The organism is Bacillus sp. JHAA, assembly GCF_036961585.1.
GTDB lineage: Bacteria > Bacillota > Bacilli > Bacillales > Bacillaceae > Bacillus > Bacillus velezensis.
Genome location: NZ_JBAMDE010000001.1, coordinates 1 through 115,343, shown reverse-complemented (window position 1 = coordinate 115,343; position 115,343 = coordinate 1). Strand labels below are relative to the sequence as shown.

Here is a 115,343-nt window from a genome sequence, read left to right as displayed (position 1 = left end):
TGGATGTTTAAATAAAAAAGAGTCTGTGCCGGTATGACACAGACTCTTTTTTATATTATTTTTCAAACATGCTTGTAGAATGCAGAGGCTGGACGCGCGCTTTCGGGTCCATGTAAGCCTTCGCGTTGTTCACGGCTGTCGGAGCTTCGCCGAAACCGCTGGCGATCAGCTTGACTTTGCCTTCATATGTGCAGATATCTCCGGCGGCAAAGAAGCCTTCAATATTCGTTTCCATCGTGCTTTTGACGACGATGGAATTTTTCTCGATGTCAAGTCCCCAGTTTTTAATCGGGCCGAGAGAAGAAACAAAGCCGTAGTTTACGATCAGGTCATCAATTTCGATGATTTCTTTACGGTCGCCTTTCACTTCTTCGAGAACGAGCTGTTCGATCCGATCTTCACCGACAAGTTCAGCGGGAACAAACGGTGTCAGCACGTTGACTTTAGAATTATGCAGGTTTTCGACACTGTGCTCATGCGCGCGGAATTTATCACGGCGGTGGATGATGCTGACTTCTTTCGCGATCGGCTCAAGCATGAGCGCCCAGTCAACCGCGGAATCGCCGCCGCCCAGAACGGCAACGCGTCTGCCTGCGAATTGATTGAGGTCGTCAATGAAGTAATGCAGGTTTTTGCCCTCATATTGTTCCGCTGATTCCAGTTCAAGCTTTCTCGGCTTAAATGCGCCGTTTCCCGCGGTGATAATAACCGTTTTTGAATAATGCGTTTCTGAATTCGTGACAAGCTTAAACACACCGTCCGCCTGTTTTTCAACAGATTCAACGGCCTGCTCTAAGCAGATGGTCTGATCGAACTTTGCCATTTGCTCTTTTAAGTTGTTCACAAGTTCTTGGGCGCGGATTTTCGGAAATCCGGCTACATCATAAATATATTTTTCAGGATACAGCGCGCTGAGCTGGCCGCCAAGCTGAGGCAGGCTCTCGATGATTTTGACGCTCGCCTGTCTCATTCCCCCGTAAAAAGCGGTAAACAGGCCGACCGGGCCGCCGCCGATGACCGTAATATCATAAACCTTTGAATCCTCTTGCATACCAAATTGCCTCCTAATTGAAAATTGTTATTAATTATAACATACAATTTAAAAGGATGACGAGTGCCGAAAACCGCCAGGCCGCTTCATTCTTGAAAAAAATTGCGGCCGCCGCTAATATGGGGACAAATTCCAATCTGTTTTTTCCTGAATGTTTTCTGATTCTTCCGGATAGTATGGTGATATGCAGACATGTGCGGTTTTCTAAAAAATTTTATATTTCATTTCATAAAATCCCGCCAATAGGCTGAAGCTAATACAAATGTTGATTTGATTATGCGTCTAACAGCAAAAAAAAGAAGGTGGATGTGATGGCATTGAATAAACCCAAAATCGTGGTTTTAGGTGCAGGTTATGGTGGATTAATGACAGTAACAAGGCTTCCGAAGCATATCGGGGCAAATGACGCTGACATTACTTTGGTCAATAAACACAATTATCATTATGAAACGACATGGATGCATGAAGCGAGCGCAGGAACGCTGCATCATGACCGCTGCAGATATCAAATAAAAGATGTAATCAATGAATCACGGGTCAAATTTGTGCAGGATACCGTAAAAGCGATAGATGTGCAAAATAAAAAGGTGACGCTTTCACAAGGGGACATCCCTTATGATTATCTTGTCATCGGGCTTGGCGCCGTCCCTGAAACATTCGGGATTAAAGGCTTAAAAGAATTCGCTTTTCCGATCGCGAATATTAATACGTCGCGCCAGCTGAAAGACCATATTGAGCTCCAATTTGCGACATACAATACGGAGGCCGAAAAACGCCCTGACCGCTTAACCATCGTTGTCGGCGGAGCGGGCTTTACGGGAATTGAATTTCTCGGTGAGCTTGCGAACCGCAAGCCGGAGTTATGCAGATATTATGATATAGATGAAAGTCTCGTCCGGATCGTCTGTGTCGAGGCCGCCCCGACGGTTTTGCCGGGATTTGATCCGGAGCTTGTCGATTACGCCGTTCAATACCTTGAGAGCAAAGGCGTTGAATTTAAAATCGGCACCGCGGTTCAAGAATGCCGCGCAGACGGTGTCACAGTCGGCAAGAAAGATGAAGAGCCGGAAGAAATCAAATCGCAGACCGTTGTCTGGGCGGCGGGCGTGCGCGGGCATCCGATCGTGGAGGAAGCGGGTTTTGAAAATATGCGCGGCCGTGTCAAGGTCAACCCTGATCTTCGGGCGCCGGGACATGATGACGTTTTTATACTCGGCGACAGCTCGCTCTTTATCAATGAAGAGACGGAACGGCCGTACCCGCCGACTGCTCAGATCGCGATGCAGCAAGGAGAAACGGTCGCCAAAAATCTGGGCGGTTTGATTAAAGGAGGCCAGCTTGAAGAGTTCAAGCCTGACATTAAAGGAACCGTTGCCTCCCTCGGTGAGCATAACGCTGTCGGAGTCGTATACGGCAGGAAGCTCAAAGGCACGCCGGCGTCCTTTATGAAAAAGGTCATTGACAACCGCTCGCTCTTTATGATCGGCGGGCTGGGCCTGACGCTGAAAAAAGGGAAGTTTAAATTCTTCTGAAAACCCGCAGCCGCGGGTTTTCTCTTCTTTTAAAAAAGAGCGCTATCAAAAGAATGTAAAAGAAAAAAATAAATGTTTTCGCTTACATGAGTTATTTTGTTACATATTCTGACTTGGTGCTTGACAAGTAAATATGATATATTATCAGAAAATTAAGAAAAAGGGTGATCCGCATGAAAACGACAGCAAAAAGCACGGCGGCGTGTCCGTTCTGCTCAGGTAAAGGGTATTTTCAATTGCTTCTTGGCGGCTCCGAAACATGTCCCTCCTGCCAGGGAAGCGGCAAAGAGAGACGATGATTTTTCCAGACGTTGACTTTTTTACCGCCCCCGAGGTACACTGAAAGTGCTGTAGGGGGTGGATGTTTGTGATTAGTTTGCCGGTTGTCCTGATCTCAATCGTACTATTTTTTGTACTGTTTTTCGGCATAGGCTTTCTGTTGAACATGCTGCTTAGAATGTCGTGGATTATGGCTGTTGTCTATCCGATTGTATGCCTTTTCATTATCAGCAATAAAAAGATGATCAGTTACGTGCAGGCGCCGGGGGAATCCTTTCAAAGCCTGTTTCAGCGTATCATGTCATTAGCGGTTGCGGATGTCGTGATTTTGGCGGGCGGACTGGCGGGAGCCATCACGTCAGGCATTGCCATAAAGGCGCTCAGAAAAAGAGGATATCAAATGTTTTAAGCCGCTTTCTTATTTGAGAAAGCTTTTTTTGTGCCGCGGCGCTTTTTGTATAGCACCTCACCGAGTTGGGAACAATGACTCGGAGGAGAGTGATTTCAGATTGACGATAATCAGACGCGTATTCATGATCGTGCTCTTTTTGGGCGCATGCCATGCGACATACTTTTCCATAACCGGTGTTGAAGCAAAGGATCTGACAAATTGGATGACGGAACATCGCGGCGCCGTTTTGAAAAACATCGGCACTCCGTTTCAATCCTTACAGAATCAGCCGGAAAAGAAGGCATCAGGCAGGATGAAACCGCTGGAAGAAGCTTTTGACTGGGAACGCTATCCGTCACAAAAGGTGACGGCCACCGGTTATACCGCCGGAGCGGAATCTACCGGAAAATCTCCGGGTCATCCGCAGTACGGAATTACATATTCAGGCGTGAAGGTCAAACGCGATTTATATTCAACTGTTGCGGCCGATCCGTCTGTTTTCCCGATCGGGACGATTCTGTTTATACCGAATTACGGTTACGGGGTTGTCGCCGATACCGGCTCAAAAATTAAAGGCAGCCGCCTTGACCTCTACTTTGACACCGTCAAGGACGTCTATAACAATTGGGGCAAAAAAACACTTGAGGTCTACATGATTAAAAAAGGGAACGGCACAGTGACCGAGGACGAACTTGTAAAGCTGAACGAAACCAAGTCGATGCAAGTGTTCAGAAATCAATACAAAACGGTAAAAGAATAAAAACGCTTCAGCATCCGCTGAAGCGTTTTTTACATAAAGAAATAATCTAAAATCAATGTCAGCACAATACCGGTGACGCCGCCGAAGAAGACTTCAATCGGCTGATGGCCGAGCAGTTCTTTCAGTTTCTTCTGTTTTTCCTTCTCTTCCGCTTTCTGAAAGTCCTTCGCTTCGCTGACAAACCGATTAAAGTCGATGACCAGTCTATTAATGACCGTCGCCTGTTCACCCGCATGCCGCCTGACACCTGTAGCGTCGAACATCGTAATGACGGCGAAAATCGCGGCGACTGCAAACAGGGGCGAATCCAGTCCCTGTTCCAAAGCGACTCCGGTTGACAGCGCGGTGACGGCAGCGGAATGGGAGCTCGGCATGCCGCCGGTGCTCGTCACAAGAGACCAGTCAAGTTTTTTTGATACGATAAATTGAATAGGCACTTTTACAACTTGGGCAAAAATAATGGCGGCAAAACTCGCCAGTAAAGGAAAATTCATAAGTACATCCATATGCAACATCCTTTCTGTATCTGCTGATTCCGATCGTATCGAAAAACTGCAGAAAACGCCCTTAGTTTGGTAAAATAAAATCAATGAAAAATGTTTTTTCATTATACCACTTTACATAACAAATACCCACATAAGGAGTGTGTACTCATGTTTTATGCATCTGATCAACTGCGGCATCCCGAAACACTGGTCATCGGTCTTTTTCAAAAAAGCACGCTGAACGGATTTACGAAGGAATTGGATGATAAATTGGACGGTCATCTGACCCAGCTGTTAAAGGATGGTGATGTGTCCGCCAAACGCAATCGTGTATCAAAAGTATACCCTCCGGCTGCGACCGGTATGAAACGTATTTATTTTATCGGCCTGGGAAGAGAAGCGGATTATTCGTTTGAAGATACGAAAGAATGCTTTGCACGAGTATTTCAGCAGATTCATCAAGATAAAAAACAGGAAGTATCCGTTTTGCTCGATACATTCGTCTCCGGGGAAGTGCCTGCCGCCGATGCCGCTCATGCGCTTTCAGAAAGCTGTCTGCTTGCGGTTTACGAAGTGCAGGATTATAAACATAAATCAAATGAGCCGGATCAGGAACTGAAATCAGTCTGCGCCGTGACCGAAGAAGACCTGAGGGAAGTGCAGGCCGGCCTGAACGTCGGAGCGGCATACGGCCAAGGGACGAATTCAGCCCGCACGCTTGTGAATATGCCGGGTAATATGCTGACGGCCACTGATTTGGCGTCATATGCCGCCGAGCTTGCGGCAAAATACGATTTCGAGTGTGAAATTTTAGAAAAAGATGAAATGGAAGAGCTCGGCATGGGCGGGCTGCTTGCTGTTAACAAGGGCTCATCCGAACCGCCGAAAATGATCGTTCTGAAGTATCAGGGCAAAGATCAGTGGGAAGACGTTATCGGCCTGGTCGGTAAAGGAATTACCTTTGATACGGGCGGATATTCAATTAAGCCGAAAACCGGCATCGTCGGCATGAAAAGCGATATGGGAGGGGCCGCCTCGGTATTAGGGGCAATGGAAATTATCGGCGAACTGCGGCCTGAACAAAACGTGCTCGCCGTCATACCGTCTACGGACAACATGATTTCGTCTGATGCTATGAAGCCGGATGATGTCATCGTTTCGCTCAGCGGAAAAACCATTGAGATCCTGAACACCGATGCGGAAGGGCGTCTCGTGCTTGCCGACGGCATCACATACGCCAAGCAGCACGGAGCCTCTGTCCTTGTAGACGTCGCAACGTTAACGGGCGGTGTCATTGTCGCCTTAGGGAACGAAATGACGGGCGCCATGACCAATCACGCCGCGTTTTATGAACAGGTTGCGGAATCGGCGAAAGAATCCGGCGAGCCGATCTGGCAGCTTCCGATTACAGAAAAGGATAAAAAACGGGTGAGAAACAGTCAGATGGCTGATTTGAACAATTCTCCGGGAAGAGAAGGCCACGCGATTATGGCGGGGGCATTCATTGGTGAATTCGCGGAAAACACGCCGTGGGTTCATCTCGATATTGCGGGAACCGCAACGGCGAATAAAGCGACATGCTTCGGCCCTGCCGGCGCAACAGGCGTCATGGCAAGGACGTTGGCTGTTTTGACTGAGCGCTTTACGCCCGAAAGATAACAGCATCCCGCTGCCTTGATGCAGCGGGTTTTTTGATTTCCAAAATCTTTAGTTGACTAAAGCGCAGAATATATGGTAACTTTAATTATCTACTACATTAGCAAACTAAAGGATTTTTGGAGGGACTCATCAATGAATGCTGTTGTTGTCGCAGTATTGCTTATGCTCGTCTTAAGCCTGCTGCGTGTCAATATTATTATAGCTTTAATGATCGGCGCGCTTGCCGGCGGGCTGACCGGCGGCTTAGGCCTAGGAGAGACGGTGAAGGCTTTTACGGACGGTCTCGGCGGAAATGCCACCGTCGCGGTCAGCTACGCGCTGCTCGGAGCATTTGCCGCGGCGCTGACAAAGACGGGGCTTCCCGATGCAATGGTGGAAGCGTCTGTCAAACTAATCGGAAAAAAGGAAGATTCGCGGAAAAAAGCACTGTCAAAAGTGTTAATCGTACTGATTATTTTAATCATATCCTGTTTCTCGCAAAACGTGGTGCCCGTTCACATTGCGTTTATTCCTGTATTGATTCCGCCGCTTTTAAAAATATTTAACGAACTTGAAATAGACCGCAGACTGATCGCGTGTGTGATGACATTCGGACTGACTGCGCCTTATATCGTTCTGCCTGTCGGATTCGGACAGATTTTCCAGGGGATGCTGAGAGATAATATGGCGGCAGCCGGTTTAAAGGTGCCGCTCAGTGATATCCCTTATGCTTTAATCATTCCGACGGCCGGGATGGTAGTCGGTTTAATTTTAGCCGTCATCGTCTTCCGGAAACCGAAGAAATATGAGACGAAGGAGATTGCCGGACTATCGTCTTCTCCTTATACGAAAAAAAGCATTGCCATCGCCTTGATCTCCATTGCCGTGTCGCTTGCCGTTCAGCTCTATCTGTCACAAGTGCTCGGAGTGGAAGGTATGATCATGGGCGCGCTTGCCGGCTTGTTTACGCTGTTTATCAGCGGAGTCATGAAGCGCAATGAAGCGGATAAGCTGATCACGGACGGCATGATTCTGATGGCTTTTATCGGGTTTGTCATGCTTGTTGCGGCCGGTTTTTCAAATGTATTGAATAAAACGGGTGATGTGGCTTCCTTGGTCAAAGCATCAACAGGCTTTATCGGCCACAGCCAATCATTAGGCGCGCTCCTGATGCTGGTGGTCGGTTTATTAATCACGATGGGAATCGGATCATCATTTGCAACCGTACCCGTCATTACGACCATATTTGTCCCGCTGTGCGCTCAGCTCGGATTCAGTCCGATGGCGACGATTGCCGTAATCGGAGCGGCCGCCGCGGTCGGTGATGCGGGTTCTCCTGCAAGTGACAGTACGCTCGGGCCGACGTCAGGCCTCAGCGCCGACGGACAGCACCACCACATTTGGGATACGTGCGTACCGACATTTATTTTCTATAACATTCCACTTGTGATATTCGGCTGGATTGCCGCACTTGTCCTGTAAAAAAAGGCTCCCGGAAAGGGGAGCCTTTTTGTATGCTGAGAACATCTTACGCCGGGTTTCTGCTGAACCCCGTCGCTTTATGAACAGACCTGTAAACGGCAGGCGCGATTGATGCCAATAACAGTGCTAAAACGATATCTTTTATGAAAAACCATATCATGTAAAACCAGGCCATTCCGTAGCTGATCGGAGCATGAAGCCATAATTTCAGCGCAATATACGTATAGGTCGTGCCAATGATATAAATGACGGCGGTACCGATCAAAGAGGCCCATGCATAATGCAGGCGGCCGGGTTTTTTTGTTTTTTCCAGCAGCCATCCGGCTGCAAATGCCGCCGGGATATAAGCGAGAATAAATCCGCCGCTCTTTCCGATAAACGGCGCAAAGCCTGCTGAGAATTGAGCGAAAACAGGCGCCCCCGCGAGTCCGGCCAATGCGTATACCGTCATTGCAATGGCTGCCCGTCTGGCGCCGAGAAGCATCGCGGCTAACAGACAAAAGAAAGGCTGCAGCGATAACGGAATTCCCGCAACTTGCAAAAAAGGAGCCATTGATGTAATGTTGGCGCCGACGGCCATCAGTGCGGTAAACATGCCGATAAGCGCCATATCGCCCGCGCGAAGGTTGCGTTGTTTCATTTGTTTTTCCCCCTTACACTTGTACCAGATTAGCGTAATCGAAGGGTGATTGATTGTCAACAAAGATTTAATGCAGGTTTACTAAATGGAGGGAGCCATATGTTTTTCGGGAAAACGAAACAAACAAAACAGTCGGAACGGATTCCGCCAAACCAAAATGTCACAACGAAGTTTCCCGTGCTTCACGCCGGAAATGTTCCTTATTATGAAGATATGTCAAAATGGAATCTGCAAGTGTACGGACTTGTTGACCGTCCTATGCTGCTAAGCTTTGAGGATATCAAAGCCTTTCCTGAAGCCGAAGTGAAAAATGATATTCATTGCGTCACGGGCTGGTCCCGTCTTGATAATATCTGGAAGGGAATACGCGCCAAAGACATCGCTGAAAAAGCGCGAGTGCACAAAGAAGCGGGGTTCGTCATTCTGCACGCTGAAGAGGGCTGGACGGCCAACCTGCCGCTTTCTGATTTTACGCGGGAAACATCCCTGCTGGCATATGCGCATAACGGCGAGCCGTTAACGCCAGAGCACGGCTATCCGCTCAGAGGCGTTTTCCCCCATCTTTATTTTTGGAAAAGCGCTAAATGGCTGCGCGGCATTCAGTTCACAAAGGAAAACCACCCCGGCTTTTGGGAGAAAAACGGCTACCATATGAGGGGAGATCCATGGAAGAATGAGCGCTTTACATGGGATTAAGCCCCTATCACTATATAGTTCTTAGGTACCTTATTGAAATAAGGTGCTTTTTTTATATCAAAAATCCATTGACTTTGTTTGGCAAAAAACCTATTATTTGAGGTGTCTTTTGATATTGAAAATCATTATCAATAAGAATAGATAAAGCAATTGCCGCAAAGGGGATGAACACATAATGGACGGAAAACAAATAAAGCGGGGTTTCGCGCCGGCCGGCCGATACGCGGTTCCGGGCACAGAAGTAAGAGAAATGCGCTCAAAAGGAGGCCGTACGTATCGTATCTTTGTCTCTTTTCCTCAGGAAGAACCGCCTGCATCCGGCTTCCCCGTCATATACCTGCTCGATGCGAATTCTGTATTCGGCACAATGGCCGAAGCTTTGCGGGTGCAAAGCCGACGGCCTGAAAAAACAGGCGTTGTTCCGGCGGTGATTGTCGGAATCGGCTACCCGACAGATCAGCCGTTTTCCGCCGAACGTCACAGTGATTTTACGATGCCGCTTTCTGAATCAGAACTGCCGGTGCACCCGCGCGGCGCGGCATGGCCCGAACAGGGAGGGGCGGAAGCGTTTCTGAGTTTTATAGAAGAAGAAGTAAAGCCCGCGATGGAGCGGGATTATCCGATCGACAGAGGCAGGCAGACGATTTTCGGCCATTCGCTGGGCGGTCTTTTTGTGCTGCAAGTGCTTTTGACGAGGCCGGACATGTTCCAGACCTATGTTGCCGGGAGTCCGTCAATTCACTGGAACAAGCGTTTTATTCAGGAAAAAGCGGAGCGTTTGTCAGACCGGCTCTCTGCGGAAAATCTTCAAGTCAGCGTATTGCTGGCTGCGGGAGAAATTGAAAAAACACATAAAAGCAGAATCCCGCAGCACGCAGAGGCGCTGTACTCTTTATTATCCGGATTTGAAGATGATGGAGTCCGTGCTGAATACAGCGAGTTTGAAGGAGAGGGCCATATTTCTGTCCTGCCCGTTTTAATCAGCAGGGCCCTGCGTTTCTGCCTGAATCCGGGAGGACCGCATACCCCGTATTCTCCCGCATGAGAAAAAACAGGCCCTTCGAACTAAATGCGGCTGATTCTAATTTTCTAATTGACTGCGTGTTTTGATTTGGATATGATTGTCTTGAATCATAGTTGATAATGATAATCATTATCAATATAGAAGGGGAATGATAATATGGACGCATTGGGAATGAAAGGGAAAACGGCCGTTGTCACCGGCGCCGCTCAAGGCATCGGAGAAGCAACAGCGCTTGCCCTTGCTGAACAAGGCGTAAATGTGGCAGCTATAGATACAAATGAAGACCTGCTTCTCGGGCTTACTGACAGACTTCGGCAAAAAGGCGTGCAGGCGCAGGGGTTTGCCGCAGATGTATCTGACAGTGCGGCTGTCAATGATATCATCGCCGCCGTTGAACGCGACATGGGGCCTATTGAAATATTGGCGAACGTTGCGGGCGTGCTGCGGCCGGGTCCGGTGCAATCCCTCAGTGATGAAGATTGGGATCAAACATTTTCTGTTAATACGACCGGCGTATTTCATGTGTCGCGGGCTGTAAGCCGGTACATGATTGAGCGGAAAAAGGGCGCCATCGTTACGGTCGGTTCGAATGCAGCCGGCGTTCCGCGTGCTTCCATGGCGGCTTATGCGGCGTCAAAAGCGGCTGCCGTCATGTTTACGAAATGCCTCGGACTGGAGCTTGCGGCCCATCATATCCGCTGCAACATCGTATCTCCGGGTTCAACGGAAACCGACATGCAGCGGGCGCTGTGGCAGGACGAGAACGGAGCCCGGGACGTCATCAGAGGTTCGCTTGATACATATAAAACGGGAATTCCGCTTCAAAAGCTGGCGAAGCCTTCTGATATTGCAAATGCCGTTTTGTTTCTGGCTTCTGAACAGGCAAACCATATTACGATGCATGATTTATGCGTTGATGGCGGCGCTACTTTAGGCGTTTGATGTAACGAGAAGGAGGGACAAACATGACAAATCAACATTTATTGGCGGAAGTGTCTGCAAAAGAGGTGCTGGACGCTTACAAGCCCGGGGCGTTCTTTTTAGCTTCCCCGAAAAGTACGATGCTTGCGGAAGGAATGTTTGCGGAAGTGCCTGATACAGACGCGGAAAATCAGCTGGATTCACTGCCTGAACGCGTGAGACAGACGCTTCTTGAGGCAAAGCAAGCCGGCATCAAACATCCGATTGCGGCCGGCGCCATTCCTTTTGACGGCAGAAAAGCTTCCCGGCTTTTTGTACCGAAGAATGTCCATACGGCAGGCCCGCTTTCGTTTGCGGAATCTTCCGCAGAAAAGCCGCAATCCAATACATATGACATCCGTCCCGTTCCGGAGCCTGAGGGCTTTATGAGCGGTGTGGAACAAGGCGTATTCAACATTACGGACGGTCCGCTCAGCAAAATCGTGCTGTCAAGGACGCTTCATCTGACCGCTGAAAAGAATATCGACATTCCACAGGCCGTCAAGCATTTGGCGCAGCACAACCCGCGCGGCTATACATTCGCTGCGGATGTGACGGGAACGTCAGAAACAAGAAAAACGCTTTTCGGCGCAAGTCCTGAACTGCTGCTGTCCAAAAACGGAACATCGATTCTGTCCAATCCGCTGGCAGGTTCCAGACCTCGCAGCACAGATCCCGCCGAGGATCAGAGAAGAGCGGAAGAACTGCTGCAATCAGCAAAAGATCTGCATGAACATGCCGTAGTCGTGGCCGCCGTGGCCGCCGCCCTTAAACCGTTCTGCCGTGTGCTTGATGTGCCGGAAAAACCGTCACTCATTAAAACTGAGGCGATGTGGCACCTGTCCACCGAGGTAAAGGGAGAGCTGCGTGATCCGTCAACGACATCACTTGAGCTGGCCATCGCCCTGCATCCGACACCCGCGGTATGCGGAACGCCGACGGATGCGGCGAGAGAAGCGATTCAGGATATTGAGCCGTTTGACCGCAATTTCTACACGGGAATGGCGGGCTGGTGTGATGCTGAGGGTGACGGAGAATGGATTATCGCACTCCGCTGCGCCGAAGCGGAAACAAGGTCTCTCCGGCTCTTTGCGGGTGCCGGGATTGTCGCCGGATCAAAGCCGCAGGATGAATTGGACGAGACCTCGGCGAAATTCCGCACCATGCTCCGGGCGATGGGGCTTTACCAAGATGAGTTGTAAAAAAGGAGGGAACGGATCGTGCTGACTGGATTTACGCCATGGCCGGAAGAATGGGCTGACAAATACCGAAAAGACGGCTGCTGGAAGGGTGAGACGTTCGGAGGAATGCTGAAAGAGCGCGCGGCTTTATACGGAAATCAAACTGCCGTGACGTGTAAAGATGTACATTGGACCTACAAAGAATTAGATGAAAGGGCAGATCGTTTAGCGGCGGGGCTGCATAAGCTCGGAATTCAAAAGGAAGACCGCGTTGTCGTTCAGCTGCCGAATATCGCTGAGTTTTTTGAAGTGATTTTCGCGCTGTTCCGGCTGGGAGCGCTGCCCGTTTTCGCGCTGCCTTCTCATAGAAGCAGTGAGATTACGTATTTCTGCGAGTTTGCAGAGGCGAAAGCATACATCATTCCTGATATGCATTCAGGTTTTGATTACAGGGCGCTTGCCAGACAGGTGAAAGACAAACTTCCTGATTTGGCGCATGTCATTGTGGCCGGCGAAGCTGAAGAGTTTCAGGAACTGAGCAGCCTGCATAGAGAGCCTGTTCAGCTGGAAGAGGTAAGCCCGGCGGAAGTCGCCTTTTTACAGCTTTCAGGAGGCAGTACGGGGCTGTCCAAGCTGATTCCGCGAACACACGACGATTACATATACAGTTTGCGCATCAGCGCGGAAATATGCGGCTTGGATCAACACAGCGTTTATTTGGCCGCTCTGCCGACAGCGCATAATTATCCGCTCAGCTCGCCAGGTGTGCTGGGAACTTTATATGCCGGAGGCCGGGTTGTTCTGTCACCGACGCCGAGCCCGGATGACTGCTTCCCGTTAATTGAAAAAGAACGTGTAACGATTACAGCGCTCGTCCCGCCGCTTGCGATGGTGTGGATGGACGCATCCGGTTCGCGAAGTGATGATTTATCAAGCCTTCAAGTGCTGCAGGTGGGAGGCGCCAAATTCAGCGCTGAGGCGGCCCGCCGTGTGAAGAGCGCTTTCGGATGCACTCTTCAGCAGGTTTTCGGAATGGCGGAAGGATTGGTGAATTATACGAGACTGGATGATCCTGAAGAGATCATTGTCAATACGCAAGGCAGACCGATGTCACCTTTTGATGAGGTAAGGGTTTTAGACGATGACGGGCGGGATGTCGCCCCCGGTGAAGCGGGACATTTGTTTACACGCGGCCCTTACACGATTCGCGGATATTATAAAGCGCCTGAACATAATGAAAGATCATTCACAGCCGACGGATTTTATCAGACCGGCGATATCGTCAAACTGACGGCGGACGGCTATATCATCGTCGAAGGACGTGCGAAAGATCAAATCAATCGGGGCGGTGAAAAAATAGCCGCTGAGGAGGTGGAAAATCACCTTCTTGCGCATCCTGCCGTTCATGATGCGGCCATGGTTTCAATGCCGGATGATTTTCTCGGGGAGCGTTCCTGTGTGTTCGTCATCCCGAAAGGAGAAGCGCCGAAACCGGGAGAGCTGAAAGCATTTTTGCGTGAGCGCGGACTGGCGGCATATAAAATCCCCGACCGGATTGAATTTATCGCTTCTTTTCCGAAAACCGGCGTCGGCAAGGTCAGTAAAAAGGATCTTCGCGAAACGATCGCCCAAAAAGTAAAGCCGGCTGAAATCAAACAATCTTAAAAAAGGAAGTGTTTACATTGGCTATACCGTCTATTCCCGCATATGCGCTGCCGACAGCGTCAGATATGCCTGAAAATAAAGTATCGTGGACGCTGAATCCGAAACGCGCGGTGCTTCTGATCCATGACATGCAGAATTATTTCGTCGATGCTTTTGCGAAAGGTGAAGCTCCGATCACAGAGGCGTCTCAGAATATCAAAAAAATAAAAGAGCAATGCAAAGCACTCGGCATTCCGGTGGTGTATACCGCGCAGCCGGGCAGCCAAGACCCGGCGGACCGTGCGCTGCTGACGGATTTTTGGGGGCCGGGGCTAAAAAGCGGGCCTTATGAAGAAAAGGTCATTCCGGAGCTTGCCCCGGATGATCAGGACATTGTCCTCACAAAGTGGAGATACAGCGCGTTTAAACGGACGAATCTCCTTGACATCATGCGTGAAAGCGGCAGAGACCAGCTCATGATTACGGGAATTTATGCACACATCGGCTGTCTCGTCACAGCCTGTGAAGCATTTATGGATGATATCCAAAGCTTCTTTATCGGAGACGCCGTTGCTGATTTTTCTTCAGAAAAACATAAGATGGCCATCGAATATGCGTCTCAGCGCTGCGCTTACACAGCTTTGACAAACGAAGTGCTGGAGCTGCTGGGCGGCGCGCCGGTTTCTGAAGGAGAAGGGAAGGCTTCCGCCGTATTGACAAAAGACCGGGTGCGGGAACAAATTGCGGCGATTCTTCAAGAATCACCGTCTGATATTCCGGATCATGAAGACCTGCTGGACAGAGGTCTTGACTCCGTCAGAATCATGAGTCTTGTCGAACAATGGCGCCGTGACGGAGCTGAAGTGACGTTTGTGGAACTGGCGGAGAACCCGACGCTGGAAGAGTGGTGGAGACTTCTTTCTTCCCGATCTCAAAAAGTCTTGCCGAACGCAGATTATTTATAAAGGGAGAGAATAGAATGCATGATACACAACAGCTGCCTCTGACAGGCGCACAGGCCGGTATCTGGTTTGCGCAGCAGCTTGATCCTGATAATCCGATTTACAATACAGGCGAGTACGTTGAGATAAACGGCGCGATCGATGTGAACATATTTAAAACCGCTCTCGAACGCGTGCTGACGGAAGCCGCGTCATTACACGCCCGCTTCGAGGAGGGAGCAGACGGGCCAAAGCAGATCATCAATCCTCCATTTGAGGCTGCGATCGATGTCATAGATGTGAGTTCAGAAGCTGATCCGAAGCAGGCCGCACTCAGACTCATGCAGACAGATTTGGCTGAGCCCGTTGATATGGCGGCCGGGCCTTTGTTCCGCGACATTTTATTTCAGGCGGGACCGGAACGCTTTTTCTGGTATCAGCGCATTCACCACATTGCGATAGACGGCTACGGTTTTTCACTGCTGGCACGGCGTACGGCGCAAATGTACACCGCAATACGGGAAGGACGTCCGGATAACGGGCGCTCCTTCGGTTCTTTGGAGGATCTGGTAAAAGAAGAGCAAGAATACCGCGCGTCTGATCAATTCCTGAAAGATCGGGAATTTTGGATGGAGAAATTTGCGGATGAACCTGATGTCGTCAGTTTGGCAGAAAGAGCGCCGCGAACGTCAACACGTTTTCGGAGAAGCGCGGCTTATCTTTCTGAAACGGCTTTACAGCATGTAAAAGCGATTCCGAACTGGCATGAAGCCGTCACGGCCGCAGCGGCGGTATATGTCCATCGGATGACAAACGCAGGGGATATCGTGCTCGGTTTACCGATGATGGGGCGGATCGGCTCAATTTCACTGAATATTCCGAGTATGGTCATGAATCTTCTTCCTTTACGGCTTTCTCTCCGCCCGGATATGAATTTTCATGAGGCCGTCAGCCAAGTGGCAAAAGAAATCCGAAACATCCGGCGCCATCAGAAATACCGCCATGAAGACATGCGCCGCGACCTTAAATTGCTCGGAGAAAATCGCAGGCTGTTCGGCCCGCAAGTCAATGTGATGCCGTTTGACTACGCGCTTGATTTCGCCGGAGCGCGGGGGACCGTTCATAACTTATCAGCAGGGCCCGTTGATGATTTGTCAATTAACGTTTACGACAGAGCGGACGGAAGCGGAATGCGTGTGGACTTTGATGCGAATCCGGAAGTGTACAGCGCCGAAGATATTGAAAATCATCAAAAACGATTCCTGCTTCTGTTGGAATCCGCTGTGAAAGACCAGACACAAAAAATCGGCACACTCAACCTTCTGCTTGAAACTGAACGTCTCCGCGTACTGGAAAGCTGGAATGACACGCGCAAGGCCGAGAAGCAGAAAAGTCTGCCGGAGCTGTTTTACGAACAGGCCGTAAAAACACCGGACCGGCCGGCAATCATCACCGAAAACGAAGAGCTCAGCTATGCCGAATTGAACAAGCGCGCGAACCAGCTTGCCGGCATGCTAAAGGAAAAGGGGCTCGGACCGGAACAATTTGCCGCTTTGCTGCTTCCGCGGTCACAGGAGTTGGCCGTGAGCATGCTGGCCGTTTTGAAAACGGGAGCCGCATACCTGCCGCTTGATCCTGATTTTCCTTCTGAGCGGATCACATACATGCTCAAAGATGCACAGCCTGCATGCCTGATTACAACGATGGAATTATCCGGCCGCATGCCGGAAGACAGTGATGCAAAAAGGATCATTCTCGATGACCCGGATACGGTAAAAACCGTTGCCGCTCAAAATGCTGACTTTCCCGCTCAGGCGGAATGTTCGCCTTTGCACCCCGCTTATATCATTTATACATCGGGCTCAACGGGCAAACCGAAAGGCGTAGTCGTGACATTAAAAAGCGTAAGCAATTTCCTCTTATCCATGCGGGAAATGTTCCCGCTTGGCGCACAAGACCGCCTGCTTGCCGTTACGACTGCGGCGTTTGATATTTCCGGGCTTGAGCTCTTCCTTCCGCTCATAAGCGGGGCGGGGTGCGTCATCGCACGTAAAGAGACGATTCAGGAACCGCGGGCGCTTGCGCACATGATTCACTCATACGGTATTTCAATCATGCAGGCAACGCCGACATTGTGGCATTCATTAGTCACCAATGAACCGGATTCTCTCCGGGCGCTGCAGGTGCTTGTCGGAGGTGAGGCGCTTCCGAATGCGCTTATGCATGCTCTGCTTGAATCAGGCTGTACGGTGACGAATCTGTACGGGCCGACTGAAACAACAATCTGGTCGGCCGCACAGCCGCTTGCAAAAGGCCATACAGGGGCGCCTCCGATCGGAAAGCCGATTTGGAACACGCGGGTATATGTGCTGGACGCCGCATTGCAGCCCGTCCCGCCGGGAATCGCGGGCGAGCTTTATATAGCGGGGGAGGGGCTTGCCAGAGGTTATTATAACCGTCCTGATTTAACAGCGGAAAGATTCATTGCCGATCCGTACGGGCCCGCGGGCGCGAGGATGTATCGGACGGGAGATCTCGTGCGCTGGCGTGAGGACGGCTCGCTTGATTATATCAGCAGAGCCGATCACCAAATTAAAATCCGCGGGTTCCGGATAGAATTAGGAGAAATTGAGTCAGTGCTGTCGAAATATCCGGGTATTTCGCAGGCCGCCGTCATTGTCCGTGAAGACCAGCCCGGAGATAAGCGGCTGGCGGCTTACGCTGTCGCGGATCAGCCCCTTGATATCGGCGGACTTCGTGAATATATGGGCGAAAGCCTGCCGGATTATATGGTGCCGGGCGCGTTTGTACAGCTGGAAGAATTGCCGCTGACACCGAATAAGAAGCTCGATCGCAGCGCTCTGCCTGCACCTGATTTTTCCGCTGTCCTGTCTGACAGAGGGCCGCGGACGCCGCAGGAAGAAATATTATGCGATCTGTTTGCCGAGGTTCTCGGTCTCGCGCGGGTCGGAATTGATGACGGGTTCTTTGAATTGGGCGGACATTCGCTCTTAGCCGGACGCCTGATGAGCCGGGTCCGGGAGACGATGGGCGCAGAGCTTGGCATCGGCCGTCTGTTTGATACGCCGACCGTTGCCGGGCTCGCCGCACAGCTTGACACCGCAAAGAGTGCGCGGCCTAAGCTCAAGCCGTTTGACCGGCCGGAGCATATCCCGCTGTCATTTGCGCAGCTGCGTCTATGGTTTCTCTACTGTCTTGAAGGGCCAAGCCCGACTTACAACATTCCGGTGATTGTCCGCATGTCAGGCAAGCTTGACCAATCAGCGCTGAAACACGCCTTTTACGATGTTGTCAGCCGTCATGAAAGCCTGCGCACCGTTTTTCCGGAAAATAAGGGATCATCTCATCAGCTCATTTTATCTGCTGAAGAAGCCCGCCCTGTGTTTACAGTGACACGTGCAGACAAAAACGAGCTCCAAGACATGCTTGCCGCTGCGGCACGATATCGGTTTGATCTCGCTAAAGAGCCGGCCGTCCGAGCCGAGCTGTTTGATCTTGGTGACGGCGAGTATACGCTGATGATTCTCCTGCATCACATTGCAGGTGACGGCTGGTCCTTGAATCCGCTCATGCGTGACTTATCCATAGCCTATATCGCCCGGCAAACAGGTGAAAAAGCAGAATGGGCGCCGCTGGCGGTTCAATATGCGGATTATGCGCTTTGGCAGCAGCAGCTTTTAGGCAGCGCGTCTGATTCTGAGAGCTTAATTGCGCGCCAGCTGGATTTCTGGAAGAAAACGCTTGAAAATGTACCGGATCAGCTGGAGCTGCCGTCTGATTTTCCGCGTCCCGCTGAATCAAGCTACAGGGGCGGCGTCATTCCGGTCAACATCGGCCAAGAGCTTCATGCCCGTCTTCTCTCACTTGCCAGAAATCAGCGCGTAAGCCTGTTTATGGTGCTTCAATCAGGGCTTTCCGCGTTACTGACCCGGCTCGGTGCAGGGACCGATATTCCGATCGGCAGTCCGATAGCCGGCCGCAGTGATGACGCATTAGGAGACCTTGTGGGTATGTTCATTAATACACTCGTACTGAGAACCGATACCTCTGGCGATCCGAGCTTTTGTGAGCTTCTTGAAAGGGTCAGGGAAATGAATCTCGCAGCATATGAACATCAGGACGTGCCGTTTGAACGTCTCGTGGAAGAATTGAATCCGGTTCGTTCCCGGTCAAGACATCCGCTGTTCCAAGTGATGCTCGCATTCCAAAATACGCCTGACCCTGTACTCAGTCTTCCTGAGATGGAAACAAGCCTGCAAATCAGCAGTGTCGGATCGTCCAAATTTGATTTGACGCTGGAATTGGCTGAACAGCGCCATGACGACGGCACGCCTGCCGGTATTGAAGGCCTGCTGGAGTTCAGTACGGACTTATTTAGAAAAGAAACGGCTGAAGCACTTGCCGGACGCCTGCTTCTTCTGCTCGAAGATGCCGCCTCACATCCGGAAAAACCGATCGGAAGCTTAACCATTCTTTCTGATGAAGAGCGCCGGAAGCTTTTGCCGGTTAAACGTGCAAAACAGCATATTCAGCCTCGGCAGACACTGCCTGAACTGTTTGAAATACAGGCCGCCGCAAAATCGGTTGAAACGGCGGCAGTTTTTGAAGAGAGCGGACTCACTTATAAAGAGCTGAATGAAAGAGCCAATCAGCTCGCGCACATGATGATTGCCCGCGGCGTCGGCCCGGAGCAGTTTGTCGCACTGGCGCTGCCGCGTTCTTTAGATATGATTGTCGGGCTGTTAGCCGTCCTGAAGACGGGGGCAGCGTATCTGCCGCTTGATCCTGATTATCCCGCGGACCGCATTGCTTTTATGTTACATGATGCCAAGCCTGTATTTATGCTCACCAACCGTGAAGGCGCAAGTAAGCTCTCTATCGAAAGCGGCATGCCGGCCTTCATATTGGATGACCCGCAGAACAAGGAAACACTTCGGCAATATGCCGTCACGAACCCTGCGGACGCTGACCGGATTCGGCCGCTGTCACCGCTTCACCCGGCCTACGTCATTTACACGTCGGGATCAACAGGTGTGCCGAAAGGTGTCATCATTCCGCACAGCAATGTTATCCGGCTGTTTGAGTCGACGCGGCATTGGTATCACTTTCATTCTGATGATGTATGGACGATGTTTCACTCCTACGCTTTCGATTTCTCTGTCTGGGAAATGTGGGGGCCGTTGCTTCACGGCGGACGTCTCGTCGTCGTGCCGCATGACATCAGCAGATCGCCGGAAGCGTTTTTACATCTCCTCGTGAAAGAGCGGGTGACCGTGCTTAACCAAACGCCGTCAGCGTTTTACCAGCTGATGCATGCGGAAAAAGAACACAAAGAGCTGGGGCGTCAGCTCGCACTCAGATATATCATCTTCGGCGGCGAGGCGCTTGAGCTGAGCCGGCTTGAGGATTGGTACAGCCGCCACGCGGACAATCAGCCGGTGCTCGTGAATATGTACGGCATTACGGAAACGACGGTGCACGTCAGTTACCTTGAATTAGACAAAAACATTGCCGAGCTGAGAGCAAACAGCCTCATCGGCTGCGGCATTCCTGATCTGAACGTATATGTGCTTGATGACCGGCTGGAGCCTGTGCCCCCGGGCATCACGGGCGAAATGTATGTGGCCGGAGGAGGCGTGGCACGCGGCTACTTAGGGCGGCAAAGCCTGACCGCCGAACGCTTTGTGGCTGATCCGTACGGCCCGCCGGGAACGAGGATGTACCGGACGGGGGATTTAGCCCGTCTGCGGACGGACGGTTCTCTTGATTATATGGGCAGGGCGGACCACCAGATTAAAATCCGCGGCTTCCGGATTGAATTGGGAGAAATCGAAGCGGTTCTCGTCAAACATCCGGATGTTGAGGATGCCGCCGTAGTCGTCCGTGAAGACCGGCCGGGAGATAAACGGCTGGCCGCCTACCTTGTCCGATCTGCCGGCAGCACCTTGGACACGGGGGACATGCGCCGGTTTGCCGAAGAAAGCCTGCCGGATTACATGGTTCCGTCAGCTTTTGTCCAAATGGATGAATTGCCGCTGACACCGAATGGAAAGCTTGACCGAAAAGCGCTCCCTGCGCCTGACTTCCAAACGGAGGTCACCGGCCGGGGGCCGAGAACGCCGCAGGAAGAAATGCTGTGTGAGCTGTTCGCAGAGGTGCTTCACCTGCCGCGTGTCGGTATTGATGACAGATTCTTTGATTTAGGCGGCCATTCTTTGCTTGCGGTTCATTTAATGAGCCGTATTCGGGAAGCGATGGGAGCCGAGCTGAGTATCGGAACATTATTTGAAGCTCCTACGGTGGCAAGCCTTGCTGAAAGACTTGAGTCAGGAACGGGCGCAAGCGCGCTTGATGTTCTTCTTCCGCTCAGAACGGCAGGAGAAGAAACACCGTTGTTCTGTGTCCATCCGGCCGGCGGTCTCAGCTGGTGTTATGCCGGGCTGATGTCTTCTTTAGAGGCTGATTATCCGATATACGGCTTACAGGCGAGAGGCATCGGAAAAAAAGAATCGCTTCCGCAAAGCCTAGATGACATGGCGGCGGATTATATTGAAAAAATCCGCACCGTGCAGCCGAAAGGGCCGTACCGTCTGCTCGGCTGGTCTCTCGGAGGGAATGTCATTCAGGCCATGGCGACACAATTACAGAGCCGGGGTGAAGAGGTTTCGCTTTTGGTGATGCTTGACGCGTATCCGAATCATTTTCTGCCGATAAAAAATGCGCCTGATGACGAGGAAGCCGTCATCGCGCTGCTCGCCCTGGGAGGGTACGACCCGGACAGCCTCGGGGATCAGCCGCTTGATTTTGACACCGCGCTGACCATTCTCCGCCGTGAGGGAAGCGCATTAGCCAGCCTGGACGAGTCAGTGATGATGAATCTGAAAGACACGTACATTAATTCTGTCGGGCTGTTAGGAACATACAAGCCGAAACCGTTCCACGGAGATGTGCTGTTCTTCAGATCAACGATTATTCCGGAGTGGTTTGACCCGATTGAGCCGGATACTTGGAAACCGTATATTACGGGGAAAATCGAGCGGTATGACTTAGACTGCCGCCATAAAGATATGTGCCAGCCGGGCCCGCTTGCCGACATTGGCGCGATTCTGGCAGAGAAATTAAACGGACGGCGTACAGTCCGGTAAAGAAAGGAAAGAGAAGATATGACAAATCCATTTGAACGGGAAGACGGCTCATACCATGTGCTCGTCAATGCTGAAGGCCAGTACTCACTGTGGCCGGCCTATATGGATGTGCCGGACGGCTGGGAAACCCGCCTCACGAATGAAACCCGCCCCGTTTGTCTCGAATATATTGAAACAAACTGGCGTGATATGAGGCCGGAAAGCCTGAAACAGGCCGAAGCCGCTAAAATGTAATAAGAAAAGCCTGCCGTTATTTCGGCAGGCTTTTTATGCGGACATCAGCCGTTAAGCTGTGTATGATCACAAAATGTATAAGGGTGGCCTTCTTCATTCGTGCACCATGACTGAGACAGAAAAGCCAAAAAGACCGCGGCCCACTGGTCTGCAAACTGGATTAAAATACCGCCGTCGTGCCACGTTCCGTTATCCTTCTTCCAGCGTGTATCAATTGGGTTTCCCTGATTCATATGAATATTATGCATGCCGTTTGTCGGCTTGAACCCGAAAATCTTATCAGCGCCCGGCTCCGGCCCGAATTTAGAGCCGTAAATATAGACGGTGGCTTTTTCTGATTTGGCTTTTTGCATGTACGTCTCAATAAAGTCATTTAAGTCATTATCCGGACCGGTGACTTCATGCGGGAGGGGCACCATGTTCCGGGGATCAAACAATCCGCCGCGGACATAATCCAGCGCCAGCTCACGGCTGGTTTCATCAATTGGGGTATATCCATACGGAATGTTGGGCAGCAGGGTGATCGCGCTTGCGTCAAAATGATCGCGTGCCGCATACAGAACCTCTGATTCTTTTGAACTTGACATGACATTGATCGCACAGCGATAGCGCGTATCAGGCTCGCCTAGCACCTCGACTTGAAAATGCGGAGAATCATCATCTGTTTCCCTTTTCATATCTGACACAGTGCCTTTTAATACACCATAGTGCTGAACAGCCATATGAATCCTCCTTTTTCTTCCGGGATATGAATTGATATTCGAGACAGGGGGCCGTTTTTCCTTTTATGAGAAAGAAAAAAGGACAGCCCGCTGATCAGGCTGTCCTCTTCATATCTATTAAGCTTTTGCAGCCGAACCTTGCATTGCTTTTTCAGCAGGCACGTAGTCATAGCCTAAGTCTTTGGCTACCGCTTCATACGTGACATGTCCGTTAGCCGTATTTAAGCCCGCTTTAAGCGCAGGGCTGTCTGCAATGGCTTGTGCCGCGCCTTTATTGGCGATTTGAAGCGCGTAAGGAACGGTTACATTCGTTAATGCGAGCGTAGACGTACGCGGTACGGCGCCCGGCATATTGGCGACAGCGTAGTGAACGACACCGTGTTTTTCGTAAGTCGGATTATCGTGGGTTGTAATATGATCAACGGTTTCCACAATGCCGCCCTGATCGATGGCAACATCAACAATGACGGAACCCGGTTTCATTTGTTTAACCATCTCTTCCGTAACGAGAGTCGGCGCTTTGGCTCCCGGGATGAGCACGGCGCAGATCAGAAGATCCGCTTCCGCGACGGAATCTGCAATATTTACAGGGTTTGACATCAATGTTTTAATCTGATGCCCGAAAATATCATCAAGCTGACGCAGTCGGTCTGCGTTCAAATCGATCATTGTCACATCGGCACCGAGTCCGACAGCCATTTTCGCGGCATTTGTTCCGACGCCGCCCCCTCCGATGATCGTGACTTTTCCGCGGGATACACCCGGTACGCCGGCTAATAAAATTCCTTTTCCGCCCTTTGGTTTTTCAAGAAACTGAGCCCCGATTTGCGCGGCCATTCTGCCGGCCACTTCGGACATTGGCGTAAGCAGCGGAAGGGAACGTCCGTCCGTTACCGTTTCGTACGCGATAGCTGTCACGCCTTTTTCTGTAAGCGCTTTAGCTAATTCCGGCTCTGCAGCTAAATGAAGGTAAGTGAATAAGACCAGACCTTGACGGAAATACGCATACTCTTCAGCCAGCGGTTCTTTTACCTTCATGACCATTTCCGCATCCCATACTTGCTTTCTGTCCTCCAGAATTTCCGCCCCTGCTGATACGTAATCTTCATTTGTAAAGCCGCTTCCGAGTCCCGCTCCGGATTCCACAAGAACCCGATGGCCGTTTCCGATAAGCTGTGAAACGCCTCCAGGTGTTAAAGCCACTCGATTTTCATTGTTTTTGATTTCCTTTGGAACCCCGATAATCATGTCTGTTTCCCCCAATGTTTGTGTGATGTTTCAAGTGTAGCGCGATTTTTGCGAAAATTCTTTGTTTGAAACAGAAAATAAAAAAACACGGATTTGTGAAATTTCACGAACCCATGCTGCGAAGTTTGATATCAAGGTAAATCGTAAACTTTTCATTCACATTTTTTAAGTCGATTTCTGCGATCTGGCTGATTCTTTTCAGCCTGTAATTCAATGTATTGACATGGATGTTAAGCGCTTTAGCGGCGGTGTTGACGTTGCTGTCGGCATCAATAAAATGTTCGAGCGTTTTTACCATATCGGCTTGGTGCTCCCTGTCATACTGCTCAAGCTTTGAGAGGGAATAGTTCATATAGCCGCTGTGCTTGCGTTTTTCATCCAACACATCCAGGTACTGATAAATGCCGAGTTCCGAAAAGCTGAAAAGGTGTTTGGTTTCTCTCACAAACCGCTCTTTCGCTTTTAACACGGAAAGCGCTTCCTGATAGGAGCGGTAAACATAAGAAATCGATTCGTAAATACCGCCGACCGCAATCGACGCATCCTCAATTTTATATCGTTCCTTCAGCTGTTTTTGAATATGAAGGGCGAAGTGCTTTACATCTTTAAAAGGCTGATCGGTTTTCGGCGCGGCTAATAAGATTAATTCATTTGAATCGACAGTCGCCAGCATGACATGAATCTGCTGTGTCGTTTCCTGCAAATATTGCAGCTGCTGTTCCGTCTTTTCAGTCAGCTCATCATGTAAACGGATGATCATGACGCTGAACACGGACGGCAGCGCCATCCCGAGCTTATGAAACCCTTCGGCCATTTCGGCTTCCTGATAAATATGGCCGGTCAGCATTTTCCAAAAAAACTCCTGGCCCCGCTCTTCGATTTTCGTTTTGCGGATCTGCAGGTGCAAAAGCTTGTTCCGCACCGCTTTGGCTGCCAGCTGAAGTGTCTTCAGATCCTCATCATTAAGCTTTTTTTTGATTTCAAGCGCCCAAATAAATCCGAGAACCTGATTGTTTTTCCAGATGGAAATCGCCACGCGGTTGCTCAGGCCCACCTCGTCGATTTCTTTCACTTTGATCGGCTGGTCCGTTTTTAAAAGGGCCGGAATGGTTCCGTCTTTCCAGAGTTTGTTGATGACTTTTTCCGGCACCCTCCGCCCGATAATCGTCGACGTCCGGGCCGGATCTGTACAATCGCTGTGCGTGCTGTATGCAAGCAGTTTATGATTAACGTCTTCTATTGTAATGGGGCATTGAAGAACTTCACTGATATGGTCGGCAACATCTTCAAGCCTGTCGAAACTGTACTTAAATGGATCCTTTGGATTGGTCATCTGTATCCCTACTTTTTCATAGCTTCATATCTTGATCTTACCATCTTGCTTTTCAGACTGAAAGGCATCTTTGCAGGGAAATAGACTAGGACAATAAGATCATTCGGTGGAAACGAAAATAATAAGAAAATCATACTACTACATTTACAAAATGTGTAAATGTGACGAAAAATCCAATATATCATAAGACTCATTTTGTAAAATTAAAACAGATTTGTTTGACTGTGCCGAATGGTTGTTTTTATAATAATGACGTTAAAAAAATAAGTGAATTAGCCCATATTTAGGCTGATGACACAGGAGGGTATAAGGAATATGTCTGGATTAATTCGTGTCACACCCGAAGAGCTAAGAGCGATGGCTAAGCAATATGGCGTTGAAAGTCAGGAAGTCATGAATCAGGTTGACCGCCTGAACCGCATGATTTCTGATTTGAAAGGCATGTGGGAAGGTGCTTCAAGTGAAGCATTTGCAGATCAATATGAGCAGCTGAAACCTTCATTTATTAAAATGTCTGAATTGCTTCAAGATGTGAATCATCAGCTCGATCAAACGGCAAATACGCTTGAGTCTACTGACCAAGATATCGCTAACCAAATTCGCGGATAATAAGATGAATGAAGAAACGGAGCGCCTGATTCAATCAAGAAGACGGCGCTCTTTCTATGTAAGGGTGATATGAATATGTATATCGATATTACAATAGATTTAACACATTATAACGGCAGCGTCTTCGATCTCAGATTGTCAGATTACCATTCTGTGAAAAAAGTCATTGATATTGCCCGGCAGGCTCAGCATGTATCCGTTCCGCCGCGTGAAGGCTATTGGATCAGAGTGGTCAATAAAGAAGCGGTTTTTTCCGGAGAACAAAAGCTATCTGACTGCGGCATTACGAACGGAGACCGCCTTGAAATTTTATGAAAGGACATGGTGGAATGACAGGTCATAACAGATCTTATTTAGAAACAGAATTAGACGCCGTCCGGGAAGAAACCGAATCAGGCTTCACGTTCACCTTCCAGCGGGAAAAAATCAAGCTTCTTGACGGGCTGGAAGCAAACGTGATTAAAGATGCTGATCCTTTTTTTCAAAAAGAGGTCTCAGTTTCAGAAGACGAAGTAACCATCACAATCAAACCTCCTTCTTCTTATCAGGCTTTCCGCTATATAAAAGGAAAAGATAAAAAAAGCAGGTGGCAATTTGCCTACCGTCTCGTCCAAGCCGTGAAACAGCATAAGCTGAAACGTCTCAATCTGATTGCCGCCCCTGAAAATATCGTGTTTGATAAAGCGCTGACGCCTTACTTTCTTCATTACGGCGTAAAGGAAAGCCTTCCGCCTTATGAGGAAGATAGAGAAAGGGTGTTAAAAGAGCTCAAAGCCTGTGCGGCGCTTGCAGCTGACGGGGCGTACACCTTCGATGAATATTTGAAGTACAAGGAGACGCTTCACTTCTCTCCTGAGGTAAAAAGCGTGCTAGAGGCGGAGACGATTGAAGAACTGGAAGAAACCATTCAAGCCGCAATTGATTCCCTCGAAGAAAGGGACAAGACATACATAAAACTGCCGAAAAAGAAATGGAAAATCCAAAGATACGCCGGTCTGGCGCTTGCCGTCCTCCTTGTGCCGACACTTCTTTACTCCTTATACGTTCTGTTTTTCGCCCAGCCAAAGCAAGAGGCAATTACGGAAAGCAACCGCTATTTTTTAAATCAGCAGTACAGCAAAGTCATTGACACACTCGCCAAATACGATGCGGAAAGCCTCCCGGAATCTGTGCAGTATGAGCTTGCTTCCTCTTATGTGGCAGTTGAAAATCTGAGAGAAGAACAGCGGAAAAACATCGGGAATCTGGTCACGCTGCAATCAGACCCGAAGCATTTCCTTTATTGGATTGATATCGGCAGAGGGGAAAATGAAGAAGCCATCAAAATCGGCCGCAATCTTGAGTACAACCCGTACATCTGGCTCGGACTTACAAAATATAAACAGCAATTATTAGCGGATGACAGTATGAAAGACGACGAAAAGCAGAAAGAACTGGACGCCGTGGAAAGCGAGCTTGCGAAGGCGAAAAAAGAGGCGGAGGAGCAGCATAAAGAAGCGGAGGAAAACGGTGACACCGCCGAAGCTTCCGCCGGACAGGATGAAAGCAAACAAGACAAAGCAAAAGATAACAAAGAGAACGACAAGAAAGATGAGAAAAAAGATGAAAAAAAATAACAGCACACATCAAATGGCCGCAGGTAACGATCAGGCTGTCAGGAGGTTCGCCATATGAGTCTGTTATGGGTCTTTTACCGAGAGCACGTACAAAAGATTCAGCTGTCTGAACTCCCGCCGTCTCAGCCGATTACGATCGGTCCGGATATGAAAGATACAATCACGGTCGGCACACTTCCGTTACGGCAAAACGCCGCAACCCTTTATCGAAAAGAAACAGATCGTTATGAAGTTTTCCTGGGAAATAACTATGCCGGCGAATTGACAATAGGAAATGAAATGCCCTGCCGGATTGAAGAAGAGACGATGCGGCTTCTGCTCACCCCTGACAAAGAAGAATCCTCCGTTTATTTTATCGGCGGGAAGGATGAGATCGTTTTCTCATCAGAAACAGAGGAAGCGGATATATACAAAGAGCCGTCCTCCGCTCAAACAGGGGCTTTTTATCTGCGAAAGTCGGGAGGATGCTGGTCTGTCGTCCCTGATGGCCAGGACGTTTATGTGAACGGAATACTTGCAGAAGCTCCCGAAAGGCTCCGGACGGGAGATGAGCTGCTGTGGAATTTTCTGCGTGTGAGGCTGACGGAGGACGACCTTTTAGAAATCGTTCATCACGAAAAGCTTCAAACCGGTTTAACCAAAACGGTAAAACCAAGCACCGAAATGAAAAAGAAATACCCGCAATATCGAAGAACGCCGCGCATGGTCTACGATCTTCCAGAAGACCGCGTTTCATTCAGCTTTCCCTCGCAGGAAAGCGAACAGAATAACCGGGGGCTGTGGCTCGTCATTCTGCCTCCTGTGGTCATGCTGATTGTAATGGGGGTTGTCGCCATTATACAGCCGAGGGGCATATTCATCCTTGTCTCTTTGGCGATGTTTATGATGACTCTCATTACCTCCACCGTGCAGTATTTCCGTGAAAAAAACCAGCGGAAAAAACGGGAGGAGAAGCGGGAGCGTGTGTACAAGCAGTATTTGGAAAGCAAACGGAAAGAGCTTCAGACGCTGTCGGAAAAACAGCTGCAAGTGCTGACGCATCATTTTCCCCCGTTTGAAAAAATGAAATATTTAACTTCTGAAATCAGCGGCCGCATTTGGGAGAAATCGCTGGAAAGCAGGGATTTTCTGATGCTCCGGCTCGGAACGGGCACGGTCCCGGCAAGCTACGAGATTTCAATGAGCGGCGGAGACCTTGCGAACCGTGATGTGGATGACTTGATGGAGCAGTCGCAGCACATGCAGCGTGTGTATAAAGATATCCGCCATGCGCCCGTGACCGTTGATTTACAAGAAGGGCCGATGGGGCTTGTCGGGAAACCCCAGATCGTCAAAAATGAAATTCATCAGCTGATCGGCCAGCTCGCGTTCTTCAACAGCTACCATGACCTGCGATTTGTCTTTATCTTTCATGAGGACGAATATAAGGAATGGGAATGGATGAAGTGGCTGCCGCAATTTCAGCTGCCTCATATGTACGCGAAAGGATTTATTTACAATGAACAGACCCGCGATCAATTGTTATCGTCCATTTACGAGCTGCTGCGGGAGCGGGATTTGGAAGAAGATAAAGAAAAAAAGATCTTCCAGCCGCATTTTGTCTTTGTCATCACAAATCAGCAGCTGATCGCAGAGCACGTCATTTTAGAATACATCGAAGGCCGGCATGAGCATCTCGGCATCTCGGCAATCATCGCCGCGGAAACGAAGGAAAGCCTGGCGGAAAACATTCACACCCTCGTCCGCTACATTAATGAAGATGAGGGAGACATTCTCATTCAGCAGAAAAAAGCGGTGCAGATCCCGTTTAAGCTGGACAGGCATGAACGGACAAACAACGAGCGGTTTTCCCGGACGCTTCGGACATTGCACCATCAGGTCGGAATGACGAATTCCATTCCTGAAACGGTCTCATTTCTGGAGCTGTTTCATGCGAAGGAAGTAAAAGAAATCGGCATCAGGCAGAAGTGGGAGACAAGTGAGTCTGCAAAATCGCTGGCTGTTCCGATCGGCTATAAAGGAAAAGACGACATCGTCTATTTAAACCTGCATGAAAAAGCGCACGGGCCGCACGGATTGCTGGCGGGAACGACCGGCTCCGGGAAAAGTGAATTTCTGCAAACGTACATCCTGTCATTGGCCGTTCATTTCCACCCGCATGAAGCGGCGTTTTTGCTGATTGACTATAAGGGCGGAGGAATGGCCCAGCCGTTCCGCAAGATGCCGCACCTTCTCGGGACCATCACGAATATTGAAGGAAGCAGAAACTTCAGTATCAGGGCGCTTGCATCCATTAAGAGCGAGCTGAAAAAACGGCAGCGTCTGTTTGATCAATATCGCGTCAATCACATCAATGACTATACAAAGCTGTATAAACAGGGAGAAACGGAGATTCCGATGCCGCACCTGTTTTTGATTTCAGATGAATTCGCCGAGCTGAAAAGCGAAGAGCCTGACTTTATCAGGGAGCTTGTCAGCGCGGCCCGCATCGGACGGAGCCTTGGTGTGCATTTAATTCTCGCCACGCAAAAGCCGGGCGGCATCATTGACGACCAAATATGGAGCAACTCACGCTTTAAGGTCGCGCTGAAAGTGCAGGATGCAAGTGACAGTAAAGAAATCCTGAAAAACAGTGATGCGGCGAATATTACGGTCACCGGACGCGGCTACTTGCAAGTCGGAAATAACGAAGTGTATGAGCAGTTCCAGTCTGCTTGGAGCGGCGCCCCTTACATGGAAGATGTATACGGCACCGAGGATGACATTGCCATCGTTACCGACACAGGCTTAATTCCGCTGTCTGAGGTGGACGCGGATGATGCGGCGAAAAAAGACGCCCCGGCAGAAATAGAAGCCGTAGTCGAAGAAATCGAGCGGATTCAAAATGAAATGGGCATTGAAAAGCTGCCGAGCCCGTGGCTTCCGCCGCTTGCCGAACGTATCCCGCGCACGCTTTACCCTGCGCAGGAAAAAGACCGCTTCTTCATCGCCTGCGTTGATGAGCCTGATCAGCAAAGACAGGCGCCTCTCGCTTATACGATGATGGATGACGGCAACATTGGCATTTTCGGCTCATCCGGCTACGGCAAGTCAGTGGCTGCCATCACCTTCCTGATGAACTTCGCGGAAGGATACACGCCGGAAGAGCTTCATATGTACATCTTTGATTTCGGAAACGGCACGCTTCTGCCATTGGCAAAGCTTCCGCACACCGCAGACTATTTCTTAATGGATCAAATGAGAAAGATCGAAAAATTCATGATCCGCATCAAGGAAGAAATCGAGCGGCGGAAACGGCTGTTCAGAGAAAAAGAAGTCAGCCATATCAAAATGTACAATTCGCTCAGTGAAGAAGAGCTGCCGTTTATATTTATCACAATTGACAATTTCGACATCGTAAAAGATGAAATGCATGAATTAGAAACGGAATTTATCCAGATTTCACGCGACGGGCAAAGCTTAGGCATTTACTTCCTGCTGACCGCAACGAGGGTAAACGCCGTCCGCCAGTCGCTGTTAAACAACATAAAAACGAAAGTCGTCCATTATTTAATGGATCAGTCAGAAGGATACTCCATTTACGGGCGTCCGCCGTTCAGTCTCGAACCGATCCCGGGCCGCGTGATGATCCAAAAAGAAGAACTGTATTTCGCGCAAATGTTTCTTCCGGCTGAAGCGGAAAATGACCTCGAGATGTTCCAGGCGCTGAAAGCGGATGTCAAAGCATTAGCTGAGCGCCACGCCGGAACAGCCGGCCCAGACCCGATTCCGATGCTTCCGGATAGGCTGACGGCCGGCGAATTTTCACTCCGTCTCGGCCCGGATCAAGAACCGTTCCGCATTCCTGTCGGGCTTCATGAGGAAAAGGTCAGCCCTGTGTACTTTGATCTGGGCAAAAATAAGCATTGCCTTATCTTAGGCCAGACACAGCGTGGAAAAACAAACATCCTGAAAATGATGCTGAATCACCTGCTGCGTGAAGGTACGGAACGGGTCGGGCTGTTTGACTCGATTGACCGCGGACTGTCGCAGTATGCGCAGGAAACAAAGGTCAGCTATCTGGATACAAAAGAAGACGTCCGGCAGTGGATCGAAACGGCAGAAGCTATTTTCACGGAGCGCGAAGCTCAGTATGCGCAGGCCGTCAAAAATGGCGATGTGCACAAACTCAGTTTCTCTCCGGTCGTGTTAATGGCCGACGGCATTACAAGATTCCAGCAGACGATCGACACCGCCATTCAGGACAAACTGGCGTTGTTTATGAAATCTTACGCGCATGTGGGCTTCAGTTTTATCCCGGCGGGCAATCACAGCGAATTCTCAAAAGGCTATGATTCCTTAACGACGGAAATGAAACAGATCCGCCACGCGATGCTGCTTGTGAAAAAATCCGAACAAAATGTCATTCCGCTGCCTTACCAAAGGCAGGAACCGGACATTCAGCCGGGCTTCGGCTATTTGGTTGAAAACGGGAAGGAGCAAAAAATCCAAATACCTTTATGTTCAGCGGAAAGGGAGGCCGTCAGATGACTGAACAACGAAAAAGCCTGATCAAATTAATAGCCGCGGTCGTCATCATTCTGCTGCTGCCGGTGCTGTTTTTCCGGTTTATCGGCGATGACCCGGGAAAACAAAAAATTAACGCCACCCGCCAAATCGCAGTCGTGAATGAAGACATGGGCTTACAAACAGATGAAAATGAGGAAAAGGAATCCGTCCATTTCGGTAAAGAAGTAGCGGCCGCTCTCGGCGGCCGTCCGGATTATTCATGGACGGTTGTCAACAGGAGCGCGGCTGAAAACGGTCTGGCGGCTAAGAAGTATGACGCCGTCGTTTACATTCCATCCGATTTTTCAAAAGACATCTTAAGCTATGACAAGGAGCGTCCGCAAAAAGCCACGCTGACATTCAATATTCAAAGCAACCTGAACGCCGTCAACAAAGAAAAGGTGCAGCGTGAGCTAGAAGACGCCCAAAAATCAATGAATAAAAAAATGTCGGCATTATATTGGAATTTCGTCTCACAAAAAGTGAACAATGTCCGAGGCGATTTTGACAAGATCGTCAATAAAGAATCAGAGTTTCAAAACGTCATGTACAACTTTTACAAGCCGAGCTCCAATGACTTGGCAGGTGAAATCAAGCGGCAAAAAGACCTGATTGACGAACTGAAAAAATCAATGAATGAAGCGCAGGGCGATGCAAAAGAAAAATTGACCTCGGCAGATGAAGCCAAAACCACGCTCAAAGACTTTGCCGATACGGTCGAGCGCTATAAACAATATCAAGAAAATCAGAAAAAACTGCTGATGGCCGCGCAGGAACAAAATCAAAAGCAAATCACAACCGGACTGAATGCCATTAAAGCACAGCAGGCCGCCAACCAGTTCAGCACGATGATGAGCGGGCTGTCTTCAGGCATAAACCGGGCGCAGACACAGCTTGACCAGACGGGATCGGCTCTTTTTGCCGCCCAACAGGTGAGAGAAGCGCAGGTTCCTGATCAGGAACACGGGATGGCGAATATTCAATCCAATTTACTGGACAATTATTTGACGCAATATAAAGCTCAAGCAAGATTTGAAACACTGAACAGTATCCAAACCCTTATGAAAAGGGATCGGCCGGCATTAACCGTTCCGGAAAAGGACCCGGGTGATGACGGCTCGGATGAACCGAAAGAAGAAGAAAAACCGGAAGAAGAAAAACCCGGCGATCTGAAAATTGACCTTGACGATCAGCGTGACGAGTTAAAACGCATCTCCGCTGAAATCAATCACATTTCTGACGGATTAAAAGAACCGGAAAAAGAAAATCCGGCCCCTGAAAAACCGGGCCAAGGCGATGACGGTGAAAACTCCGGCGATACCGATCCGAATAACGGAACGAATCACGGAGAAGACGGAAAAACGGAAGACGGCACAAAAGAAGAGCAGCCTGCTTCCGATAACACAGGTGATCAGGAGCCAAAAACTGTCCAGACCGCGACAGCCGCTAAAAACGTCACTCCGCCTGCTGATGAGCCGGCGGACGATCCAAACGATTCTGAAGGGGACGGCGGCACGGACATATCTGAGGCGAAAGAAAGGCTGAACCAAGCCGCAGAGCGGATTCAGCAAATTGAAAAAGAGCTGGAAGAGAAACAGCAGACTCATAATGAAGAACTGAAAAAACGTCTCGATGCTCTTGATGAAGAAATCCAAGGCCTTAAAGACCAGATTGATGACGTCAAAAAACGCGCAGAAAAATTAAAGAAAAAGCTGGAAGAATCAGAAGAAAAGAGAGAACAAGACTTCAATACCGTTTACAGAATGATTGTAAGAACAGAACAGAACATTCTGAACTACCCGTCATTGGATGGCGGCCGCAAATCTGCTCTTGAACAGATATTTGCCGCTGACATTAATACAAAAAAGATATCCGATTTAATGAGTTACTATAATGATTTATCCCTGTATGAGGCGACACTCTATCACTCTCTTGACGCGGGCCCGCTGCCTGATGTGAAAAACAGGGTGCTGAAAGCCCAGCAAGGCGAAGTCCAAACCGTTCTCGCCATCAAACCGGAAGAAACAGCAAGCTGGGAAAATCTAAAAAACAACAAAATGCAGACAGATGAAGACATCAGCAATTTCATTAAAGGCATGACCGAATTCTCGGATAACTACAGTACCTATATCAGAGATGAACAAGCCGGAGTGCTCGATGAGCTCGCCAGCATTTCAGACAGCGCGGCGAAAGCATCCGATCAGCTGGCTGAAGGCGCTGTGCAGGAAGCGGCCGCGTTCAGCGGAGACGGATTAACCGGAACGATGGCGCTCGGCGCTCAGGATACCGTCGGCCGCGAAGTCCTGCAAATGTCTGACACGATGGGCCATCTGTCAGAACGCCAGTCCGGCATCATCAGCTATACCAACAATATGCAGCAAAGCGTAAATGACGTCCAGCATAAAGCGGACACCCTGAACAGCAACTGGGGCAAAAACGTCGATTCCACGAAATTGATCAGAAATGACGTGTACGGCATTTTAGGGAACGCGCTCGTTGACGGACAGGAAAACGGCTACGTTTACGATTATCTCGCCAACCCGCTTAAAATCAGCGGAGAGGTGCCGGAAGACCGGGTTCAGAATGTTCCGCCGGTCGTCATTTTGGTGATCGTCCTGATCAGCAGTCTTCTGATCGGCTATTTCAGCTCGTATTATCAGCAGGCGCCGCTTCTTGTCAAAGGCGCGCTCTTTGGGATTTTAAACATTATGGTCGGATTGATGATCAGTCTGTTCGGTCTGAATATCTACTCGCTTCCGGACGATCAGACGATTAAATGGTCAGTCTTTACGATTCTCTTGCTTGCGGCGAGTTCAGCTTTTATCCGGGCAGCCTTTGTCTTCGGCTCGATTACCGGATGGATCGCATCATCAGCGCTCATTCTCTTTTATGTGGCGCCTTTGATCGACCTGATTATGCCGAACTTCACCTTTGACAGTCCGGTTTCGAAAGTCTATATCGATATTCAATACGGAACGGGCCATCTGTTTGCGATGGGGGTAACGGTTCTTGCGATCATTACGCTGATTGCGGCGGCGCTTCCGCTCGTCATTCGGCTGTTTGCGGAAAAAACGGAGGAAAGTGATCAGTCTTATGAGGCGTAACACGTTCATGGAAAAAGGATTGCTGCTGTTTGCTCTCTCCTTTTTCCTCCTCCTTCCCCAAGCCGCAGCCGCGAATGAGGAAAATACTGATGTCAAGCCGAATGAATATGAAAAGAAAGACATTGAAATTCGTACGGATTACCTGCACGACGATGCCTACTCTGAGGAAAAAACGGCGCTTCCGAAAGAACAGAAGGATATTACCTTTGATCAGCCGGCCGAAAACCCGGATGACAAACTGATATCAAAGTTGTTTACATCGTCAGACACGGAGCCGAATACGATCAAAGCGCAATCGAAAAAACTGGGTATCACATTTGCCGAGCCTGCGGTGCGGCATACCTCGGCAGATATGGAGACGGAAGAGAAAAAGACTTCTTATCTGCTGCCTGTCATTTATGCCGTCTTGATCCTCCTCGGGATTGCGGCGATGATCTATCTGATCCCGAAAGTCACGGCGCAGGAAAAGGCAAAGCGGTAAACGAATCGCTTGTGTTTGCGGGAAGACAGCCCGTAAAATAAGAAAAAAAGGAGGAGTTTCATGCAGTTTTTTCTTATAACAGGCGCGTCAAAAGGCTTGGGCCGGGCGCTTACGGAACAGGCGCTTCAAGAAGGAGCCGAAGTCGCCGCGCTTTCAAGAACGATAAGCGGGGAAAAGCGTGAGGGGCTGACAGAATACAGTGTTGATTTAACCGATCTGGCAGATACAGAGCGGCAGATGAAGGCGATTCTTGATCAAGCTGAGAAGAAGCGGTATTCCGCTGTCACACTGATCAACAATGCCGGCATGGTGGAACCGATCAAGCGGGCGAAAGAGGCTTCCGCCGAAGAATTGAACCGTCACTACACCCTTAATCTGACGGCGCCCGTTTTGCTCAGCCAAATGTTCACAAAGCGTTTCGAAGCGTTCAGCGGCAGCAAAACAATTGTCAATATCACATCTGGCGCGGCGAAAAATCCTTATAAAGGCTGGAGCGCGTATTGCAGCTCAAAAGCGGGGCTTGATATGTTTACGAGAACATTCGGGTTTGAACAGGAAGATGAAGAGCTGCCGGTCCGCATGATCTCATTCTCGCCGGGAGTGATGGATACAGACATGCAGGCTGTCATCCGTTCTTCGTCAAAAGAAGATTTCCATGACATCGAACGGTTCCGCAATCTGAAAGAAACGAAAAACCTCAGAAGTCCTGAATACATCGCCGGCGTCATTCACTCACTGATCGCGGGCGAGCCGGAAAACGGACGGATATACGAGATTAAAGAATTTTTGTAGAGCAGCGTTCACGCTGCTCTTTTTTGTTTGTACAATCACTTCGGGGTCCGGCCGCATATGATGAATGAAACAACATATAAGGGGTATAAGAAATGTATCAGATGAATTGAGTTTCTTCTCGATTTATGTTAGGATTCTAAAAATATATTAAGGAGGGGTTTCCATGAGAAATGTAACGTTAATGGATGTCTTCACCCATCCAATCGCACAAAAGTATTTACAGCGTTCCGGTGTCGCCCATGCGATCGCCTGCGCGTTTCATGCATACCGTCTTGCCGTAAAAGCAGGTGTCAGCCCGGATCTTGCGGCGAAAGCGGCTTTACTGCATGACGTCGGCCATTATGAATGGTACACAGACGGCAAATGGGATTATGAAAAGTACAGAAGAAACGATATCCATGCCATTAAAGGCGCGGAACGGGCGCATAAGCTGCTCATCCGGCTCGGTGAAGAACCGAAAGCGGCGAAGGACATTGCGCTGGCGATTCTGCTTCACACCGATTCCTATCTGCCTGAAGGCGAACTGGACAAGAATACGCTCCAGCAAATCGTGAAACAAGCGGATGAACTCGATGAAGAACCCGGCGGACATCACCATTACCGCCAAATGGATCACACGGCCGCGCTCAAACAAATCCAAAAGCTTGATCAGTTAATTGACCAAGCCCAATATCCCATAAGAAGCTCAGTCTAGGCCACTCATGCGGCCTTTTCCGCTTACATAACTCCGCATGCTCACTAACACCTTTTCCGCTCCGATAGACGTACTGTGTCAAAGCCTTTGTCCGCTGCATATGCTGAAGGAAAACATAGTAAAGGGGATCAGCGAAAATGGCCCATCAAGGAAGCCCGCAAATCGTCTCGTTAGTGGATCCTTACGTTTATCAGACCATCCATAAGCTTATCGGCTCAAGGTTTATCATTCAAACCGTCAGACGCATTGTCAGAGGACGGCTGATTGATGCCACTCCGGATCACATCGCCATTGAAGAAACGCATGACCGTGTATTTTATATCAGAAACCGCCATGTGGTTTCCGTCATGCCTGATTATACCGAACGCGTGTAACAGCCCGAATAAGGCGCAAACCGGAGGCGGCCCTATAGAACCCCGGTGCGTCTTCTTTTTTGAGATACATAGATGCACGGCGGCTTTTTTTGGTACAATCACAGTACAAGTTCACATGACAATAGGAGGAAACCGCTTGTTGAAATCAAAGGTCCATTTTTGGACGCTGCAAATTTTGCTCGTTTTGCTCATTATTTACGTATCAACGAAAGTCTCGTTTATTTTTCAGCCGTTTTTCGGTTTTATCACCACTCTGTTTTTTCCGATTTTGATCTCGGGCATTTTGTTTTTCATTTTTAATCCGATCGTGCGCCTGCTTGAGAAAAAAATCCCCCGGACATTGGCGATCCTGCTCATTTATCTCGTTTTCATCGGCCTGATTGCCTTTATGTTCACCGCCATCGGACCGATTGTGGCTTCCCAGGTCACGGGGCTGATTAACAATTTCCCTGATTACATTCATCAGATTCAAGTCTTGACGGCGCAATTATCCCATTCCAAATGGTTTACGTGGATGATGACGCAGGATTATGTGTCGATAGAAAAAATCCAGCAGTCTCTGACGGGATTTTTACAAAGCCTTCCGCAAAATATTACGGCAAGCCTGTCGGCCGTGTTCGGCGTCGTTACGAATATCACGCTTGTCGTGATCACCGTTCCGTTCATTTTGTTTTATATGCTGAAGGACGGCCGGCGGTTTCCGCTCTTGGCGGTTAAAATCCTGCCTACTTCCTACCGGGCGGAAGGTCGCAAAATATTTAATGACTTATATGTCACATTGGCCGCCTATTTCCAAGGACAGCTGCTGATTTGTCTCTTTGTCGGAACGGCATGCTTTATCGGATATTGGATCATCGGCCTGCAGTATGCGTTAATTCTCGGGATGGTGATCGCCGTCACCAATATCATTCCGTACCTGGGGCCGTTTCTCGGGGCGGCGCCCGCGGTGATTATCGCGTTTATGGATTCGCCGGCTAAGGCGCTGTTTGCCGTTATTGTTGTCGTTGTCGTCCAGCAGCTTGACGGGAATCTGCTTTCTCCGCTTGTCATCGGGAAACGGCTCAATACCCACCCGCTCACCATTATTCTTCTGCTTATCGGAGCGGGCAGTTTCGGCGGCATTCTCGCAATGATTCTGGCCGTGCCGGTTTACGCGGTTTTAAAAGCTTTCGTCTTAAATATCGTCCGGCTTATCAAACTTCGTCAGCGGTCAAAGCTCGAAGACAGCCGCAAGCCGAAATAAAAACGGGCACAACTCCCGATGCAGCGCATAAAATGCTGTAAAGAAAAGCGGAGGTGTGGGTATGCCTGCAATTGTGGGACCGATTTATATTATGAGTTTAGCCGGAGACGCTGCGGCGAGCTTCGGTGACGTGTTTGCCATTTCTCCCAAAGCCGTTGACCACTCAGGCGCGGGGGCAGGGGCGTTTCATTCCGGAGATTTTGTCAAAGTTACTAATAAATTCAGCAAAACGCGCTTTGAAGACATCGATGTGTTTGACGAACCTGATTGGTTTAACGCGTGACAGCCTCCTTTTAGGAGGCTGTCGCTTTTTTGTAGTATAATAGAATCAGTCTTTATAAAAGGGGAATTTTTTATGAAAATCAGAAAAGCGAATATTACCGTGCAGTCCGGAATGATCGGTGATGTATATCTGCATGAAAATAAAAAAGAACAGCATACCCTTGTAGCCGTTCCGGAACTTGAGTGGAGCACGATCATTTCCTATGAGGAAGAGAAAAAGGCGCTGGCGCAGCGGCTTTTACAATCATTCAGCAAGCTGATTGAAGAAGAACCCGCCGGAGAGCTCGCCGGCAAGATCTCCCATTGGGTGGCTGAAATGTAACGAAGCGGTTTACCGCGTCCCGTCCGGGGCGATAATTGTAAAACAAGCTGAGGAGGGACAGGCCGATGAGCGACAAAACGGTTGACCTTTATTTACAGCAGGGGATGTACGGCCCTCTGCAGACGAAACCGGATGAACGCCATTTATTTTTAGGCTCGCTGCGTGAAAGAGTCATCATTGCCCTGACGAAGGGGCAGGTGCTGCAAAAGCAGCCGTATGAAGAAGTGAAACAGGCGCTGAAAAGCCGAAAAGACGCGGTGCTCTATATAAACGGAAGGCTCCCGTATCATGCTTATTCACCATATATGAAGCTTGCCGCACTTGCCGGTGTCCGAAGCTCCGTCATATCGGATCTTCAATTCGAAACGCCGCTCGGCCTGGTTTTTGCCGCCGATTATGCCGTGAACCTTGACGGCATTTACGTACAGGATGACATTTTTCAGCGCTCACTCCTGAAATCTTAAAAGGGCAAAACACCGTTTGTCATTTTACAATGCCAATTCACTTACAAGTGGAGATAGGATATAATGGTTTTCATATGAATGGCGGGGAGGCCGGCTATGAAAAAAGCATTTATATGCATTGATTATACGAATGATTTTGCAGCAGAGAACGGGGCATTAACCTGCGGAGAACCCGCGAGACAGATTGAAGATACGATTGTCAGTTTGACGCAAGCATTTATAGAAAACGGTGATTACGTTGTCTTTGCGGTTGATTCGCATGATGCAGACGATGATTTTCATCCCGAGACACGCCTGTTTCCTCCGCATAATATCAACGGCACGGAGGGCAAAGAGCTGTACGGAAGGCTATCGCCTCTTTATGAGAAACATAAACACGCAAAAAACGTAAATTATATGGAAAAAACGAGATATTCTGCTTTTGCGGGAACGGATTTAGAGCTGAAACTGCGGGAACGGCAGATCACTGAGCTGCATCTTGCGGGCCTGTGCACGGACATCTGCGTTCTTCACACGGCGGTTGACGCCTACAACAAGGGCTTTCAGATCGTCATTCATCAAAACGCTGTGGCCAGCTTTAATCCGGAAGGGCATGAATGGGCCCTGTCCCATTTTAAGAACAGCATCGGAGCGCAAGTGGCAGAGTAAGGAAGGGGAAAACAATTTTGGTGGAGCATGGTTTTAAAGACGACAGTTTGTCTTTACATACAGATCTTTATCAAATTAATATGGCCGAAACGTACTGGAGAGACGGCATTCATGAGAAAAAAGCGATTTTTGAGCTTTTTTTCAGAAAGCTTCCCTTTGAAAACGGCTATGCGGTATTTGCGGGCTTAGAAAAAGCAATCGAATACTTGGAGAACTTCAAATTTACCGACAGCGATCTGAATTATTTAAAAACGGAATTGCACTATGCTGATGATTTCATTGAGTATTTACGGGATCTTTCTTTTACCGGATCTCTTTACAGCATGAAAGAAGGCGAGCTCGTTTTTAACAACGAACCGATTATGCGGGTCGAAGCGCCCCTGATCGAAGCCCAGCTGATTGAGACGGCTCTGCTTAACATTGTGAATTACCAAACATTAATCGCCACGAAAGCAGCCCGCATTAAAGGCGTTGTCGGTGACGAAGACGCCCTCGAATTCGGAACGCGGCGCGCCCATGAAATGGATGCGGCTATGTGGGGAGCGAGAGCGGCTTTGATCGGCGGCTTCAGCGCGACGAGTAATGTAAGAGCCGGAAAGCGTTTTAATATACCGGTATCCGGCACGCACGCTCATGCGCTCGTACAAGCGTACCGCGATGAATATACGGCATTTAAGAAATATGCGGAGACCCACAAAGACTGCGTATTTCTCGTAGATACGTACGATACGATCCGTTCGGGCATGCCGAATGCGATTAAAGTCGCAAAGGAATTCGGCGACCGGATCAACTTCATCGGCATCCGCCTGGATAGCGGGGACTTGGCGTACCTGTCAAAAAAAGCGCGTGAAATGCTTGATGAAGCGGGTTTCACAGACGCAAAGGTCATTGCTTCAAGCGATCTTGATGAGCACACGATATTAAATCTGAAATCGCAAGGAGCGAAAATCGATACGTGGGGCATCGGCACGAAGCTGATTACCGCATACGATCAGCCGGCTCTCGGCGCGGTTTACAAGCTTGTCGCCATTGAAGAGGACGGCAAACTGACCGACACCATTAAAATTTCGTCAAACCCTGAAAAAGTGACAACGCCGGGAAGAAAGAGAGTATACCGGATTATCAACAAGCTGAATCACCACTCGGAAGGTGATTATATCGCGCTTTATGACGAGCGGGTAAATGATCAGAAACGCTTAAAAATGTTCCATCCCGTCCACACGTTCGTCAGCAAATTCGTCACTGATTTCTATGCGAAAGACCTGCATGAGCCGATTTTTGAAAACGGCGTTTTATGCTATGATAATCCCGAAATTACCGACATCCAGCAATACGTGCAGGATAACCTCAAACTTCTGTGGGAGGAATACAAACGGATCAGCAAGCCGGAAGAATATCCGGTCGATTTAAGCGAAGACTGCTGGAGCAACAAGATGCAGCGGATTCATGAAATCAAAAGCGAGCTGAAACGGGAACTTGAATAGAAGACAAAGCGGCCTTTCCTTTCTCTGGAAAGGCCTTTTTGTTGTGATAATATTTTTCACATTTAGACAAATTTCGTCAAGTTATTTGATATACTTATGTTCGAAGGCCGCATCTAAGGGGGTAAATGAATGAAGGTGTTTGTTGCGAGACAGCCTATCTTCAACAGAAACGAACAGGTTGTTGCTTATGAACTTCTTTACCGGGAGAGCGAAGAGAACCGTTATTCGGCCGCTGACGGAGATAAAGCTACGACGGATCTCATTATTAACAGCTTTATCAACATCGGAATCGAAAAGCTGACTGAGGGGAAACGCTGCTTTGTGAATTTTACAGAAAGCCTGATGTTTTCAGATCTCCCTACCTCCTTTGATCCTGACCAGCTTATTATCGAAATTCTTGAGGACATACCGATCACTCCGGCACTCATCTCAAGATGCAGACAGCTGAAGAAATTAGGATATACATTAGCACTTGATGATTTTTACGCCATCAATCCGGAAAATGAAGAGTTAGTGGAACAGCTGATGAAATATATTGATATTTTAAAAATCGATTTTTTGCAATCCTCGCGTCTGGAGCGCAAAAAAATCATTCAGACGTACAGCTGTAAAAGTCTGATTTATTTAGCGGAGAAAGTGGAGACGAGAAAAGATTATAAACAGGCGGCCATAGACGGCTTTCACCTGTTTCAAGGATATTTTTTCAGTGAACCGCGTGTCATCAGCGGAAATGATCTGACGTTTCATTTTCATTCTTACTACCAGCTTTTAAGCGAATTAAACAATGACCAGCCCAATATACAGCGCGTGACGGAATACATAGAGCGGGACGTCAGCTTATCGTATCAGATTCTGCGTTTTTTAAACGGATCGCAAACAAGGCTGAAAAAAAAGATAGACAGCATCCAGCAGGCCATCATGATGCTTGGGCTGAATGAGATTAAGCGCTTGATTTACATTCTTTCATTCAGAGATTTAACGGCGAAAAGCCACTCAAGCCAAAAAGAAATCATTAAGATTTCCTTAATCAGGGCCAAACTGTGCGAACTGCTGGCGAAAAGAACCGGAAGGCCCCAGCCCTCTTCTTACATGCTGATCGGCATGTTTTCGCTCATCGATACGCTTCTCCACAGGGAGCTGGAGGATATCATCAAAGAACTGCCTTTAATCGATGAAGTCGGACAGGCGCTGCTCGGTTATGAAAACGATTATTATAAGATGCTCGCGTTCGTCAAAGCCATTGAATGCAACAACTGGGACTGTGACGAGTGGGGAAAAGAACTGAACAAAGAAGAAGCGTATGAATGTTACTTACAGGCGATCGAATGGTGCCGGCAGCTGATCGTGGATTGAGCCGCTTTAAGCCGACCACCTGAGGGCGATGATAAACCGGCTTTGCTCTCTGACCAGACTGACACGGATGCCGTCGGGATTATACGTCACGTCAAAGTCAGTTTTGATGCCGGTCTGCTTAATGAGCCGCTTGACCGCTGCGGTGTCAGATGATTGCGCTGCGGTGAGGATACGGCGCGCAAGCTCTTTTGACGCCGACAGCCGCGTAAGGAGCAGGCGGGCATCCTCCAGCATGCCCGCAGCCTCTTTTGCGGACGCTGTCAAAATATCTGCGTGAACCGGGGCACTGGGCGCAGGATGCCGGTATGGCGCGGCGAAAACAGGGAAGCATGGATACACATAATGCATACGGCGGCCTCCTTCCTGAGAAAACATTCGTTATATATGAGTATAGGCGGCGTGATAACGAGTTATGACATGCAAAAGACCACAATGCGGGGGTTGCGGTCTTTTCGGTGTTTGTCGGTGGTTATGCGACGCTGTTCGCCCATTCTGTTTTGAAATTGCGACGGCAGGGACTATAGTCCTTGCCGGTTTGTCGGAAAACCGTTAAAAAAACAGCAGAACCGCCAGATTGGTCTGCTTCATCCTAAACGTCTGCCTTTCTGGTAGTTATATAGTCCTGTTCGCTAAATGCTCTGTTCGGGACTATGGGATTACCTCGGTTTGCGGTGTCACGCAGATACTTTTACACATACTTTTCGGTGAAAAATCCCGCAAAAACGTTTACACTATTAGTAACAGATCAAATACCTAGGACTCGTTCACCATACACAATTCATTGATCTTTCAAAAAAAGGAGTGTGGAAACGGTGGAAAACAAATTAGAAGAAGTAAAGCAATTATTATTCCGACTTGAAAATGATATCAGAGAAACAACCGACTCATTACGAAACATTAACAAAAGCATTGATCAGCTCGATAAATTCTCATATGCAATGAAAATTTCTTAAAAAGACTTGGAAACAAGTCTTTTTTTTGTGCATTTTTTATCCATTTCATGGATAAAGTATTATACGATTGTTAAAAAACGAAAAACCTGCTGTCTTTCATCACCTGCATTTAGTAAAATAGAATGGGAGGGTGAAGACAATTATTGAGCAAATGTGTTTAGATGCCAACCAAATCAAGAATAAAATGAAGAGTATAATAGAGCAAAACATATTCAATCAACATTTACTACAGCTTCTTCTTGGGTTTGTTGAATCCAGAAAATATTTAACCTTTGCTGAATCTGCTTTATTGCATTATGAAGTTTTTGGCGGAAGGGATTTTAAGACTGCTGAGAAACTTGCGGCGGGAATTGAAATTCTTACGCTTTCCGCCGATATTATTGATGATCTTGAAGATGAAGATAACAAACAAGCTCTTTGGATGAAGATAGACCGTTCAGAAGCTTTAAGCGCAGCTTTTTCATTATACACAGCAGGGCTGCAGGGGATTAATTCAATTAACATGAATCCTTTTATTCTTTCTTACATACTGAAATATACACAAGACGCTATGCAAGGACAACACGATGATATAATCAATAAGCCAGAGAAAGAAGATGAAAGTTTAGAGGTCATTAGATTAAAATGCGGGAGTCTATTCGCTCTATCCAATGTGGCAGGTACTATGTTAGCAACTGGAAAGTATAATGAAACTGTTGAAACGTATTCCTATTACAAAGGAATGTTTGAACAGATATATAGTGATTATCTGGCTCTTTTCAGCTCTAAACGCAGTGATATTTTAAAAGATAAACACACGTTAATCAACTTGTACCTTAAGAGGCTGTTTAACGAGCCTTCTGAAAAATTGGTTCGTATGTTTTCTCATAGAGAAACACACCTTAAGTTTATATCTGATAAAAACAATTTTATTCAGACATTAACTGATGCAGGTGTTACTCAGTATGTTTCAGTTTTACACCAATTGTATAAGCAAAAATGTGAAAATGCTATAGAGAAACTAAATCTTGAAACCAGTAAAATAGATAAATTGAAAAAATATGTAGTTAATAGGGGGATTGAAGTATAATGCAGGATTTGATCAATTATATATTGAAATATCCGGAAGTGTTAAAAAAATTAAAAGTCAATGAAGCAAGTTTATTAGGCTATGATTCAGGTATTACTCAAATATTAATCAATTCATTTGAAGAATCTTCAATTGTGAAAAACGATGGAAAAATAGAGCAATGGGAAAAAGGATGAATGTTCGGTGGTGTAATATGTGAAAAACTTTATTAAACAATTCACTATTTCAGTCATTATCTTAAGCCTCGTTTATGTTTGCTATGTTTCATATATAAACATAAATGGGATTATAATCGGGACAAAAGTTATTGAAAATAAAAACAAACAATTCCAAGTAATAGAGATGTCAGAAACTACTTACGGGAAATTCGTAGGTTTAGAAAAAGGTGACATCATTCTAAAAATCAACAAAGAAAAACCATCTGCTAAATTTTTAAAAGGAGATAATCTTAGTCATATCAAAAGTTTAGATGTAAGCAGAAATGGAAAGCAAATTCATTTAGATGATTTTGATATTGTTAATTTAGACAAATCCTATAGCTTTTTTGTATTCGTTCTTCCACTTGTGTTTTATTTTTTAAGTATAGTATGTATATTTTACATTCTAAAGGTGAATCAAACAAGAAAATCGTTTGCGGGATACATTTTAATTTTGTTTTTGTTAGATATTTCAATTGCTTATATAAGCGCAGGAGGACCATTTAGAGGACATTCATTTAACAGGTATGTCAATTTGTTCACATTTATAGCTTCTCCTATATTTTATCTTCAGTTCATACAACAATATTTTGAGGAATTAGGAAAGAAGTTTGCAAATCGTCTAATCAATTTCTTATATATATTTCCGATTTTTAATATTATCCTGGAATTTTTCCGTAAGAAATTACCTTTTGAAAACATTATAACAAACCTTAATCTTATCTCGTTTTTTCTCGTTACTCTTTCAGGTTTTGTTCTCGTGTTCTATCACTTATATAAATATAAATATTCAGAGCATGCTTATATTTTGAAAGTTTTAATTCTGACAAATACACTTTCTTTTGCTCCATTTTTACTTTTTTACGTCGCACCTAATATTTTAACTGGTGATTATATATTTCCAGCACTGGCATCAGCCTCATTGCTTGTCCTTATCCCATTTGGATTAGTATATCAGTTTGTTGCAAATAAAATATTTGATATAGAATTTATATTAGGAAGAATGAGGTATTATACTTTACTGGCTGTAATCCCAACGCTAGTTATTGTCGGAGTTTTATCGGTCTGGGCGGGAACAAATGCGCTTCAAATGAATCCTATTAGACAGACTGTTTTCATCTTTATCGTAATGTTTGCTGTATTTTACTTTAAAGAAATAATAGATTTTAAATTTCGGTTAAAACGTTTTTCTGAAAAATTTAATTATCAAGATAGTATATTCAAATATACTCAGCTTATCAGAAGCATAACATCTTTAAAACAAATGTTTAAAGAACTGAAAAAGACGATTCTGGATGTTCTACTTGTCAGTAAAGCTTATGTCTTTGAAGTTACCTCTGAGGGTGACATTTTATATCATGATAAAAAGGATAATGAGCCTGACTGGGAAATGTATTCAAAAGAATTTAAGAAAGTTACTTCAGAGATTGGAAAAATCATTGAGCTAAACCGCGGTTTTTTAATCAAGATAGGAGAACGCGGGGGAAGTTCTTATGTTTTGCTTTGTTTGTCCACTATTAATACACCGAGACTGACACGAGATGAGATTTCATGGCTGAAGACATTGTCTTTCTATACGAGTGTCTCTATGGAAAATGTGATACAGATCGAAGAACTCATGAACCATTTACAAGATCTAAAACAACAAGGCTCAAACCCGGTCTGGCTAAAAAAGCTGATGTTTACGATAGAGGAAAAGCAGCGTTCGGATTTGGCCCGTGATCTGCATGATTCAGTGCTGCAGGACTTGATTTCTTTGAAGCGCCAGTGTGAGCTGTTTCTGGCCGATTTTAAGAAAGAGGAGCCTTGCCAGTTAGAGGTGCAGGACAAGCTTCATCAGATGAATGAGCAGATGTCCGATGTCATTTTGATGACCCGGGAGACGTGCCATGAGCTTCGGCCTCAGCTGCTGTATGATTTGGGCCTGGTCAAGGCGGTATCCAAGCTTGCCGCACAGCAGCAGGAGCGTGCGCCGTTTCATATCCGTCTGAATACGGGCCGGTTTACGGCGGCGCTGGATTTGGATACGCAGCTGAATTTGTACCGCATTATTCAGGAATTTCTTTCGAATGCCATGAAACATTCACAGGCGAATGAGGTGCTGATTATGCTGATCAGCATTCAAAATAAAGTGATTCTGCATTATGAAGACGACGGTGTCGGATGCAATCAGGAAGAAGGCGGCGGGCAGTCGATGAGCATGGGTCTTTCGGGTATTAAGGAGCGCGTCCGTGCGCTTGACGGACGGATGAAAATCGACACAAGTGAAGGAAACGGTTTTAAAGTAGATATTGAAATGGAATTGTAACCAATTTATCACCAAATCGACTTGGCAGAAGCCAAGTCTTTTTAATAAAATGGAAATGAGTGAGTAAAAGGGAGGAAACCATGAAAAAGATACTAGTGATTGATGATCATCCGGCTGTCATGGAGGGCACCAAGACGATTCTGGAAACGGACACGAATCTTTCTGTCGATTGCCTCAGTCCTGATGCCAGTGAACAATTCGTTCTCCGGCATGATTTTTCAGCTTACGATCTCATATTAATGGATTTAAATCTGGGTGATGACATCAGCGGCATAGAGCTTTCCAAGAAAATCTTAAAAGAGAATCCTCTCTGTAAAATCATTGTCTACACAGGCTATGAGGTTGAAGATTATTTTGAAGAATCCATCCGCGCGGGCCTGCATGGCGCCATCAGCAAAACCGAATCTAAAGAGAAAATCATGCAATACATATATCACGTGCTCAACGGACAGATTTTAGTTGATTTCTCCTATTTCAAACAGCTGATGACCCAGCAAAAAACAAAAACGTCTTCTTCCCCTCAAAGTGAGCAGGATCGGTTAACCCCGAGAGAGCGACATATTCTCCAAGAGGTCGAAAAAGGTTTGACCAATCAGGAAATCGCAGATGCGCTTCACTTAAGCAAGCGGTCAATTGAATACAGCCTGACATCCATTTTTAACAAGCTGAATGTCGGCTCCCGAACTGAAGCGGTGCTGATCGCCAAGTCAGATAACGTACTATAAATCTTGAAGGGAGAATGACCTATGAATCTGAACAATACATTGCTCGGCGCACTCGGTATTGAAATCACTGAAAACACGCCGGAGAGATGCGTGGCGGTGATGCCGGTGGATAAGAGGACGGTGCAGCCTTTCGGATATCTGCATGGAGGCGCGTCAGCAGCGCTGGCGGAGACTGTTGCAAGTGTCGGGGCCCAGCATTTTATCGACCGGTCGAACCAGGCGTGTGTCGGGCTTGAGATTAATGCCAATCATTTAAAATCCGTGAAAGAGGGCGGGACGGTCACGGCGATTGCGAAACCCGTTCACACAGGCAGGGCAACCATTGTGTACGAGATTAACATTTTCGATGAACGGGAAAGGCTGATCTGTGTTTCCCGCTGCACACTGGCTGTTATAACAAAATAAACAAACAGCCGGAACCCTGAATCGTCCGGCTGTTTGTTTTTATAAATATGAATCTTCTTTTCGTTTGATCACAAAGTTTCTGATTCCTTTGTAATCATCCTGTACGCTTCTTTTATCAAGCGCCGCTCCCGAATTGTACGCGGCCCTGCATATGAGGTGCGCTCCGACCGGCGCCGTCAGCAGGATAAAAATGATGCCGAGCAGTATTTTTACAGAAATTTCTCCGGTCAGCATCCACAAGTAGCCTAACACCCCGAGCAATACCAAATTAACGCCGAGTGTCGAGCCTTTTGAAGAGGCGTGGGCGCGCGTATACACATCAGGAAGCCTGAGTGTGCCGAAAGACGCGACCAGGCAGATCAGCGATCCCATCAGAATACAAACGGCGACGGCCCATTTAACGATTTCGATCATTTTCGATAATCTCTCCTTTCTCCAAAAACTTAGCAAAGGCAATCGTGCCGATAAACGATAAAATGCCGAGCAGCAGAATGATGTCCAAAAAGGCCGATGTGTTTAAGAGAATGGATACAAGCGCGGTCATGGCAATCAGATTAATGCCGATCCCATCAAGCGCGACGACCCGGTCCGGTATCGTAGGCCCTTTTATGACGCGAATGACGTACAGAAGAGTCGAAACCGCCATAATGCCGAGTGATAATTGCAGAATAAACGTAAACATCAGCGGCTCACCTCCTGAATGGCTTTCTCAAAAGAGACGCGGATGTCATGGATCGCTTTCTCCGCATCTTCAATGTCCATGGCGTGTATATAGAGAATCGACCGGTCATCGGAGATATCCATTACGAGCGTACCCGGTGTTAAAGTGATTAACAGCGAGAGCAGCGTGATCTCCCAATCCTCCGTCAATTCCGTCTTAAACGCGAAAATGCCCGGGCGGATGTTCAGTTTCGGCGATATAACGGTTTTCAGCACGCTGACATTGGCCAAATATAATTCCTTTATAAAGATCAGCGCCAGTTTGATGACTGACCATATTTTCCAAATGTAAAACGGCCGCGAGAAGAAGCGCCGGAAAAAAAACAGCGCCGCCAAGCCCGCGATAAATCCGGTCATAAAACCCGCCGCGCTGAGGCTGTTTGTGAGAAACATCCAGCAAACAGCGAGAAGAACATTTAATAATAGTTGAAAAGCCATGCCATCTACTCCTTCAAAACAGCTTCAATGTATTTTTCCGGATTCAGCAGATTCTCAGCCGTCTGATTGACATACGGTGAAACCCATTCGGTTCCGAGCCCGAACAGAAGCGACAAAAGGAGAAAAGCGGCTGCCGGATAAAGAAGTCCTTTTGCGGACCGTCTGCCGGCGCCCGGGATTTCTTTTTCTTCCCCCCAAAAAGCCGTCGTAAAAACCTTCAGCACGGAATAGAGCACAAGCAGGCTTGATAAGAGAATCAATACGGAAAACAAAGTTTCCCCCTTATCGAACCCGCCTTCCGCGATCTTCAGCTTGCCCATAAATCCGCTGAACGGCGGGATGCCGGCCAGAGATATGGCTGAGATAAAGAACATCCATCCCAAAACGGGATAACGGGTGATCAGTCCGCCCATTTTATGCAGGCTGGCAGTGCCTGTCAATGCGATAAGCGTGCCGGCGAGCATAAACAGCGCTCCTTTAATCAGCATATCGTGAATCAAGTAATAAACCGCTCCTTGAATGGAGGCCGGCGTGTTCATGGCAATGCCGAACAAAATCACGCCGACGGCTGTAATAATATTGTAGATGACGATTTTCATGACATCCGAAAAGGCGATAGATCCGATTACGCCGAATAACACCGTCAGCATCGCAAGCCACATCATCAATTGGTGGGTAAAGCCCGTATCGTGAATAAAGATCAGGGTGAATACTCTTAAAATGGCGTACAGGCCGACTTTCGTCAAAAGAGACCCGAACAGGGCCGAAATCGCAGCCGGCGGGGCGTAATAAGAGCCCGGCATCCAGAAATACAGCGGGAATATCCCGCCCTTTAAACCGAAAACGACGAGAAGAAGGACGCCGATGACGGTGATCAGCCCGGTCTGGCCCGATTCACTTATTTTCACGCTTAGATCAGCCATATTCAGCGTGCCCGTCACCGCATATAAGTAACCGACGCCGATGACAAAAAACGCGGATGACACAATGTTAAACACGATATACTTCAATGATTCTCTTAATTGAATTTTCGTTCCGCCAAGCACGATCAGCATGTAGGACGCGATAAGCAGAAGCTCAAAAAAGACGTACATGTTGAACAGGTCACCCGTCAAAAACGCTCCGCTTACGCCGGCCAGAAGAAACTGCACCCCTGAATAATAGAAAGCGCGCTCCCTTTTTTCTCCGATGGAGCGGAAGGAGTACAGGGTGACGAGCAGCCCGATTATGGCGGTTGTCAAAACAAGCAGTGCGGCAAGCTGATCCGCGGCGAGCACAATGCCGTACGGCGCTTTCCAGCCGCCGAGTGTCAGCGTCTGAATCCCGTGTGTGAAAACCGTCTGAACGAGAGCGGCGCTGATGACGATGGAGACACAGGAAGCGGCAGTGCTGAATACCCGCATCAGCATCACGCGCCTGTTCATAAAAATCAGCAGCACTGCGGCAAGCAGCGGCACCAGAATAGGCAATATCACAAAGTTATTCATGTTGATCATTTCCCCTCATTCGATCCATATCGTCCGTTTTCAGTTCCTGATAGGCGCGAAACGCCATCACAAGCAGGAAGGACGTGACGCCGAACGAAATAACGATCGCCGTCAGTATGAGTGCCTGCGGCAGCGGATCGACAAACGACGTGCTTTTTCCGCCCAGTATGGGAGGAGCGCCTTTTTTCAGTCCGCCCATGGTCAGAAGCAGCAAATGGACGCCGTGGCTTAAAAGCGCGGTGCCGATAATCACGCGCAGCAGACTTTTAGAAAGCAGCAGGTAGGTTGCCGCCATAAACAAAATACCGGCAATGACAGACATTAAGATTTCCATTATTCTTCCTCTCCAATCGTTTGAATAATGGTCATCGTCACGCCGACAACAACGAGATACACACCTAAATCAAACAAAGTGGCCGTCGCAAGCTCCGTATTCCCAAGCACCGGGAGATGAAAATGGCCGAATGTATGGGTGAGAAAGGGTGCTCCGAATAAGAACGAACCTGCACCCGTTGCAATCGCGATAAGCAGACCCGCGCCCGCCACATAAATAAAATTGACGGGCAAAATCGATTTGACGGTTTTTAAATCAAAGGCCAAAAGCAACAGCACGATGGCCGAAGACGTAATCAGTCCGCCGACAAATCCTCCGCCGGGAGCGTTATGCCCCGATAAAAATAAATAGAAAGAGAAAAGCAGAATGATAAAAGATACAAGCTTCGTTGCCGTCTGAAGGATGATGTCGTTTGTGTTTTGCTGTCTCAACGCTCTTCTCCCTCCTCTTTTACTTTTGTTCTGATCATGCCGTAAATCCCGAGTGCGGCAATCGACAGCACCGTGATTTCAAACATCGTATCAAATCCCCTGAAATCAACGAGGATGACATTGACGATATTGTTTCCTCCCCCGAGCTTATGGCTGTAAGCGGTGAAAAAGGAGGAGATGCTGTCTTTTGTTTTTTCGCTGGAAGACGCGATTCCGAGCATTGTCACGATGACGCCGACACCGAGAGAAATGATAAAATTCGTCATCCGGAATGTTCTTGTCTTCTTTTTCCGCCGCATTTTCGGCAGATGGTAAAAACAAAGAAGAAACAAGGCGACGGATATCGTCTCAATGACGAGCTGCGTGAGCGCCAGATCGGGCGCTCTGAAAATCACGAAAAACAGCGCGAGTGTGTACCCGACAACACCGAGTGAGATAATGGCCGTCAGCCGCGATTTGGCGAACACAGTCGCAATCGTTGCGCTCACCATAACGAGGGACAGCACGATTTCATACAGGCCGATTTCAGCCATGCCTTTCGCTGTCATGGAAAAGCCGCCTTTTGTGACGAACGCCGTTCCGATGAGAATGATAAACGCCGCAAAGATATACAGCAGATAATCCCGCAAAAATCCGGTCATATAAGATGACGTCAGCTGGTAAGATCTTTTTTCCATACTGCCCGTCACCGCATCGTAAAGCTTGTTCAGCGTCAGTTTTTTCGGAAACAGACCGTACAAACGCTCCCATTTAGACAGCGTTACGTAACCGATCGTGCCGACAATGATGATGCCGAGGGTCATCATTACCTCAGCCGTCACCCCGTGCCACTGGGAAATTTGGACATGGAATGTATCTCCGCCGGTTAACAGAGCCGGATAAATGGAGTTCATCGCCGGTTCAATCAGGCTGTAAGACAAAACGTTCGGTGCAAAAAACAGACTGACGGCGCAAGCGGCAAGAATGACCGGCGAAATCAGCATGCCGAGCGGTGCTTCATGCGGCGTCTTTTCAAGCTGATCAGGTTTGCGCGCCCCGCTGAACGTTCTGAAAAACAGCTTCATGCTGTAGATGAAAGTGAAGACGCTCCCGATCCATGCGAGAACGGGGAACAGCACGCCCCATGTATCAAGACTGAAAATATCTGCATGAGCAATCCGCAGCATACTTGTAAAGAACATTTCTTTACTTAAAAAGCCGTTAAACGGAGGGAGGCCCGCCATGGAAAACGTTCCGATCAGTGAAACGGTGAACGTTACCGGCATAAGCGCCATCAGTCCGCCGAGCCTGCGGATGTCCCGTGTTCCCGTTTCATGGTCGATAATGCCGACCGCCATAAATAAACTTCCTTTAAAAGTAGCATGGTTAATTAAGTGAAACACAGCCGCGGTGACAGCCGCCGTAAAATACTCTGAATGCTGGTAATGAAGCGCGGCGGCTCCTGCGCCGAGCATCGATACAATCATACCGAGCTGGCTGACTGTGGAAAATGCCAGAATCGCTTTTAAATCGGTTTGTTTCATCGCATTAAAGGAAGCCCATACCATCGTGATCAGACCGACTGAGGCAACCGTCCAAAACCAGACGGGTGAAAATGCAAAAACCGGACTGAATCTGGCAATCAGATAAATGCCCGCTTTCACCATTGTAGCCGAGTGCAGATAGGCGCTGACAGGAGTCGGCGCCTCCATGGCATCAGGCAGCCAGATATAAAACGGAAACTGCGCTGATTTCGTAAAGGCTCCCAATAACAGGAGAACCATCGCCGGAATAAAGAATGGATGGCCTGCGATAATATGCACCTGGTTGACCATTTCCCTGATACTGAAAGAATCCGTCATCAGATACAGCAGGATAAAGCCGCCGAGCATGCACAGCCCGCCGCCGACGGTAATCAGCAGTGACTTTTCCGCCCCGTAGCGTGATTTCTTCCGCTTATGCCAATACCCGATTAATAAGAAGGATGACAGGCTTGTCAGCTCCCAGAACATATAAAGCACGATGACGTTATCGACGAGCACAACGCCGAGCATCGCGCCCATAAACATCAGCAGGTACACATAAAAGGGGCCGAGCTTTTCTTTGTCCTTCGATAAGTAAAAAATACTGTAAAGCGTCACTAAAGAGCCGATGCCCGTAATCAATAAAGCGAATAACAGCCCGAGTCCGTCAAGATAAACGGTATAGTTAATACCGAGGGACGGAATCCATTCGGCCGCATACCGGACGGTTTCCCCAGCCATTGTTACAGGGAGCTTGCTGATAAAGTAAACAAACAGCACAACGGGCACTATCAGCACAAACCAGCCTGTATGGACTTGTTTTACCCGTTTATAAAGAAAGGGAACGATAAATGCAAATAAAAAAGGCGCCAAAATCGCGAAATGTAACAGCTGCAACAGAAGACCTCCTTTGCTTGTTTTTTCATCAAGCAACTGCTTTATGTAAGAGTGAATCAATCAATTCACGGTCATAGGACCCAGTACAAATTATATCGCACTTTTTTTTACCCTGCTACGGCATAATGTATTCCTCTCTGTGTTTTTGTGGTCTTTTGAACCCAAAATAAATTTATCAAATATCCTGATCTTTGTATATACATTTATCTTTCAGATCAAGCTTTTAAAAAAGGAGCTGGTCAGATGAAGAGAAAGGCGGCGGCCTGTATTGGAATATTTTGTTCTATTATTGCAGGAACATTCATAGCGGACGATTTCTGCAAAACGCGGCAGCAGACGGAGGCAGATAATTGGGAGCGTTTTTTTCTCGGTGCGGAATACGCGGAAGACAAGCTGAGTGCGGCTGAATCAATGCAAACACCGTTTCAGCCGCGTGAGTATATCAGAATCGTATATAGATGAAAAGAGTTCCGGCACCAGGGTGCGGAACTCTTTTTTTTGTGGCAATCAGCGTTTTCCTTTAATGTAAGGGATGCCGTTGGCTTTAGGCGCATCCGCGCGGCCGATGAAGCCGGCAAGCGCGAGAATGGTCAGAATGTAAGGAGCCATCAGCATGTATACATTCGGAATGTCTTTGAACAGGGGCAAAAGCGAGCCGATAATGCTCAAACTCTGTGCAAACCCGAAGAACAGCGCAGCCCCGAGCGCGCCGATCGGATGCCATTTGCCGAAAACCAGCGCGGCGAGAGCGATAAAGCCTTGTCCGGAAATGGTGGAGTGCGTGAAATCAAGCGCGATCGTGGAAGCATATACACCGCCGCCGAGCCCGCCGAACAGCCCGCTGATCATGACGCCGATATAGCGCATGCCGAACACGTTGATTCCCATCGTATCGGCCGCCATCGGATGTTCCCCGACAGAACGGATGCGGAGGCCGAACGGCGTTTTGAATAAAATAAACCAGGAAACAAAGGCCAGTACGATGGCTAAAATCGACGTATAATATACGTCAGAAAAGAAAATCTTTCCTAAAACCGGAATATCGCTTAACCCGGGAATGTTCGTTTTGTAAAAGGGCTCCGGGATTTTATCAGTCTGGGCCTTTCCGTAGATCAGCTTGACGATAAACAGTGTCGCTCCTAATGCGAGCATATTGATCGCCACACCGGTTACCGTCTGATCGGCGCGGAAAGAAACCGCGGCGGCCGCGTGGATCAGTGAGAACAGTCCGCCGGCAATCATAGCCGCAGCCAAGGCGAGCCACGGAGCGGCGGCGCCAAGCTCGCGTCCGAAAAATAAGTTGAACATGACGCTTGTAAAGGCGCCGATAATCATCAGTCCTTCAAGACCGATGTTGACAACCCCAGATCTTTCAGAAAACACACCGCCGAGAGCAGTTAAAATAAGCGGAGCCGCATATACGAGTGTTGCCGGGACAATAATGGATAAAATCTGCAGGAAGTCCACTTACTTCGCCCCCTTTTTCTTCAATTTATCAAGGATGAGACGGATGGCGTAGCTTGATGCCACAAACAAAATAATAATGGCGATGACGATGTCAACGACTTCAGAAGGCACCCCGGATTCAATCGGCATATTTAATGCCCCGACTTTAAGGCCGCCGAGAAGACATGCCGCCAGAACAACGCCGATTGCCGTGCTGCCGCCGAGAAGCGCAACCGCAATGCCGTCGAAGCCGACGCCGGTAAAGGCGCCCTTAACCGCCGCGTATTGAAAGGTTCCGAGTCCTTCCATCGCGCCGGCAAGCCCCGCGAAGGCGCCGGAAATCATCATGGCGTACATCATATTTTTTCTGACGCTCATTCCGGCGTATTGTGCGGCGTGCTGGTTAAAGCCGACAGCCCGGAATTCAAATCCGCTTTTTGTTTTATGAATGATAAACCACATGAGGACTGCCGCAAACAGAGCGATCAGAATGCCCCAGTGAAGGCGGGAGTAATCTGTCAGCTGCTCTAAAAACGGCGAGCGGAGCGACGCGCTTTCATGAATTTTGTCTGTTTTGTCCCGGTGGTCCGTCATGACATCGGAAATGAGATAATTGGTTAAATGAAGAGCGATATAATTCATCATGATCGTGACAATCACTTCGTGGACAAAAAAACGGGCTTTTAAAAATCCGGGAATCAGGCCCCAAATGCCGCCCGCAGCCGCAGCCGCCAATAACGAAAGCGGAAGGTGGATGTAAGAGGGGGCGTCAAAGGAAGCGCCGACCCACACCGCGGCGGTCCAGCCGACAAGGAGCTGTCCTTCAACCCCGATATTAAACAGGCCGGTCCGAAATGCGAATGCCACGGCCAATCCGGACAAAATATATGGCGTAATCTGCCGGATCGATTCCCCGATGTAATACACTTCACCGAAAATGCCGCTCCAAAGAGCCGAATACCCGCTTACGACATTATAGCCGCTGGCGAGCATGATGACCGCACCCGCAGCTAATCCAAGGATGATCGCAATCAGCGGCACAGCCAGATGAGAAAGTCGATTAATCATGTGTTTTCCCCGCCTCCATTTGCTTACTTCCCGCCATTAAAAGTCCGAGCTCCTGCTCGTTTGTTTCAAGCGGATTGACGTTTGCGATGATGCTGCCTTCAAAGATGACGGCGATGCGATCGCTGAGATTCATTATTTCATCAAGTTCAAAAGATAACAGAAGCACCGCTTTACCGGCGTCACGCTGCTCAATGATCTTTTTATGGACGAATTCAATCGCGCCGACATCGAGTCCCCGCGTCGGCTGGGCCGCAATTAAAAGATCCGGATTTCTGTCCACTTCCCGGCCGATAATGGCCTTTTGCTGATTCCCCCCGGAGAGAGCGCGCGCAGGCGTATATTCATCAGGTGTTCTGACATCGTATTCTTCAATCAGGCTTCGCGCTTTGTCATAAATCGTGTGTTTATTTAATATGCCGAAAGAAGAGTAGGGCTTTTGGTAATAACTTTGCAGCACGATATTTTCTCCGATCGGAAAATCAAGGACGAGCCCGTGTTTATGCCTGTCCTGCGGAATATGCCCGATGCCGGCTTCAGTGACTTTCCTGGGCGGCATGTTTTGCAGCTGTTTGCCGTTTAACGTGATCGTGCCGGCATTCGTTTTTCTGAGACCTGTAATGGCTTCAATTAATTCAGACTGGCCGTTTCCGTCAACGCCCGCAATGCCGACGATTTCACCGGATCTGACTGAGAGGGAGAGCTGTTTGACCGCCTCAACGCCGCGCGCGTCCTTAACCGTTACATCAGAAAGTGAAAGCACTTCTTGTTTCGGATCGGCCGCTTGTTTATCCGTCTTGAATGACACTTCGCGTCCGACCATAAGGCTTGCCAGTTCATCTTGATCCGTATGTGCGACATCGAGTGTTGTAATGCCTTTTCCTTTCCGGATAATGGTGACACGGTCGCAGACTTCCATAATCTCTTTTAATTTGTGGGTGATGAGGATGATTGATTTTCCTTCATTGACAAGATTTTTCATAATCTGAATCAGTTCTTGAATTTCGTGCGGGGTCAGCACCGCGGTCGGCTCGTCAAAAATGAGAATGTCGGCGCCCCGGTAGAGGGTCTTTAATATTTCCGCCCGCTGCTGCATACCGACGGAAATATCGGCAACTTTGGCTTCAGGATCAATGTGCAGGCCGTAACGGTCGGAAATATCGCGCACGTCCCGGGCGGCGCGCTGTCTGTCAATTCGGCCGAAAGTTTTCGGCTCTTTTCCGAGAATGATATTTTCTGAGACGGTAAAGGTATCCACAAGCATAAAATGCTGGTGCACCATCCCGATGCCGAGATCGTTGGCTCTGTTCGGGCTGTTGATGTGAACGCGTTCGCCCCGCACCAGGATCTCGCCTTTTTCCGGCTGATACAGGCCGAATAAAACGTTCATGAGTGTCGATTTTCCGGCGCCGTTTTCACCGAGAAGGGCATGTATTTCGCCTTTTTTCACTTGAAGCGTGACGTCATCATTGGCGACGATTCCGGGAAACTCCTTGCGTATATTAAGCATTTCAATGATATAATCCACCGATTTGACGCTCCTTTTCAGAGATACTTTGATGAGAAAGAGCTTGGCAAAAGAAAAGCTGCAAGAGATGCAGCTTTTCCTTCACCGCTCTTTTCATAAAAGAGAGGGGATAAGCACGGAAGTCTCCTTATCCCCTGGTTCTTACTCAGCCTTGAAGGATTTCAATTCTTTTTCAGTTGAAGGGATCTCGAGTCCGTCCGCGATTTTCTTCTTCCAATCGTCTGTTGCTTTGATGACATCGTCAGAAAGGTTCTCCTTGTGATCCGAGATGCCGACTGCATCTTGCGCCAAACCGTAGGTTAATGTTTTGCCGCCCGGGAATTTCCCGTCACTTGCTTTTTTCGTTAAGTCCTCTACGGCTGTATCCACTTTTTTGACCATTGATGTGAGAGTGACATTGTCTTTTGTGCCTTTGACTTGACCTTCCGCGTACTGGTCTTTATCAACACCGATAACCCATACGTTCCGCTTCGGATCTTCTTTTTTCAGATTTTTCGCTTCTGTGAAGACGCCCGTTCCCGTTGCGCCGGCCGCGTGATAAATGACGTCAACGCCTGATTTGTACATGCTTTCAGCCGTCGCCTTGCCGACATCGGCTTTGTCAAATCCGCCCGCATATTTCACTTCGACGGTCGCTTTCGGATTTGCGGCTTGTACACCCGCGCGGAAGCCGATTTCGAATTTTTTGATCAATTCAGACTCCATTCCGCCCACGAATCCGACTTTTCCCGTTTTGCTTGATAGCGCAGCGGCTGCTCCCACGAGGAATGAACCTTCCTGCTCTTTAAATGTAAGGCTCGCCACGTTGTCTTTTTTGACAACGGCGTCAATGATCGCAAAATTTGTGTCTTTGCGCTGATCGGCGATTTCGCTGATGGAATCCTGCATCAGATACCCAACGCCGTAAATCAGGTCAAAGTGTTCCCGCGCTAATTTATTTAAGTTCGTTGTATAATCTGCATCTGATTTTGATTGAAGATAGTCAAAACCGCTTTTGCCTTTTGTAAGCCCGTTGTCTTTTCCGAATGCCTGAATACCTTCCCAGGCGGACTGGTTAAATGATTTGTCATCGACACCGCCGATGTCCGTTACCATGCCGACGGTAAAGTTTTTACTGCCGGAGCCGTTTGCTTTGTCACTTGAACCGCATGCGCTTAATATGGTTCCGGCCGCCGCGATGAGCGCCATCGCCATTCCGATTTTGCGTTTTTTCAAAGATATAACCCCCCTGTAAAATATGGCTGTGCCGTTCAATTCAGACTTGAGTCCCCGTACCGGATGCAGAATCGAAAAAACTTTCTGATAATAATGATGAGACGTCTCTCTTTTTCCCGCCTTGAGCGGCTGTCTCTTCCGGGTTCGGGACTTATGACTTATCTGAAAAGATCTGCTAACCAATCATAATTTATCATTTTACCCGCCATAAATAAATAGAAATTTGCTTATTTTTTAAAAAATATCAATTTTATGAATCGGCTTCCTCATCTGGATAAAACAGAGGAGGATCAGCCAGGTCATTATCCTTATATAGCATACAAAAAAGGAATCTCAAGCCTTTTGTCACGGGATATGACAGTAAAAAAGCACCGTTCACAGCGGAACGGCGCTTTTTGACATTATAAATATTGTTTGATGCTGCTGACATTGCCGGTGTTGATATGATATTGGAAGACGGGTCTGCCGATCGTGCCGTACGCCATCTCTACATTCAGCACTTGTATGTCTTCCAGAAATTTAAGGTATTTCCGGATGGAGACTTGCGAGATTTCAGTATGCTTGGCGAGATCTTCCGTGGTAAAAGAGCCGTCACCGAAAGATTCAATGCTCGCCCAGATGAGTTTAAGCGTGCTTTTTGTCAATCCCTTCGGAAGGTGAACCTTTTCCGCCGCTTCTTTCTTTTGAAAAAGCTCGGCATCCAATTCTTTCTGTGTCATGCTTCTGTGTGATTGATAAACTTTCTGCTTGCGTCTGTAGTCGGAAAGAGCGGTTTGAAAGCGGTCAAATTCAAATGGTTTGATTAAATAATCGACGGCGCCGTACCGAAGCGTTTTTTTGATGACGTCCAGCTCGCTTGCGGCCGAAATGACGATGACATCAACCGATTCATTTTGTTTGCGGATTTCCGTTAATAGCTCAAGCCCGTTTTTTCCCGGCATGTAAATGTCAAGAAGGATGAGATCGATATGATGCTCGCTCAGCACGTGCAGCGCGCTTTGAAAGGATGATGCGATCCCTTTCAGCTGAAATCCTTCAATCTGGCTGAGATAGCGTTTATTTAATTCACCCACCATGGGGTCGTCTTCAACTATGAGTACATTAATCATCATTTTCCTCCTTCGGTTCATACGGAATGCGAAGACTGAAAGTCGTTCCTTCATTCTTTTCACTTGTCACAATCATATGGCCTTTTAAATTTTCTGTTGCCTGCTGGGTGAAATAGAGGCCGAACCCCCGGTTTGTCCCTTTCGTGGAATAACCTTGTTCAAAAATACGGGCTTGGTCTGCCGCAGACATTCCGGCTCCCGTGTCCGTAATCTCTATATCAAGCTGGCGATCCTGAAACCGCATCGAGCACGTAATGTTTTTTTTCGGCATCTGCGCCACCGCGTCGAGCGCGTTGTTTAACAGGTTTCCGATAATCGTAATGAGCTCATGGATGACGGCCGGATCTGCCGCATTCGGGATCAGGCTGCCGAGCTGAATGTCCAGATCAGCGCCCTGTTCGCGTATGTAGCTTTGTTTTCCTAGAAGAAACCCTGCGAGAACCGGACTTTTGACATCACTTATAATCTCGCTTGTTTCCGTCTTCTGCTGAATGGCAATGTCTTTAATGTAAGTGCCGAGATCATCGTATTCTTTTAACTGGACAAGCCCTAAAATGACATGAAGCTTATTCATGAATTCATGAGACTGGGCTCTTAATGCGTTTGCATACATTTTAACACCGGACAGCTGTTCTGCTAAATGTTTGACCTCCGTTTTGTCCCTGAACGTGGCGATCGCTCCGACGGTTTGTCCTTTCAGATGAATCGGAACCTCATTAAAGACCAGCTCAAGCCCGTTAATGCGGATATCCCTGTCCTGAAGCGGTTTTTTCGTTTCAATCACTTGTTTCAGCCGGCTTTTCGGGAGAATATCGTTCACATCTTGATCGACCGGATTAGTCGGAATACCCATTTTAATAAAAAGCCGTTTCGCTTCCGCATTGGCGAGCTTGATTTTTCCCCGCGCGTCAACCGCCAGAATGCCTTCCTTCGTTGATTCGAGCATGGCGCTCCGCTCTTCGAGGAGGGTGGCGATCTCATAAGGCTCAAGACCGTACATAATGTTTTTGACGGTGCGGGCGACAATGACGGCTCCGATGACGCCGACAAAAATACTTACGCAGATGATGAAATAAAGCGGTCTCAAACTGTGGCTGACGACATCCTGTATTTTGTTAAGCGAAATTCCGACCGAAACGACGCCCACTTGTTTTTTATCTTTTCCATAGATCGGTACGAAGGCTCTCATGGATTTTCCGAGAGTTCCCGCTGATGTGCTCGTTTTGATATGTCCGTGCATCGCCGGCTGTTCGTCTCCGCCGGTGAATTTCTTCCCGATTTTATTTGCGTCGGGGTGGGTGAGGCGGATGCTGTTCATATCCATCACCACGACAAATTCGGTTCCTGTCGTATGCTGGACGTCTAATGTATAATCCCGGAGCTCTTTCAGCCCTTTTCTTGTTTGCAATGCCCGCGCGACACTCGGTGTTTCCGCGACCAGCTTTGCGGTGCGCAGCGCGGTCGTCCGTTCTTCTTCTTTCACGCGGTCTGCTGTTTGGACGCTGATCGTGAAAAAGGTGATACAAAGTGCGATAAGGACGACAATACAGACGAATATCGTTAATCGGGTTTGCAATTTTAATGTTTTTTTCATAACAGCCTTCCTTACGTTTATCATTCCCGCGTTCTACTTTACTCCGAAAAAGCCGGTTTGTGAAGATCAGGCCCTTATTTCGTAAAAGTGAGGAAAAATGGTATTTTTTATCTTGTCAATGTGTTTTAAGTCCTCCATAATAAGTGAGGTAGATTACAGAAAGGGACTTTTTATATGAAAAATACTTATTGGACGGGTTATTTTCCGCTCGTTGCGATTCTGCTTTTTAGTTCGTCATTATCCATTTCTACCTCGCTTTATGTCATGAAGATACTTCAGACGCTCGGCATGTATCAGGGGATGCTGGATTATTTCTCTGAGAAAGGGATCAGACTGGCGCTTTTTGCAGCGTTCGCCCTTGTGTATTTTATGCTTTTTTCGGCTTTGAAGCTGATTGCAAACACAGTGACAGAGCTGTCTCTTTTGTTTTTCACAAATGACCCTGAAGGGGACAATCTGAAAAAAATCAGATTAGGCTCTTTAATTTATGTAGGCGGAGGAATTCTTTCCTTTGTGCTCGTGCAGAATGGTTTTTGGATTGCGGCGTTATTTGCCGTTGTTACGCTCGTTTATTTGATTTTCATGGTGTACAGAATCTATTCGACACTCTCGATCGTTTCGCTGATCGGTTTTATATTGCTTGAGATTCTGTTTTGGTTTACTTTTGTTATCGGTATTTTGTACATCTTTATCAAGCTTTATAATAGCATAATGGCTAGCTTACCTGTGTAAGCTAGCCATTTTTGTTAAGACAGAAATCTGTTTTTGATCTCAGGGGAGGGGAGCATGCATGCTTCCCTTTTTCCGAACCATTTGTAGCGGCGCCGGGCGATGAAAGAATAGGCTCTGTCCCTGAGGGGGCGGGGCACTGCGAAAAAAACCGCTGACAGCCGCCAGGCTCCGCGGAGATGACGGGAAACCTTTAACACGGCTGCGGATTTTTTGTATATCCGCCCGTTTTCGATAAAAATCATGCTGTCAAATTGTTCTGTCGGAAGTCCTTCTGATGCCAAAAGCTCCCGGGCGGTATCTGATTGCAATGATGCAAATGAGATTTTGCCGGCCGGATCGCGTTTAATGATGAATTGAACGGCGCCGCTGCATAAGTTGCAGACGCCGTCAAACAAAAGTACGCGGTCCGGAAGCTGAGCTGGTTCCAAAGCGGATCCCCTCCGTTATCTTTAATAAGCTGCCTGCAGCGTGTTTTTCCAGATCGAAAGCTGAGGGCTTGCGTCATGAAGGTATTCGACGCTTGACGGTGTATCCTTGCCGACCCATACCCCCATCGTATAAGCGTCCGTCAGGCCGACAAACCACATATCGTGATAGTCATTTGACGTTCCTGATTTTCCGCCGACGTACGGAGCTTTAAAGTTCGCTTTCTTTCCTGTACCGCTCTTGACGACGGCTTTCATCATTTCTTTGATCTGCATGTTGGTCCGCACGCTGAATACCTGCGTCGGCTCATCTTTCCATTTTAATATCGTTTTTCCTTTTAAATCAGTCACTTTTGTAATCGCGTGACTCGGCGTATAAACGCCGTTGTTGCCGAACGTGGTGTACGCATTGGTCATTTCAAGCGGCGTCATGCCGTTTGTAAAACCGCCAAGCGCCGCAGGCAGACGGTAATCCGCGCTGACCAGCTTCGCGAAATGAAACGGTTCAAGGTAGCTGAACGCCTTATTGACGCCGACGCGGTCCATGATTCTGATGGCCGGTGTGTTGTACGAGTATTTAAACGCCGTTTCCAGCGTGACCGTACCGTACGTGCGGTTATTGTAGTTTTGCGGACAGTAATCCGCACTGCAGAATTTGCTTGCGTCAATCTTGCTGTGTGGCGTTGCGCCGGTCTTTTCAATGTAAGGTCCGTAATCAAGCAGCGGCTTAATGGATGAACCGGGCTGTCTGTATGCCTGATAGGCACGGTTGAAATCATATTTATGGTAATCTTTCCCGCCTGAAAGCGCGATAATCTGATGTGTCTGATGATTAATCACGGCCGCTCCGCCTTGGACGCCTGCATACGGCAGATTTTGATTCACTTGGGCGACAACCTGGTTTTGCATATACGGATTCAGCGCCGTATAAATCTTCACGCCGTCTTTTAACAATGTGCTGACTCTGTCTGAAAGCTCACTCTGTATTTTTTGTTTCGCCTTTCCGGAAGCTTTTTCAAGACGTTTGTCATAGCCTTCGGATGATGAAACAAGCTGTGTGAATTCATCATTTACATAGGAAACATAGTCAGGATATTTATTTGTTTTTTCGTTTATATCAAGCTTGATCTTTTCCTTTTCGGCTTTTTTCAGCTGTTTCCCGGATATAACGCCTGCTTTTTTTAATCCGTTAAGCAATCTGACTTGTCGTTTTTTCGTATAATCAAAATGCTTGAGAGGATCATATAATGTAGGGTTATTAGGGATGGCGCAGATAAAGGCCATTTCTCCCAAAGTGAGAGATTTCAGCGGCTTGCTGAAATAAAATTGTGCCGCCGAACCGACACCGTATACGCCGTTATTAAAATAAATCGTATTTAAGTAGCCTTCTAAAATCTCATCTTTGCTGTATTTTTTCTCAAGCTGATAGGAATAGGCCAGCTCCGTCAGTTTTCGGCTGAAGGTGCGTTCATGGCTTAAATACACATTCCTTGCCAGCTGCTGGGTGATGGTGCTGGCGCCCTGATCAATTTTATGATCTTTGAAATTGGAGGCGGCCGCCCTGACCATCCCCATAAAGTCAAACCCTTTATGCTCATAAAAATGACGGTCTTCAGAGGTTAAAAACAGTTGTTTTACCTCATTCGGTATTTTATTAAAGGGCACGATCACGCGGTTCTCATGATCGCTGACAATCTCAGAAACAAGGCTTCCGTCCCTGTCATACATGTAACTGTTTTGAACCAGGTTGATCGCTTTTAAATCAATATGTTTATCGAGCACCTGATCAAAAGGCTTGATTTGTTTTACCTCTTTGCCGGAAGCAATAACTGTAAATGCACACAACGGGATAATGCCGAGCAGCAAAATCCATCCGATTATTTTACGTACCATGGTCACTCTCTTTTCTCCTGATTTCTAGCCATATCGTATCATTCTTTTAAGAATACGAGAAGGTTAAATTTAGAAGAAATCGTGATCGCTGCCGGTCAGCCCGCATTTGACGCTGTATCCTTTTGCAAATGTCCCGCCATCCATAAGAGCCCCGCGCCTATTAAAAAGAGAAAGGCGGTGACGTAGAAAGCAGCCGAAATGGAAAAACCGCTCGAGACCGCACCTCCGAGCAGAGGGCCGAGCACATTTCCGAGAAAACGAAAGCTGACGTTATAGCCGAGCACCTCTCCCTGGATGCTGCCCGGCGCCCTGACGCGGATTGCGGCCGTAATGCAGGGGAGCGTGCCGCCCATGACCATGCCGAACAGAAATCTGAAGACTAACAGAATGGAGAGGGAGGAGGCGAGCGCCTGCGGAATGAAAAACACCGCTGAGGCAATCAAAAGCACGATTAAAATCCGGCTGTGGCCGAAGCGGTCGCCGAAGTCCCCCCATTTCCGGGCAAGCAATAAGCTTCCGAGTCCGGTCGCTGAAAACGCCATTCCGGAGAAAAAAGCTAAATTAACAGGTCCGTGCAGCTCATTGACATATAAAGCGAGCAGCGGCTGAATGCTGAAATTGCCGGTCTGCACGATCATAGTAAGCACCATCATCGCCCAAAGCGCGGGCTGGTGAAAAATATAGGAGAGCACCTGTTTTCTGGAATAGGTTTTCCGCTTGTTTTGTTTCTCGCCGAGCGGCTGCTCATTGACCTGAAATAAAACGAGAAGCACGGATGCGAAAATGACAAAAGACGTAATAAAAAATGTGTACGTAAACCCGAAGCTGTCAGCGAGCAGCCCGCCCAGCATCGGTCCGAATAAAGTGCCTGACACCTGACCCATCTGCAGCGTGCCGAGCGTCTTCCCGGCAGTCTCTTTCGGCGTCTGCGCCGAAATCATGGCAAGCGATGTCGGAACAAAGCCTGTTACTAGACCCATAAGCAGCCGCAGGACAAACAGCTGATAAACGGATGTCACAAACCCCATCAATAAAATGCTGACGGCAATGCCGGTTCCTGTAATCAAGAGAATTTTTTTGTAGCCGCGCTTATCGCCGAATCTTCCCCAAAACGGGGAAATCACAAACGCCATTAAAAACGTGACGCCGAACACATACCCGCTCCATCTCTGCACATACCCGCCCGAATGGGGGCTGATCGTTTCGATATATAACGAAAGAAACGGAACAATCATGGTCATGCTGGCGGAAATAAAGAAATTTGTAATCCAAATGACGACGAAGTTCTTCTTACGGACAGAAATAACATCACCTTCTTTACTTTTCGCGTATCTAATCATTAGTATATAGGAATGAATCCGGTATTTGTATTTTCGATGCGGATATAGGAAAATTCATTATTTTTAGAAAATGAAGAAAGTTTCAGAGGGGAAACTGATATACTATCATAAAATATCATTTTTGATCGGAGGAAAGGCAGGTGTAAAAAAGTGGATCAGCGCAGTCTGCTCATTATTGATTTTGAATTTACAATGCCTGACGGAAAATACAGCCCGCAAAATTTCTTTCCCGAGATTATTGAAGCGGGGATTGTCAAGACGGTGAATGATGAAGTGACTGAAACGTTTTCGAGTTATATCAAACCGAAAAAATTTCCGAAGCTGACGAAACGATGCAAAACCTTTCTGAATATCACCCAAAAAGACGTGGACGGCGGAATCACGTTTAATGAATTCATCCGCAAATTAAATGAGCTTGATCCTGATAAAAACTGTACGATCGTCACCTGGGGCAATATGGATATGAAAGTGTTAAAGCAAAATTGCATGTTTAACCACATCCCTTTTCCGTTCAAAGGAGAACTTCGGGATCTGTCCCTTGAATACAAAAACTTCTTCGGCGACAGAACATTGACCGGCCTTTGGAAAGCGGCAGAAGAGTATGGCGATAAAGGGACGGGCACGCATCATAAAGCGCTGGATGATGCGCTGACGACATACAAATTATTCAAGCTTGTCGAGCGGGATAAACAATATCTTGAAAAACCGAAACCTCCGACGATCGGTGATCGCGTCGATCTGACTGAACTGTTTCGCCGGGCCACATAAAAAAACCCAATCATGCCGACTGGGTCAAGTTCGTTTAAAATAGTCACGCTCTAACGCGGCCAAGTTGTCGAGCGAACGTTCCGCCCATTCTGAGCCGTCCGCTGTAAGCTGATCTTTCAGCCGGGCAGACGCCGCTTGTAAAGAAGCCGTATAATCAGGCACCTCGCCATCAAACGGTTTGACCATCTGATGCGGTATGTTTGTCTGTTCCCCGAATGCAAGCGCTCTTCTTTCATGAAAAAACGGAACATCCGCCTGCTTCGGATGATGAAGATCTCCTTGAGCGGGATGCGTCAGAACGGCTTTAATTTTCACTAAATAGTGATTGGGCCTGACGTCTGTCACTTCCCCTATGTATGCTCCTGTTTTATAAAACCCTTTTACGATTGTGCCGATTTCAAACGTATTCATAGCGTTCACCTCTCTCTAGTTATTCTATAAAAGATCAACGCGGTTGGCTAGTGAACAGCGCCGGAAGCCTGACTGAGGCCGTTGTGCCCGAGTGCTCGCCGCTGGTGAAACAGACGGAGCCTTCATGATGCTGAATAATCGAGAATGTCACGGTAAGCCCGAGCCCGGTGCCGTTCGTTTTCAGCGTATAATATGGCTTGCCGAGTTTCTGCAGTTCTTCATCGGACATGCCGATTCCGTTATCCGTAATCTGAATGAGAATTATCTCTTCCTGTTTTTGGACGGAGACCTCGATTCGGCCGTTTTCAGAGGGCACAGCTTCAATACTGTTTTTAATCAGATTAATGAAGGCCTGTTTCAGTTTTTTTACATCGCCGAACACATATAAATCAGGCTCGCTTTGAACAGTCACGGTCACCGATTTAAAATTGGCATAAGACTCCATTAAGGAACCTGTTTCCTTTACGAGCAGAGAAATATCAAACTTTTCTTTTTCATAGTCATCCTGCTTCGCCATATCGAGATAATTCGTAATGATCGTCTGAGCCCGGTCGAGTTCGGACAGCACAAGTTTCTGATATCCGGAGTGGGATTTGTCCTGAAGCTGCTCGCCGCTGAACAGCAGCTGCACAAAACCTCTGACGACCGTAAGCGGATTGCGGACTTCATGGGCGACGCTTGCCGCAAGCTCGCTGACGACGGCCATTTTTTCTGAGTGAATCAGCCTTGCCCGCATGGACGCATTCTCATCAATGATCTCAATCAAATAAATGCACAGCAAAAGGGCGCTGACTTGAAAAAAAACAGATACTGCCGCCTCGTAATAAACGGAAGATAGATTTTGAAAATTGAAAATATTGGTCGCGGAATAGATGAAGACAGATGCGGTTAATAAGGCGGTTTCAGTGCAGCCGATGAGAAGAGCGAAAAGCAGTTTCTTCCGCTTTGAAAAAAAAGGCCATTTCGTTTGGAGCTGGATAGGGATGATGATTAAAAAAGGAATTAAGGATAAGAAAAAAAGAGCGGAAGGTTCAAACCATATGAGCTGAAAAAAAACGGATGCCGCCCCTGCGGCAAGTCCTGCGGCGGTACCGGAATAAAGCAGGCAGACGATAATGGGAATCAGCTGCAAACCGTAACGGACGGAATGAAGCTCCTGGATGGGAAAAGCCGTACATAATAAGGAAGATGACGCTGCAAATACGGCGACCAGCAGGCGGTTCGCTCTCGGCACAAGCAAATCGGGCTTGCTGAGCCAGAAGACTTGATAAAGAAAAATAGGGAATAAAATAAAAGAGAAGTGAAGCAGGTAATCCTTTACAATCTCCATTTATGCGAAATCCTTTCCTATGTAAATATGAATCTATTATAACATCTTTACCGGAAAAAAAAGTATATATTTCTCTAAAGCGAACGCCCTTATCTCATCTGATAAAGGCGTTCTTTCCGCTGCTAAGCGAGCGCTGCTTTCATTCTCTTAAGCCCTTCTTTTACGGCGGCGGCTGAACAGCCGACATTAAGTCTCATAAATCCTTCGCCGCCCGGTCCGTATTTTGTTCCCGGTTCTAATATGATTTTCCCTTTTTTGAGCATTCTTTCTTTGAGCTCGGCATCCGAAAATCCGTATTCGCTGAAATCCATCCAGATCAAATAGGAAGCGTCAGGCTTCATCATGCGGACTTTCGGCAATTCTTTTCTTAAAAAGTCCTCAGCCAATTTCATATTCCCTTCAATGTAAGGAATCAGCGCGTCAAGCCAAGGGCCTCCCTTTGTATAGGCCGCTTCGATTGCTGCAACCGCAAATGTGTTGAGGCTGGAAATTCCGTTCTGATGCAATACGGCGGAGAATTTCGCCCGCTTATACCGATCGGGAATGATAATGGCGGATGCCTGAATCCCGGCAATATTAAACGTCTTGCTCGGCGCGAGACAAGTAACGGAAATCCGCGCAACTCCTCAGACAGAGAAGCGAAAGGCGTATGCGGCTTTCCGTACAGCATTAAGTCGGAATGTATCTCGTCAGAAACGACGGTGACGTTATGGGCGGCGCACAGCGATCCGAGCTTCATAAGCTCATCCCGGCTCCATGCTCTGCCGGACGGATTGTGGGGATTACAAAGAATCATCAGCTTGACCTCAGAATCGTTCAGCTTTTTCTCAAGATCCTCAAAATCCATACAGTAGACGCCGTTTTCTTCCCGTAACGGGTTATGTAAAACCTGCCGTTTGTTTTCCTTGATCATCTGATAAAAAGGCGTATACACCGGTGATTGAATCAACACCGGATCGCCCGGTTCGGTAAAGGCTTGTACGGCCATGCTGATTGCCGTGACAACACCGGGACTGAACGCGATGCTTGCGGGGGCGGGCCGGTAGCCATGCCGCGTCTCAAGCCATGAAGCGACGGCTTCTCTTGTGTTTTCGTCAGGAGACGTATAACCGAATATGCCGTGGTCAAGGCGGGCTTTTAAGGCGTCAGTGACCGCTTCGGGAGCGCGGAAATCCATATCGGCAACCCACATCGGAAGCGCATCCGATACGCCGAATAACGCTTCCGCCTTGTCCCATTTCACCGATTGTGTGCCAAGACGGTTTTCTCGAAGATCAAAGTTCATGTATGTCACTCCTGTAGTATCATTATTTTGCACAGCGTATCTATGATAAAATAGAATTGCAAACTTTATTATAAGCGGTGATGAAAATGGAAGAAAGCCAAGCGGTCATGGAAATGATGAAAATCATTGCCAAGTGGGACCCGTTTAAATATGGAGAAGATTTTTATGAGACAGAAGCCGTCGACATCGTTCAGGCCGTCTACAGTGAAGACCGTGCCGACAAGCTGGCAGCAGCCATTCAGGATATCTTTGAAGCTTCATTTGAGCAAAAGCTTCCGATCGAAGGCTGCCGAAAGGCCGCCGAGCAGCTTCTGTTCATAAAAGAAAGCAGCTCCTGCACCCCTTAAAAACCGGCGGTTCCGCCGGTTTTTTTATTGAATAAATTCAAAAATCCGCTCCGAAACAAACTCCGGGCGCTCTTCGGGTACGAGGTGCCCCGTATCCTTGAGTGAATACAGAATGGAATCCGGCAGGTCGTCATGAAGCCGTTTTCCGACTGAGACCGGAACGACACGGTCTTCTTCTCCCCAGATTAAAAGAGCGGGGTTTTGCACTTTCTTCAAATCCTCGGGCTCTAAATCGCCCTCCCTATGTCTGATAAACCTTGTCATCGCTTTGAAAATCTGGCGGTCTGTAAATGGTTTTTCGTAACCGTCAATCATTTCCTGATCGATAAGCGTCCGGTCGTGAACGACATTTAACAGGTTGTTCAGCACGCCGTCTTTTGAAAGCCAATACTTAAGATACAGGTCAAAACAAGGGAGATGCGTCCCGAATATAATCGACGGGTGCGAGCGCTTTAAATACCCCGAGCTGCACAGCAGGACGATTTTAGAAAAAAGCTCGGGTCTGAGAAGAGACGCGGATAAGGAAATCTGGCCGCCCATTGAATGGCCGATGAGTGCGGCCCGGCTGATACCGAGCTTTTCCAGAAGTCCGATCAGAAGCTTGGCGAGGTTTGCGTAAGTATATACGAATGTCCGTGACTTTTCCGATTGCCCGAAAGGAGGCAGGTCAACGGCGATAATATCATAATGGTTTCTGAGCAGCGGGATCAGTTTTCTGAAGCTGAATGCCGAAGATAAAAAACCGTGTACGCAGACGAGTGTCTGTCTGCCGGGATTTTCATAATGCTCGTAATACAGCTCAACTCCGTCTATCGCGGCCCGTTTAATCGGTGAAACAGCTTCCATGAGAGCCTTCGCCGTCCTTTCTTTGTTGTAATGTAAAGGCTTTTTTGATTGTCAGATTTTAGCTCTGGTTTCTTTCGGGTTTTTCTTAGCATTTGTCGAAAATCGTGATATAATGTCATGAAGATTTTTGATAATGCAAAGGTGTGAAACGTATGAAGCTGACCGAAAAAGAAACAGAAATATTAGAAATTTTAGACGAAAACAGCCGCGTTGATGCGGAAACGATTGCGAAAATGGCAAACATTCCCGCTGAAGAAGTCAAAAGCATCATTGAAAAGCTTGAAAAGGAAAAAGTCATCATTGATTATGCGGCGATGATCGACTGGCGCAAAGTCGACGGTTTGGAAGGCGTCACGGCGATGATTGACGTAAAAGTCACTCCAAAACGAAATGTCGGCTTTGATGAAGTCGCTGAGCGGATATACAGATTCCAGGAAGTTGAATCAGTGTACCTGATGTCAGGGGTGTATGACTTATCTGTCGTTATTCGCGGCAACACGATGTCAGACGTGGCAAGCTTCGTGTCTGAAAAATTGTCCACCCTTGAGTCTGTCGTTTCCACGACAACGCACTTCATCCTGAAAAAATATAAGCATGACGGCAAAGTCTTTGAAAGCGGAGACGATGACAAAAGAATCGTGGTGTCTCCGTAAATGGAAACGAAGACTTCTTATTTATCTGACTACGTGCAGCAGATTAAACCGTCAGGCATCCGCAAGTTCTTTGATCTGGCCGCTACGATGGAAGGCGTCATTTCACTGGGAGTGGGAGAGCCTGACTTTGTGACGGCCTGGAACGTGAGGGAAGCGAGTATTCTTTCTTTAGAACAGGGTTATACGGCTTATACGGCAAATGCGGGTCTTTATGAACTGAGAGAAGAAATCAGCCGCTACTTAGATCAGCGGTTCGGCCTGAGTTATTCACCTGACAGTGAACTGATCGTTACTGTAGGGGCAAGCCAGGCGCTTGATCTCGCTGTCCGCGCCATTATGAATCCTGGAGAGGAAATGTTAATTCCCGAACCGTGTTTTGTCGCATATGAATCACTCGTGACCTTGACGGGGGCGAAGCCGGTGCCGATTCAGACTGTCGCTGCAAAAGGTTTCAAAGCATCAGCCGCCGATTTTGAAGCGGCCCTGACGGACAAAACAAAAGCGCTGCTTCTATGCTCGCCGTCAAATCCGACAGGTTCCGTCTATTCGAAAGAAGAGCTTGAATCCATCGCTGCTTTCGCTGAAAAACACGACTTGATCGTGCTTGCCGATGAAATTTATGCCGAGCTGACGTATGATGAGCCATTCACGAGCATGGGGGCCATCCGCGGCATGAAGGAACGCACGGTTCTCATTTCCGGCTTCTCCAAAGCATTTGCCATGACGGGATGGAGACTCGGATTTACGGCGGCGCCTCCCGTGATCAGGGATGCGATGCTCAAAATTCATCAGCACGCGATGATGTGCGCGCCTTCCATGGCTCAGTACGCGGCGCTTGAAGGGCTGAAAAACGGCCAGGAAGACGTCGAAAGAATGAAGAAAAGCTATCGGAGACGCCGAAACCTGATTGTGGAGACATTGAACGAAATCGGACTCGGCTGCCACCACCCCGGCGGAGCATTTTACGCCTTTCCTTCCATTCAGTCGACCGGCATGAGTTCAGAAGAATTCGCGGAACAGCTGCTCATTGAAGAAAAAGTAGCCGTCGTTCCGGGGAATGTATTCGGCCCGAGCGGCGAAGGCTACATCAGATGTTCCTATGCGACATCCATTGAGCAGATTCAGGAAGCGCTCGTCAGAATCAAACGGTTTGTTGAAAAAAGGGCATAAAAAAAGATACGAACCCGGTTCGCATCCAAATAAAAGGGGGGGAATACTAGAAAGCCTTCGTAATCATAGTATACCCTCCTTTATCTGTGCTTAAACATGATTATGTAAAAAAGTTCTCTTTGCGAAAAACAAACTTGTATGATATAATTTTAAATTGCGTATAATCTGTATTTAATTTAACTTAGGAGTTGTTATGAATGGCAGCAAAATTTGAAGTGGGCAGTGTTTACACTGGTAAAGTAACAGGATTACAAGCGTATGGTGCGTTTGTTGCATTAGATGAAGAAACTCAAGGACTTGTTCACATTTCTGAAGTCACTCACGGTTTCGTAAAAGACATTAACGAACACCTTTCTATCGGTGACGAAGTACAAGTAAAAGTACTTGCGGTTGACGAAGAAAAAGGAAAAATCAGCCTTTCTATCCGTGCGACTCAAGCGGCGCCTGAAAGAAAAGAAAGCAAACCAAGAAAACCGAAAGCGGCTCAAGCTTCTGAAGAAACATCTGCTCCGCAAGGTTTCAACACATTGAAAGATAAGCTTGAAGAGTGGATCGAACAGTCCAACCGCAAAGACCTTATCAAAAAATAATCATTAAAAAAAGCACCGGATATGTATGTTCGGTGCTTTTTTTATGTTTATCTGACTTCCGGATTTGCCGCTTCCTCGCGGGATGTTTCTTCGTTCGGCTTAAACAGCAGGCCGAGATTGATCAGGCCGGCGATGCCGACAAGGCCGTAAATAATCCGCGACAGAGCTGATCCTTGGCCGCCGAAGATGGCTGCTACTAAATCAAATTGGAAAAACCCGATCAGTCCCCAGTTAATAGCGCCGATAATCGTTAATACGAGACAGATACGCTGAATAACACTCATGTAAACAACCTCCTCTATGAATTCGTGAAACAGTTATAGATTGTGACAAAGCAAAGAATCTATGCATACTACATTCTCCGCCGTGAAAATCACACACTGTTTCAAGCTGTACAAGTGCCTTTCCCGGGAATTCGATGTCTGTAAACCATGTGATGCGCCGTCAAAAAAGCGGATTGCTTTACATTGAACGTCATCTTTCTGCATAATATAAATCCAAAGGAGGAGATGTCATGCAAAACTTTACATATTGGAATCCGACCAAATTGATTTTCGGAAAGGGAGAGGTTGAAAAACTTCCTGAAGAAATCAAACCGTACGGAAAAAACGTGCTGCTCGTATACGGAGGAGGCAGCATTAAGCGCAGCGGTCTTTATGATCAAGTAACCGAACTGCTGAAAAAAGCGGAAGTTACCGTACATGAATTGGCAGGCGTAGAGCCGAATCCGCGTGTCTCAACGGTGAACAAAGGTGTTGCGCTCTGTAAAGAAAACAGCATCGATTTCTTATTGGCCGTTGGCGGCGGAAGTGTCATTGACTGCACGAAAGCCATCGCGGCGGGCGCTAAATATGACGGCGACGCGTGGGATATCGTCACAAAAAAACACCAGCCGAAAGAAGCGCTGCCTTTCGGAACAGTGCTGACACTTGCGGCAACCGGTTCAGAGATGAACTCCGGATCAGTCATCACAAACTGGGAGACACAAGAGAAATACGGATGGGGGAGCCCGCTCGTTTACCCTAAATTCTCTATTCTCGATCCGGTAAACACATTTACCGTTCCGAAAGACCACACCATTTACGGCATGGTCGATATGATGAGCCATGTGTTTGAACAATATTTCCACCACACGCCAAACACGCCGTATCAGGACCGGATGTGTGAATCGCTTCTGCGCACGGTGATTGAAACAGCGCCGAAGCTGATCAATGATCTGGAGAACTACGAGCTTCGTGAGACGATTTTATATACAGGCACGATCGCATTAAACGGAATGCTGTCAATGGGCGCAAGAGGGGATTGGGCCACACACAACATCGAGCATGCGGTATCAGCGGTTTACGATATACCGCACGCCGGAGGTTTAGCGATTCTGTTCCCGAACTGGATGAGACATGTGCTCAAAGAAAATCCGGCCCGCTTTAAACAGCTTGCCGTCCGTGTCTTCGATATTGACGAGACAGGCAAATCAGATGAAGAGATCGCACTTGAAGGAATCAGCAGGCTGTCTGATTTCTGGACGAGCCTCGGTGCTCCGAACAGACTCGCTGATTATGATATTTCTGATGAGAAGCTGGATACGATTGCAGATAAAGCGATGGCAAACGGAGCATTTGGACAGTTCAAGTCACTGCAGAAAGAAGACGTGCTTGCGATACTGAAAGCATCATTGTAATAACATAAAGGGGGCGGCTGGATTGGCAGCTCCTTTTTTTCTGTGTTATAGTAATTCCCTTACGATTTTTTTGGAGGTTATGATAAATGGAGAACTTTACGTACTACAATCCGACGAAACTGATTTTCGGAAAAGGTCAAATCGACCAATTGAAAAAAGAGCTGAAGCAATACGGGAAAAACGTGCTGCTTGTTTACGGAGGCGGCAGCATTAAGCGAAACGGCCTGTATGACCAAGTAACAGGCATCTTAAAAGAAGAAGGCGCAACCGTTCATGAGCTTGCGGGCGTTGAACCGAACCCGCGTCTGGAAACGGTAAATAAAGGAATTGAGCTGTGCAGAAAGCATGAGATTGATTTCCTTCTCGCAGTCGGCGGCGGAAGTGTCATCGACTGTACAAAAGCGATTGCGGCCGGTGCGAAATATGACGGCGACGCATGGGACATTTACAGCAAAAAAGTAACGGCGCAGGACGCGCTCCCGTTCGGCACGGTGCTGACGCTTGCGGCGACAGGCTCTGAAATGAACCCTGATTCCGTTATCACAAATTGGGAAACAAACGAAAAATTCGTATGGGGCAGCAATGTCACTCATCCGCGTTTCTCCATTTTAGATCCTGAGAATACTTTCAGCGTTCCGGAAAACCAAACCGTATACGGCATGGTGGATATGATGAGCCACGTATTTGAACAATACTTCCACAATGTTGAAAACACGCCGCTTCAGGACAGAATGTGTTTTGCGGTCCTTCAGACGGTAATTGAAACAGCGCCGAAACTTTTGGAAGACCTTGAGAACTATAAGCACCGTGAAACGATTTTATACGCGGGTACGATCGCATTAAACGGCACGCTGCAAATGGGCTATTTCGGCGATTGGGCTTCCCATACGATGGAGCACGCCGTATCAGCGGTTTATGACATCCCTCACGCGGGAGGACTTGCGATTCTGTTCCCGAACTGGATGAGATACACGCTGGATACAAATGTAGACCGTTTTAAAAACCTGATGCTCAACATGTTTGACATTGATACTGAAGGTAAAACGGATAAAGAAATTGCGCTTGAAGGGATCGATAAATTGTCCGCGTTCTGGACAAGCCTCGGCGCACCGTCCCGCCTTGCGGATTATGACATCGGTGAAGACAAGCTTGAGCTGATCGCAGACATCGCCGCAAAAGAAATGGAATACGGCGGATTCGGCAATTTCCAAAAACTGAACAAAGATGATGTACTTGCCATCTTAAAGGCGTCACTGTAAGATACATTCCCGGCCGGGGTGAAGATGAAATAGATTTTCAAGCAGCAGATGCAACCGTTTTGGGAGTCCCTTCATTAGTGCATCAAGAGCAAGTGAAACACCCCTTGCCATGAGACAACTATGGAAATCTCACATGATGCGGATTTGACTCCCTGTTTCTGTACATTTAGCAGAAAAGGATCAATTAACTTTGCGATTGCCGATCATCTATTTACACAAAATCTAAATCATGAAGATGAAGAGCCTTGCTATACTTCGAATTTAAAAAAGGGGCGCTGATTCAATCAGCGCTCCTTTTATGCATTTTGTGTACTAAGGTCCCGCTGCGCCCCCATATAGCTTCCCATTAAGTTTTGATAACCGGGAAGATGACTGGAGATTAATGCGCCAAAACCTTCAACGTCGTTGCGCCAATCACGTTGTAACTCGCATGCTACGCTGAACCAGTTCATAAGCTGCGCGCCGCCATGAGCCATACGCGTTAATGATGCATCTGCTACTTGCTTATTAAACGTCCCCGAAGCATCTGTCACAACAAACACTTCGTAGCCTGCTTTAATGGCAGAAAGCGCAGGAAAAGCAACGCAGACGTCTGTTACCACCCCCGCGATAATCAGCTGTTTTTTGCCAGTCGCCTCAATGGCTTTAACAAAGTCTTCATTGTCCCATGCATTAATTTGTCCGGGACGGGCTATTTTTGGCGCAGCGGGAAAGAGATCAACGAGTTCTTGCATGAGCGGCCCGTTGGGTCCGTTTTCAAAACTCGTTGTTAAAATAACCGGTAAATCAAAGAATTTAGCCGTATCACCGAGAGCCAGTACATTGTTTTTAAATTCATCAACGCCATAGTCACGCACGAGACCGGAAATAAGGCCGGTTTGATGGTCAACTAAAAGCACGGCAGCATCATCTTTTGAAAGACGGGAATAAAGATCAGACATTTTATCATCCTCCTTGAATTAAGGCAAGTAAGTTTGTGAATTGAAAACGGTAAATCTATTCATATGCTGTATAGAAAGAAAGTTATTTCTGAGGTGACTTTTCGTGAGGGGGATGATCCTTCAATTAATCTGGAACGGGAACCGGAGCATGATCAATCCAATGGATAAACTGTTGTAAATAGCGTTGAAGATAACGTTTTGTTTGTTCATCCGTAAGTATGTTTTGAGCGGAATCAATTTTCTCATGGACTTGCGAAACCAGCATTTTTTGAAAGGGCAAAACATTGACTTGCATAGCTTCGAGTACTTCCCTCATTTGCGTTTGACCAAAGGCAGTACCGAACCCTCCGGGGGTTGCTCCGATTAAGCCAACCGGTTTTCTGTTTAAAACAGAAGAGGTCCGCGGTCTCGATGCCCAGTCCAATGCATTTTTTAATACCCCCGGAATTCCGGAATTGTACTCTGGACTTACAATGATGACGCCGTCAACGTCTTGTATATCAGCTCTAAAGGATGTTACGGAGTCTGGTGCTCCGGCAATTTCTAAATCTTCGTTAAAAAAAGGAAGACTGTCTATTTCAACCCAACGAAATTGAGCCGCATTATCGAAGTCAATCAATGATTGAGCAATTGCTCAATTATACGAGTTTTTTCGTGAACTTCCACAAATAAGACCAATGGTTTTAGTCATAAAATCACCTCCCGGTTTAAAATCACTTTCATCTTAACACGATACCCCAAATATAGACACTATTTTTAAAATTGTACATTTATGTCTTAATATGCCTTCGTGGCAGTCTCTCAAGAGGAGTACTATATAAAAAGAACCGGCCCATCGGGATTGGCGATGGATGTCATCCTGCTCCAAAGTAAAGGTGATACGTTCCTGGATCACCAACATTCGATTCGTTATCCCTCTCACAGTTAATACAAATATAACCATCTCGAATCCGGGATATTGTATAAAAAATGAACGCATCTTTAGCGCAAATCCCGTATTCATCATGCCTTCTTCATGACTTGATTTAGCGGGTGAGTTCATATAAAGTGAAAGAGAAAACAATTCACCGTGATGGAGGGACAAGCAAATGACGCATGTACGCTTTGATTACTCAAGAGCGTTACCTTTTTTCAATGAACATGAACTTACATACGCACGTGATTTCGTAAAAACGGCACACCATAATATCCATGAAAAAACAGGCGCCGGAAGCGACTTTTTAGGATGGGTGGACCTCCCTGAAAACTACGATAAAGAAGAATTCGCGCGCATTAAAAAAAGCGCTGAAAAAATCAAATCAGATTCAGACGTGCTTCTCGTCGTGGGTATCGGCGGTTCATACTTAGGCGCCCGCGCGGCGATTGAAGCGCTCAATCATTCTTTCTATAACGTTCTGCCGAAAGACAAGCGCAAAAACCCTCAAGTTATCTTTATCGGCAACAATATCAGCTCAACTTATATGAAAGATGTTATGGATCTTTTGGAAGACGCTGATTTCTCTATCAATGTCATTTCTAAATCAGGCACGACGACGGAACCTGCAATCGCTTTCCGGATTTTCCGCAAACTTCTTGAAGAAAAATACGGAAAAGAAGAAGCGAAAGCGCGGATTTACGCGACGACAGATAAAGAGCGCGGCGCTTTAAAAACGCTTTCTAATGAAGAAGGCTTCGAATCATTCGTTATTCCTGATGATGTCGGCGGACGTTTCTCCGTTCTGACTGCGGTAGGCCTTCTGCCGATTGCGGTAAGCGGGGCTGATATCGATGAAATGATGAAAGGCGCTCTTGATGCAAGCAAAGACTTTTCCAGCTCGGAATTAGAAGAGAACGCGGCTTACCAATACGCCGTCGTCCGCAACGTTCTGTATAATAAAGGCAGAACCATTGAAATGCTTATCAACTATGAGCCTGCGCTGCAATACTTTGCGGAATGGTGGAAGCAGCTCTTCGGCGAAAGTGAAGGAAAAGATGAAAAAGGCATCTATCCTTCTTCCGCTAACTTCTCAACAGACCTTCACTCTCTCGGTCAATACGTGCAGGAAGGCAGACGCGATCTGTTTGAAACTGTATTAAACGTTGAAAAACCGAAGCATGAGCTGACAATTGAAGAAGCGGAAAATGATCTCGACGGCTTAAATTACTTAGCCGGCAAAACGGTCGATTTCGTCAACAAAAAAGCGTTCGAAGGCACGATGCTTGCCCATACAGACGGAAAAGTGCCGAACTTAATTGTCAATATTCCAGAGCTTAATGCATATACATTTGGATATCTCGTCTATTTCTTTGAAAAAGCGGTGGCGATGAGCGGTTATCTGCTCGGAGTCAACCCGTTTGATCAGCCGGGTGTTGAAGCCTATAAGGTGAATATGTTCGCGCTTCTCGGCAAACCGGGCTTTGAAGAGAAAAAAGCAGAGCTTGAAAAACGCCTTGAAAAATAAAAAGAAGGGCTGGCCCTCAGCATGACGGGTCAGCCTTTTTTAAACCGTGAAAGGTGTGATGATGAATGATACGGCTCTTATGTAAGCATGCCGTCATTTCCGTCTGTTCCGCCGCTATTGTCTATTCGGCACTAAAACTGTCTCCTGAATCCCTCTTACAAACCATCCTGTTTTTCGCTTTCCCTCTCGGCTTGTTTACGGACATGGTCCGGCTGAAACTGAAGATTGGCCGGATGCAGTCGCTGATCACGAAGTGCTGTCTCTATGCCGCCGTTTTCTATATTTCAACGGAAGCCGTTCTCTCCGCAATTGTGACGTATGTTCTGATTGAATGCGCCGTTACCTCTTTCCGGCGTCTGTCTGCCGCTCCCGATTCTTCCCGGGCGCCGTATGAAGATGCCGCAGAGCGGGGACGCTAAAGACAAAAAGGAGCATATGCACATGATCAGCATACCATCTTCACTTGAGGGGCAATCGTTTTTACTCCGCGAACTGGAACAGGTGCTGAAACCGATCGGTTATACCATCGGAGGCGGCTGGGAGTATGACCGCGGGTTCTTTGATTACAAAATTTCCGATCAGGACGGCTATTTATTTCTCCGTATCCCTGTTGAAGCAAATAAGGGACACCTGGATGAACGGGGGGCCTCCGTTACAATCGGCACACCCTTTTTGCTGAGGCACGTCTATCAGGAGGAAACGGATGATCACGCAGGCGGCGGTGTTTTTGAGTCATTATTCAACCAATTCTCCGAGCCGAAACGGCGGGATGCGGCAATTGACCGCTCATATACAGATATCGGCATCTCGCTTGTGAAAGAGCTGGAAGACGTCCTGCTGCATTAAAGAGCCAAAAACAGATCAGTATCGAGCACCTGGTATGACAGGGGAGGGGTCAGCATCGGCCCCTCTTCTTTTTGTATGCCGATGATCGTGGTATTCCGTTTGAGATAATAGAGCGCACAGTCATGATAAGATGAGCCCTTTAATTCCTCGGGGACGGGAATGATGCGCACCTTTTTCTCCAGCGTCAGATCTGACAGCGTTTGCGGTTTGGCAAGCTGCAGCTTGACCCGGTAATGCTCAAACATCACCCGGCTCGACAGGCGTGATGTGCACAGAATCTTATTGGCTCCTGCGCGCTCGGCGTTTTTGACATACCGTTCCGTTAAAATTTCCACGATACAATAAACGGACGGATGCAGCCCTTTGATGGCGAGAAGCGTTAATACCGACAGCATATCAGCTTCGGATTCATTTTTCTGCTGGTCTGCTGTCAAAATGACGGTATCGGCTTCCGTAATATTCGCCTTATTGAGCGTACTGTCATCAGCGGCATGTCCGCGGATGAAATGGACGTTTTCAATAAGCGGCCCTTCCCTTAATGAATCATCAATCAGGACGACAGTTTTTGACGGCGCGATGTGCTGCAGTTCTTTCAGCAGCATATGCGACTTCTCATTCCATCCGATAAGAATGACGTGCCCCTTGCCTTTAAAGGCGACCTTCCCTTCGACATAGCGGTGCTGTTTGCTGAACACGGCTGAAGAAAGCGTGGCGAAATAGGCGGTCACAAAACTCGCTCCGCTTAATACAAGCACCATGCCGGCAATCTGCCCGAGCGGTGTCTGGGGAACGTAATCGCCGTAGCCGACTGTGGCCACCGTAATAACCGCCCACCAAACCCCTTCAAACACAGACGTGAATTGCTTCGGCTCAAGCATGTAAATGAGTTGGCCGAACAATAAAATCAAAGCGATAATGATCAGTCCGATCCGAACATATAACGGCCATCTCAGCCAGGAAATAAAAATACGGTTTGATTTCATTCGTCCGGCTCTTCTTTCGTCAGAGAGATGGATAAAATCTGCTTAATAATGGTGTTTAGTTTTTCGTCCAGCTGTTCCTGGCCGTATGAGTTACGCGCATGTCTGATTAAATCGGCCGTCTCATCTTCAAACTGTATGAGAGGTTCGTCGTTTTCCGCCTCATTATAGAGCTGGATAAAGGCGTCAAGCCCCTCGTTCATTCTGTCTATCGCATTGCTCAGCTGTTCTTTCTCGCCATTTGTCACTTTCATGTCGATCACACCTGTATCTTTTTTTATACAGTATGTCCCAGTTCGTTTGATGTCTTTCAAAAATCGCCGAAAACATATTCACCCTCATTTTTTCATATGATAAAGAAAGCGGACCGAAAAAGGGTGAGTCAAATGACAGTCATTCAAAAACTGCTGGCGGCGCTGGCCGGAGCGCAGCTGCTCGCTTCGGCGGCCGTATTGCTTATTTTCGATTTGAATGGATACAATCATATGTCCGGCGGATTTTCATGGCTTGTTTTTGCAAAAGAGACCGCAGGCACGTTTCCGTTTTACATCGGATTGGCCGGGTGTATCCTCATCATGCTCGGAGGATTGATTCCTGTCAGAAAAAAGAAGCGGATTTCTGTACAGGAAAGCGGACAATCATTAAAATAATATATAAGCAGATCGTACGATATAAGAGAAAAAGGAAGAGGATAATATGCTGTTTATCTTTTTAACAATTGCTGCATTGGGATTGTCGTTTTGGGCACAATTTAAAGTGAAAAGCAATTTTCAGAAATACTCAGACGTAGAAGCTTCCAGTCAGCGGACGGGGGCGGAAACGGCAAGACGGATTCTTGATATTAACGGTTTATATGATGTGCCGGTAGAACCGGTAAGAGGCACTTTAACAGACCATTACGACCCGACGGAGCGGGTGGTGCGTTTATCTGAGCCGGTATATTACGGCCGCTCCATTTCCGCCATTTCCGTCGCTTCCCATGAAGTCGGACATGCTTTGCAGCATCAGGAATCATACGGCGCGCTTGTGCTGAGGCACAAAATTTTTCCGGTCGTCAATTTTGCCTCCGGGGTCGCCCCTCTGCTTTTCTTGGGCGGGATGCTCCTGGGCAGCTTGAACTTAATCGGACTCGGCATTATTTTGTTTTCGGCCGCTGTTTTTTTCCAGCTTGTCACACTGCCTGTCGAGTTTAATGCCAGCGCGAGGGCGAAGCGGATTATCGTGTCGGAAGGATTCATTCGCAACAGTGAAGAACACGGCGTGAATAAAGTGCTGAACGCCGCCGCGCTGACGTATGTGGCTGCGGCGCTCGTTTCATTATTCGAGCTGCTTCGTTTTGTGATGATTTTCTTAAATGGTCGTGATGAGAATTAACACGAAGGAGGTGGCCCCTTACCGTTTGCGGTAGGGGTTTTTTTGCTTATATTAAAACTGATTCTCATTATGCTGTTAATCGGATTAACGGCCATCTTTGTCGCTGCGGAATTTGCGATTGTCAAAATCCGCGGTTCAAAAATCGCGGAGCTGGTTGAAACCGGAGACAGCCGGGCGCTCGCGGCGCACAGGGTGATTTCAAATCTCGATGAATATTTATCAGCGTGCCAGCTCGGCATTACGATTACGGCGCTCGGACTCGGCTGGCTCGGTGAACCGACGATTCAGCGGCTTCTTCATCCTGTTTTCAGCCTGATCGGAATGCCGTCATCCATTACGCACGTCGTCACGTTTATTGCGGCGTTTATCGCCGTCACGTATCTGCACGTCGTCATCGGAGAGCTTGCGCCGAAAACGATATCCATTCAAAAAGCCGAAGCCGTCAGTCTGTGGACGGCGAAACCGCTCATTCTGTTTTATAAAGTGATGTATCCGTTTATTAAGCTGTTAAACGGCTCAGCCGGATTTTTGGTCAAGCTGTTCGGTTTTCATTCGGTGAAAGAACATGAGGTCGTGGTCAGTGAAGAGGAATTGCGGCTGATTTTGTCCGAAAGCTATAAAAAAGGTCAAATCAATCAATCTGAATTCCGTTACGTCAATAAAATATTTGAATTCGATAACCGGGTCGCCAGAGAAATCATGGTGCCGCGCACCGAAATCGCCGCCATCTCGCTTGAACAGTCAGTTGATGAAGCCATACATTTGATCATCAACGAACGGTATACGCGATATCCGGTTATTAAGGAAGACAAAGATCACATTCTCGGCATTATTAACAATAAGGATTTATTTAAAGCGTATTTTCTCGGCCGCTCCATTGAATTAAAAGAAATTATGCGTCCGGTCATCAGAGTCATTGAAAGCATCCCCGTTCAGGAGCTTTTGATCCGCATGCAGAAGGAGCGGATTCATATGGCGATTCTCGTTGACGAATACGGCGGCACGGCGGGACTTGTGACCGTCGAAGACATATTGGAGGAAATCGTCGGGGAAATCCGTGATGAATATGACCAGGATGAAATGCCCCACATCGTCAAAAAAGGCGAACACCACTATGTGATGGACGGCAAGGCGCTCATAGAAGAGGTGAATGATCTCCTTGGTATCGCCATCGAAAATGAAGACATTGACACGATTGCCGGCTGGCTCTTAACACAAAAAATGGAGCTGAAAAATGGTGATGTGTTTCATGCCGAAGGGTGTGAATTTAAGGTGCTGGAAGCGGAAGACCATCATATCCGCTTCGTTGAAATTAAAAAAACTGATTTCTGAGCCTCCTGCTTTTGCAATGAGGCTTTTTTTATGGAAAAAATGCTTCTTCGTCCCGCTCCTTCATATAATGTAAAGAAAGGAGTGTCGGTATGAAAACGGATTGGTGGAAAACGGCGGCCGTCTATCAAATTTATCCCCGAAGCTTTATGGATTCGAACGGGGACGGAATCGGCGACATGAACGGCATCAGAGCAAAGCTTCATTACATAAAAGAGTTGGGGGCGGATGTGATCTGGCTTTGTCCCGTTTTTGACTCGCCGGGCGCGGACAACGGCTACGATATTCGGAATTATAAACAAATTGCCGGCGAATTCGGGACGATGGAGGATTTTGACCGGCTCCTTGCGGATGTCCATGCGCTCGGCATGAAGCTGATTATAGACCTCGTCATCAACCATACAAGCGATGAGCACCCTTGGTTTATCGAATCACGCTCAGCGAAAGATTCCGAAAAACGGGACTGGTACATCTGGAGAGACGGAAAAAACGGCAAAGAGCCGAACAATTGGGAAAGCATTTTCGGCGGATCAGCGTGGGAATATGATCAAGAGACCGGCCAGTATTACCTGCACCTGTTTGACAAAAAACAGCCTGATTTAAATTGGGAAAACGAAGCGATGAGGCAGTCCGTTTATGAGATGGTCCGCTGGTGGCTTGATAAAGGCATAGACGGCTTCAGGGTGGATGCCATTTCTCACATTAAGAAAAAAGAAGGGCTCCCTGACATGCCGAATCCGGACGGTCTCCCGTACGTCCCGTCTTTCCCGTATCATATGAATGGGGAAGGCATAATGGATCTCTTAAGAGAGCTGAAACGGGAAACATTTTCGCGCTATCCGATCATGACGGTCGGCGAGGCGAACGGAGTGGCGGCTTGGGAGGCGGCTGATTGGGCCGGTGAAGAACACGGCGTCTTTCAAATGATTTTTCAATTTGAACATCTCGGCCTCTGGGATACGGAAGATGATCAAAGCATCTCCATTCCGGCGCTTAAACGCGTCTTGTCCGGCTGGCAGAACAGTCTTGAAGGAAAGGGCTGGAACGCGTTATTTATGGAGAACCACGATCAGCCCCGTTCCGTCTCGGTATGGGGTCACGAACGGTTTTTGACAGAAAGCGCCAAGGCACTCGCCGCGATGTATATGCTGATGAAAGGCACGCCGTTTATTTACCAGGGGCAGGAGCTCGGGATGACCAATGTTTCGTTTCCATCCATTGAAGATTATGATGACGCCGCAATGAAATATCTGTATGAAAAAGAGACGTCCCGCGGCGTTCCGCATGAAAAAGTGATGAAGATCATCTGGAAGAAGGGCCGGGATAATTCACGGACACCGATGCAATGGAGCGATGAGGCGAACGGCGGGTTTTCTGATGCTTCTCCGTGGCTCGGAGTGAATCCGAACCACACATGGCTGAATGCTGCATCACAAATGCAGGATGAAACATCCGTATACCATTTCTACAGACGGCTGCTCGCCCTCAGAAAAGAACACAGCGTATTGATCAGCGGCACATATGAATTGCTGCTTCCGAATGACCGGCAGATTTATGCCTATCTAAGAAAAAACGGAACAAAAACCGCCCTGATCATCACAAATCTGTCCCGAACCCCCGCTTTATACAAGCATCCCGGTTATCCGCTTGACTCCGATACGCTCGTGCTCGCAAGCATGGAAACACCACCGCATCGGCATGTGACATCCTTTCTTTTAAAGCCTTATGAGGCCCGCGTATATATATGGTGAAAAACTTCAGTCCCGAGGCTGAAGTTTTTTGTGATCTGCGTTTATCATCGCGATCCGACAGGAAAAGACAAATACAGAAACGAATATGGGAAAGGAAGAGAAAAAGAAAGGAGGCATTCATATGCTGAAAAAATTGCAGATTCAAACAAACAGACGGGCTGAAATGATCGACATCACACATGAAGCCGAAGCGTTTCTCCGCAAAACAGGCGTAAAAAACGGTTTGGCGCTCATATACTGTCCCCATACAACCGCCGGCATTACCATAAATGAAAATGCCGATCCGGATGTGAAGAGGGATATGCTCAGAAGGTTTGATGAAATGTATCCGTGGGAGCACGAACTGGACCGGCATATGGAGGGAAATACGGCGGCACATATGAAAGCGAGTACAACAGGCGCCTCCCAGCATGTCATCATAGAAGACGGCCGCCTGATACTCGGAACATGGCAGGGCGTTTATTTTTGCGAATTTGACGGTCCGCGAAACAGAACCTGTTATATCAAAATACAGGCTGAAACGGAGGAAAACACAAATGAGTGAGTGGATGAGTGCATTATCATTAACAAAGCCCGTCATTCAGGCGCCGATGGCCGGCGGGCTGGTCACGCCGCGTCTGGCTTCGGCGGTATCAAATGAAGGGGCGCTCGGAAGCCTCGCTTCAGGATACGTCAGCCCGCAAGCGCTTGAAAAACAGCTTATCGAGATGAAAGAGCTGACGAACCGCTCCTATCAAGTAAATCTTTTCGTTCCGGAAGAAAGGCAGATGCCTGAGGCGGAACTTGTTGAAAAATGGAAAGCCCGCATCCCGAGGGCAAAAGACGCCAAGCCGTTCTCTGATCTGAAAGAAGAATGGAATGATTTCGAGGAAAAAGCGGAGCTTCTGATCCGTTACGGAGTCAAAGCGTGTTCATTCACCTTCGGCCTGCCGCCGGAAGAAACGGCGGAAAAGCTGAAGAAAAGCGGATGTTTCCTTTTCGGCACGGCGACAACGCCGGAGGAAGCGAAGGTCTTTGAAGAACGGGGGATGGACGCCGTTATTCTTCAGGGAATAGAAGCCGGCGGGCATCGCGGGTCGTTTCTGCCGGTTAAAGGAGAACCGGCTCTCGGCCTTATGGCGCTGATTCCGCAGGCTAAAGACGCGCTGAATATCCCGGTGATTGCGGCAGGCGGCATTTTTGACCGCCGCGGCGTGCAGGCCGCCCGCTGTTTGGGTGCGGACGGCGTTCAAGTAGGAACACCGTTTCTTCTTTGCGAAGAAAGCAGCGCCTCACCGGCATATCAAAAAGCCATTGCCGAATCAAAAGGAGCCGACACGCGGCTGACCACCCTGTTTTCGGGAAAACAGGCGCGGGGAATCGTGAATCAGTTCATGAAAACATATGAGGCTGACGAGGGAAATACGCTGCCTTATCCGCTGCATAATACGCTGACAAAGCCGATGCGCGGGCACGCGGCTCAATCAGGAGACGCGGAGTATATGTCTTTATGGGCCGGCCAGTCCGCCGCGAAACTTGAAGGGCCGACAGACGTGAAAACCGTTTTGGACAGATTGTGCGAATCATAATTCAGAAATCGTGAGGTGATGGATGATGAAGATTCTTCAAATGTCCTACAAAAAAAGAGGGACTATTGAGTTTGTCTTTGAAGATTTTCCGCATTCCAAAGTCACCATGGCGCCGATTAAAGGGTATTACTTTGTCCGCGCCATTAAATGGAGCCGACGGGACAGAGCCGTCACCCGCCATGATTTAGAGAAGTTTGAATGGGCTGCAAATCAAGCGCTCGGCACGACGGCTTTTTACCGGAAAAGAAAAGCATTCCGCATCCCATCGTCACAATGACAGACGATGGGATTGTTTTAATGCATGATCTGGTAAAGCGCGGGTGCATCAAGCCTTGTTGCCTGGTTAAGCAGATAAGCCGGCTGCACGGCATTTTTTTTTCTTAAAGAATTCAATCTCTGGATGATTTGTTCAGCGGTCAGAATCCCGAGACCGTGGGCGAAATATTGATCATTCCCCATCACAATGACATTCTCTCCCCGCCACTGAGCCTTTGCAGGATTAAAATCAGGATTTTTAAAATATAAACAATCTCCCCGTAAAAAGTGGCTGCCGGTTTCCGTGTAGATCGGCAGATGCTCATAGTGCCAGTCATACAAAGTGATATCCCGGAAACGCCGGTTAAACCGTTCTTCACCGATTGTCTTTAAGACGGCCAGATAATAAATCACAACAATGGCGGTAGCGCATTCAAATGCGTAAAACGCCCCATTTTCAATAATGTCCCGAATCGCTTTTGAAGCGGGGATTCTGTACTTCAGCTCCAAGGCTCCTTCCGGCGTCACTCTCCAATAAGCCGTATTTCCGTATGTTTTGGCGAAAGTTGCAAATTTCACACCTGATCCGTGCAGTTCTCTTGCGGCTTCCACAATATGGCGGCGCAGCCGCACCTCGAACATCAGTTCAGCAATCGACCCGTAATCGAATTGTACGGGAGAATTGAGCAGTTCATTTATATACGGAACAAGGCTTTCTTCCGTCTGCCAGTTCGCGATGTCCTGAGGACGAAGCACTTGGCCGGATATGATAATCATCTGCGCGCCCCCCTTCTCTTTTTTTATAAGATATGCAGGAAGCTTGGGCAATGAAAATCAAGACATAAAAAAGGAGGAAATGTTAACAAAATGTGAAGACTGAGCCGATATATAAGGTATCACACTTGAGGGAGCAGCTTAATATGAAAAAATTCATCAATTGGTGCACAAAGGCATCGATTTCACGTAAATTAATCATTTCATTTATCGTGATCTTAATCATACCGATTCTCGTGTTAGAATTCAGTTCATACCATACGGCGAGCAATTCGCTGGATGATCAGATTTCAGGCAACGCGAAAAATAACATCGAATCTTTTAACACAACGATTACAAATGATATCGGCTCAAAAGCAAAGGCGATTGAATTTTTCAGTGAAACGTTAAAAGGGTCATCCTTCTCAAAGAAAAACATGTCTGCTCTTGAAGAAAAGTTCGGGCAATACACGTCTATTCATAAGGACGTAGCCCGCATTTACGGAGGAACGGAAGACGGCAGCTACGCACAGGCGCCGAAGGAGAATACTCCGGCCGATTACGATCCGAGAACACGCACTTGGTATAAAGACGCTGTGAAGGCCGGCGGCACGCTCGTTGTCACCGACCCTTACACCGCGGCAAGCGACGGCAGCATGGTCGTTACCGTGGCAAAGCAGATGCAGGACGGAACAGGCGTAGTGGCCATGGATATTACGATTGACCAGCTGCTGAAGCAGATGCAGGGAATCAAAATCGGGCAAAAAGGATTCGTGTTTATCACGTCCAAAAATAAAACCTATGTCGCGCATAAAGACCACAAACCGGGCGATAAAGTTTCAACCCCGTGGCTGAATGAAGTATACAGCAAAGACAGCGGCATTATTTCATACACGCTCGATGATCAAAATAAAAAAATGGCGTTTACGACAAATAAACTGACCGGATGGAAAATAGAAGGGAGCATGGAGCTCAACGAAATTAAAGACGCCTCACAACCGGTGCTGACGATGGGAATGATCGTCCTTGCAGCATCCATTATCATCGGGGGAATTTTAATTCTGTTGATTGTCAGATCCATTACGTCACCGCTGAAACGGCTTGTCCGCTCTTCTAAACAAATCAGCGGCGGAGACTTGACTGAAACCATTGATATCCGCTCGAAAGATGAATTGGGCGAACTCGGCGCGAGCTTTAATGAAATGGGAGAATCTCTGCGCGGACTGATCAGCGCGATCCAAAACTCTGTCGACAATGTGGCCGCGTCATCGGAAGAGCTGACCGCTTCAGCTTCGCAGACAAGCAAAGCGACGGAACATATTACAATGGCCATTGAGCAGTTTTCAAACGGAAACGAAGAGCAAAGCGAAAAAGTCGATTCAAGCTCAGCCAAGCTGAATCATATAAATGACGGACTCACCGCCGTTTCCCGCACATCATCATCCATTACGGAAGCATCTAAACAATCGAAGGAAGCTGCCGGCACCGGGGAAGAATATGTGCAGCAAACCGTCGGGCAGATGAATCTCATCAATCAATCGGTCCAGCAGGCGGAAGCGGTTGTAAAAGGCCTTGAAGCCAAATCAAAAGACATCACTCATATTTTAAGAGTCATCAACGGTATTGCCGATCAGACAAACCTGCTTGCTTTAAATGCAGCCATTGAAGCGGCAAGAGCCGGTGAATACGGGCGGGGCTTCTCAGTGGTAGCCGAAGAAGTGCGCAAGCTTGCCGTCCAATCCGCCGGTTCTGCCAAAGAGATTGAAAAACTCATTCAGGAAATCACGGCCGAGATTAATACATCACTTCACATGTTTACATCCGTTAATGAAGAAGTTCAATCAGGACTTGCCGTGACGGACCGCACGAAAGAAAGCTTCCAGAATATCTTCGGCATGACAAACGATATCGCCGAGAAGCTTCAATCGATGAACGGCACGGTTGAACAGCTGTCAGACAGCTCTCAGCACGTTTCAGCCGCAGTGACGGATATTGCGGACGTATCTAGGGAAAGCGCAGCAAGCATTCAGGATATTGCCGCATCCGCAGAAGAACAGCTTGCATCAATGGAAGAAATCAGCACATCCGCCGATACTTTGGCGCAAATGGCCGAAGAACTGCGGGAATTAACGAAACAATTTAAAATCAACTAGTAAAAAAGGACGCTTTCCGGATGGAAGGCGTCCTTTTTTATAGTGACAGCCGGATAATTAAATAAAAAGTCTTGCATACAAAGGGAGTACATAGAACTATTTTTCGTTTATGACTTAATTTTCAATGTAATAAAAAGGGAGTCGGCCGATATAAACAGTAAATGATTGAAAGAGGTTTACAAAATTGAAAAAAACAGCAAAAAAAATCGCCAGAAAATCAATAGCCAAAAAACTGATCATTTCATTTTTACTGATCTTAATCATTCCGGTAGCAGTATTGGCTGCCGGCGCCTACCGTTCGGCGGCTTCATCCGTTGAAAAGCAAATGATGGAAAGCGCCGAAGGAAATGTGCAAATCTTAAACAATATGATTGATGACCGGATCGGAATGTTTACAAAAAGCTCAGCATATTTCAGCGAATGGGCGACAAGCGCTAAATTTAAAGAAAAAAACCAAACGGAAATGCAAGAAAGGTTCAAACAGTTTATTGAAAGCAATGATAAAGCATCCGCCGTATTTTCAAGCAGCAAGGAAGGAACGTTTACCCGTTATCCGCATGCCGATATGCCGGCCGATTTCAATCCGCTTGAAAGAAGCTGGTATCAGGAAGCTATGGAGAATAAAGGCCAAACCATCATCACAGACCCTTATGAGTCCATCTCAAACAAAAAGATGGTCGTCACCATGGCCCGCGCGGCGCAAGACGGATCAGGCGTCGTCGCCATTGATATAAAAATCGACGATCTCATCACGATGACAAAAGAAGTGAACATCGGAAAAGAAGGATACGCCTTTATCCTCAGCAAAAATAAAAAAGCCGTTGCCTACAGTGATGAAAAAGCCGGCGCGGCGGTATCGGGAAAATGGGTTGATACATTATTCAGCGGGCAAAAAGGCGACTTTGAATATACGCTGAACGGGAAAGCGAAAAAAATGGCGTACGTGACCAATGAAGCGACGGGCTGGAAGATCAGCGGAACCATGTCCGTGGAAGAAATCAAGGATGCGGCAAGACCGGTTCTGACTCTGGCCGTTATCATATTGGCGATAGCCATTGCCGCAGGGATGATTTTCATTTATTTTGTCATCCGCTCAATTACCAAACCGTTAAAACGTCTCGTAGCATCAGCGGAAAAAATAAGCAGCGGAGATCTGACGGAAACCATTGATGTCAGCTCTAAAGATGAGCTGGGCGTGCTCGGTAAAAGTTTTAATCATATGACAGATTCACTCCGTTCGCTTATTCAGGGAATTCAGGACTCTGTTGAACATGTCGCTTCTTCCTCAGAGGAGCTGACGGCTTCGGCTGAGCAGACGAGCAAAGCAACGGAACATATCACCCTTGCGATTGAACAGTTTTCTAATGGAACGGAAGACCAAAGTGAGAGTATTGATAAAGCGACAGCCCAAGTGAATGAGATGAAAGACGGGCTCAGTGATCTGGCGGAAGCGGCAGCCGTGGTGACGGAAACGTCAATTGAATCGGCGGAGATATCCGATGCCGGTGAGCGGCTTGTCAAGAAAACAGCCGGCCAGATGGGCGCCATTGACCAATCCGTAAGTAAAGCGGAGCAAGTCGTACAAGGGCTTGAACTCAAATCGCAGGACATCACCAGCATTTTGCGCGTCATTAACGGCATTGCTGATCAAACGAATCTCCTTGCTTTAAATGCAGCCATTGAAGCGGCAAGAGCGGGAGAATACGGACGCGGTTTTTCAGTCGTTGCCGAAGAAGTGAGAAAGCTTGCCGTCCAATCCGCCGATTCAGCGAAAGAAATCGAATCCTTAATTCATGAAATCGTCAAAGAAATTCATACTTCGCTCGGAATGCTGGAATCCGTCAATCACGAGGTGAAAAGCGGACTTCAGTTAACGGACGAAACGGAAAAAAGCTTCCGGGACATTTCCGTTAAAACAAATCAGATTGCCGGTGAACTGCAAAATATGAATGCAACCGTGGAACAGCTTTCTGCCGGGTCTCAGGAAGTATCAAACGCTTCAGAGGATATCGCGGCCGTCTCCAGACAAAGCGCGGCCGGCATTCAGGACATCGCGGCTTCAGCTGAAGAGCAGCTTGCGTCCATGGAGGAAATCAGTTCCTCCGCCGTCACGCTGGAAAAAATGGCGGAAGAATTACGCGAACTGACAAAGCGTTTTAAGATAAACTCTTAATTAAGTCTAAAAGACTAATTTTAAGATAGGTAAAAAGTATGTTTCGTTATATTTCTTCTTTTTGGATGTGTATATTTACCCATAATTGCCGATATGAAGGGTAAACACGCAAGAGGAGATATAGCAGATGAAAAAAATTGTGCAAATCATCAAGCAGAGATCGCTTACAAGAAAACTGCTCATTTCTTTTTTGGCCATTCTCATTCTTCCTATTTCAACGCTGGCTTTTATCGCCTATCAATCGGCAGTAAGCACGCTTGACAGGCAGATGATGGGAAGCGCACTAGATAATGTGCAGCAGATTAACGATATGATCAACACAAGCATCAGCCAAAAGGAAGACGGAACGGCATATTTCAGCGATTGGCTCACAAAGGATCGGTACAAGCCGAAAAACCAATCGCAAATTACCGATAAATTCACAGAGTACATGAAGATCAATAAAGACGTGGAATCCATTTATACGAGTGACACGGAAGGACATTTCACACGGTATCCGGATCTGCAGATGCCTAAAGGATATAATCCGCTTGAAAGAGACTGGTATAAAAAGGCCGTGGAAAATAAGGGGAAGGTTGTTGTAACAGATCCTTACCGCACGGCTTCCACCAATACGATGGTCGTGACGGTCGTTCAGCAGACAAAAGACGGCTCAGGAGTCGTCGCCATCAATATGAAAATCGATGAGCTTCTGAAAACGACAAAGAAAGTGAACATCGGGAAATCCGGCTACGCTTTTATCCTGACGAAAGACAAAAAAGTGGTCGCCCACCCGAACCGCACGTCAGGCACAGTATTAAACGGGGAGTGGGCTGAACAGCTGTTCACCAGCAAAAAAGGTGATTTTCAATACAAATACGACGGCCAGGAAAAGAAAATGGCTTATGATACAAACGGGCTGACAGGCTGGAAGATTACCGGAACGATGTATCTGGACGAAATTCATGAAGCGGCCCTGCCGATCCTTCATCTGTCCCTGCTCGTTCTCGTATTAGCGATTGTGATCGGAACCATCGTCATGGTGCTGATTATCCGTTCAATCACAAAACCGCTCAAGCAGCTTGTGACATCATCGAAACAGATCAGTGAAGGCGACTTAACAGAAACGATCGAGATTCACTCAAAAGATGAATTAGGCGAGCTTGGCAAAAGCTTTAACAATATGGCCGCTTCGCTCAGGTCTCTCATCCATGCCATCCAGGATTCCGTGAATAACGTCGCATCTTCCTCAGAGGAGCTGACGGCTTCAGCGGAGCAGACAAGCAAGGCAACCGAACATATCACACTGGCGATCGAACAATTTTCTAACGGAAATGAAAGCCAAAGTGAAAATATTGAAAGCGCGGCGGAACATATTTACCAAATGAACAGCGGGCTTAAAGATATGGCGAAAGCATCTGCCGTCATTACCGAATCCTCTGCCACATCAGCGGAAGTCGCCAATTCAGGCGGAAAGCTCGTCCACCAGACGGTCGGCCAAATGAACGTCATTGACCGGTCAGTGAAAGAAGCTGAACAAGTGGTGCGCGGACTTGAAACAAAATCAAAAGACATTACAAACATTCTCCGTGTCATTAACGGAATCGCTGATCAGACAAACCTTCTTGCGCTGAACGCGGCCATTGAAGCCGCGCGTGCGGGTGAATACGGCCGGGGCTTCTCAGTCGTCGCCGAAGAGGTCAGAAAACTTGCGGTCCAGTCTGCCGATTCAGCGAAAGAAATCGAAAGCTTAATTATAGAAATCGTCAACGAAATCAATACATCTCTCGGCATGTTCCAATCCGTCAACAAAGAGGTGGAGAGCGGACTGGATATTACGAATCAGACCGAAACGAGCTTCAAACGGATTTCTGAAATGACGAACCAGATCGCCGGAGAAATTCAAAATATGAATGCGACGGTAGAACAGCTGACAGCAGGATCTCAGCAGATTTCAGGAGCTTCTGAGCAAATCGCGTCCATCGCAAAAGAAAGCTCCGCCAGCATTCAGGATATTGCGGCCTCCGCCGAAGAACAACTGGCTTCAATGGAAGAAATCAGTTCGTCTTCGGAAACGTTATCCCAAATGGCGGAAGAATTACGTGATATGACGAAACGATTTAAAATAGATTAATAGGTCATAGAACACCCAAATGTGCTGTTTGGGTGTTTTTTTTAGTTTTTTTAATAAATCTTTTGTCCTATCTGACGATATTAGATTTAGCTTTTCAAAGAAGGAGACTGAAAAAATGAAACAACTGATACATTGGATCAAACAGCCATCCATCAGCAAACCGCTGATCGCGGCATTTTTAGCCGTATTGGTGCTTCCGGTCGGCATACTCGCCTACTTCAGCTACCAAACGGCGGGGAATTCACTAGAAAGCGAACTGACCCACAGCGCCCAGGGAAATGTCAGCGAACTGAACAGCGTGCTGGAAAACATGCTTGAGGGTAAGCTGAAAGCGATTGACTACTACAGCGAATCAATCACAAAGGAAAAACTGGAGACGAAAAATCAATCGGTACTGCTTGACAAAATGAAGCAGTATGTCACCGTAAATGACGATGTCGCGTCAATTTACGCCGCGTCTCGCGACAAAGCGTTCGTGAAATATCCGTCCGTTGACATGCCGTCCGATTATAATCCGCTCACGCGCGAGTGGTATACAAAAGCGGTTGAAAAAAGCGGACAGCCAGTGTTTACCGAGCCTTATAAAGACGCTGCAACCGGACAGACGGTCGTTACGATTGCCCAGCAGACAAAAGACGGATCAGGCGTTGTGGCGCTTGATATTAATCTGGGCGACCTGCTGAATGCCTCCCAACGCGTCCAGATCGGTCATAAAGGTTTTGCCTTCATTACAACGGGAGATAAAAAATACATCGCGCATCCGACTATAAAAGCGGGAACGGAAGGCTCCGGAGAGTGGACGGAAGAAGTATTTTCCAAATCAAGCGGATCGTTTGAATACATGTTTGAAGGACAGCAGAAGAAAATGGCCTTCACGACAAACAAACTGACGGGCTGGAAAATCGCCGGCACATTTTTTGTCAGTGAGATCCATGACGCAGCCTCGCCTGTCATGAAAATGGCGCTGATCATCCTGGCGGTTTCTCTTATCGTCGGCGGTATTTTAATCGTTTTTATCATTCGCTCGATTGCAAAACCGCTCAAAAAACTTGTTTCGACATCAGCTAAAATCAGTGACGGCGATTTAACGGAAGTCATTGACATCAAGTCAAAAAATGAATTCGGGCAGCTCAGCCAAAGCTTCAATGAGATGTCGGCGTCACTCCGGTCTGTCATCGGCGTCATCCAGTCATCCGTCGAACATGTCGCTTCTTCATCCGAAGAGCTGACGGCATCCGCCGGACAGACAAGCAAGGCGACAGAGCATATTACACTGGCGATTGAACAATTCTCAAACGGAAACGAATCACAAAGCGAGAAATTGGAAGAAAGTGCTGATCACCTTTCCCAAATGAATGCGGGCATTGCCGAGACGGCGAATGTATCGGCGGAAATCACTGAATCCGCCATCCAAACCTCTGAAACGGCCGGGAGCGGAGAAGAATTAGTGGCGAAAACGGTCGGCCAGATGAAAACAATTGATCGTTCCGTACAGCAGGCGGAAGCGGTCGTAAAAGGGCTGGAAACGAAGTCGCACGACATTAAGAGCATTCTCAACGTCATTAACGGCATTGCCGATCAAACAAATCTGCTTGCCTTAAACGCTGCCATTGAAGCGGCCAGAGCCGGCGAATACGGGCGGGGCTTCTCCGTCGTTGCGGAAGAAGTGAGAAAGCTTGCCGTACAATCAGCCGGCTCCGCGAAGGAAATCGAAACGCTGATTCAGGAAATCGTCAAAGAAATCGCCACATCGCTTTCCGTATTCCAAGCGGTGAATCAAGATGTGAAGGAAGGCCTCGATATTACGGATCAAACGGCCGAAAGCTTCAAAAAAATCTCAGAAATGACGACTCAGATTTCAGGCGCCTTGCAGCATATGAACGGAACGCTTGAGAAGCTTGCAGCCGGGTCGCAAAATGTGACAAACGCGGTGGAGGACATTACCTCAGTCGCCAAAGAAGGGTCCGCCGGCATTCAAGACATCGCCGCCTCAGCTGAAGAGCAGCTGGCCTCCATGGAAGAAATCAGTTCATCCGCCGAAACGCTTGCGCATATGGCTGAAGAACTGCAGCAGGTCACACGGAAATTTACGATTCAGTCTGAAGACGAAGAACAGCTGTAGCGAGCTGTTTCTTTTCCTCATTTTAAAAAAGCGATACACTAGTATAAAAGAAGGGAGTGGCAGTGATGAGATTAGAAGGCAAAAAAGTCATAGCGCTTGTCAGTGACGATTTTGAAGACTTAGAGCTTTGGTATCCCGTCTACCGGCTGAGAGAGGAAGGCGCGATCGTTCATTTAATAGGAGAAGAAGCGGGCCGTTCATACAAAGGAAAATACGGTGTGCCTGCGACGGCGGATTACGATTTTAAGAGCCTGATTATTCAGGAGTATGATGCCGTGCTCGTGCCCGGCGGCTGGGCACCTGACAAACTGCGAAGATATCCCGAAGTTTTGGACATCATTCGTACGATGAACGAGCAGAAAAAGCCGATCGGCCAGATCTGCCATGCGGGCTGGGTGCTCATATCTGCCGGAATTCTCGCAGGAAAAAAAGTAACGAGCACGCCCGGCATCAAAGACGACATGACAAATGCAGGGGCACAGTGGCTGGATGAAGCTGTCGTAACTGACGGACACATTGTATCAAGCCGCCGCCCGCCCGACCTTCCGCAGTATGCAAAAGCGTTTGCTGACCTGTTAGCATCCAAATGAAAAACATCCGCCCGAATCCGGGCGGATGTTTTTAGTTTTGATCGGCGGGAAAGACAATTCCGATTTGTTTTCTCGCTTCTTCCATAATGCTTGCCGTAATGAAAGAACGTTCAAATGTATTTTCGGAAGACTCCCGCTGTCCGTTTCGAAGAAGATTGATGAATTCAGCCGTTTCGTAGTACATCGACGGTTTCAGATCAGGGACTGAAATGTCTTCCGTCCGGCCGTCACGATAGCGGATTTCCGCCCGTTCCGGTCCGTGAATGCTGTCCAGAACGATCGTGCCGTCTTCACCCTGAATTTCCGCCGGGGCAAACGAATTTGAGATTTTCGAATGCATCATCACCGCTTCAAATCCGTCGTATGACAGAATGACCGTGCCTTCGCCGTCAACGCCGGATGCTAGTTTATGACCGGTCGCAATGACGTTTTTCGGTTTGCCGAACAGGACGACGGCCGGATAAATGCAGTACACGCCGATGTCCATTAACGAACCGTTCGATAATTCAGGCTTAAACGCGTTTAGCACCGTACCGTTCTTATATGCATCATATCGTGATGAATATTGGCAGTAGCTTGCCGTGAATCTCCTGACGGGTCCGATTTTATGTAAGTGGTTTTGAAGCATGCTGAAGTTCGGCAGGAACGTTGTTTTCATGGCTTCCATCAAGAGAACGCCGTTCGTTTTGGCTGCGTGAATCATTTCATCCGTTTCCCTTGCGTTAGACGCAAACGGTTTTTCGCACAGTACATGCTTGCCGTGTTCCATAAAAAGGACCGCCTGCTCTTTGTGAAATGCATTCGGGCTGGCGAGATACACCGCGTCATAGGCTTTGCTTTCCGCCATTTCTTTCAGGCTGGTAAAATAATGAGCAGCGCCGTGTTTGCCGGCGAATTCCGCCGCGCGTTCCTCAGTTCTGGAATAAACCGCCGTTAATTGAAAATCATCAATAGCAGAAGCCGCCTCCAGAAATCGTTCTGTAATCCAATTCGTTCCGACTGTTGCAAATCGAATCATTGCTATCGCTCCTTCTATGTATTGGCTTACATTATAGCTTTTTTTCTGAGAAACATAAATGGAAAAAAGGCTGCCAGCTAAAGGGATAGGAAAAATTCCCATAGAGACCGGTTATTATTTTTCATTACAGGAACGATAGTGTACAATTTAAGTAAAATACATATGATGGAGGAACAATAGTGGAAACATTGCAAACATGGGGCGGCAGATTTAAACAGTTTTTCTTAGACAATAAATTTGTCTTGTTTTTGCTTGTATTGCTGCTCATCGGTCTCAATATCCTTGTCTTTATGAAGACATCATTTATTTTCACACCTATTATCGTCCTGCTCAAAACGATTGCGCTCCCCGTCATTTTGACAGGAATTGTTTATTATCTGCTTAATCCGATCGTAGATATATTGGAAAAAATAAGAGTGAAAAGAGTCTATTCCATCCTGCTCCTTTACCTCATTATTATAGGGCTGATTACGATTACGGTCGTTTCAATTATTCCGTTTTTAAAGGAACAGATCATGAGCCTGATCGACAATCTGCCGAAATATGTGGATATCGTTGAAGATCAGACGAAAAGCCTGATCGGAAGCGATTTTGTAAATCAGGCGCAAAAGACGATGAATATCAACATTTCCGATCTTGCTAATAAAGTATCGGCGCAGGCGGCGACAATTGCAAACAGCACATTTACCGGAGTCGGGAATTTTATCGGCGCGCTGACGGAAGTGATTATTTCAATTGTGACCGTGCCGTTTATTCTGTTCTATTTGCTGAAAGACGGCAAAAAACTGCCGATTTATATCTTAAAGTTTGTGCCCACCCGTCTGAAAGAACAAACGTATACGATGCTTAGTGAAATGAACCACAGATTAAGTTCCTATATCAGAGGACAGGTCATCGTCAGCTTCTGCATCGGGTTTTTATTATTTATCGGCTATCTGATTATCGGACTTGATTATGCGTCACTGCTTGCGGTCATTGCCGCTTGTACGAGCGTTGTTCCGTATTTAGGGCCGACCATTGCCATCACGCCGGCGATTATTATCGCGTTGGTCACTTCGCCCCTTATGCTGCTGAAGCTTGCGATTGTATGGACCGTTGTCCAGCTCGTGGAAGGGAAATTAATTTCGCCGCAGATCATGGGGAAAAATCTTCACATTCACCCGATTACCATCATCTTTGTTCTTTTAACCGCCGGAAAGCTGTTCGGGGTTGTCGGCATTATTTTAGCCATCCCGGGGTATGCGGTCATCAAAGTGGTCACGACCCATCTGTTTGATTGGTTCAAAATGCGTTCGCATTTATATGAAGAAGAAAAAAATGATGCTGGATCGAAGTCATAAAATCGGAACGGATATGATATTTATTATAAGACAGGCTTTCCTTCAGAGGAGAGCTTCTCTTTTGTAAATGATGAATGAAGGGAAGAATGGGATGACACTATGGGAGATGTTCACAGCAGCCGTTTTGGGAATCGTGGAAGGGCTGACGGAGTATGCGCCGGTTTCTTCCACGGGACATATGATCATAGCGGATGACATCTGGCTGAAATCCGGAAGCCTGATGAATCCGGAAGCCGCCAATTCCTTCAAAGTGGTGATTCAGCTCGGTTCGATTCTGGCGGTGGCCATTGTGTTTAAGGATCGGATATTACATTTACTCGGCCTCAAAAAAAACGTCACGCGCGATCAGCAGAAGGGATACAGGCTGACCATCGCGCAAATCGCCGTCGGTCTTGTTCCGGCGGCGGTGCTCGGCTTTTTATTTGAGGATTTCATTGACCGCTATTTATTCTCCGTCAGAACGGTCGCTTACGGATTAATTGCCGGAGCCGTGCTTATGCTTATAGCGGACTGGATCAATAAAAGGAAAGAAACGATCGATACGGTGGACAGAATCACCTACAAACAGGCTTTCTGTGTCGGATTATTCCAGTGTCTCGCCTTATGGCCCGGATTTTCCCGCTCAGGCTCAACGATTGCCGGAGGTGTCATTGTCGGCTTGAATCACCGGGCAGCCGCAGACTTCACATTTATTATGGCTATTCCGATTATGGCGGGCGCAAGCCTTTTGAAGCTGGTGAAATACTGGAGCAGTCTTTCTTATGACATGATTCCGTTTTTTCTTGTCGGCTTTATCTGCGCCTTTGTCGTCGCCCTCTTAGTCGTCAAATTTTTTCTTCGGCTCATTAACCGGATTAAGCTTGTCCCGTTTGCCATTTACCGTGTCATCCTCGGCATCATTTTAATCATGCTCGTGCGATAAACGAAGAGGCCCCCCGGAGGGTCTTCTTTTTATGTTCGAAAAATGTCTCAGGAAAATATGAGCAAACTGAATTTTCTGCTTGAAATTCATAGAAGAGTCGTCTATAATAAAACATGACGTTACAGCACGGGGCCATAGCTCAGCTGGGAGAGCGCTACGCTGGCAGCGTAGAGGTCAGGGGTTCGAGCCCCCTTGGCTCCATACCTTTAAACCCTTATTCTATAAATAAGGGTTTTTTTGTTTTTTCATCTTCTGCGGCAGCCTCTATGTTCTGCTTCATTTCTAACAACTCAAAATAAAGGAAAGAGAGAAAATGAAAAAGAAAATCTATCTTCTACTAACTCTTTCAGCGGCACTGGCACTTCTTTTAACAGCGCTCCCGGCTCTTTCTCCCGTCGTCTTCACGTCTGCTTCAGAAAAAGGAGCCATCAGGCATGACATTTATAAAAAAGGATATCCGTATCAAAGCTACTTTGCGATTCTTCAAAAAGAAGAAGGCGGCGGAGAGGCCGGGAACCTTTATTATGTAAATTGGTTCAATTGGAAAGATGATACCGGACAGACGCCGCACGTATGTTATTCAAAAAAATCGTCCGAAGGCGAGTACAAAGTAAGCTGCGGAACCGGACCGTAATGATCAAGAGCCCCTCTCCAATGAGGGGCTCTTTCTGTCGATGCCGCTCTGGCTCTCCGTTTAATATCCCCAATATAACGGCGTATCATAATGCCGATACGGATCATTCGGATAATGCGTATTTGGCTGATAAGGCTTATTCATATCATGAATACCCGTGTTTTCAGTCTGTCCGCAGTATTTATCGGGACCTATCACAGTTGATTGCCGGATCGGGGAAACGGCTTTTTCCCACTCATGCTCATTCAGACAGTACGTATGCGCCATGATCTCAGGCGGCGTCAGACGGAGAATATCCGAGCCGTATATCACTTCAGGCGAAGGGGCGTCAAATATGGCCAAAAGGTGGGTTCTGTCTGAAGTGGCGACTTCATAATGCCACCACCCCTGCGGAACATTCGCCACTTGTCCTGAAGAAATCGGATAATTCCGTATTTTCTGGGTGAACGGATTCAGCATCGACACCACCGCGGAACCCGAAATACAGTACACCAATTCAGCGGCATTTTGATGGGTATGCGGTTCAATCACATTTGTTTTGCTCAGAAAGATATCTAATAATGAAATATTTTCAAGCGTGTTTAACTGTTTAATCCCCAATACATTGATAAAGTTCCGAGCATCTTTCGTAAAAAAACGGCTCTCATTCACATTATAAGTGAACTGTGTATTCGGAGACGTGTAATCGATATCGGAAACCATGCACTCCCCCGCTTTCATCTTTAAACGTATATTCCCAAATATATGTGTCCCTGTTTCACCGGGTGATAAAAAAGGAGGTAAAATCCATAAATTCCAAATCCAACACAATATTGTGACGACTTTTTAAAGATTCATTTTAAATATATCTTTTATTCAAAATATCTCTTACTATAAAGATATATTGAAAATACATCTTTAGAAGGGTTGAGGATTAACATGCTGGATGAGAGAACAATAGACATCATCAAAAGCACAGTACCCGTATTGAAAACACATGGAGAAAACATCACCGGACGCTTTTATAACCTGATGTTTCAAGATCATCCCGAACTGTTAAATATGTTTAACCAAACGAACCAAAAGAAACAGACTCAGCGCGCAGCATTGGCAAATGCAGTCATTGCGGCTGCGGCGAATATTGATCAACTAGAACAAATCATTCCGGCGGTCAGACAGATCGGCCATAAACACACAAGCATCGGTGTAAAACCGGAACATTATCCGATTGTCGGAAAGTATCTGCTTCTGGCAATTAAGGATGTGCTGCAGGATGCCGCAACTCCTGAGATTATGCAGGCATGGGAAAAAGCTTACGGTGTGATTGCGGAGGCTTTCATCGGCATTGAAAAAGACATGTACAATGAAGCCGGATGGCAGGGGTATAAAGAATTTACGGTTATACAGAAAACGAAAGAAAGCATAGATATCACATCATTTTATATCAAACCGAGTGACGGTTCTTCGCTTCCTGGATTTGAAGCGGGACAATATATCAGCATTAAAGTGCGGATTGCGGATTCTCCTTATACGCACATTCGCCAGTACAGCCTGTCTGATGCTTCTCAAAAAGGGGCATATCGGATTTCTGTGAAAAAGGACGGAGCGGTTTCTTCTCATCTCCACAATGAAGTTCAAGAGGGAGATAAACTTGAAGTCAGCGCACCCGCCGGGGATTTCAAGCTGTCTTCTGCCGAAAAACCGGTTGTTCTTATCAGTGCCGGTTCCGGAATCACGCCGATGATGAGCATGCTGAAAACAGCCGCCGAAAAACAGCCGGAGCGTGCCGTTACTTTTATTCATGCCGCGAAAAACGGAGAGTACGCCGCGTTCCGCAAAGAGGCTGAACAAGCTGCGGAGAATCATCCGAATATTAACGTCATTTATGTATACAGTGAACCGGCAGAACAAGACCGCTCAGGAGACAAGCCTTTTTACAGCGGCAGGATTGATCAAACCTTCTTGGAGCAGCTTCATCTGAATCAAGATGCTGAATTTTACTTGTGCGGATCAGCGCAGTTTATGACGCAAATGAAAGATATGATTCTTGCACTCGGGTTTGACTCTGATTCCGTTCAATATGAATTGTTCGGCCCTCAGCTGAGCATGGCATAACAAAAAAGACTCCTCAAAGGGGAGTCTTTTTTATTTGCACAATGTGTTCTTTCTCCGTCTTTTTCCCTATTTTATTGAAATTTTCATCAATGACCAGTAAAATTATAAATCTAGTGATTCCGGAATTAAAGGAAGGTTGATATGAAAAAGAAAGCAAAGACCAAAAGGGGGCTTGGGTGCCTTTTTGCTGTATCTCTTATATTCGGATTATTTCTGGTATCAATGGTGTTTTCGAAATTCATAGTGACGGAAGAAAAACCGCCTGAAGAGGTGGACGAGCAGCAGGTCTTTATTGACAGCCTTTCCGGGCATGCTCAAATTTTATATGAGAAATATCATGTCCTTCCGAGCATCACCCTCGCACAGGCCATTCTCGAATCGGACTGGGGGAACAGTGAGCTTGCGGGGAAAGCGCGCAACCTGTTCGGTGTAAAAGGTGATTATAAAGGAAAACACGTCACGATGAAAACGGATGAATTTGAAAAAGGAAAACGAAAAACGATTCGGGCAAAATTCCGTAAATACAGCACGTTTTTTGAATCAATGGATGACCATGCCAAATTATTTGTCAACGGAACGTCTTGGAATAAAAAGAAGTATAAGACCGTCATTGAAGCGGACAATTATAAAACAGCGGCGGCTGCCCTTCAAAAATCCGGCTACGCCACAGACCCCGGCTATGCTGAAAAAATTAAAGATGTCATAGAAACCTATAATCTGAATGAATATGACAAAATCAATGCCTCTCTTAAAGCAGTTGATATGAAAGGCGCCATCAAAGACCACGCCATTGAAGACGTGTGGTCCAAGCCGTCAAAAGAGCGGCATTCTATTAAACTGGCATCGGCGCAAAAGTTTACCGGCCAGCATATTAAAGTCGTATCTGAAAAACAAAACGGAGAATCCGTCTGGTACCAAATTCAAGTGAAAGATGAGCTGATCGGCTGGGTTGACCAAACCGCCGTCCAGTTAAGTGAAGAAACATAAGCATCAAAAAAAGCCGGCAGCCCGCCGGCTTTTTTACATTCCTTCAGTTTCAAACCTTTTAATATCACGTTTATGCCCCATCAGCACAAGGCAGTCACATTCATGAATGACAGTCTCCGGAGAAGGGGACAGCTGAATGTCTCCGTTATGTTTCAAGGCGAGAATGGTGCAGCCGAATCTGGCCCGGACGCCGAGCTCAAGAATGGATTTTAAATGCAGCTTTTTCGTGGCTGAAAGCTCCACGATGCTGTATTCATCTGACAAATCAATATAATTTAAGACGTTTTCATCCGAAAGGCTTTGCGCAATCCGCACGCCCATATCCTTTTCGGGATGGATAATACGATCAGCACCGATCTTTTCAAGCACTTTGTGATGATAATAGTTTTGCGCTTTCACCCAAATATTGGGGATGTTCAGCTCCTTCAATAACAGCGTCGTCAGCGTGCTTGCCTGAATGTTGGCGCCGATTGCTACGATGACATATTCAAAATTTCTGATGCCGAGCGACTGAAGCTCGCTTTCTTCCGTTGAATTTGCCCGCACAGCATGCGTGGCATAAGAGGAGTATGCGTTGACCCGCTCTTCGCTGATATCGACCGCAAGCACCTCATGCCCCATTTTAAAAAGCTCTTTACAGATGCTTCCGCCGAAACGGCCGAGTCCGATGACGGCAAATTGTTTATTTTTGATTTTTCCCAATCCTCATAACTCCTTAAGAAACTGTTTTCGTCACTCCAAATACAACAAACAAGAATGTACTCCTGTTTCAAGGGTTTGTCAATGCGAGAGCCGGAAGAAAGAAAACAGCACAAAAAAAGACCGGCTGACAAGCGATGGGCTTGTGCCGGTCCGTTTTTCGCAATTATTTGCAGTTGCAAGGCTGTGTCGGCGGTGTGCTGCGTTTTTGAACAACAATTGTGTCCTCAGCATAGAATTTAGAGCCGATGCTTAATGATTTATTTTCTGCACGGAACTTATATGTACCTGCAGCAGGCAATGTTTTATTATTAAGAGAAAGCTTGAATTCCGCTGCGCCGAGCAAATCAATGTTTAACGGAAGTCTGACTGTTTTGCCGTTATTCAGAATCTGTCTTTCACGCAAAGCGTGTCCGTTGACTGTATCTTTTGTTGTAGCCGCAAATCCGCTAGGAAGGGTAAATTCCATAACGCCTAAGCTCAGGATCGTGTTCGGACGGTACGTCAATTCGATATCAGAAAATGACCATTCCTGCTGGCTGGCACCTGTATATTTTGCAAATAAGGTAGCAGTCGCTTTCGTGGACATTTCCGGCTCGTGAACGGTTGAGCCTGACTCAGCGGCGAATGACGCTGTCGGCAGAGAAAGAAGCAAAACCAGGCCGAATAAACTTGCCATGACAGTTGAGAAAAATTTCTGTTTCATTTTCATAAATCCCCCTAAAAAAAAATTTGTTGATTGTTCTTAAAAAAGAACGACCATACCTATAAAAATTTACCATCAATTTTAATGGAAGTAAATGGGGTTATGTTCCTATATTTTCTCAAAAATAATCAAATCACGACAAAAAACGCCTGATTTTGATTCAGGCGTTTTTTTCGTCCGTTTCTATCGGGATAAATTTAAAAATCTCCCCGCTCTGAACCGAGTCGGCGAGCCGCTTCAGCCAATGATAATAAGCTTTCGAACTTTCAAGCTGATCATATAACTGCCGCGCTTCTTCCTGTAATTCCGCGTTGCCTTCCTCGGCCAGCAAAACGGACTGCAAATCCGCCTGGGCCTGTTCGATGGCGGACAAATTCACCTGAACTTCACGATCCCATTTCGGCGGGAAGAAATTCGTGAAAAACGTAAAGAAATCTTTTTCCGCTACAAACGTATGCTTCCGTGTGCCGCGGTGAAAGGTTTTTTTGACCACATTTAAATCCTGCAGCTTTTTGACGCCTGTGCTCATACTCGGTTTGCTCATCTGCAGTTCCTCACGCATTTCGTCAAGCGTCATTTCATCCCTCATATACATTGTTCCGTATAAAATCCCGACACTCCGGGTGATTCCGTAAAGATCCATCGTCTCTGCAATGGAATCAATGACAAGGTCCCTGGCTTGTTCTATAGCTGCGAATTCTGGATTCTCATCCATACTGTCCCTCTTTTCCTCTTGAAGTTTAAATTTGTTAAGTCATTTCTTTATGTTCTTAATCTTAACGAATCATGACAAAATGTCAAAATCTAAACGGACTGACCGGGTTTTGACAGGCAAAAAAACATATGTTAAATTAATATTGTTAAAAACATTAAATTTTTATTTAACAAACTTACTTTTCGGTAAGGAGGACTCTTATGAGCAAAACGCTTTATATCGGCGGCGAATGGATCAGTGCAGAAAAAAAACAGACCCGCCGTATCATTAATCCATTTAATCAAGAAGAAATTGCAACGGTATGCGAAGGAGATCGGAACGATGCGGTGAAAGCCATCGCCGCAGCCAGAAAAGCATTTGATGAAGGGGAGTGGCCGGTGCTTTCCGGGCTCGAGCGCGGACAATTTGTTCTGAAAATTGCGGAATTAATCAGACGCGATCTGAACGAATTAGCTGAGCTGGAATCGCTCGATACAGGAAAAACGATTGAAGAAAGTAAAGCCGATATGGATGATATCGCAAATGTATTTCAATATTATGCCGGTTTGGCGGATAAAGACGGAGGCGAGGTCATTTCATCTCCGATTCCCGATTCCGTAAGTAAAATCGTCAGAGAGCCCATTGGCGTATGCGGACAAATTACGCCGTGGAACTATCCGCTCCTTCAGGCGAGCTGGAAAATCGCTCCCGCTCTTGCGGCCGGAAACACGATCGTTTTAAAGCCGAGCGAGATTACTCCGCTGACAACCATTAAAGTCTTTCAATTAATAGAAGAAGCCGGTATTCCGAAAGGGGTCGCCAATCTCGTGCTGGGGCCGGGCGCCTCTGTCGGCGACGAGCTGGCGAGAAACCTCGACGTCGATCTGGTCTCTTTTACGGGCGGAATTGAAACAGGCAAAAAAATCATGCAGGCGGCAAGCGGCAATGTGAAAAAGATTGCCCTGGAGCTTGGCGGCAAAAATCCGAATATCGTATTTCAAGATGCAGATCTCGAAACAGCTGCAGATCAAGCGCTGAACGCCGTGTTTTTCCATGCCGGCCAAGTTTGTTCGGCAGGGTCACGTCTTTTGGTGGACGAAGCCATTCATGATGAATTTTTAGCCGAGCTGATCAAGCGCACGAAACGCATCAAATTAGGAAACGGTTTTCATGAAGATACGGAAAGCGGTCCGCTGATTTCCGCCGAGCATCGGGCCAAAGTCGAAAAATACGTAGAAATCGGCATCGAAGAAGGGGCAAAACTGGAAACAGGCGGCAAACGTCCTGATGATCCCGCCCTTCAAAACGGTTTCTTCTATGAACCTACTATTTTCTCAAACTGCAAGTCTGATATGCGGATAGTCCAAGAGGAGATCTTCGGCCCCGTTTTAACAGTTGAGTCATTTTCTTCTGAAGAAGAAGTGATCAGACTTGCCAACGATACCATTTACGGGCTGGCCGGAGCGGTATGGTCAAAGGATATTGAAAAATGCGAACGCGTAGCCGCCAAACTGCGGATGGGAACGGTATGGATCAATGATTTCCACCCGTATTTCGCGCAAGCGCCATGGGGCGGGTACAAACAATCGGGCTTCGGCCGCGAACTCGGCAAAATCGGTCTGGAAGAATACACGGAAATCAAACATATTTACCGCAACACGAAACCTGCGGCTGTGAACTGGTTTCAAGCATAACGAGGAGGAGATACAATATGACATTAAATATGAAAGTAGAAAGCATGCATAAATTCCATACATTCGAAATCCCGACAGTCATTAAACACGGAATCGGCGCGATTCAGCACGCGGGAAGTGAAGTCAGAGCGCTTGGCGTCACAAAAGCGCTGCTCGTAACAGACCCGGGAATTTATAACGCGGGAGTGGCAAACCCGGTCATTGAATCTTTGCAGGAAGCGGGCATCGAAGTCGTCCTGTTTAACAAAGTGGAGCCGAACCCGCCTGTACGTCTTGTAAACGAAGGATCAGAACTGTATAAAAAAGAAAACTGCAACGGCCTTGTGGCTGTCGGCGGCGGAAGCTCCATGGATACAGCGAAAGCGATCGGGGTAGAAGCGACACACGAAGGAAGTGTGCTTGATTATGAAGCCGCGGAAGGCAAAAAGCCGCTGGAAAACCGTATTCCTCCGCTGACAACGATCCCGACGACTGCGGGAACAGGTTCAGAGGTCACACAATGGGCGGTCATTACAGATGAAGAAAGAGAATTTAAATTCAATACGGGCGGACCGCTTATCGCCGCGCATTTAACGGTCATTGACCCTGAGCTGCACACGTCCATGCCTCCGCATGTGACGGCCATGACAGGTATTGACGCACTTGCGCACGCCATCGAGTGCTATACGATGAAATTCGCCCAGCCGATCACTGATGCCGTCGCTTTAATGGCCATTGAATATGCGGCGCATTATATTAAGCGCTCGTTTGCGGACGGAGAGGATTTGGAAGCAAGATACGGCATGGCGCAGGCGGCGATGCTTGCCGGCCTTTCATACGGCAGTGAATCAGCAGGCGCGGCGCATGCGATGAGCCAGACGCTCGGCGGCATCATCCCTGTCGCTCACGGACAATGCGTCGCAGCTATGATGGGGCCGGTAATGGAATACAACTGGAAAGGCTATCCGGAAAAATTCGCCCGCATCGCCAAAGCATTCGGAATCGATACAAGCAACATGACAACCGAAGAAGCGGCAAAAGCGTCCGTCAACTGGATGTATGATCTTGTAAAAGATTTAGAGGTGCCGAGTTTAGAAGAACAAGGTGTGTCTCCGGACATGATTGAACGTTTATCAAAAGAAGCCATGAAAGATCCGCAAACTTTCGGGAATCCAAGAGATTTGAATGAGAAAGCATACAACTGGATTTACAAACGCTGCTTTGACTTAACGCCGAAAACGGTATAATAAATGAACCCCGCTCCTTTACAGAGCGGGGTTTTTTAAGGATAATGTCAAGAAAAAGGCGGTGGTGGCTGATGTGGAAACGCATAACAGCAAAGACGGAAGGCGTATATATAGCGGATACCGAACAATTTGTTACCAAAAAGATGGACAAGCTTCGTGCGGAATACGGCGGGTTTCCCGGTGACCTGCATTTCGGACTGACAAAAAAGGCCGGCGCGCGTGAGCCGATGTATGAAAGAGGAACAGAAATTTTTAACCGGAGACAGATTTCAATCGTGTCCATGGAGGAATGTGATGACATTGCGGAGAAGATGGGGATTTCTCATATCTTTCCCGAATGGCTCGGCGCTAACATCGCAATCAGCGGTTTTTCTGCACTGACGCCGCTTAAAGAAGGAAGCAGAATGATATTTCCGAGCGGTGCGTCTCTGTTGTGCGAGGGAGAAAATGATCCGTGCATTCAGCCGGGAGAAGTCTTTCAATCCTTTTATCCGGATCAGCCAAAACTCGCCGCGGCGTTTGTGAGGCACGCGATGGGCAGAAGAGGAATTGTCTGTATTGTTGAACGCCCGGGTGACATATGCACGGGCGATGCGGTCACCATCCATTCTTATGAACCGAAACGCGCCAAGAAAAAAATCGAGAAGGTCTGACTAGACCTTTTCGATTTTTTGTTTGATTTCTTTTATTTGATTAATGTGACGCTTTTCATGATGGCCGATAAAATCAATCCACTGGCGGATCGTCAGTTCTTGAAAAACAGGATGCGGAAGCACACGTTCAAAGTCTTCCTCGTTTAATGATGAAATAACTGCGGTCAGCTGCTGTCTTGCCGTATCTAATTCTTGTTTTGCTTCAATGACTGATAATCGGTTTTGCTCAGGTTCGAGGTGTGACGGCGCCGGCCGTTTATCTGTTCTGTCCTCTATAAACTCCATCGGTTTTTCTTCTATTTCTTTTAACGGTGCGTCTTTTGCCTGCTTTGATAAAAGGGTCTGCGCTGTTTCGTCAATTTTCTTTAAATGGTCAAGGACTTCCCGCACGCTCCACTCATCAGCCGCGGGCTTTCGGTTGAATTCCTCATCAGAGAGTCCTTTCAGTTCTTCCCAGATCTGCTGTCTGGCTTCATTAAAAATGCTCATCCTATCTCCTCCTTTAGAGTAAACATATCATATCCGGATTGGATAATCATGTAATCAGCCTTCCTTATCAGAAAATTGAAACCATTTACCTTTACATCCGTATATAAAGTAACACTCCGACACCTCGGCCGAAAGGAGGATAGAAGATGGACATATTTCATCTGCCGCTTGAAACGGTCTATCTTTACACATTGATTATTTCGGGAAGTCTCACGCTTTTGATTCTGTTTTTTCAAGATGTGTTTCACGGCCTCTCGGAAGCCATTCCTGTTTCATTTTTAAACCCTGCATTGATTCTGTCTTTTTTAACAATCTTTTCAGCCTCAGGTTATATCGGCGAAATCGCCGCTCCGCTATCAAGTTCTGTCATTGCGTTGCTTTCATTTGTTCTTTCGGTTCTTTTGGTCAGCCTGCTTCACTTCTTCGTCCTTGTCCCGCTTTCATCAGCGGAAGAATCGCTCGCTTATCGGGAGACGGATTTAAAGGGCAGAGTCGGCAGGGTCATTACTTCCGTCCCGAAAGACGGCTATGGAGAAGTGATCATAGAGGGAATAGGGGGCGCCATTTCTAAATCAGCCGTCAGCTTTGATCAAGAACAGATCAAGTACGGAACTGCCGTATTAGTGATTGACGTGAAAGACGGAGTGCTTTTTGTGACGCCGCATGAACCAATCTGATATCTAAGGGGGAACTGTTATGACTATGCCGATTATCATCGTTATCGGAATCGTATTCTTTTTACTCATCGCACTTATTGCTGTATTTATTACGAAGTACCGGACAGCGGGGCCGGACGAAGCCCTTATCGTGACCGGAAGTTATTTGGGAAATAAGAACGTCCACATTGATGAAGGCGGAAATCGTCTGAAAATCGTCCGGGGCGGGGGAACGTTCGTGCTCCCGGTATTCCAGCAGGCAGAACCTCTCAGTTTACTGTCAAGCAAACTTGATGTCTCTACACCCGAAGTCTATACAGAGCAAGGCGTGCCGGTAATGGCCGACGGAACCGCCATTATTAAAATCGGAGGCTCCATCGGTGAAATCGCCACAGCAGCTGAACAATTTTTGGGGAAATCTAAGGACGACCGTGAGCAGGAGGCGCGGGAGGTGCTGGAAGGCCATCTGCGCTCCATCCTCGGCTCCATGACCGTTGAAGAGATTTATAAAAACAGGGAAAAGTTTTCTCAGGAAGTCCAGCGGGTCGCGTCTCAGGATCTTGCTAAAATGGGGCTCGTGATCGTTTCTTTTACGATTAAAGACGTCCGCGATAAAAACGGCTATCTTGAATCATTAGGTAAGCCGAGAATCGCCCAAGTCAAGCGGGATGCGGACATTGCCACGGCAGAAGCGGATAAAGAGACGAGGATTAAACGTGCGGCCGCTGATAAAGACGCAAAAAAATCAGAGCTGGAGCGGGCGACGGAAATAGCTGAAGCGGAAAAAATCAATCAGCTGAAAATGGCGGAATACAGAAGAGAGCAGGATACAGCAAAAGCCAATGCCGACCAGGCATATGATCTTGAAACAGCAAAAGCCCGCCAGCAGGTGACAGAGCAGGAAATGCAAATTAAAATTATTGAGCGGCAAAAGCAGATTGAATTGGAGGAAAAAGAAATTCTGCGCCGTGAGCGCCAATATGACTCTGAAGTGAAGAAAAAAGCCGATGCCGACCGTTACTCGGTGGAACAAGCGGCTGCAGCCGCAAAAGCGAAGCAGCTCGCAGAAGCGGATGCCGAGCAGTACAGCATCGAAGCGATGGCCAAGGCGGAAGCGGAACGCGTGAGAATTGACGGTCTTGCTAAAGCGGAGGCTGAAAAGGCGAGAGGAGAAACCGAAGCGGAAGTCATCCGCCTGAAAGGACTCGCAGAAGCGGAAGCTAAAGAAAAAATCGCCGAAGCATTCGAAAAATACGGGCAGGCTGCAATCCTTGATATGATTGTGAAAATGCTGCCTGAATATGCGAAGCAAGTCTCAGCGCCTCTTTCCAACATTGATAAAATAACCGTCGTTGATACGGGAGGAAGCGGTGAAAACAGCGGGGCCAATAAAGTCACAGGCTACGCAACCAATTTAATGGCCGGTCTTCAGGAAAGCTTAAAAGCATCTTCCGGAATCAATGTAAAAGAGCTTATTGAGAATTTTTCAGGTAAAGGAAACATAAAACAAAGTATAAATGAACTTACAAAAGAACTGAGTGATTCAAACGAACGGCACAGCCCGGAATAAAAAAACAGCAGGCGTAAACCGCCTGCTGTTTCAGTTCGTCCGCTTAGCTTCAAGAAGCCGCGGCGCAGTCATGAATAATAAGATAAGGACAATGGCCGAAAGGATAAAAGAAGGAATCATATAAGTCGCGTTATAGACGGACGAATAAATCCAGACCGGCGTGCCCTTCGGAGCATAGCTTCCGAAAAAGACAGCTCCGGAGACCACATGTGCCGCATAGCGCAGCACACTGCCGATGAAAACACCGCCTATAACATACATCGTTAAAGCGCCTCTTTTTTTATTCAATGCCGATTCCCGTACACCGGAAGCAAACAAGCCGCTGAAACCGAGGACTGCAAATGCCGCGATGTAATCAAGAAATAGCTGCACCGGGTGCTGCAAAAACAAATTGCCGATGGCGATCTGGACAATCCCTGTCAAAAAGCCTGTCGTAAGCCCGGCTTTCACTCCCCAGCGGAATGAAATCAAAAAAATCGGAATCATCATAATAGAGACCGAACCGCCTTGGGGCATCCGGAGAAACATACCTGAGACAATGTCCAGAATGACAGCCGCCCCGGTCATAATCGCTATTTCAATTAAGCGCACAAGCCGTGTTGAATGATTCATAGTTTTCCCCCTGGTCAGACAACCGTAACAAGGATAAACAAAAAAGCAGCGCGGGGAAGGATGGGAAAAGGTCCGCGCGCTGCTTGCATAAACTGCAAATCATTTGGCTTTGCCACATCCCTACGCCAGCGTTAACTAACAGGTTCAAAGGGTCAGAACAAAACGTTCACTCTCAGCTTTAATGCTCCCCTTGTGGTCATCAAGTATTTAGTTCAATCTTACTATACAAGAAAATATGCCAAACCACAAGACAGCTTATCTTTCTATAGAAGAGAAACTGAAATAAGTATGAAAGAAAATAATTAATGATTTTTTTAAAAAAACTATTGTCATATTTTCAAAAGGGTGTTATATTATTAAACGTCGCTGATGAACAGCAGACAACAACG

General features: G+C 47.4%; 110 protein-coding genes, 1 tRNA gene, 1 pseudogene and 1 riboswitch (1 of these 113 running past the window's edge). Of the genes and pseudogenes, 72 read left to right on the top strand and 40 right to left on the bottom strand.

The features are described from left to right. Positions 1 to 15, top strand: partial view of a hypothetical protein gene (locus tag V7728_RS00560; RefSeq protein ID WP_189318602.1) — the final stretch only. It extends 129 nt beyond the left edge of the window; 15 of the gene's 144 nt are visible here — the last part of the coding sequence; its start codon lies beyond the left edge, outside the window; its stop codon occupies positions 13 to 15. A gap of 40 nt (positions 16 to 55) precedes the next feature. On the opposite strand, the gene yumC is transcribed toward V7728_RS00560, so the two are convergent. Next, positions 56 to 1,051: a ferredoxin--NADP reductase 2 gene (gene yumC / locus V7728_RS00555; protein WP_003151984.1), complete on the bottom strand. Its 996-nt coding sequence runs from the start codon at positions 1,049 to 1,051 to the stop codon at positions 56 to 58. A gap of 311 nt (positions 1,052 to 1,362) precedes the next feature. Here yumC and V7728_RS00550 point away from each other — a divergent pair, with 311 nt between their 5' ends. The 4 genes from V7728_RS00550 to V7728_RS00535 all read left to right on the top strand — a co-directional run bounded on the left by V7728_RS00550 (position 1,363) and on the right by V7728_RS00535 (position 4,013). Next, entirely contained in the window at positions 1,363 to 2,583 is a 1,221-nt protein-coding gene (locus tag V7728_RS00550) for an NAD(P)/FAD-dependent oxidoreductase (protein ID WP_012118337.1), read from the top strand. Positions 2,584 to 2,756: 173 nt separating this feature from the next. Continuing rightward, positions 2,757 to 2,882, top strand: coding sequence for a YuiA family protein (locus V7728_RS00545; protein ID WP_007408708.1), 126 nt, complete (start codon positions 2,757 to 2,759; stop codon positions 2,880 to 2,882). Positions 2,883 to 2,950: 68 nt separating this feature from the next. Then, the gene (locus V7728_RS00540) at positions 2,951 to 3,271 is read left to right on the top strand and encodes a YuiB family protein (RefSeq protein ID WP_025285206.1); all 321 of its coding nucleotides are present in this window, start codon (positions 2,951 to 2,953) and stop codon (positions 3,269 to 3,271) included. Positions 3,272 to 3,371: 100 nt separating this feature from the next. Continuing rightward, positions 3,372 to 4,013, top strand: a complete 642-nt coding sequence (locus tag V7728_RS00535; RefSeq protein ID WP_025285205.1) for a 3D domain-containing protein — start codon at positions 3,372 to 3,374, stop codon at positions 4,011 to 4,013. A gap of 29 nt (positions 4,014 to 4,042) precedes the next feature. On the opposite strand, the gene V7728_RS00530 is transcribed toward V7728_RS00535, so the two are convergent. Beyond that, a complete protein-coding gene (locus V7728_RS00530; protein WP_025285204.1) occupies positions 4,043 to 4,519 on the bottom strand; it encodes a divergent PAP2 family protein in 477 nt (158 codons plus the stop codon). 147 nt (positions 4,520 to 4,666) lie between these two features. On the opposite strand from V7728_RS00530, the gene V7728_RS00525 reads away from it, so the two are divergent. Beyond that, positions 4,667 to 6,157 carry a leucyl aminopeptidase gene (locus tag V7728_RS00525; protein ID WP_007613484.1) on the top strand — a complete coding sequence of 497 codons (1,491 nt, stop codon included), beginning with the start codon at positions 4,667 to 4,669 and terminating at the stop codon, positions 6,155 to 6,157. A 132-nt stretch (positions 6,158 to 6,289) separates the two neighbouring features. Then, positions 6,290 to 7,618, top strand: a complete 1,329-nt coding sequence (locus tag V7728_RS00520) for an SLC13 family permease (RefSeq protein WP_007408703.1) — start codon at positions 6,290 to 6,292, stop codon at positions 7,616 to 7,618. Positions 7,619 to 7,664: 46 nt separating this feature from the next. Here the strand turns inward: V7728_RS00520 and V7728_RS00515 are convergent, their stop codons facing one another. After that, positions 7,665 to 8,258, bottom strand: a complete 594-nt coding sequence (locus V7728_RS00515) for a biotin transporter BioY (protein ID WP_099567057.1) — start codon at positions 8,256 to 8,258, stop codon at positions 7,665 to 7,667. Between the two features lie 99 nt (positions 8,259 to 8,357). On the opposite strand from V7728_RS00515, the gene V7728_RS00510 reads away from it, so the two are divergent. From V7728_RS00510 to V7728_RS00475, 8 genes are all read left to right on the top strand, one after another. Next, positions 8,358 to 8,954, top strand: a complete 597-nt coding sequence (locus tag V7728_RS00510) for a sulfite oxidase-like oxidoreductase (RefSeq protein ID WP_025285202.1) — start codon at positions 8,358 to 8,360, stop codon at positions 8,952 to 8,954. 175 nt (positions 8,955 to 9,129) lie between these two features. Then, positions 9,130 to 9,999 carry an alpha/beta hydrolase gene (locus V7728_RS00505; protein WP_012118332.1) on the top strand — a complete coding sequence of 290 codons (870 nt, stop codon included), beginning with the start codon at positions 9,130 to 9,132 and terminating at the stop codon, positions 9,997 to 9,999. Positions 10,000 to 10,134: 135 nt separating this feature from the next. Then, on the top strand, positions 10,135 to 10,920 hold the full coding sequence (locus tag V7728_RS00500) for a 2,3-dihydro-2,3-dihydroxybenzoate dehydrogenase (RefSeq protein WP_099567056.1): 786 nt from the start codon (positions 10,135 to 10,137) through the stop codon (positions 10,918 to 10,920). Between the two features lie 23 nt (positions 10,921 to 10,943). Continuing rightward, positions 10,944 to 12,140 carry an isochorismate synthase DhbC gene (gene dhbC / locus V7728_RS00495; protein ID WP_033574907.1) on the top strand — a complete coding sequence of 399 codons (1,197 nt, stop codon included), beginning with the start codon at positions 10,944 to 10,946 and terminating at the stop codon, positions 12,138 to 12,140. Between the two features lie 18 nt (positions 12,141 to 12,158). Beyond that, positions 12,159 to 13,784: a (2,3-dihydroxybenzoyl)adenylate synthase gene (locus V7728_RS00490; protein WP_007408697.1), complete on the top strand. Its 1,626-nt coding sequence runs from the start codon at positions 12,159 to 12,161 to the stop codon at positions 13,782 to 13,784. A gap of 17 nt (positions 13,785 to 13,801) precedes the next feature. Then, positions 13,802 to 14,728, top strand: coding sequence for an isochorismatase (locus V7728_RS00485; protein ID WP_053104629.1), 927 nt, complete (start codon positions 13,802 to 13,804; stop codon positions 14,726 to 14,728). Positions 14,729 to 14,742: 14 nt separating this feature from the next. Then, positions 14,743 to 21,870, top strand: a complete 7,128-nt coding sequence (locus V7728_RS00480) for an amino acid adenylation domain-containing protein (protein ID WP_099567055.1) — start codon at positions 14,743 to 14,745, stop codon at positions 21,868 to 21,870. A gap of 18 nt (positions 21,871 to 21,888) precedes the next feature. Continuing rightward, positions 21,889 to 22,104, top strand: coding sequence for an MbtH family protein (locus tag V7728_RS00475; RefSeq protein WP_040238943.1), 216 nt, complete (start codon positions 21,889 to 21,891; stop codon positions 22,102 to 22,104). 44 nt (positions 22,105 to 22,148) lie between these two features. On the opposite strand, the gene V7728_RS00470 is transcribed toward V7728_RS00475, so the two are convergent. The 3 genes from V7728_RS00470 to V7728_RS00460 form a co-directional block, all read right to left on the bottom strand. After that, entirely contained in the window at positions 22,149 to 22,826 is a 678-nt protein-coding gene (locus V7728_RS00470) for a YukJ family protein (RefSeq protein ID WP_007613467.1), read from the bottom strand. Positions 22,827 to 22,943: 117 nt separating this feature from the next. Continuing rightward, positions 22,944 to 24,074: an alanine dehydrogenase gene (gene ald / locus V7728_RS00465; protein ID WP_003152011.1), complete on the bottom strand. Its 1,131-nt coding sequence runs from the start codon at positions 24,072 to 24,074 to the stop codon at positions 22,944 to 22,946. A 103-nt stretch (positions 24,075 to 24,177) separates the two neighbouring features. Then, positions 24,178 to 25,407: a PucR family transcriptional regulator gene (locus V7728_RS00460; RefSeq protein WP_064107450.1), complete on the bottom strand. Its 1,230-nt coding sequence runs from the start codon at positions 25,405 to 25,407 to the stop codon at positions 24,178 to 24,180. A gap of 315 nt (positions 25,408 to 25,722) precedes the next feature. On the opposite strand from V7728_RS00460, the gene V7728_RS00455 reads away from it, so the two are divergent. From V7728_RS00455 to V7728_RS00380, 16 genes are all read left to right on the top strand, one after another. Further along, the gene (locus V7728_RS00455; protein ID WP_003152013.1) at positions 25,723 to 26,016 is read left to right on the top strand and encodes a WXG100 family type VII secretion target; all 294 of its coding nucleotides are present in this window, start codon (positions 25,723 to 25,725) and stop codon (positions 26,014 to 26,016) included. Between the two features lie 75 nt (positions 26,017 to 26,091). Further along, the gene (locus V7728_RS00450) at positions 26,092 to 26,331 is read left to right on the top strand and encodes an EsaB/YukD family protein (protein WP_007408690.1); all 240 of its coding nucleotides are present in this window, start codon (positions 26,092 to 26,094) and stop codon (positions 26,329 to 26,331) included. A 14-nt stretch (positions 26,332 to 26,345) separates the two neighbouring features. Further along, complete coding sequence (gene essB / locus V7728_RS00445; protein WP_099567287.1) at positions 26,346 to 27,632, top strand: type VII secretion protein EssB; 1,287 nt, start codon at positions 26,346 to 26,348, stop codon at positions 27,630 to 27,632. 54 nt (positions 27,633 to 27,686) lie between these two features. Next, positions 27,687 to 32,162, top strand: coding sequence for a type VII secretion protein EssC (gene essC / locus V7728_RS00440; protein WP_043020752.1), 4,476 nt, complete (start codon positions 27,687 to 27,689; stop codon positions 32,160 to 32,162). After that, positions 32,159 to 35,284: a type VII secretion protein EsaA gene (gene esaA / locus V7728_RS00435; RefSeq protein WP_043020753.1), complete on the top strand. Its 3,126-nt coding sequence runs from the start codon at positions 32,159 to 32,161 to the stop codon at positions 35,282 to 35,284. The genes essC and esaA overlap by 4 nt, the downstream gene beginning before the upstream one ends. A 7-nt stretch (positions 35,285 to 35,291) precedes the next feature. Further along, a complete protein-coding gene (gene essA, locus V7728_RS00430) occupies positions 35,292 to 35,765 on the top strand; it encodes a type VII secretion protein EssA (protein WP_043020754.1) in 474 nt (157 codons plus the stop codon). 60 nt (positions 35,766 to 35,825) lie between these two features. Then, complete coding sequence (locus V7728_RS00425; RefSeq protein ID WP_043020755.1) at positions 35,826 to 36,557, top strand: (S)-benzoin forming benzil reductase; 732 nt, start codon at positions 35,826 to 35,828, stop codon at positions 36,555 to 36,557. A gap of 163 nt (positions 36,558 to 36,720) precedes the next feature. After that, positions 36,721 to 37,251 (top strand): HD domain-containing protein, encoded by a 531-nt coding sequence (locus V7728_RS00420; RefSeq protein WP_007613450.1) that lies wholly within the window; start codon positions 36,721 to 36,723, stop codon positions 37,249 to 37,251. A 137-nt stretch (positions 37,252 to 37,388) separates the two neighbouring features. Beyond that, positions 37,389 to 37,625 carry a DUF2642 domain-containing protein gene (locus V7728_RS00415; RefSeq protein WP_003152023.1) on the top strand — a complete coding sequence of 79 codons (237 nt, stop codon included), beginning with the start codon at positions 37,389 to 37,391 and terminating at the stop codon, positions 37,623 to 37,625. A 136-nt stretch (positions 37,626 to 37,761) separates the two neighbouring features. Beyond that, a complete protein-coding gene (locus tag V7728_RS00410; RefSeq protein ID WP_015418110.1) occupies positions 37,762 to 38,868 on the top strand; it encodes an AI-2E family transporter in 1,107 nt (368 codons plus the stop codon). Between the two features lie 61 nt (positions 38,869 to 38,929). After that, entirely contained in the window at positions 38,930 to 39,151 is a 222-nt protein-coding gene (locus V7728_RS00405; protein ID WP_007408682.1) for a spore germination protein, read from the top strand. Positions 39,152 to 39,223: 72 nt separating this feature from the next. Beyond that, positions 39,224 to 39,472, top strand: a complete 249-nt coding sequence (locus V7728_RS00400) for a YueH family protein (protein WP_003152028.1) — start codon at positions 39,224 to 39,226, stop codon at positions 39,470 to 39,472. Positions 39,473 to 39,537: 65 nt separating this feature from the next. Continuing rightward, complete coding sequence (locus V7728_RS00395) at positions 39,538 to 39,936, top strand: YueI family protein (RefSeq protein ID WP_003152031.1); 399 nt, start codon at positions 39,538 to 39,540, stop codon at positions 39,934 to 39,936. A gap of 96 nt (positions 39,937 to 40,032) precedes the next feature. After that, positions 40,033 to 40,584 (top strand): cysteine hydrolase family protein, encoded by a 552-nt coding sequence (locus V7728_RS00390; RefSeq protein WP_003152033.1) that lies wholly within the window; start codon positions 40,033 to 40,035, stop codon positions 40,582 to 40,584. Positions 40,585 to 40,601: 17 nt separating this feature from the next. Continuing rightward, complete coding sequence (locus V7728_RS00385; RefSeq protein ID WP_020954301.1) at positions 40,602 to 42,068, top strand: nicotinate phosphoribosyltransferase; 1,467 nt, start codon at positions 40,602 to 40,604, stop codon at positions 42,066 to 42,068. A 129-nt stretch (positions 42,069 to 42,197) separates the two neighbouring features. After that, the gene (locus V7728_RS00380) at positions 42,198 to 43,421 is read left to right on the top strand and encodes an EAL and HDOD domain-containing protein (RefSeq protein ID WP_007408678.1); all 1,224 of its coding nucleotides are present in this window, start codon (positions 42,198 to 42,200) and stop codon (positions 43,419 to 43,421) included. A 6-nt stretch (positions 43,422 to 43,427) separates the two neighbouring features. Here V7728_RS00380 and V7728_RS00375 read toward each other — a convergent pair whose 3' ends face one another. After that, on the bottom strand, positions 43,428 to 43,769 hold the full coding sequence (locus tag V7728_RS00375; protein ID WP_099567054.1) for a hypothetical protein: 342 nt from the start codon (positions 43,767 to 43,769) through the stop codon (positions 43,428 to 43,430). A gap of 464 nt (positions 43,770 to 44,233) precedes the next feature. Between V7728_RS00375 and degQ the strand changes: the two genes are divergently transcribed. The 6 genes from degQ (at position 44,234) to V7728_RS00345 (ending at position 49,078) form a co-directional block, all read left to right on the top strand. Next, a complete protein-coding gene (degQ, locus tag V7728_RS00370; protein WP_003152043.1) occupies positions 44,234 to 44,374 on the top strand; it encodes a degradation enzyme regulation protein DegQ in 141 nt (46 codons plus the stop codon). 184 nt (positions 44,375 to 44,558) lie between these two features. Beyond that, positions 44,559 to 45,443: a polyprenyl synthetase family protein gene (locus V7728_RS00365; RefSeq protein ID WP_032865221.1), complete on the top strand. Its 885-nt coding sequence runs from the start codon at positions 44,559 to 44,561 to the stop codon at positions 45,441 to 45,443. Next, positions 45,443 to 45,619: a competence pheromone ComX gene (locus V7728_RS00360; RefSeq protein WP_007408675.1), complete on the top strand. Its 177-nt coding sequence runs from the start codon at positions 45,443 to 45,445 to the stop codon at positions 45,617 to 45,619. The genes V7728_RS00365 and V7728_RS00360 overlap by 1 nt, the downstream gene beginning before the upstream one ends. A gap of 19 nt (positions 45,620 to 45,638) precedes the next feature. After that, positions 45,639 to 47,948 (top strand): sensor histidine kinase, encoded by a 2,310-nt coding sequence (locus tag V7728_RS00355; protein WP_099567053.1) that lies wholly within the window; start codon positions 45,639 to 45,641, stop codon positions 47,946 to 47,948. A gap of 80 nt (positions 47,949 to 48,028) precedes the next feature. After that, positions 48,029 to 48,673: a response regulator transcription factor gene (locus V7728_RS00350; RefSeq protein WP_003152052.1), complete on the top strand. Its 645-nt coding sequence runs from the start codon at positions 48,029 to 48,031 to the stop codon at positions 48,671 to 48,673. Positions 48,674 to 48,694: 21 nt separating this feature from the next. Further along, entirely contained in the window at positions 48,695 to 49,078 is a 384-nt protein-coding gene (locus V7728_RS00345) for a hotdog fold thioesterase (RefSeq protein WP_012118312.1), read from the top strand. 39 nt (positions 49,079 to 49,117) lie between these two features. Here the strand turns inward: V7728_RS00345 and mnhG are convergent, their stop codons facing one another. The 7 genes from mnhG to V7728_RS00310 are packed head-to-tail and all read right to left on the bottom strand — an operon-like array spanning position 49,118 to position 54,887. Beyond that, positions 49,118 to 49,492, bottom strand: a complete 375-nt coding sequence (gene mnhG, locus V7728_RS00340; protein WP_003152056.1) for a monovalent cation/H(+) antiporter subunit G — start codon at positions 49,490 to 49,492, stop codon at positions 49,118 to 49,120. Continuing rightward, positions 49,476 to 49,760 carry a Na(+)/H(+) antiporter subunit F1 gene (locus V7728_RS00335; RefSeq protein WP_012118311.1) on the bottom strand — a complete coding sequence of 95 codons (285 nt, stop codon included), beginning with the start codon at positions 49,758 to 49,760 and terminating at the stop codon, positions 49,476 to 49,478. Before V7728_RS00335 ends, mnhG begins: the two co-directional genes overlap by 17 nt. Beyond that, positions 49,760 to 50,236, bottom strand: coding sequence for a Na+/H+ antiporter subunit E (locus V7728_RS00330; protein ID WP_007408672.1), 477 nt, complete (start codon positions 50,234 to 50,236; stop codon positions 49,760 to 49,762). The genes V7728_RS00335 and V7728_RS00330 overlap by 1 nt, the downstream gene beginning before the upstream one ends. A gap of 5 nt (positions 50,237 to 50,241) precedes the next feature. After that, positions 50,242 to 51,723, bottom strand: coding sequence for a Na+/H+ antiporter subunit D (locus tag V7728_RS00325; RefSeq protein WP_099567052.1), 1,482 nt, complete (start codon positions 51,721 to 51,723; stop codon positions 50,242 to 50,244). Then, positions 51,716 to 52,057: a Na(+)/H(+) antiporter subunit C gene (locus V7728_RS00320; RefSeq protein WP_003152063.1), complete on the bottom strand. Its 342-nt coding sequence runs from the start codon at positions 52,055 to 52,057 to the stop codon at positions 51,716 to 51,718. Before V7728_RS00320 ends, V7728_RS00325 begins: the two co-directional genes overlap by 8 nt. Beyond that, entirely contained in the window at positions 52,057 to 52,488 is a 432-nt protein-coding gene (locus V7728_RS00315) for a Na(+)/H(+) antiporter subunit B (RefSeq protein WP_007408670.1), read from the bottom strand. The genes V7728_RS00320 and V7728_RS00315 overlap by 1 nt, the downstream gene beginning before the upstream one ends. Then, entirely contained in the window at positions 52,485 to 54,887 is a 2,403-nt protein-coding gene (locus V7728_RS00310; RefSeq protein ID WP_099567051.1) for a Na+/H+ antiporter subunit A, read from the bottom strand. Before V7728_RS00310 ends, V7728_RS00315 begins: the two co-directional genes overlap by 4 nt. 243 nt (positions 54,888 to 55,130) lie before the next feature. Between V7728_RS00310 and V7728_RS00305 the strand changes: the two genes are divergently transcribed. Beyond that, positions 55,131 to 55,349: a hypothetical protein gene (locus V7728_RS00305; protein ID WP_007408668.1), complete on the top strand. Its 219-nt coding sequence runs from the start codon at positions 55,131 to 55,133 to the stop codon at positions 55,347 to 55,349. Between the two features lie 45 nt (positions 55,350 to 55,394). Here V7728_RS00305 and nupQ read toward each other — a convergent pair whose 3' ends face one another. The 6 genes from nupQ to malK form a co-directional block, all read right to left on the bottom strand. Next, on the bottom strand, positions 55,395 to 56,354 hold the full coding sequence (gene nupQ, locus V7728_RS00300) for a guanosine ABC transporter permease NupQ (RefSeq protein WP_003152071.1): 960 nt from the start codon (positions 56,352 to 56,354) through the stop codon (positions 55,395 to 55,397). After that, on the bottom strand, positions 56,355 to 57,401 hold the full coding sequence (locus V7728_RS00295) for an ABC transporter permease (protein WP_099567050.1): 1,047 nt from the start codon (positions 57,399 to 57,401) through the stop codon (positions 56,355 to 56,357). Beyond that, a complete protein-coding gene (locus V7728_RS00290; RefSeq protein WP_099567049.1) occupies positions 57,394 to 58,926 on the bottom strand; it encodes an ABC transporter ATP-binding protein in 1,533 nt (510 codons plus the stop codon). The genes V7728_RS00295 and V7728_RS00290 overlap by 8 nt, the downstream gene beginning before the upstream one ends. Positions 58,927 to 59,067: 141 nt before the next feature. Next, on the bottom strand, positions 59,068 to 60,141 hold the full coding sequence (locus V7728_RS00285; protein WP_007408665.1) for a BMP family lipoprotein: 1,074 nt from the start codon (positions 60,139 to 60,141) through the stop codon (positions 59,068 to 59,070). Between the two features lie 401 nt (positions 60,142 to 60,542). Beyond that, the gene (locus V7728_RS00280) at positions 60,543 to 61,250 is read right to left on the bottom strand and encodes a response regulator (RefSeq protein WP_003152077.1); all 708 of its coding nucleotides are present in this window, start codon (positions 61,248 to 61,250) and stop codon (positions 60,543 to 60,545) included. After that, positions 61,243 to 62,844: a malate sensor histidine kinase MalK gene (gene malK, locus V7728_RS00275; RefSeq protein WP_012118305.1), complete on the bottom strand. Its 1,602-nt coding sequence runs from the start codon at positions 62,842 to 62,844 to the stop codon at positions 61,243 to 61,245. Before malK ends, V7728_RS00280 begins: the two co-directional genes overlap by 8 nt. Positions 62,845 to 63,018: 174 nt before the next feature. Here malK and V7728_RS00270 point away from each other — a divergent pair, with 174 nt between their 5' ends. Beyond that, positions 63,019 to 63,576: a YufK family protein gene (locus V7728_RS00270; RefSeq protein WP_025285186.1), complete on the top strand. Its 558-nt coding sequence runs from the start codon at positions 63,019 to 63,021 to the stop codon at positions 63,574 to 63,576. A gap of 14 nt (positions 63,577 to 63,590) precedes the next feature. Here the strand turns inward: V7728_RS00270 and V7728_RS00265 are convergent, their stop codons facing one another. From V7728_RS00265 to V7728_RS00255, 3 genes are all read right to left on the bottom strand, one after another. Continuing rightward, on the bottom strand, positions 63,591 to 64,004 hold the full coding sequence (locus V7728_RS00265) for a thiol-disulfide oxidoreductase DCC family protein (protein ID WP_015240475.1): 414 nt from the start codon (positions 64,002 to 64,004) through the stop codon (positions 63,591 to 63,593). Positions 64,005 to 64,025: 21 nt separating this feature from the next. After that, complete coding sequence (locus V7728_RS00260; protein WP_012118304.1) at positions 64,026 to 65,900, bottom strand: transglycosylase domain-containing protein; 1,875 nt, start codon at positions 65,898 to 65,900, stop codon at positions 64,026 to 64,028. 89 nt (positions 65,901 to 65,989) lie between these two features. Next, the gene (locus V7728_RS00255) at positions 65,990 to 67,234 is read right to left on the bottom strand and encodes a multidrug efflux MFS transporter (RefSeq protein ID WP_205829091.1); all 1,245 of its coding nucleotides are present in this window, start codon (positions 67,232 to 67,234) and stop codon (positions 65,990 to 65,992) included. Between the two features lie 150 nt (positions 67,235 to 67,384). Here V7728_RS00255 and kapD point away from each other — a divergent pair, with 150 nt between their 5' ends. Further along, positions 67,385 to 68,002: a 3'-5' exonuclease KapD gene (gene kapD, locus V7728_RS00250; protein ID WP_025285184.1), complete on the top strand. Its 618-nt coding sequence runs from the start codon at positions 67,385 to 67,387 to the stop codon at positions 68,000 to 68,002. A gap of 24 nt (positions 68,003 to 68,026) precedes the next feature. Here kapD and V7728_RS00245 read toward each other — a convergent pair whose 3' ends face one another. The 3 genes and pseudogenes from V7728_RS00245 to V7728_RS00235 all read right to left on the bottom strand — a co-directional run bounded on the left by V7728_RS00245 (position 68,027) and on the right by V7728_RS00235 (position 71,028). Further along, a complete protein-coding gene (locus tag V7728_RS00245; protein WP_015240473.1) occupies positions 68,027 to 68,413 on the bottom strand; it encodes a kinase-associated lipoprotein B in 387 nt (128 codons plus the stop codon). 34 nt (positions 68,414 to 68,447) lie between these two features. Beyond that, positions 68,448 to 69,743, bottom strand: a complete 1,296-nt coding sequence (locus V7728_RS00240; RefSeq protein ID WP_099567047.1) for a sensor histidine kinase — start codon at positions 69,741 to 69,743, stop codon at positions 68,448 to 68,450. Positions 69,744 to 69,865: 122 nt separating this feature from the next. Continuing rightward, positions 69,866 to 71,028, bottom strand: a pseudogene (locus V7728_RS00235) (MalY/PatB family protein). 86 nt (positions 71,029 to 71,114) lie between these two features. Here V7728_RS00235 and V7728_RS00230 point away from each other — a divergent pair. Then, positions 71,115 to 71,375, top strand: a complete 261-nt coding sequence (locus V7728_RS00230) for a DUF1871 family protein (protein ID WP_015240470.1) — start codon at positions 71,115 to 71,117, stop codon at positions 71,373 to 71,375. Between the two features lie 24 nt (positions 71,376 to 71,399). Here the strand turns inward: V7728_RS00230 and V7728_RS00225 are convergent, their stop codons facing one another. Then, positions 71,400 to 72,221, bottom strand: a complete 822-nt coding sequence (locus tag V7728_RS00225; RefSeq protein WP_007408654.1) for an alpha/beta fold hydrolase — start codon at positions 72,219 to 72,221, stop codon at positions 71,400 to 71,402. 152 nt (positions 72,222 to 72,373) lie between these two features. Between V7728_RS00225 and V7728_RS00220 the strand changes: the two genes are divergently transcribed. The 3 genes from V7728_RS00220 to yugI all read left to right on the top strand — a co-directional run bounded on the left by V7728_RS00220 (position 72,374) and on the right by yugI (position 74,634). Beyond that, positions 72,374 to 72,874 carry an Lrp/AsnC family transcriptional regulator gene (locus V7728_RS00220; RefSeq protein ID WP_003152098.1) on the top strand — a complete coding sequence of 167 codons (501 nt, stop codon included), beginning with the start codon at positions 72,374 to 72,376 and terminating at the stop codon, positions 72,872 to 72,874. After that, a complete protein-coding gene (locus tag V7728_RS00215; protein ID WP_025285179.1) occupies positions 72,875 to 74,044 on the top strand; it encodes an aminotransferase in 1,170 nt (389 codons plus the stop codon). Between the two features lie 197 nt (positions 74,045 to 74,241). Then, complete coding sequence (gene yugI, locus V7728_RS00210; protein ID WP_007408653.1) at positions 74,242 to 74,634, top strand: S1 domain-containing post-transcriptional regulator GSP13; 393 nt, start codon at positions 74,242 to 74,244, stop codon at positions 74,632 to 74,634. Between the two features lie 47 nt (positions 74,635 to 74,681). On the opposite strand, the gene V7728_RS00205 is transcribed toward yugI, so the two are convergent. Next, on the bottom strand, positions 74,682 to 74,918 hold the full coding sequence (locus V7728_RS00205) for a DUF378 domain-containing protein (protein ID WP_003152104.1): 237 nt from the start codon (positions 74,916 to 74,918) through the stop codon (positions 74,682 to 74,684). A 230-nt stretch (positions 74,919 to 75,148) separates the two neighbouring features. On the opposite strand from V7728_RS00205, the gene V7728_RS00200 reads away from it, so the two are divergent. Beyond that, on the top strand, positions 75,149 to 76,312 hold the full coding sequence (locus tag V7728_RS00200; protein WP_025285178.1) for an iron-containing alcohol dehydrogenase: 1,164 nt from the start codon (positions 75,149 to 75,151) through the stop codon (positions 76,310 to 76,312). 86 nt (positions 76,313 to 76,398) lie between these two features. Continuing rightward, on the top strand, positions 76,399 to 77,571 hold the full coding sequence (locus V7728_RS00195; RefSeq protein WP_007408651.1) for an iron-containing alcohol dehydrogenase: 1,173 nt from the start codon (positions 76,399 to 76,401) through the stop codon (positions 77,569 to 77,571). 296 nt (positions 77,572 to 77,867) lie between these two features. Here V7728_RS00195 and ycaC read toward each other — a convergent pair whose 3' ends face one another. Both ycaC and V7728_RS00185 read right to left on the bottom strand, forming a co-directional pair. Continuing rightward, positions 77,868 to 78,512 carry an isochorismate family cysteine hydrolase YcaC gene (gene ycaC / locus V7728_RS00190; protein WP_072589507.1) on the bottom strand — a complete coding sequence of 215 codons (645 nt, stop codon included), beginning with the start codon at positions 78,510 to 78,512 and terminating at the stop codon, positions 77,868 to 77,870. 124 nt (positions 78,513 to 78,636) lie between these two features. Further along, a complete protein-coding gene (locus V7728_RS00185; RefSeq protein ID WP_223252812.1) occupies positions 78,637 to 79,143 on the bottom strand; it encodes an NADPH-dependent FMN reductase in 507 nt (168 codons plus the stop codon). 457 nt (positions 79,144 to 79,600) lie between these two features. On the opposite strand from V7728_RS00185, the gene V7728_RS00180 reads away from it, so the two are divergent. From V7728_RS00180 to V7728_RS00170, 3 genes are all read left to right on the top strand, one after another. Then, positions 79,601 to 80,953 (top strand): glucose-6-phosphate isomerase, encoded by a 1,353-nt coding sequence (locus tag V7728_RS00180; RefSeq protein ID WP_007408647.1) that lies wholly within the window; start codon positions 79,601 to 79,603, stop codon positions 80,951 to 80,953. Positions 80,954 to 81,018: 65 nt separating this feature from the next. Next, positions 81,019 to 81,372, top strand: coding sequence for a transporter (locus tag V7728_RS00175; protein ID WP_223252753.1), 354 nt, complete (start codon positions 81,019 to 81,021; stop codon positions 81,370 to 81,372). 22 nt (positions 81,373 to 81,394) lie between these two features. Further along, positions 81,395 to 81,799 carry a YugN-like family protein gene (locus V7728_RS00170; protein ID WP_059367936.1) on the top strand — a complete coding sequence of 135 codons (405 nt, stop codon included), beginning with the start codon at positions 81,395 to 81,397 and terminating at the stop codon, positions 81,797 to 81,799. On the opposite strand, the gene V7728_RS00165 is transcribed toward V7728_RS00170, so the two are convergent. Beyond that, on the bottom strand, positions 81,796 to 82,782 hold the full coding sequence (locus V7728_RS00165) for a potassium channel family protein (RefSeq protein ID WP_015240465.1): 987 nt from the start codon (positions 82,780 to 82,782) through the stop codon (positions 81,796 to 81,798). The two genes, V7728_RS00170 and V7728_RS00165, sit on opposite strands and share 4 nt — an antisense overlap. Beyond that, a complete protein-coding gene (locus tag V7728_RS00160; RefSeq protein WP_094032827.1) occupies positions 82,779 to 83,033 on the bottom strand; it encodes a protein mistic in 255 nt (84 codons plus the stop codon). The genes V7728_RS00165 and V7728_RS00160 overlap by 4 nt, the downstream gene beginning before the upstream one ends. Before the next feature lie 132 nt (positions 83,034 to 83,165). Here V7728_RS00160 and V7728_RS00155 point away from each other — a divergent pair, with 132 nt between their 5' ends. From V7728_RS00155 to V7728_RS00125, 7 genes are all read left to right on the top strand, one after another. Continuing rightward, the gene (locus tag V7728_RS00155) at positions 83,166 to 83,429 is read left to right on the top strand and encodes a hypothetical protein (protein ID WP_015418085.1); all 264 of its coding nucleotides are present in this window, start codon (positions 83,166 to 83,168) and stop codon (positions 83,427 to 83,429) included. Positions 83,430 to 83,475: 46 nt separating this feature from the next. Then, positions 83,476 to 84,153 (top strand): zinc metallopeptidase, encoded by a 678-nt coding sequence (locus V7728_RS00150; RefSeq protein WP_003152125.1) that lies wholly within the window; start codon positions 83,476 to 83,478, stop codon positions 84,151 to 84,153. A gap of 42 nt (positions 84,154 to 84,195) precedes the next feature. After that, positions 84,196 to 85,485: a hemolysin family protein gene (locus V7728_RS00145; protein ID WP_099567046.1), complete on the top strand. Its 1,290-nt coding sequence runs from the start codon at positions 84,196 to 84,198 to the stop codon at positions 85,483 to 85,485. An 89-nt stretch (positions 85,486 to 85,574) separates the two neighbouring features. Next, positions 85,575 to 87,233: a glycoside hydrolase family 13 protein gene (locus tag V7728_RS00140; RefSeq protein ID WP_099567045.1), complete on the top strand. Its 1,659-nt coding sequence runs from the start codon at positions 85,575 to 85,577 to the stop codon at positions 87,231 to 87,233. 121 nt (positions 87,234 to 87,354) lie between these two features. Continuing rightward, positions 87,355 to 87,777, top strand: a complete 423-nt coding sequence (locus V7728_RS00135; RefSeq protein ID WP_099567044.1) for a secondary thiamine-phosphate synthase enzyme YjbQ — start codon at positions 87,355 to 87,357, stop codon at positions 87,775 to 87,777. Beyond that, a complete protein-coding gene (locus V7728_RS00130; RefSeq protein ID WP_099567043.1) occupies positions 87,770 to 88,801 on the top strand; it encodes an NAD(P)H-dependent flavin oxidoreductase in 1,032 nt (343 codons plus the stop codon). Before V7728_RS00135 ends, V7728_RS00130 begins: the two co-directional genes overlap by 8 nt. Positions 88,802 to 88,826: 25 nt before the next feature. Continuing rightward, positions 88,827 to 89,078 (top strand): hypothetical protein, encoded by a 252-nt coding sequence (locus V7728_RS00125; protein WP_007408636.1) that lies wholly within the window; start codon positions 88,827 to 88,829, stop codon positions 89,076 to 89,078. A 17-nt stretch (positions 89,079 to 89,095) separates the two neighbouring features. Here the strand turns inward: V7728_RS00125 and V7728_RS00120 are convergent, their stop codons facing one another. Further along, positions 89,096 to 89,833 carry a protein-glutamine gamma-glutamyltransferase gene (locus V7728_RS00120; RefSeq protein ID WP_007408635.1) on the bottom strand — a complete coding sequence of 246 codons (738 nt, stop codon included), beginning with the start codon at positions 89,831 to 89,833 and terminating at the stop codon, positions 89,096 to 89,098. A 143-nt stretch (positions 89,834 to 89,976) separates the two neighbouring features. On the opposite strand from V7728_RS00120, the gene tlpB (V7728_RS00115) reads away from it, so the two are divergent. From tlpB (V7728_RS00115) to V7728_RS00095, 5 genes are all read left to right on the top strand, one after another. Then, on the top strand, positions 89,977 to 91,962 hold the full coding sequence (gene tlpB / locus V7728_RS00115; RefSeq protein WP_099567042.1) for a methyl-accepting chemotaxis protein TlpB: 1,986 nt from the start codon (positions 89,977 to 89,979) through the stop codon (positions 91,960 to 91,962). 184 nt (positions 91,963 to 92,146) lie between these two features. Further along, positions 92,147 to 94,135 (top strand): methyl-accepting chemotaxis protein TlpB, encoded by a 1,989-nt coding sequence (tlpB, locus tag V7728_RS00110; protein ID WP_032867208.1) that lies wholly within the window; start codon positions 92,147 to 92,149, stop codon positions 94,133 to 94,135. Positions 94,136 to 94,262: 127 nt separating this feature from the next. Continuing rightward, the gene (gene tlpB, locus V7728_RS00105; protein WP_099567041.1) at positions 94,263 to 96,248 is read left to right on the top strand and encodes a methyl-accepting chemotaxis protein TlpB; all 1,986 of its coding nucleotides are present in this window, start codon (positions 94,263 to 94,265) and stop codon (positions 96,246 to 96,248) included. 19 nt (positions 96,249 to 96,267) lie between these two features. Continuing rightward, complete coding sequence (gene tlpB, locus V7728_RS00100) at positions 96,268 to 98,370, top strand: methyl-accepting chemotaxis protein TlpB (RefSeq protein ID WP_438825414.1); 2,103 nt, start codon at positions 96,268 to 96,270, stop codon at positions 98,368 to 98,370. Positions 98,371 to 98,435: 65 nt separating this feature from the next. Further along, positions 98,436 to 98,960, top strand: a complete 525-nt coding sequence (locus tag V7728_RS00095; RefSeq protein ID WP_003152143.1) for a type 1 glutamine amidotransferase domain-containing protein — start codon at positions 98,436 to 98,438, stop codon at positions 98,958 to 98,960. 31 nt (positions 98,961 to 98,991) lie between these two features. On the opposite strand, the gene V7728_RS00090 is transcribed toward V7728_RS00095, so the two are convergent. Further along, complete coding sequence (locus V7728_RS00090; protein ID WP_099567039.1) at positions 98,992 to 99,978, bottom strand: Gfo/Idh/MocA family protein; 987 nt, start codon at positions 99,976 to 99,978, stop codon at positions 98,992 to 98,994. A 179-nt stretch (positions 99,979 to 100,157) separates the two neighbouring features. Between V7728_RS00090 and V7728_RS00085 the strand changes: the two genes are divergently transcribed. From V7728_RS00085 to V7728_RS00070, 4 genes are all read left to right on the top strand, one after another. Beyond that, entirely contained in the window at positions 100,158 to 101,318 is a 1,161-nt protein-coding gene (locus V7728_RS00085) for an AI-2E family transporter (RefSeq protein WP_007408629.1), read from the top strand. Positions 101,319 to 101,409: 91 nt separating this feature from the next. After that, positions 101,410 to 102,240 carry an undecaprenyl-diphosphate phosphatase gene (locus tag V7728_RS00080; RefSeq protein WP_007613337.1) on the top strand — a complete coding sequence of 277 codons (831 nt, stop codon included), beginning with the start codon at positions 101,410 to 101,412 and terminating at the stop codon, positions 102,238 to 102,240. 128 nt (positions 102,241 to 102,368) lie between these two features. Beyond that, a tRNA-Ala gene (locus tag V7728_RS00075) sits at positions 102,369 to 102,441 on the top strand. Positions 102,442 to 102,553: 112 nt separating this feature from the next. Further along, positions 102,554 to 102,874, top strand: coding sequence for a hypothetical protein (locus V7728_RS00070; RefSeq protein ID WP_025285171.1), 321 nt, complete (start codon positions 102,554 to 102,556; stop codon positions 102,872 to 102,874). Between the two features lie 60 nt (positions 102,875 to 102,934). Here V7728_RS00070 and V7728_RS00065 read toward each other — a convergent pair whose 3' ends face one another. After that, the gene (locus V7728_RS00065) at positions 102,935 to 103,576 is read right to left on the bottom strand and encodes a cupin domain-containing protein (protein WP_025285170.1); all 642 of its coding nucleotides are present in this window, start codon (positions 103,574 to 103,576) and stop codon (positions 102,935 to 102,937) included. 216 nt (positions 103,577 to 103,792) lie between these two features. Here V7728_RS00065 and hmpA point away from each other — a divergent pair, with 216 nt between their 5' ends. Further along, positions 103,793 to 104,968, top strand: a complete 1,176-nt coding sequence (gene hmpA / locus V7728_RS00060; protein ID WP_099567038.1) for an NO-inducible flavohemoprotein — start codon at positions 103,793 to 103,795, stop codon at positions 104,966 to 104,968. A gap of 141 nt (positions 104,969 to 105,109) precedes the next feature. Next, positions 105,110 to 105,955, top strand: coding sequence for a glucosaminidase domain-containing protein (locus V7728_RS00055; protein WP_099567037.1), 846 nt, complete (start codon positions 105,110 to 105,112; stop codon positions 105,953 to 105,955). A 33-nt stretch (positions 105,956 to 105,988) separates the two neighbouring features. On the opposite strand, the gene V7728_RS00050 is transcribed toward V7728_RS00055, so the two are convergent. From V7728_RS00050 to cudC, 3 genes are all read right to left on the bottom strand, one after another. Then, the gene (locus V7728_RS00050) at positions 105,989 to 106,657 is read right to left on the bottom strand and encodes a potassium channel family protein (RefSeq protein WP_012118278.1); all 669 of its coding nucleotides are present in this window, start codon (positions 106,655 to 106,657) and stop codon (positions 105,989 to 105,991) included. Positions 106,658 to 106,820: 163 nt separating this feature from the next. Next, on the bottom strand, positions 106,821 to 107,360 hold the full coding sequence (gene bslA / locus V7728_RS00045) for a biofilm surface layer hydrophobin BslA (RefSeq protein WP_015240450.1): 540 nt from the start codon (positions 107,358 to 107,360) through the stop codon (positions 106,821 to 106,823). A gap of 160 nt (positions 107,361 to 107,520) precedes the next feature. After that, positions 107,521 to 108,075 (bottom strand): choline uptake/conversion transcriptional regulator CudC, encoded by a 555-nt coding sequence (cudC, locus tag V7728_RS00040; RefSeq protein WP_007410170.1) that lies wholly within the window; start codon positions 108,073 to 108,075, stop codon positions 107,521 to 107,523. A 200-nt stretch (positions 108,076 to 108,275) separates the two neighbouring features. Here cudC and betB point away from each other — a divergent pair, with 200 nt between their 5' ends. From betB to V7728_RS00025, 3 genes are all read left to right on the top strand, one after another. Then, positions 108,276 to 109,748: a betaine-aldehyde dehydrogenase gene (betB, locus tag V7728_RS00035; protein ID WP_032876872.1), complete on the top strand. Its 1,473-nt coding sequence runs from the start codon at positions 108,276 to 108,278 to the stop codon at positions 109,746 to 109,748. Between the two features lie 17 nt (positions 109,749 to 109,765). Next, on the top strand, positions 109,766 to 110,974 hold the full coding sequence (gene gbsB / locus V7728_RS00030; protein WP_061581482.1) for a choline dehydrogenase: 1,209 nt from the start codon (positions 109,766 to 109,768) through the stop codon (positions 110,972 to 110,974). Between the two features lie 71 nt (positions 110,975 to 111,045). Next, the gene (locus V7728_RS00025) at positions 111,046 to 111,627 is read left to right on the top strand and encodes an MOSC domain-containing protein (RefSeq protein WP_099567036.1); all 582 of its coding nucleotides are present in this window, start codon (positions 111,046 to 111,048) and stop codon (positions 111,625 to 111,627) included. Here V7728_RS00025 and V7728_RS00020 read toward each other — a convergent pair whose 3' ends face one another. Next, positions 111,628 to 112,116 carry a DinB family protein gene (locus V7728_RS00020; RefSeq protein ID WP_047936062.1) on the bottom strand — a complete coding sequence of 163 codons (489 nt, stop codon included), beginning with the start codon at positions 112,114 to 112,116 and terminating at the stop codon, positions 111,628 to 111,630. Between the two features lie 146 nt (positions 112,117 to 112,262). Between V7728_RS00020 and V7728_RS00015 the strand changes: the two genes are divergently transcribed. After that, on the top strand, positions 112,263 to 112,793 hold the full coding sequence (locus V7728_RS00015) for an NfeD family protein (protein WP_007410165.1): 531 nt from the start codon (positions 112,263 to 112,265) through the stop codon (positions 112,791 to 112,793). Positions 112,794 to 112,812: 19 nt separating this feature from the next. Beyond that, positions 112,813 to 114,342: a flotillin family protein gene (locus V7728_RS00010; RefSeq protein ID WP_099567035.1), complete on the top strand. Its 1,530-nt coding sequence runs from the start codon at positions 112,813 to 112,815 to the stop codon at positions 114,340 to 114,342. A gap of 30 nt (positions 114,343 to 114,372) precedes the next feature. Here the strand turns inward: V7728_RS00010 and thiT are convergent, their stop codons facing one another. Beyond that, entirely contained in the window at positions 114,373 to 114,954 is a 582-nt protein-coding gene (gene thiT / locus V7728_RS00005) for an energy-coupled thiamine transporter ThiT (RefSeq protein ID WP_012118271.1), read from the bottom strand. 100 nt (positions 114,955 to 115,054) lie between these two features. Further along, positions 115,055 to 115,155, bottom strand: a riboswitch (TPP riboswitch). Between the last annotated feature and the right edge of the window lie 188 nt (positions 115,156 to 115,343).

What these genes read in the sequence shown, in the direction of transcription:
- yumC (WP_003151984.1), bottom strand. Translation starts at nt 1,051, where the DNA reads ATGCAAGAGGATTCAAAGGTTTATGATATTACGGTCATCGGCGGCGGC.
- V7728_RS00550 (WP_012118337.1), top strand. Translation starts at nt 1,363, where the DNA reads ATGGCATTGAATAAACCCAAAATCGTGGTTTTAGGTGCAGGTTATGGT.
- V7728_RS00545 (WP_007408708.1), top strand. Translation starts at nt 2,757, where the DNA reads ATGAAAACGACAGCAAAAAGCACGGCGGCGTGTCCGTTCTGCTCAGGT.
- V7728_RS00530 (WP_025285204.1), bottom strand. Translation starts at nt 4,519, where the DNA reads ATGGATGTACTTATGAATTTTCCTTTACTGGCGAGTTTTGCCGCCATT.
- V7728_RS00525 (WP_007613484.1), top strand. Translation starts at nt 4,667, where the DNA reads ATGTTTTATGCATCTGATCAACTGCGGCATCCCGAAACACTGGTCATC.
- V7728_RS00520 (WP_007408703.1), top strand. Translation starts at nt 6,290, where the DNA reads ATGAATGCTGTTGTTGTCGCAGTATTGCTTATGCTCGTCTTAAGCCTG.
- V7728_RS00515 (WP_099567057.1), bottom strand. Translation starts at nt 8,258, where the DNA reads ATGAAACAACGCAACCTTCGCGCGGGCGATATGGCGCTTATCGGCATG.
- V7728_RS00510 (WP_025285202.1), top strand. Translation starts at nt 8,358, where the DNA reads ATGTTTTTCGGGAAAACGAAACAAACAAAACAGTCGGAACGGATTCCG.
- V7728_RS00505 (WP_012118332.1), top strand. Translation starts at nt 9,130, where the DNA reads ATGGACGGAAAACAAATAAAGCGGGGTTTCGCGCCGGCCGGCCGATAC.
- V7728_RS00500 (WP_099567056.1), top strand. Translation starts at nt 10,135, where the DNA reads ATGGACGCATTGGGAATGAAAGGGAAAACGGCCGTTGTCACCGGCGCC.
- dhbC (WP_033574907.1), top strand. Translation starts at nt 10,944, where the DNA reads ATGACAAATCAACATTTATTGGCGGAAGTGTCTGCAAAAGAGGTGCTG.
- V7728_RS00480 (WP_099567055.1), top strand. Translation starts at nt 14,743, where the DNA reads ATGCATGATACACAACAGCTGCCTCTGACAGGCGCACAGGCCGGTATC.
- V7728_RS00475 (WP_040238943.1), top strand. Translation starts at nt 21,889, where the DNA reads ATGACAAATCCATTTGAACGGGAAGACGGCTCATACCATGTGCTCGTC.
- V7728_RS00470 (WP_007613467.1), bottom strand. Translation starts at nt 22,826, where the DNA reads ATGGCTGTTCAGCACTATGGTGTATTAAAAGGCACTGTGTCAGATATG.
- ald (WP_003152011.1), bottom strand. Translation starts at nt 24,074, where the DNA reads ATGATTATCGGGGTTCCAAAGGAAATCAAAAACAATGAAAATCGAGTG.
- V7728_RS00460 (WP_064107450.1), bottom strand. Translation starts at nt 25,407, where the DNA reads ATGACCAATCCAAAGGATCCATTTAAGTACAGTTTCGACAGGCTTGAA.
- V7728_RS00455 (WP_003152013.1), top strand. Translation starts at nt 25,723, where the DNA reads ATGTCTGGATTAATTCGTGTCACACCCGAAGAGCTAAGAGCGATGGCT.
- V7728_RS00450 (WP_007408690.1), top strand. Translation starts at nt 26,092, where the DNA reads ATGTATATCGATATTACAATAGATTTAACACATTATAACGGCAGCGTC.
- essB (WP_099567287.1), top strand. Translation starts at nt 26,346, where the DNA reads ATGACAGGTCATAACAGATCTTATTTAGAAACAGAATTAGACGCCGTC.
- essC (WP_043020752.1), top strand. Translation starts at nt 27,687, where the DNA reads ATGAGTCTGTTATGGGTCTTTTACCGAGAGCACGTACAAAAGATTCAG.
- esaA (WP_043020753.1), top strand. Translation starts at nt 32,159, where the DNA reads ATGACTGAACAACGAAAAAGCCTGATCAAATTAATAGCCGCGGTCGTC.
- essA (WP_043020754.1), top strand. Translation starts at nt 35,292, where the DNA reads ATGGAAAAAGGATTGCTGCTGTTTGCTCTCTCCTTTTTCCTCCTCCTT.
- V7728_RS00425 (WP_043020755.1), top strand. Translation starts at nt 35,826, where the DNA reads ATGCAGTTTTTTCTTATAACAGGCGCGTCAAAAGGCTTGGGCCGGGCG.
- V7728_RS00420 (WP_007613450.1), top strand. Translation starts at nt 36,721, where the DNA reads ATGAGAAATGTAACGTTAATGGATGTCTTCACCCATCCAATCGCACAA.
- V7728_RS00415 (WP_003152023.1), top strand. Translation starts at nt 37,389, where the DNA reads ATGGCCCATCAAGGAAGCCCGCAAATCGTCTCGTTAGTGGATCCTTAC.
- V7728_RS00405 (WP_007408682.1), top strand. Translation starts at nt 38,930, where the DNA reads ATGCCTGCAATTGTGGGACCGATTTATATTATGAGTTTAGCCGGAGAC.
- V7728_RS00400 (WP_003152028.1), top strand. Translation starts at nt 39,224, where the DNA reads ATGAAAATCAGAAAAGCGAATATTACCGTGCAGTCCGGAATGATCGGT.
- V7728_RS00395 (WP_003152031.1), top strand. Translation starts at nt 39,538, where the DNA reads ATGAGCGACAAAACGGTTGACCTTTATTTACAGCAGGGGATGTACGGC.
- V7728_RS00390 (WP_003152033.1), top strand. Translation starts at nt 40,033, where the DNA reads ATGAAAAAAGCATTTATATGCATTGATTATACGAATGATTTTGCAGCA.
- V7728_RS00380 (WP_007408678.1), top strand. Translation starts at nt 42,198, where the DNA reads ATGAAGGTGTTTGTTGCGAGACAGCCTATCTTCAACAGAAACGAACAG.
- V7728_RS00375 (WP_099567054.1), bottom strand. Translation starts at nt 43,769, where the DNA reads ATGCATTATGTGTATCCATGCTTCCCTGTTTTCGCCGCGCCATACCGG.
- V7728_RS00365 (WP_032865221.1), top strand. Translation starts at nt 44,559, where the DNA reads ATGAAGAGTATAATAGAGCAAAACATATTCAATCAACATTTACTACAG.
- V7728_RS00360 (WP_007408675.1), top strand. Translation starts at nt 45,443, where the DNA reads ATGCAGGATTTGATCAATTATATATTGAAATATCCGGAAGTGTTAAAA.
- V7728_RS00350 (WP_003152052.1), top strand. Translation starts at nt 48,029, where the DNA reads ATGAAAAAGATACTAGTGATTGATGATCATCCGGCTGTCATGGAGGGC.
- V7728_RS00345 (WP_012118312.1), top strand. Translation starts at nt 48,695, where the DNA reads ATGAATCTGAACAATACATTGCTCGGCGCACTCGGTATTGAAATCACT.
- mnhG (WP_003152056.1), bottom strand. Translation starts at nt 49,492, where the DNA reads ATGATCGAAATCGTTAAATGGGCCGTCGCCGTTTGTATTCTGATGGGA.
- V7728_RS00335 (WP_012118311.1), bottom strand. Translation starts at nt 49,760, where the DNA reads ATGTTTACGTTTATTCTGCAATTATCACTCGGCATTATGGCGGTTTCG.
- V7728_RS00330 (WP_007408672.1), bottom strand. Translation starts at nt 50,236, where the DNA reads ATGGCTTTTCAACTATTATTAAATGTTCTTCTCGCTGTTTGCTGGATG.
- V7728_RS00325 (WP_099567052.1), bottom strand. Translation starts at nt 51,723, where the DNA reads ATGAATAACTTTGTGATATTGCCTATTCTGGTGCCGCTGCTTGCCGCA.
- V7728_RS00320 (WP_003152063.1), bottom strand. Translation starts at nt 52,057, where the DNA reads ATGGAAATCTTAATGTCTGTCATTGCCGGTATTTTGTTTATGGCGGCA.
- V7728_RS00305 (WP_007408668.1), top strand. Translation starts at nt 55,131, where the DNA reads ATGAAGAGAAAGGCGGCGGCCTGTATTGGAATATTTTGTTCTATTATT.
- V7728_RS00295 (WP_099567050.1), bottom strand. Translation starts at nt 57,401, where the DNA reads ATGATTAATCGACTTTCTCATCTGGCTGTGCCGCTGATTGCGATCATC.
- V7728_RS00280 (WP_003152077.1), bottom strand. Translation starts at nt 61,250, where the DNA reads ATGATTAATGTACTCATAGTTGAAGACGACCCCATGGTGGGTGAATTA.
- malK (WP_012118305.1), bottom strand. Translation starts at nt 62,844, where the DNA reads ATGAAAAAAACATTAAAATTGCAAACCCGATTAACGATATTCGTCTGT.
- V7728_RS00270 (WP_025285186.1), top strand. Translation starts at nt 63,019, where the DNA reads ATGAAAAATACTTATTGGACGGGTTATTTTCCGCTCGTTGCGATTCTG.
- V7728_RS00255 (WP_205829091.1), bottom strand. Translation starts at nt 67,234, where the DNA reads ATGATTAGATACGCGAAAAGTAAAGAAGGTGATGTTATTTCTGTCCGT.
- V7728_RS00245 (WP_015240473.1), bottom strand. Translation starts at nt 68,413, where the DNA reads ATGAATACGTTTGAAATCGGCACAATCGTAAAAGGGTTTTATAAAACA.
- V7728_RS00240 (WP_099567047.1), bottom strand. Translation starts at nt 69,743, where the DNA reads ATGGAGATTGTAAAGGATTACCTGCTTCACTTCTCTTTTATTTTATTC.
- V7728_RS00230 (WP_015240470.1), top strand. Translation starts at nt 71,115, where the DNA reads ATGGAAGAAAGCCAAGCGGTCATGGAAATGATGAAAATCATTGCCAAG.
- V7728_RS00225 (WP_007408654.1), bottom strand. Translation starts at nt 72,221, where the DNA reads ATGGAAGCTGTTTCACCGATTAAACGGGCCGCGATAGACGGAGTTGAG.
- V7728_RS00220 (WP_003152098.1), top strand. Translation starts at nt 72,374, where the DNA reads ATGAAGCTGACCGAAAAAGAAACAGAAATATTAGAAATTTTAGACGAA.
- V7728_RS00215 (WP_025285179.1), top strand. Translation starts at nt 72,875, where the DNA reads ATGGAAACGAAGACTTCTTATTTATCTGACTACGTGCAGCAGATTAAA.
- yugI (WP_007408653.1), top strand. Translation starts at nt 74,242, where the DNA reads ATGGCAGCAAAATTTGAAGTGGGCAGTGTTTACACTGGTAAAGTAACA.
- V7728_RS00205 (WP_003152104.1), bottom strand. Translation starts at nt 74,918, where the DNA reads ATGAGTGTTATTCAGCGTATCTGTCTCGTATTAACGATTATCGGCGCT.
- V7728_RS00200 (WP_025285178.1), top strand. Translation starts at nt 75,149, where the DNA reads ATGCAAAACTTTACATATTGGAATCCGACCAAATTGATTTTCGGAAAG.
- V7728_RS00195 (WP_007408651.1), top strand. Translation starts at nt 76,399, where the DNA reads ATGGAGAACTTTACGTACTACAATCCGACGAAACTGATTTTCGGAAAA.
- ycaC (WP_072589507.1), bottom strand. Translation starts at nt 78,512, where the DNA reads ATGTCTGATCTTTATTCCCGTCTTTCAAAAGATGATGCTGCCGTGCTT.
- V7728_RS00180 (WP_007408647.1), top strand. Translation starts at nt 79,601, where the DNA reads ATGACGCATGTACGCTTTGATTACTCAAGAGCGTTACCTTTTTTCAAT.
- V7728_RS00175 (WP_223252753.1), top strand. Translation starts at nt 81,019, where the DNA reads ATGATACGGCTCTTATGTAAGCATGCCGTCATTTCCGTCTGTTCCGCC.
- V7728_RS00170 (WP_059367936.1), top strand. Translation starts at nt 81,395, where the DNA reads ATGATCAGCATACCATCTTCACTTGAGGGGCAATCGTTTTTACTCCGC.
- V7728_RS00165 (WP_015240465.1), bottom strand. Translation starts at nt 82,782, where the DNA reads ATGAAATCAAACCGTATTTTTATTTCCTGGCTGAGATGGCCGTTATAT.
- V7728_RS00160 (WP_094032827.1), bottom strand. Translation starts at nt 83,033, where the DNA reads ATGAAAGTGACAAATGGCGAGAAAGAACAGCTGAGCAATGCGATAGAC.
- V7728_RS00155 (WP_015418085.1), top strand. Translation starts at nt 83,166, where the DNA reads ATGACAGTCATTCAAAAACTGCTGGCGGCGCTGGCCGGAGCGCAGCTG.
- V7728_RS00150 (WP_003152125.1), top strand. Translation starts at nt 83,476, where the DNA reads ATGCTGTTTATCTTTTTAACAATTGCTGCATTGGGATTGTCGTTTTGG.
- V7728_RS00140 (WP_099567045.1), top strand. Translation starts at nt 85,575, where the DNA reads ATGAAAACGGATTGGTGGAAAACGGCGGCCGTCTATCAAATTTATCCC.
- V7728_RS00135 (WP_099567044.1), top strand. Translation starts at nt 87,355, where the DNA reads ATGCTGAAAAAATTGCAGATTCAAACAAACAGACGGGCTGAAATGATC.
- V7728_RS00130 (WP_099567043.1), top strand. Translation starts at nt 87,770, where the DNA reads ATGAGTGAGTGGATGAGTGCATTATCATTAACAAAGCCCGTCATTCAG.
- V7728_RS00125 (WP_007408636.1), top strand. Translation starts at nt 88,827, where the DNA reads ATGAAGATTCTTCAAATGTCCTACAAAAAAAGAGGGACTATTGAGTTT.
- V7728_RS00120 (WP_007408635.1), bottom strand. Translation starts at nt 89,833, where the DNA reads ATGATTATCATATCCGGCCAAGTGCTTCGTCCTCAGGACATCGCGAAC.
- tlpB (WP_099567042.1), top strand. Translation starts at nt 89,977, where the DNA reads ATGAAAAAATTCATCAATTGGTGCACAAAGGCATCGATTTCACGTAAA.
- tlpB (WP_099567041.1), top strand. Translation starts at nt 94,263, where the DNA reads ATGAAAAAAATTGTGCAAATCATCAAGCAGAGATCGCTTACAAGAAAA.
- tlpB (WP_438825414.1), top strand. Translation starts at nt 96,268, where the DNA reads ATGTGCTGTTTGGGTGTTTTTTTTAGTTTTTTTAATAAATCTTTTGTC.
- V7728_RS00095 (WP_003152143.1), top strand. Translation starts at nt 98,436, where the DNA reads ATGAGATTAGAAGGCAAAAAAGTCATAGCGCTTGTCAGTGACGATTTT.
- V7728_RS00090 (WP_099567039.1), bottom strand. Translation starts at nt 99,978, where the DNA reads ATGATTCGATTTGCAACAGTCGGAACGAATTGGATTACAGAACGATTT.
- V7728_RS00080 (WP_007613337.1), top strand. Translation starts at nt 101,410, where the DNA reads ATGACACTATGGGAGATGTTCACAGCAGCCGTTTTGGGAATCGTGGAA.
- V7728_RS00070 (WP_025285171.1), top strand. Translation starts at nt 102,554, where the DNA reads ATGAAAAAGAAAATCTATCTTCTACTAACTCTTTCAGCGGCACTGGCA.
- V7728_RS00065 (WP_025285170.1), bottom strand. Translation starts at nt 103,576, where the DNA reads ATGGTTTCCGATATCGATTACACGTCTCCGAATACACAGTTCACTTAT.
- hmpA (WP_099567038.1), top strand. Translation starts at nt 103,793, where the DNA reads ATGCTGGATGAGAGAACAATAGACATCATCAAAAGCACAGTACCCGTA.
- V7728_RS00055 (WP_099567037.1), top strand. Translation starts at nt 105,110, where the DNA reads ATGAAAAAGAAAGCAAAGACCAAAAGGGGGCTTGGGTGCCTTTTTGCT.
- bslA (WP_015240450.1), bottom strand. Translation starts at nt 107,360, where the DNA reads ATGAAACAGAAATTTTTCTCAACTGTCATGGCAAGTTTATTCGGCCTG.
- cudC (WP_007410170.1), bottom strand. Translation starts at nt 108,075, where the DNA reads ATGGATGAGAATCCAGAATTCGCAGCTATAGAACAAGCCAGGGACCTT.
- betB (WP_032876872.1), top strand. Translation starts at nt 108,276, where the DNA reads ATGAGCAAAACGCTTTATATCGGCGGCGAATGGATCAGTGCAGAAAAA.
- gbsB (WP_061581482.1), top strand. Translation starts at nt 109,766, where the DNA reads ATGACATTAAATATGAAAGTAGAAAGCATGCATAAATTCCATACATTC.
- V7728_RS00025 (WP_099567036.1), top strand. Translation starts at nt 111,046, where the DNA reads ATGTGGAAACGCATAACAGCAAAGACGGAAGGCGTATATATAGCGGAT.
- V7728_RS00020 (WP_047936062.1), bottom strand. Translation starts at nt 112,116, where the DNA reads ATGAGCATTTTTAATGAAGCCAGACAGCAGATCTGGGAAGAACTGAAA.
- V7728_RS00015 (WP_007410165.1), top strand. Translation starts at nt 112,263, where the DNA reads ATGGACATATTTCATCTGCCGCTTGAAACGGTCTATCTTTACACATTG.
- V7728_RS00010 (WP_099567035.1), top strand. Translation starts at nt 112,813, where the DNA reads ATGACTATGCCGATTATCATCGTTATCGGAATCGTATTCTTTTTACTC.
- thiT (WP_012118271.1), bottom strand. Translation starts at nt 114,954, where the DNA reads ATGAATCATTCAACACGGCTTGTGCGCTTAATTGAAATAGCGATTATG.